General features: G+C 70.5%; 100 protein-coding genes and 1 tRNA gene (2 of these 101 only partly in view). 51 read left to right on the top strand and 50 right to left on the bottom strand.

The window, feature by feature from the left end; translation table 11 throughout:
- From TBR22_RS07800 to TBR22_RS07790, 3 genes are all read right to left on the bottom strand, one after another.
- Positions 1–205: the beginning of a hypothetical protein gene (locus TBR22_RS07800; RefSeq protein WP_239492406.1), read on the bottom strand. The gene continues 359 nt to the left of window position 1, outside the view; only the first 205 of its 564 coding nucleotides appear in the window; its start codon is at positions 203–205; its stop codon lies off the left edge, out of view.
- Between the two features lie 247 nt (positions 206–452).
- Entirely contained in the window at positions 453–953 is a 501-nt protein-coding gene (locus tag TBR22_RS07795) for a hypothetical protein (protein ID WP_239492405.1), read from the bottom strand.
- Between the two features lie 182 nt (positions 954–1,135).
- The gene (locus tag TBR22_RS07790) at positions 1,136–4,276 is read right to left on the bottom strand and encodes a TonB-dependent receptor (RefSeq protein WP_239492404.1); all 3,141 of its coding nucleotides are present in this window, start codon (positions 4,274–4,276) and stop codon (positions 1,136–1,138) included.
- 277 nt (positions 4,277–4,553) lie between these two features.
- On the opposite strand from TBR22_RS07790, the gene TBR22_RS07785 reads away from it, so the two are divergent.
- Positions 4,554–5,045 (top strand): RidA family protein, encoded by a 492-nt coding sequence (locus TBR22_RS07785; RefSeq protein WP_239492403.1) that lies wholly within the window; start codon positions 4,554–4,556, stop codon positions 5,043–5,045.
- Between the two features lie 97 nt (positions 5,046–5,142).
- On the opposite strand, the gene TBR22_RS07780 is transcribed toward TBR22_RS07785, so the two are convergent.
- From TBR22_RS07780 to TBR22_RS07770, 3 genes are all read right to left on the bottom strand, one after another.
- Positions 5,143–6,342, bottom strand: coding sequence for an aminotransferase class V-fold PLP-dependent enzyme (locus TBR22_RS07780; protein WP_239492402.1), 1,200 nt, complete (start codon positions 6,340–6,342; stop codon positions 5,143–5,145).
- A 150-nt stretch (positions 6,343–6,492) separates the two neighbouring features.
- Positions 6,493–7,656 (bottom strand): RidA family protein, encoded by a 1,164-nt coding sequence (locus TBR22_RS07775; protein ID WP_239492401.1) that lies wholly within the window; start codon positions 7,654–7,656, stop codon positions 6,493–6,495.
- Positions 7,656–8,975, bottom strand: coding sequence for an amidohydrolase/deacetylase family metallohydrolase (locus tag TBR22_RS07770; protein ID WP_239492400.1), 1,320 nt, complete (start codon positions 8,973–8,975; stop codon positions 7,656–7,658). Before TBR22_RS07770 ends, TBR22_RS07775 begins: the two co-directional genes overlap by 1 nt.
- A 145-nt stretch (positions 8,976–9,120) precedes the next feature.
- Between TBR22_RS07770 and TBR22_RS07765 the strand changes: the two genes are divergently transcribed.
- The gene (locus TBR22_RS07765; RefSeq protein ID WP_239492399.1) at positions 9,121–9,927 is read left to right on the top strand and encodes an RraA family protein; all 807 of its coding nucleotides are present in this window, start codon (positions 9,121–9,123) and stop codon (positions 9,925–9,927) included.
- Between the two features lie 72 nt (positions 9,928–9,999).
- Here TBR22_RS07765 and ric read toward each other — a convergent pair whose 3' ends face one another.
- Positions 10,000–10,710, bottom strand: coding sequence for an iron-sulfur cluster repair di-iron protein (gene ric / locus TBR22_RS07760; RefSeq protein ID WP_239492398.1), 711 nt, complete (start codon positions 10,708–10,710; stop codon positions 10,000–10,002).
- A gap of 169 nt (positions 10,711–10,879) precedes the next feature.
- On the opposite strand from ric, the gene TBR22_RS07755 reads away from it, so the two are divergent.
- From TBR22_RS07755 to TBR22_RS07740, 4 genes are all read left to right on the top strand, one after another.
- Positions 10,880–11,581, top strand: coding sequence for a Crp/Fnr family transcriptional regulator (locus TBR22_RS07755; protein WP_239492397.1), 702 nt, complete (start codon positions 10,880–10,882; stop codon positions 11,579–11,581).
- A 260-nt stretch (positions 11,582–11,841) separates the two neighbouring features.
- Positions 11,842–12,708, top strand: a complete 867-nt coding sequence (locus tag TBR22_RS07750) for an aldo/keto reductase (protein WP_239492396.1) — start codon at positions 11,842–11,844, stop codon at positions 12,706–12,708.
- A 37-nt stretch (positions 12,709–12,745) separates the two neighbouring features.
- Positions 12,746–13,630 carry a LysR family transcriptional regulator gene (locus TBR22_RS07745; RefSeq protein ID WP_239492395.1) on the top strand — a complete coding sequence of 295 codons (885 nt, stop codon included), beginning with the start codon at positions 12,746–12,748 and terminating at the stop codon, positions 13,628–13,630.
- 229 nt (positions 13,631–13,859) lie between these two features.
- The gene (locus TBR22_RS07740) at positions 13,860–14,909 is read left to right on the top strand and encodes an aldo/keto reductase (protein ID WP_370651499.1); all 1,050 of its coding nucleotides are present in this window, start codon (positions 13,860–13,862) and stop codon (positions 14,907–14,909) included.
- Between the two features lie 22 nt (positions 14,910–14,931).
- On the opposite strand, the gene TBR22_RS07735 is transcribed toward TBR22_RS07740, so the two are convergent.
- The 7 genes from TBR22_RS07735 to TBR22_RS07705 form a co-directional block, all read right to left on the bottom strand.
- On the bottom strand, positions 14,932–16,239 hold the full coding sequence (locus TBR22_RS07735; RefSeq protein ID WP_239492393.1) for a hypothetical protein: 1,308 nt from the start codon (positions 16,237–16,239) through the stop codon (positions 14,932–14,934).
- Positions 16,240–16,303: 64 nt separating this feature from the next.
- Positions 16,304–17,101 carry a hypothetical protein gene (locus TBR22_RS07730; protein WP_239492392.1) on the bottom strand — a complete coding sequence of 266 codons (798 nt, stop codon included), beginning with the start codon at positions 17,099–17,101 and terminating at the stop codon, positions 16,304–16,306.
- A gap of 9 nt (positions 17,102–17,110) precedes the next feature.
- Positions 17,111–17,800 carry a heme ABC exporter ATP-binding protein CcmA gene (gene ccmA, locus TBR22_RS07725; RefSeq protein ID WP_239492391.1) on the bottom strand — a complete coding sequence of 230 codons (690 nt, stop codon included), beginning with the start codon at positions 17,798–17,800 and terminating at the stop codon, positions 17,111–17,113.
- Entirely contained in the window at positions 17,797–19,161 is a 1,365-nt protein-coding gene (locus TBR22_RS07720; RefSeq protein WP_239492390.1) for a NosD domain-containing protein, read from the bottom strand. The genes ccmA and TBR22_RS07720 overlap by 4 nt, the downstream gene beginning before the upstream one ends.
- Positions 19,161–19,790 (bottom strand): hypothetical protein, encoded by a 630-nt coding sequence (locus TBR22_RS07715; RefSeq protein ID WP_239492389.1) that lies wholly within the window; start codon positions 19,788–19,790, stop codon positions 19,161–19,163. The genes TBR22_RS07720 and TBR22_RS07715 overlap by 1 nt, the downstream gene beginning before the upstream one ends.
- A gap of 122 nt (positions 19,791–19,912) precedes the next feature.
- Positions 19,913–21,781 carry a Sec-dependent nitrous-oxide reductase gene (gene nosZ, locus TBR22_RS07710; RefSeq protein WP_239492388.1) on the bottom strand — a complete coding sequence of 623 codons (1,869 nt, stop codon included), beginning with the start codon at positions 21,779–21,781 and terminating at the stop codon, positions 19,913–19,915.
- A 32-nt stretch (positions 21,782–21,813) separates the two neighbouring features.
- A complete protein-coding gene (locus TBR22_RS07705; protein ID WP_239492387.1) occupies positions 21,814–22,329 on the bottom strand; it encodes a plastocyanin/azurin family copper-binding protein in 516 nt (171 codons plus the stop codon).
- Positions 22,330–22,426: 97 nt separating this feature from the next.
- On the opposite strand from TBR22_RS07705, the gene TBR22_RS07700 reads away from it, so the two are divergent.
- The 3 genes from TBR22_RS07700 (at position 22,427) to TBR22_RS07690 (ending at position 25,078) form a co-directional block, all read left to right on the top strand.
- Positions 22,427–23,281 (top strand): SCO family protein, encoded by an 855-nt coding sequence (locus TBR22_RS07700; protein WP_239492386.1) that lies wholly within the window; start codon positions 22,427–22,429, stop codon positions 23,279–23,281.
- Between the two features lie 133 nt (positions 23,282–23,414).
- Positions 23,415–24,446, top strand: a complete 1,032-nt coding sequence (locus TBR22_RS07695) for a sialidase family protein (RefSeq protein ID WP_239492385.1) — start codon at positions 23,415–23,417, stop codon at positions 24,444–24,446.
- A gap of 53 nt (positions 24,447–24,499) precedes the next feature.
- Entirely contained in the window at positions 24,500–25,078 is a 579-nt protein-coding gene (locus TBR22_RS07690; RefSeq protein WP_239492384.1) for a DUF4136 domain-containing protein, read from the top strand.
- Between the two features lie 54 nt (positions 25,079–25,132).
- Here the strand turns inward: TBR22_RS07690 and TBR22_RS07685 are convergent, their stop codons facing one another.
- From TBR22_RS07685 to TBR22_RS07670, 4 genes are all read right to left on the bottom strand, one after another.
- Positions 25,133–26,008 (bottom strand): copper resistance protein B, encoded by an 876-nt coding sequence (locus TBR22_RS07685; RefSeq protein WP_239492383.1) that lies wholly within the window; start codon positions 26,006–26,008, stop codon positions 25,133–25,135.
- A gap of 53 nt (positions 26,009–26,061) precedes the next feature.
- Positions 26,062–27,951: a copper resistance system multicopper oxidase gene (locus TBR22_RS07680; RefSeq protein WP_239492382.1), complete on the bottom strand. Its 1,890-nt coding sequence runs from the start codon at positions 27,949–27,951 to the stop codon at positions 26,062–26,064.
- A gap of 113 nt (positions 27,952–28,064) precedes the next feature.
- On the bottom strand, positions 28,065–28,469 hold the full coding sequence (locus tag TBR22_RS07675; RefSeq protein WP_239492381.1) for a hypothetical protein: 405 nt from the start codon (positions 28,467–28,469) through the stop codon (positions 28,065–28,067).
- A 241-nt stretch (positions 28,470–28,710) separates the two neighbouring features.
- Positions 28,711–30,678, bottom strand: a complete 1,968-nt coding sequence (locus TBR22_RS07670) for a choice-of-anchor Q domain-containing protein (RefSeq protein WP_239492380.1) — start codon at positions 30,676–30,678, stop codon at positions 28,711–28,713.
- Positions 30,679–30,961: 283 nt separating this feature from the next.
- Here TBR22_RS07670 and TBR22_RS07665 point away from each other — a divergent pair, with 283 nt between their 5' ends.
- On the top strand, positions 30,962–31,453 hold the full coding sequence (locus tag TBR22_RS07665) for a DUF4112 domain-containing protein (RefSeq protein ID WP_239492379.1): 492 nt from the start codon (positions 30,962–30,964) through the stop codon (positions 31,451–31,453).
- 57 nt (positions 31,454–31,510) lie between these two features.
- Here the strand turns inward: TBR22_RS07665 and TBR22_RS07660 are convergent, their stop codons facing one another.
- The 6 genes from TBR22_RS07660 to TBR22_RS07635 all read right to left on the bottom strand — a co-directional run bounded on the left by TBR22_RS07660 (position 31,511) and on the right by TBR22_RS07635 (position 38,237).
- Positions 31,511–32,356, bottom strand: coding sequence for an HDOD domain-containing protein (locus TBR22_RS07660; RefSeq protein ID WP_239492378.1), 846 nt, complete (start codon positions 32,354–32,356; stop codon positions 31,511–31,513).
- On the bottom strand, positions 32,353–34,251 hold the full coding sequence (locus tag TBR22_RS07655; RefSeq protein WP_239492377.1) for a GspE/PulE family protein: 1,899 nt from the start codon (positions 34,249–34,251) through the stop codon (positions 32,353–32,355). Before TBR22_RS07655 ends, TBR22_RS07660 begins: the two co-directional genes overlap by 4 nt.
- 107 nt (positions 34,252–34,358) lie before the next feature.
- Positions 34,359–35,426 (bottom strand): HlyD family secretion protein, encoded by a 1,068-nt coding sequence (locus TBR22_RS07650; RefSeq protein ID WP_239492376.1) that lies wholly within the window; start codon positions 35,424–35,426, stop codon positions 34,359–34,361.
- Positions 35,427–35,582: 156 nt separating this feature from the next.
- Positions 35,583–36,290 (bottom strand): ABC transporter ATP-binding protein, encoded by a 708-nt coding sequence (locus tag TBR22_RS07645; RefSeq protein ID WP_239492375.1) that lies wholly within the window; start codon positions 36,288–36,290, stop codon positions 35,583–35,585.
- An 11-nt stretch (positions 36,291–36,301) separates the two neighbouring features.
- Positions 36,302–37,426, bottom strand: a complete 1,125-nt coding sequence (locus TBR22_RS07640; RefSeq protein WP_239492374.1) for an ABC transporter permease — start codon at positions 37,424–37,426, stop codon at positions 36,302–36,304.
- Between the two features lie 190 nt (positions 37,427–37,616).
- Positions 37,617–38,237 carry a TetR/AcrR family transcriptional regulator gene (locus tag TBR22_RS07635; protein WP_239492373.1) on the bottom strand — a complete coding sequence of 207 codons (621 nt, stop codon included), beginning with the start codon at positions 38,235–38,237 and terminating at the stop codon, positions 37,617–37,619.
- A 187-nt stretch (positions 38,238–38,424) separates the two neighbouring features.
- Here TBR22_RS07635 and TBR22_RS07630 point away from each other — a divergent pair, with 187 nt between their 5' ends.
- The 4 genes from TBR22_RS07630 (at position 38,425) to TBR22_RS07615 (ending at position 42,000) form a co-directional block, all read left to right on the top strand.
- Positions 38,425–38,781, top strand: coding sequence for a YciI family protein (locus tag TBR22_RS07630; protein WP_239492372.1), 357 nt, complete (start codon positions 38,425–38,427; stop codon positions 38,779–38,781).
- Positions 38,778–40,007 (top strand): RNA polymerase sigma factor, encoded by a 1,230-nt coding sequence (locus TBR22_RS07625; protein ID WP_239492371.1) that lies wholly within the window; start codon positions 38,778–38,780, stop codon positions 40,005–40,007. Before TBR22_RS07630 ends, TBR22_RS07625 begins: the two co-directional genes overlap by 4 nt.
- Positions 40,008–40,038: 31 nt before the next feature.
- Positions 40,039–41,274 carry a sorbosone dehydrogenase family protein gene (locus TBR22_RS07620; RefSeq protein WP_239492370.1) on the top strand — a complete coding sequence of 412 codons (1,236 nt, stop codon included), beginning with the start codon at positions 40,039–40,041 and terminating at the stop codon, positions 41,272–41,274.
- Positions 41,275–41,337: 63 nt separating this feature from the next.
- Entirely contained in the window at positions 41,338–42,000 is a 663-nt protein-coding gene (locus TBR22_RS07615) for a hypothetical protein (RefSeq protein WP_239492369.1), read from the top strand.
- 199 nt (positions 42,001–42,199) lie between these two features.
- Here TBR22_RS07615 and TBR22_RS07610 read toward each other — a convergent pair whose 3' ends face one another.
- The 3 genes from TBR22_RS07610 to TBR22_RS07600 form a co-directional block, all read right to left on the bottom strand.
- Positions 42,200–43,558 carry a DUF1552 domain-containing protein gene (locus tag TBR22_RS07610; RefSeq protein WP_239492368.1) on the bottom strand — a complete coding sequence of 453 codons (1,359 nt, stop codon included), beginning with the start codon at positions 43,556–43,558 and terminating at the stop codon, positions 42,200–42,202.
- The gene (locus TBR22_RS07605) at positions 43,555–46,113 is read right to left on the bottom strand and encodes a DUF1592 domain-containing protein (RefSeq protein WP_239492367.1); all 2,559 of its coding nucleotides are present in this window, start codon (positions 46,111–46,113) and stop codon (positions 43,555–43,557) included. The genes TBR22_RS07610 and TBR22_RS07605 overlap by 4 nt, the downstream gene beginning before the upstream one ends.
- 102 nt (positions 46,114–46,215) lie before the next feature.
- Positions 46,216–46,701: an FKBP-type peptidyl-prolyl cis-trans isomerase gene (locus TBR22_RS07600; protein WP_239492366.1), complete on the bottom strand. Its 486-nt coding sequence runs from the start codon at positions 46,699–46,701 to the stop codon at positions 46,216–46,218.
- A 177-nt stretch (positions 46,702–46,878) separates the two neighbouring features.
- On the opposite strand from TBR22_RS07600, the gene TBR22_RS07595 reads away from it, so the two are divergent.
- From TBR22_RS07595 to TBR22_RS07585, 3 genes are read left to right on the top strand one after another with little or no spacing between them, the layout of a single operon-like run.
- Positions 46,879–47,415, top strand: coding sequence for a hypothetical protein (locus tag TBR22_RS07595; protein WP_239492365.1), 537 nt, complete (start codon positions 46,879–46,881; stop codon positions 47,413–47,415).
- Positions 47,412–48,452, top strand: coding sequence for a hypothetical protein (locus TBR22_RS07590; protein ID WP_239492364.1), 1,041 nt, complete (start codon positions 47,412–47,414; stop codon positions 48,450–48,452). The genes TBR22_RS07595 and TBR22_RS07590 overlap by 4 nt, the downstream gene beginning before the upstream one ends.
- Positions 48,449–48,811, top strand: a complete 363-nt coding sequence (locus TBR22_RS07585; protein WP_239492363.1) for a hypothetical protein — start codon at positions 48,449–48,451, stop codon at positions 48,809–48,811. The genes TBR22_RS07590 and TBR22_RS07585 overlap by 4 nt, the downstream gene beginning before the upstream one ends.
- 60 nt (positions 48,812–48,871) lie before the next feature.
- Here the strand turns inward: TBR22_RS07585 and TBR22_RS07580 are convergent, their stop codons facing one another.
- Entirely contained in the window at positions 48,872–50,041 is a 1,170-nt protein-coding gene (locus TBR22_RS07580) for a multidrug effflux MFS transporter (protein WP_239492362.1), read from the bottom strand.
- Positions 50,042–50,313: 272 nt separating this feature from the next.
- Between TBR22_RS07580 and TBR22_RS07575 the strand changes: the two genes are divergently transcribed.
- Together TBR22_RS07575 and TBR22_RS07570 are read left to right on the top strand one after the other, a co-directional pair.
- A complete protein-coding gene (locus tag TBR22_RS07575) occupies positions 50,314–51,225 on the top strand; it encodes a DUF4097 family beta strand repeat-containing protein (RefSeq protein WP_239492361.1) in 912 nt (303 codons plus the stop codon).
- Positions 51,226–51,282: 57 nt separating this feature from the next.
- Complete coding sequence (locus TBR22_RS07570) at positions 51,283–51,840, top strand: hypothetical protein (protein ID WP_239492360.1); 558 nt, start codon at positions 51,283–51,285, stop codon at positions 51,838–51,840.
- Positions 51,841–51,996: 156 nt separating this feature from the next.
- Here TBR22_RS07570 and TBR22_RS07565 read toward each other — a convergent pair whose 3' ends face one another.
- On the bottom strand, positions 51,997–54,171 hold the full coding sequence (locus TBR22_RS07565) for a bifunctional rhamnulose-1-phosphate aldolase/short-chain dehydrogenase (RefSeq protein ID WP_239492359.1): 2,175 nt from the start codon (positions 54,169–54,171) through the stop codon (positions 51,997–51,999).
- A gap of 153 nt (positions 54,172–54,324) precedes the next feature.
- Between TBR22_RS07565 and TBR22_RS07560 the strand changes: the two genes are divergently transcribed.
- Positions 54,325–55,509, top strand: a complete 1,185-nt coding sequence (locus TBR22_RS07560; protein WP_239492358.1) for a TIM barrel protein — start codon at positions 54,325–54,327, stop codon at positions 55,507–55,509.
- A gap of 2 nt (positions 55,510–55,511) precedes the next feature.
- A complete protein-coding gene (locus TBR22_RS07555) occupies positions 55,512–56,993 on the top strand; it encodes a rhamnulokinase family protein (protein WP_239492357.1) in 1,482 nt (493 codons plus the stop codon).
- Positions 56,994–57,115: 122 nt separating this feature from the next.
- Here the strand turns inward: TBR22_RS07555 and TBR22_RS07550 are convergent, their stop codons facing one another.
- On the bottom strand, positions 57,116–58,039 hold the full coding sequence (locus TBR22_RS07550; RefSeq protein ID WP_239492356.1) for a glyoxalase/bleomycin resistance/extradiol dioxygenase family protein: 924 nt from the start codon (positions 58,037–58,039) through the stop codon (positions 57,116–57,118).
- A 21-nt stretch (positions 58,040–58,060) separates the two neighbouring features.
- Between TBR22_RS07550 and TBR22_RS07545 the strand changes: the two genes are divergently transcribed.
- The 7 genes from TBR22_RS07545 to TBR22_RS07515 all read left to right on the top strand — a co-directional run bounded on the left by TBR22_RS07545 (position 58,061) and on the right by TBR22_RS07515 (position 64,148).
- Positions 58,061–58,870 (top strand): fumarylacetoacetate hydrolase family protein, encoded by an 810-nt coding sequence (locus TBR22_RS07545; RefSeq protein ID WP_239492355.1) that lies wholly within the window; start codon positions 58,061–58,063, stop codon positions 58,868–58,870.
- A gap of 1 nt (position 58,871) precedes the next feature.
- Positions 58,872–60,218, top strand: coding sequence for an Nramp family divalent metal transporter (locus tag TBR22_RS07540; RefSeq protein ID WP_239492354.1), 1,347 nt, complete (start codon positions 58,872–58,874; stop codon positions 60,216–60,218).
- A gap of 107 nt (positions 60,219–60,325) precedes the next feature.
- Positions 60,326–61,909: an N-acetylmuramoyl-L-alanine amidase gene (locus tag TBR22_RS07535; RefSeq protein ID WP_239492353.1), complete on the top strand. Its 1,584-nt coding sequence runs from the start codon at positions 60,326–60,328 to the stop codon at positions 61,907–61,909.
- Positions 61,909–62,562, top strand: coding sequence for a GerMN domain-containing protein (locus TBR22_RS07530; protein WP_239492352.1), 654 nt, complete (start codon positions 61,909–61,911; stop codon positions 62,560–62,562). Before TBR22_RS07535 ends, TBR22_RS07530 begins: the two co-directional genes overlap by 1 nt.
- A 38-nt stretch (positions 62,563–62,600) precedes the next feature.
- The gene (gene rph / locus TBR22_RS07525) at positions 62,601–63,350 is read left to right on the top strand and encodes a ribonuclease PH (RefSeq protein ID WP_239492351.1); all 750 of its coding nucleotides are present in this window, start codon (positions 62,601–62,603) and stop codon (positions 63,348–63,350) included.
- Position 63,351: 1 nt separating this feature from the next.
- Positions 63,352–63,969 (top strand): non-canonical purine NTP pyrophosphatase, encoded by a 618-nt coding sequence (locus TBR22_RS07520; protein WP_239492350.1) that lies wholly within the window; start codon positions 63,352–63,354, stop codon positions 63,967–63,969.
- Entirely contained in the window at positions 63,969–64,148 is a 180-nt protein-coding gene (locus TBR22_RS07515) for a hypothetical protein (RefSeq protein ID WP_239492349.1), read from the top strand. Before TBR22_RS07520 ends, TBR22_RS07515 begins: the two co-directional genes overlap by 1 nt.
- A gap of 119 nt (positions 64,149–64,267) precedes the next feature.
- Here the strand turns inward: TBR22_RS07515 and coaA are convergent, their stop codons facing one another.
- The 3 genes from coaA to TBR22_RS07500 all read right to left on the bottom strand — a co-directional run bounded on the left by coaA (position 64,268) and on the right by TBR22_RS07500 (position 67,585).
- Entirely contained in the window at positions 64,268–65,215 is a 948-nt protein-coding gene (coaA, locus tag TBR22_RS07510) for a type I pantothenate kinase (protein WP_239492348.1), read from the bottom strand.
- A 36-nt stretch (positions 65,216–65,251) separates the two neighbouring features.
- A complete protein-coding gene (locus TBR22_RS07505; RefSeq protein ID WP_239492347.1) occupies positions 65,252–66,658 on the bottom strand; it encodes a sensor domain-containing diguanylate cyclase in 1,407 nt (468 codons plus the stop codon).
- Positions 66,659–66,754: 96 nt separating this feature from the next.
- Positions 66,755–67,585, bottom strand: coding sequence for a GNAT family N-acetyltransferase (locus tag TBR22_RS07500; RefSeq protein ID WP_239492346.1), 831 nt, complete (start codon positions 67,583–67,585; stop codon positions 66,755–66,757).
- Positions 67,586–67,791: 206 nt separating this feature from the next.
- Between TBR22_RS07500 and TBR22_RS07495 the strand changes: the two genes are divergently transcribed.
- Positions 67,792–69,138, top strand: a complete 1,347-nt coding sequence (locus TBR22_RS07495; RefSeq protein ID WP_239492345.1) for a Gfo/Idh/MocA family protein — start codon at positions 67,792–67,794, stop codon at positions 69,136–69,138.
- A 93-nt stretch (positions 69,139–69,231) separates the two neighbouring features.
- Here TBR22_RS07495 and TBR22_RS07490 read toward each other — a convergent pair whose 3' ends face one another.
- Complete coding sequence (locus tag TBR22_RS07490) at positions 69,232–69,756, bottom strand: RidA family protein (RefSeq protein ID WP_239492344.1); 525 nt, start codon at positions 69,754–69,756, stop codon at positions 69,232–69,234.
- Between the two features lie 281 nt (positions 69,757–70,037).
- On the opposite strand from TBR22_RS07490, the gene TBR22_RS07485 reads away from it, so the two are divergent.
- Both TBR22_RS07485 and TBR22_RS07480 read left to right on the top strand, forming a co-directional pair.
- The gene (locus tag TBR22_RS07485) at positions 70,038–70,298 is read left to right on the top strand and encodes a hypothetical protein (protein ID WP_239492343.1); all 261 of its coding nucleotides are present in this window, start codon (positions 70,038–70,040) and stop codon (positions 70,296–70,298) included.
- On the top strand, positions 70,291–70,863 hold the full coding sequence (locus TBR22_RS07480; RefSeq protein ID WP_239492342.1) for a hypothetical protein: 573 nt from the start codon (positions 70,291–70,293) through the stop codon (positions 70,861–70,863). Before TBR22_RS07485 ends, TBR22_RS07480 begins: the two co-directional genes overlap by 8 nt.
- Positions 70,864–71,019: 156 nt before the next feature.
- Here the strand turns inward: TBR22_RS07480 and TBR22_RS07475 are convergent, their stop codons facing one another.
- A complete protein-coding gene (locus tag TBR22_RS07475) occupies positions 71,020–71,856 on the bottom strand; it encodes an AraC family transcriptional regulator (protein ID WP_239492341.1) in 837 nt (278 codons plus the stop codon).
- 81 nt (positions 71,857–71,937) lie between these two features.
- Here TBR22_RS07475 and TBR22_RS07470 point away from each other — a divergent pair, with 81 nt between their 5' ends.
- The 3 genes from TBR22_RS07470 (at position 71,938) to TBR22_RS07460 (ending at position 77,590) form a co-directional block, all read left to right on the top strand.
- Entirely contained in the window at positions 71,938–73,275 is a 1,338-nt protein-coding gene (locus TBR22_RS07470) for a Gfo/Idh/MocA family protein (protein WP_239492340.1), read from the top strand.
- A gap of 101 nt (positions 73,276–73,376) precedes the next feature.
- Positions 73,377–74,855, top strand: coding sequence for a family 16 glycoside hydrolase (locus TBR22_RS07465; RefSeq protein WP_239492339.1), 1,479 nt, complete (start codon positions 73,377–73,379; stop codon positions 74,853–74,855).
- A gap of 356 nt (positions 74,856–75,211) precedes the next feature.
- Complete coding sequence (locus TBR22_RS07460; protein ID WP_239492338.1) at positions 75,212–77,590, top strand: arylsulfatase; 2,379 nt, start codon at positions 75,212–75,214, stop codon at positions 77,588–77,590.
- Positions 77,591–77,724: 134 nt separating this feature from the next.
- Here the strand turns inward: TBR22_RS07460 and TBR22_RS07455 are convergent, their stop codons facing one another.
- From TBR22_RS07455 to TBR22_RS07440, 4 genes are all read right to left on the bottom strand, one after another.
- Positions 77,725–79,209, bottom strand: a complete 1,485-nt coding sequence (locus TBR22_RS07455) for an alpha-amylase family glycosyl hydrolase (RefSeq protein WP_239492337.1) — start codon at positions 79,207–79,209, stop codon at positions 77,725–77,727.
- Between the two features lie 112 nt (positions 79,210–79,321).
- Positions 79,322–82,060 carry a hypothetical protein gene (locus TBR22_RS07450; RefSeq protein WP_239492336.1) on the bottom strand — a complete coding sequence of 913 codons (2,739 nt, stop codon included), beginning with the start codon at positions 82,058–82,060 and terminating at the stop codon, positions 79,322–79,324.
- 113 nt (positions 82,061–82,173) lie between these two features.
- The gene (locus TBR22_RS07445; RefSeq protein ID WP_239492335.1) at positions 82,174–83,103 is read right to left on the bottom strand and encodes a transporter; all 930 of its coding nucleotides are present in this window, start codon (positions 83,101–83,103) and stop codon (positions 82,174–82,176) included.
- 112 nt (positions 83,104–83,215) lie between these two features.
- On the bottom strand, positions 83,216–85,648 hold the full coding sequence (locus TBR22_RS07440; RefSeq protein ID WP_239492334.1) for a fatty acid desaturase: 2,433 nt from the start codon (positions 85,646–85,648) through the stop codon (positions 83,216–83,218).
- A 113-nt stretch (positions 85,649–85,761) separates the two neighbouring features.
- Here TBR22_RS07440 and TBR22_RS07435 point away from each other — a divergent pair, with 113 nt between their 5' ends.
- Complete coding sequence (locus TBR22_RS07435; RefSeq protein ID WP_239492333.1) at positions 85,762–86,460, top strand: hypothetical protein; 699 nt, start codon at positions 85,762–85,764, stop codon at positions 86,458–86,460.
- Positions 86,461–86,578: 118 nt separating this feature from the next.
- Here TBR22_RS07435 and TBR22_RS07430 read toward each other — a convergent pair whose 3' ends face one another.
- From TBR22_RS07430 to TBR22_RS07415, 4 genes are all read right to left on the bottom strand, one after another.
- The gene (locus tag TBR22_RS07430) at positions 86,579–89,320 is read right to left on the bottom strand and encodes a bifunctional YncE family protein/alkaline phosphatase family protein (protein ID WP_239492332.1); all 2,742 of its coding nucleotides are present in this window, start codon (positions 89,318–89,320) and stop codon (positions 86,579–86,581) included.
- A 10-nt stretch (positions 89,321–89,330) separates the two neighbouring features.
- Complete coding sequence (locus TBR22_RS07425; RefSeq protein ID WP_239492331.1) at positions 89,331–90,371, bottom strand: PAS domain-containing protein; 1,041 nt, start codon at positions 90,369–90,371, stop codon at positions 89,331–89,333.
- 349 nt (positions 90,372–90,720) lie between these two features.
- A tRNA-Pro gene (locus TBR22_RS07420) sits at positions 90,721–90,797 on the bottom strand.
- Between the two features lie 43 nt (positions 90,798–90,840).
- Entirely contained in the window at positions 90,841–91,494 is a 654-nt protein-coding gene (locus TBR22_RS07415) for a DUF6766 family protein (protein ID WP_239492330.1), read from the bottom strand.
- A 166-nt stretch (positions 91,495–91,660) separates the two neighbouring features.
- Between TBR22_RS07415 and TBR22_RS07410 the strand changes: the two genes are divergently transcribed.
- The 7 genes from TBR22_RS07410 to TBR22_RS07380 all read left to right on the top strand — a co-directional run bounded on the left by TBR22_RS07410 (position 91,661) and on the right by TBR22_RS07380 (position 96,990).
- Positions 91,661–92,128 (top strand): DUF1203 domain-containing protein, encoded by a 468-nt coding sequence (locus tag TBR22_RS07410; RefSeq protein ID WP_239492329.1) that lies wholly within the window; start codon positions 91,661–91,663, stop codon positions 92,126–92,128.
- 43 nt (positions 92,129–92,171) lie between these two features.
- Positions 92,172–93,338, top strand: coding sequence for an MFS transporter (locus TBR22_RS07405; RefSeq protein ID WP_239493480.1), 1,167 nt, complete (start codon positions 92,172–92,174; stop codon positions 93,336–93,338).
- A gap of 43 nt (positions 93,339–93,381) precedes the next feature.
- On the top strand, positions 93,382–93,978 hold the full coding sequence (locus TBR22_RS07400) for a hypothetical protein (RefSeq protein WP_239492328.1): 597 nt from the start codon (positions 93,382–93,384) through the stop codon (positions 93,976–93,978).
- Between the two features lie 107 nt (positions 93,979–94,085).
- Positions 94,086–94,700: a YdeI family protein gene (locus TBR22_RS07395; protein WP_239492327.1), complete on the top strand. Its 615-nt coding sequence runs from the start codon at positions 94,086–94,088 to the stop codon at positions 94,698–94,700.
- Between the two features lie 58 nt (positions 94,701–94,758).
- The gene (locus tag TBR22_RS07390; protein WP_239492326.1) at positions 94,759–95,505 is read left to right on the top strand and encodes a cytochrome b/b6 domain-containing protein; all 747 of its coding nucleotides are present in this window, start codon (positions 94,759–94,761) and stop codon (positions 95,503–95,505) included.
- Between the two features lie 4 nt (positions 95,506–95,509).
- The gene (locus TBR22_RS07385; RefSeq protein WP_239492325.1) at positions 95,510–96,289 is read left to right on the top strand and encodes a molybdopterin-dependent oxidoreductase; all 780 of its coding nucleotides are present in this window, start codon (positions 95,510–95,512) and stop codon (positions 96,287–96,289) included.
- A 173-nt stretch (positions 96,290–96,462) separates the two neighbouring features.
- Entirely contained in the window at positions 96,463–96,990 is a 528-nt protein-coding gene (locus tag TBR22_RS07380) for an Hsp20/alpha crystallin family protein (protein WP_239492324.1), read from the top strand.
- Positions 96,991–97,098: 108 nt separating this feature from the next.
- Here the strand turns inward: TBR22_RS07380 and TBR22_RS07375 are convergent, their stop codons facing one another.
- Entirely contained in the window at positions 97,099–99,225 is a 2,127-nt protein-coding gene (locus TBR22_RS07375) for a xanthine dehydrogenase family protein (RefSeq protein ID WP_239492323.1), read from the bottom strand.
- Positions 99,222–99,722 carry a (2Fe-2S)-binding protein gene (locus tag TBR22_RS07370; RefSeq protein WP_239492322.1) on the bottom strand — a complete coding sequence of 167 codons (501 nt, stop codon included), beginning with the start codon at positions 99,720–99,722 and terminating at the stop codon, positions 99,222–99,224. Before TBR22_RS07370 ends, TBR22_RS07375 begins: the two co-directional genes overlap by 4 nt.
- A gap of 135 nt (positions 99,723–99,857) precedes the next feature.
- Between TBR22_RS07370 and murQ the strand changes: the two genes are divergently transcribed.
- From murQ to TBR22_RS07355, 3 genes are all read left to right on the top strand, one after another.
- Positions 99,858–100,763 carry an N-acetylmuramic acid 6-phosphate etherase gene (gene murQ / locus TBR22_RS07365; RefSeq protein WP_239492321.1) on the top strand — a complete coding sequence of 302 codons (906 nt, stop codon included), beginning with the start codon at positions 99,858–99,860 and terminating at the stop codon, positions 100,761–100,763.
- A gap of 128 nt (positions 100,764–100,891) precedes the next feature.
- Positions 100,892–102,367, top strand: a complete 1,476-nt coding sequence (locus TBR22_RS07360; protein WP_239492320.1) for a serine hydrolase — start codon at positions 100,892–100,894, stop codon at positions 102,365–102,367.
- Positions 102,368–102,502: 135 nt separating this feature from the next.
- Positions 102,503–103,543 carry a sugar phosphate isomerase/epimerase gene (locus TBR22_RS07355; protein ID WP_239492319.1) on the top strand — a complete coding sequence of 347 codons (1,041 nt, stop codon included), beginning with the start codon at positions 102,503–102,505 and terminating at the stop codon, positions 103,541–103,543.
- Positions 103,544–103,598: 55 nt separating this feature from the next.
- Here TBR22_RS07355 and TBR22_RS07350 read toward each other — a convergent pair whose 3' ends face one another.
- Together TBR22_RS07350 and TBR22_RS07345 are read right to left on the bottom strand one after the other, a co-directional pair.
- A complete protein-coding gene (locus TBR22_RS07350; RefSeq protein WP_239492318.1) occupies positions 103,599–105,311 on the bottom strand; it encodes a M28 family metallopeptidase in 1,713 nt (570 codons plus the stop codon).
- A 36-nt stretch (positions 105,312–105,347) separates the two neighbouring features.
- Entirely contained in the window at positions 105,348–106,682 is a 1,335-nt protein-coding gene (locus TBR22_RS07345) for a hypothetical protein (RefSeq protein ID WP_239492317.1), read from the bottom strand.
- 110 nt (positions 106,683–106,792) lie between these two features.
- On the opposite strand from TBR22_RS07345, the gene TBR22_RS07340 reads away from it, so the two are divergent.
- Positions 106,793–107,254: a hypothetical protein gene (locus TBR22_RS07340; RefSeq protein ID WP_239492316.1), complete on the top strand. Its 462-nt coding sequence runs from the start codon at positions 106,793–106,795 to the stop codon at positions 107,252–107,254.
- Between the two features lie 6 nt (positions 107,255–107,260).
- Here TBR22_RS07340 and TBR22_RS07335 read toward each other — a convergent pair whose 3' ends face one another.
- Complete coding sequence (locus TBR22_RS07335; RefSeq protein ID WP_239492315.1) at positions 107,261–108,172, bottom strand: DUF4234 domain-containing protein; 912 nt, start codon at positions 108,170–108,172, stop codon at positions 107,261–107,263.
- A gap of 186 nt (positions 108,173–108,358) precedes the next feature.
- Between TBR22_RS07335 and TBR22_RS07330 the strand changes: the two genes are divergently transcribed.
- Positions 108,359–108,868 (top strand): hypothetical protein, encoded by a 510-nt coding sequence (locus tag TBR22_RS07330; protein WP_239492314.1) that lies wholly within the window; start codon positions 108,359–108,361, stop codon positions 108,866–108,868.
- A gap of 4 nt (positions 108,869–108,872) precedes the next feature.
- Here the strand turns inward: TBR22_RS07330 and TBR22_RS07325 are convergent, their stop codons facing one another.
- A complete protein-coding gene (locus TBR22_RS07325) occupies positions 108,873–110,588 on the bottom strand; it encodes a CRTAC1 family protein (protein ID WP_239492313.1) in 1,716 nt (571 codons plus the stop codon).
- A gap of 108 nt (positions 110,589–110,696) precedes the next feature.
- Between TBR22_RS07325 and TBR22_RS07320 the strand changes: the two genes are divergently transcribed.
- The 4 genes from TBR22_RS07320 (at position 110,697) to TBR22_RS07305 (ending at position 112,985) form a co-directional block, all read left to right on the top strand.
- Positions 110,697–111,389: a hypothetical protein gene (locus TBR22_RS07320; RefSeq protein ID WP_239492312.1), complete on the top strand. Its 693-nt coding sequence runs from the start codon at positions 110,697–110,699 to the stop codon at positions 111,387–111,389.
- A 90-nt stretch (positions 111,390–111,479) separates the two neighbouring features.
- Entirely contained in the window at positions 111,480–111,683 is a 204-nt protein-coding gene (locus TBR22_RS07315) for a hypothetical protein (RefSeq protein WP_239492311.1), read from the top strand.
- A 54-nt stretch (positions 111,684–111,737) separates the two neighbouring features.
- The gene (locus tag TBR22_RS07310) at positions 111,738–112,127 is read left to right on the top strand and encodes a hypothetical protein (protein ID WP_239492310.1); all 390 of its coding nucleotides are present in this window, start codon (positions 111,738–111,740) and stop codon (positions 112,125–112,127) included.
- A 60-nt stretch (positions 112,128–112,187) separates the two neighbouring features.
- Positions 112,188–112,985 (top strand): DUF1080 domain-containing protein, encoded by a 798-nt coding sequence (locus TBR22_RS07305; protein WP_239492309.1) that lies wholly within the window; start codon positions 112,188–112,190, stop codon positions 112,983–112,985.
- 23 nt (positions 112,986–113,008) lie between these two features.
- Here the strand turns inward: TBR22_RS07305 and TBR22_RS07300 are convergent, their stop codons facing one another.
- On the bottom strand, positions 113,009–113,713 hold the 3' portion of the coding sequence (locus tag TBR22_RS07300) for a DUF1080 domain-containing protein (protein WP_239492308.1). 219 nt of this gene lie beyond the right edge of the window; only the last 705 of its 924 coding nucleotides appear in the window; its start codon lies off the right edge, out of view — the gene reads right to left on this strand; its stop codon occupies positions 113,009–113,011.

Here is a 113,713-nt window from a genome sequence, read left to right as displayed (position 1 = left end):
CCACTGCCCTGAACTCGTAGCGATCCTCGGCGACCGGCGTCGTCACTCCGAGGCCCGACGCCCCGCAGAAGTCGCTGGGCGCCTGCCGCGAGAGGCGCACCGAGCGCAGGATGAAAATCTCCTCGACCGGTGGGCGCGCGCGTGGCGGTTGCGCGGCGGCGGCGATCGGCAACAGCGACAGGGCCGTCAGGCAGATGGTGCCCATGCGCCTGCCCACTCTGTGTCCTCGGACCATCGTCGGCGCTCCTGCGCGTGGGGGAGCCTTGTGGCGCGCCGGCATCATGCTCGGCGCGCAAGGCGTTACCTCAGCCGTTGGGAGCGCCAATCATGGCTCTGCTGTCGCCCTGACTGCAAGAGGATCCGTGACCGAGCGACGGGCGTCACGGAGCGGCCTCGACTGCGTCGTCACCGCCACGAGCCGAAAGGTGGCTCGTGGCGTGACGGCGTGGCAGTCACGCGAGCTTGGCGTCCTCGCGCGTGGCCTCGGCCATCGCTTCCGGCTCCAGTTCCTCCGCATAGCGATTCATGCGCACGAACACGCCCCATCCCGCCAGCAGCGCGCCGGTCGACAGGACGAGGACTGACGCCGCCAGCATCTGTGATGGGTCACCCGCCGACTTGAACACGGCGACGAGCCCCTCGATCGCCAGTGCCACGACCACCACCACGAGGAAGCGCGACAGGAAACGACGCACGCGGGTCGGCCCGCTGATGTGTGCCTCGCGCACGACCTCCTCCTCCGCGACCGTCTGCGCGATCTGCAGCGCGACGACGGCGGCAGCGAGCACGCCGACGGCCTCGATGATCTGCTGCGCGGCACTGCGGTCCACGCCGCTCATGAGCGCCTGCCATCCCACGCGAGCCGCGATCACGATCAGCAGGAGCGCGGCGCTGGCGAACAGGAGGGCGACGAGTCCATGGATGAGCGAAAAGACGGTCAGCACGGCTTTCATCGGCTGATCGTCCCATGGAAACGATGGCTTACGCGAATGCTCCGCCGACGATGCGGGATTGCCGTCGGGGCGGCGGTCGGCAGTGGGCGATCAGGTCTGAGGGGCGAAATGACGAATGCCGGGATGCCGGATGTGGGGTCCGAAGACCTCGACATTCCGGCATTCCCGGAACTGCACGCGAACTAGAACAGGAACTTCACACCGAGCTCGGCGCGGCGCATCGTGTCGGCCGACGCGATGATGCCGAAGTTGGCGGCGCCGAACGTCGTGCCCGGGGCGCCCCAGTTCACCTGGTTGAACAGGTTGAACACCTCGGCACGAAGCTGGATGCGCGAGCGGCCGCCGGTGGCGAAGTTCTTCATGAACGACACGTCGGTCTGGCTGTACTTCGGCCCGCGCAGGTAGTTGCGCGGCGTGTTGCCGTAGGTGAACGGGTCCGGCAACGCGAAGGCCGCAGGGTCGATGCAGCCGACCAGGCCGAGGCCGTTCGGGTTGGCCTGGCAGCTCAGGGTCACGTTGGCGTTCACCAGGTTCGGCCGCTGGTTGGGCTGGCCCGTGTTGGCGCGGTCAGGCTGGATCGTCACGTTGAGCGGCGTGCCGCTCTGGATCGTCGTGACGCCCGCAATCTGCCAGCCGCCGACGATGCCGCGCAGGAAGTAGTTGTCCGAGTCACGGAAGAACGGCATGTCCCACACGTAGCTCACCACGAGGCGGTGCGGCACGTCCCAGTTGGCCGGGCCGTAATCGCTCCAGATGTCGTAGTTGTTGACGATGCGGCCGCCGCCGTTGGAGTGGGTGGCCATGTCGCGCGTCTTGGACCAGGTGTAGTGCGCGTTGAGCAGGAACCCGTTGGTCATGCGGCGACGCGCCACCACCGCCACCGAGTCGTAGTTGGCGATGAGGTCGTTCTGGATGGTGCGGATGTCGCGGAACAACTGGTTCGGGCGCCGGGGATCGATCGCGCCCGGCCCCGGCAGCGGCGTGTTGTTGTAGTAGCTCCGATCGAGGTTCTTGGTACGCGAGGCCAGGTACTGCAGCTCGACGACGGTGCTGCCGAAGATCTCGTGCTGCAGGTCGGCGCTCCACTGGTTCTTCGTGGCGTTCGGCATGCGCCGGTTCGGCGTGATCATGTTCGGCGGCCCGCCGGGGCCGACGGTACCGAACGGCTGATCGAACGACAGCGTCGGGTTGGCCGGGTTGTTGTTGAAGGTGAACTCGGCGGCGATCGGCGGGTTGTTGGTGAGGAACGTGAACGAGTTCATCTGGTTGGGGTTGTAGTAGATGCCCCAGCCGGCCCGCAGCACGGTCTTGTCGGTCAGGCGGTAGGTGGCGCCGAGGCGCGGCCCCCAGTCCTTCGTGTTGGGCTCGTGGAACTCGAAGCCGACGGCCGGGAACGACGTCGGGATGATCTGCGTCTGCGAGGCGTCGAGCATCGACGCGTAGCCCTCGTAGGTCTGCACCGGCGTGTTGCGCTCGTACCGCAGGCCGAGGCTCAGCGTCATGTTCCGCGTCGCCTGCCACACGTCGTTGATGAAGAAGCCGTTGCGCCACTGCCCCACGTGCCCCTGCACCTGGTTGACCGGCGTGGTCACCGAGATCGGCACGCCGACGAGGAAGTCGGCCACCGAGTAGCCGGTCATCTGCCCGTTGAAGTTGAACGCGCCGCGCGGGCTGTTGGCCGCTCGTCGCCCCGTGGCCATCTTGCGCAGGTCGAAGCCCGTGCGGATGTTGTGCTTGCCCTTCGTCCACGACAGCACGTTCGACATCTGGAACGTGGTGTCGAACTGGTACCAGTTGGTGCCGCCGTTGCCGAGGCCGCTGAACGCGGTGATGCCGATGGTGGGGATGCCGGGGTTGTTGTACTTGACGTCGCCGTCGAAGCCGGGGATGCCGATGTCGGCGCCGGCCGTCGTGTTGCCGTCCAGCGTGAAGTTGTTCAGCGAGTCGAAGTCGATGCGGTGGTAGCCGATGCGGAAGTCGTTGAGCAGGGTCGGCGACAGCGTCTGCTGGTACGACACCAGCGTGTTCTTGTTGACGCGCGGCTGGTACAGGCCCTGCGTCGGGCTGAGCGCGCCGAAGCCGTCGAAGGCATCCACCCAGTTGTAGCGCACGTACATGCGGGCCGAGTTGGTGATGTTCTGGTCGACGCGGGCGAGGATCTGGTCGACCTCGGTCTCGGTGAGGACGGGGCCCTGGTAGTTGTTGGCCGTGCCGGGGCCGGTCGGCAGCGGGAAGTACTGCATCAGGCGGACGGCCTCGTCGGAGAACTGCGACAGCGGGATCTGGTTCCCCGGGTACGGCACCTTCGTGTACGGGTTGACGATCTGGGTCGCGATCTCGCTGAAGTCGCCACGCCGCATCTTCTCGGTCGGCACCGAGCCGATCGGGCTCGTGGTGCGGTTGGACCGCTGCCCCTCGTAGGCGCCCATGAAGAACGTCTTGTTGCGGCCGTTGTAGAGGCCCGGGATGATCACGGGGCCGTCGAACTGCATGCCGTACTGGTTGCTGCGCTTGGGCGGCTCGGGCAGGTTCGGGTTGTCGAAGTACCCGCGGCTCTCGAGCGCGTCGTCCTGGAAGTACTCGAACAGCGCGCCGTGGAACAGGTTGGTGCCCGCCTTGGTCACCACGTTGACGTGCACGCCCAGGTACGACCCGTACTCGGCCGACGTGCTCCCTGTCTGCACCGCCACTTCCTGCACCGCGTCGGCCATCGGCCGCATGCTGGTCATCGCGAGCAGGTTGGACGTGGCGTTGATGCCGTCCATGGTCAGGCTGTTCTGGATCTCGCGCTGGCCGGCGCCGCGGAACGACAGGCCGATGTCGGTCGTGTTGCCGCGCAGCACGCCGGGCGTCGTCGAGGCCATCTGCCAGACGTTGCGGCCGCTCGACGGCAGGTCGGTGACCGCGCGCGCCTCGACCGTCTGCGACACCGCGGCGCGGTCGGTCTGGACCGTCGTGTTGGCCGCCTCGACGGTGATCGTCTCAGACAGGTCGCCCACGGCGAGCACCGCGTCCTGGCGGGCGACCTGATTGGATCCGACCCGGACGTTGGTCGCCTTGAAGGTCTGGAAGCCCTGGAGGCTGATCGTGATTTCGTACGTGCCAATCGGCACCGCGTTGAACTGGTAGACGCCGGCCTCGTTGGTCACGCCGGTGAGGGTCGCCTGCGTGCCCGTGTTCACCGCCGTGACGGTGGCGCCCGGCAGGATGCCGCCGCCCGAGTCGGTGACGGTGCCGATCAGGCCGGTTTGCGAAGCGAGCTGCGCGAACGCGGGTGTGGACAACAGGAGTGCCAGAACGGCGGAACTCAGGGCTCGGAGCACGCGGACATCCTCCTCGGACGGGGGGCGGCGCTCGCTCCGTTCGTGGCCAGAGCCGTGGCTCGTGCCAGACCAACCGCCGGAGAGCGAACGCACATCCGAAACGGCGCGCCCTCGAATCGGTGCGCCGTTTCAGTTCGATGGAACGCGCCCAACGTAGTCGAAATTGCCCGCCATGTCCACGCCGCTGTTGGGAAGGCTTGCCGGCGGCGCAGGGCGCGGCTATTCTCGGGCCGTCAGACAGGCCTGCCTCCCCCCGACCAACCCAGGAGATTCTCGCGTGCCAGCCACCCAGCCCGTGTCCTCGCGTCGTTCCGCCTTCCGTTCACTCCTCGCCGCGGCCGGCGCCACCGCCGCCGGGCTCTTCGGCGGCAAGGCCCACGCCGCCCCGGGCGGCGCCACCGTGACGATCCCCGATGCCGCCCAGCAGGCCGAGGCGCCGAAGCAGGCGCCGCTCTTCTCGGCAGTCAAGGTCCACACGGGCGGGCTCGTGTTCGTGGCCGGCAAGGGCTACCACGAGGAAGGCGACATCAAGCTGCACACGGCGAAGGTGCTCGACGCCCTGGAGAGCGAGCTGAAGAAGGCCGGCTCGTCGATGGAGAAGGTGCTGAAGGTGAACGTGTACCTGCACGACCTGCAGGACTACGCGGCGATGAACGAGGTGTTCCGCGGCCGCTTCGGCGCCAACCCGCCGGTCCGCACGACGATTGCCGCGTACGGCGGCATCCCCGGCAAGTCGCTGGTGGAGATGGACTGCATCGCGGCGCTCTGACGAGAAGGCGCAGGGCTCAAGGCTCAGGGCTCAGAAAGCCTTCTGACTTGTTTCTTGCCTTGAGCCCTGAGTCCTGAGCCACGAAGAAGGCAGAGGTTCACGCCTTCTTCGTGATCACTTCCTTCAGCCGGCGGGCGACGACGACCTCGTCGCCGGGCTGCATCATCCACACGCCGATCATGAGGTCGTCGCCCGGACGGACGCCGATCGACGGCGTGCCCTCGCGGAGCTTCTTCGAGATCTCGGGGCCGGTGATCCCGGCGGCCGCCGCGTCGATCTTGATCTCCACGTGAGGCACGTGGTTGGCCACTTCGGGCACGGTGATGCCGGCCGTGATGCCCGGCAGCCCGGCGAGGCTCTTGAGGATCAGTTCGGCGCGACGGGTGTACTCGCGGTCGAGGGCTGCGTGGTCGAGCTTCACGAAGCGCTCGATCGCGGCCAGCATGCCCAGCATCTCCTCCTTGTTCACTTTCATGCCGCGGCCGATGGAGTTGCCGTTGGGCGCCGCATTGGCGCGCGCCGCCTTGATCAGGTCCTTGCGCCCGAGCAGCAGCCCGGCGCTCTGCGGGCCGCGGATGCCCTTGCCGCCAGAGAAGCACACCAGATCGAAGCCCATCGCCGTGTACTTCCAGAGGTTCTCGACCGGCGGCACGTCTGCCGCGCAGTCGTTCATCGTCGGGATGCCGTGCTTCTTGCCGAGACGCACGAACTCCTCGTCGCGCACCTGCCCGACCGAGTTGTTGTTGTTGTAGAAGAGCATCATCGCCGTCTGCGGGTTGATCGCCTTCTCGAGTTCGGCGGCCGTCTCCACCTCGACGATCTTCACGCCGCAGTTGCGCACCGCATGGTCGTAGCCGAAGCGATGCGACTTCAGCATGATGACCTCGCTCTTCATGCCCGCCAGGTTCGGCAGGTCGATCACCTTCTGCGGGTCGCCGCCGGTGAGCACGCCGGCCGTGCCGAGCGTGATGGCCGACGCGGCGCCCGACGACACCAGCGCCGCCTCCGCCTTCACGAGCGTCGCGATGCGCTCGCCCACCTTGTCGTGCAGCTCGTTGAGCGGCACGTAATGCTTCGACGCGTAGTTGATGGCCGCCATCACCTCGGGCGGCATCAGCGACGCGGTCATGTCGGTGTAGGTGCCCGCCGCGTTGATGAACGGCCGGACGCCGAGTTCCTTGAAGTAGTCGCGCGTCATCGGCGTGGCCGCCGCGGCGCTGGTGGCGGCGCCGCCGAGGAAGCCGCCCACCAGGGGCAGCGTGGACAGGCGCTCGAAGAAGGTACGTCGGGTCAGCATGAGGGCTCCTGGATCATGGCCGGCAGTCGGCGGTCGGCAGTCGGTCGGCAGTCGGTCGGCAGTCCAAACGGCTGCGGGCTGCGGCCTGCAGGCGGCCTGTCGCCTCTGGGTCGTCGCCGCTACCGTGCATCAATCGTCAAACGTCAGGCATCAGCGTGCGGCGATCAGCGCGACGCGAATCCGTTCCTTTCCTTCCGGCTGGACCTGCAGGGTCACGCGCGCCGGTGGATCGACGGGGAACGTCTCCTTGAACACGGCGTTCATCGCCGGCATGTCGGCCAGGTCGCTGAGGTACACCGTCACCGACGCGACGTCTCGCATCGTCAGTCCCGCCTCGCTCAGGGTGCCACGCAGGTAGGCGAAAGTCTCACGCGCCTGAGCCTCTGTCGTCGTCCCGGCGTCGGGCGCTTCCTCCGGACCGGCGTACAACGTGGCCCCCGCCTTGATGGCGTGCGGCTTCTCGACATCGCCGATGGGCTCGCGCTTGACGGTCGGGCGGACGGCCACAAACGTCAGCTCCGCGCGGATGGGTCCCGGCAGGCGCGGCACCACCACCAGCCCGCGCGCCGGCAGCGGCAGTGGCGCGAACGCCGCGGTGAAGGCCGGCGGATACTGCCCCACTTCGTCCAGGCGCGTCAGGTAGCCCTGCGTGGACACGACGTCACGCAACTCGAGCGACGCCGCCTTCAACGTCGTCGAGATGTTGGCGATGGTCTGCGTCACCTGCCCGGGCACGTCCTCGGCCACCGCCTTCGTGGCCGGATTCTGCCCGCCCATGCCCGACAGGTACAGGGTGTCGCCGGCCCAGACGGCCGGCGAATACGGGCCGAGCGGCGCGGGCAGCGTGCCGGCGGGCGGGGTCACGACCGAGATCGATGCGAGGTCGGCGTAGGCGATGCAGCCGATCTCCACGCCCGCCTTCGACGGCAGCGCCGCGGCCTGGATTGTCGTGCGGGCCGGCACCCGGCCCTTGAAGTAGGACTGGTACGCGGCGTTCATCGCGGCGTAGTCATCCATGTTGGCCAGGTACACCTGGCACTTCACGAGGTGCTCGTAGCCGAGGCCGGCCGCCTTCAGCACGGCGCCGATCCCGTCCATCGCCTGCCGGGCCTGCGCGTCCATCGTCGCGGGCGTCGGGCCGGTGCCGGGCAGGCCGAGCTGACCCGAGATGTACAGCGTCTGCCCGACCTGGATGCCCGGCGAGTACGGACGATCGGTCGGGGCGCCCTCCGGCCGGATCACCCGTCGCTGCGCCTGCGCGGGCAGCGCCACGCAGGCCAGCGCGACGGCGAGCGCGATCGTCCCGGCGCGCATCACTGCTCCTGCGACGACGTGCGGCGCGGGCGCGTGGCGTTGCCGCCCTGCGGCTCGGTCGGCATCGTCGCCCAGTCGGCCGCGGCGCGGCCGTTGAGGTCCCACACCACCTGTCCGGCGCGCAGCGTCAGTTCGCACTCCAGCTTCTGCGTGCCGGGCATGCGCCCGCCCGACGAGTCGATGAAGCCGAACTCGCCCTTGCGGACCGCAAACACGGCGAGGTCGGCCTCGCTGCCGACCCCGAGGTGCCCGAGGTCCTCACGCTTGATGACCGAGGCGGCCCTGGCGGTGTTGGCCTTGATCACGTCGGCCAGCGGCATGCCGAGGTTCAGCAGCTTGGACATCGTGTTGAGGATGTCCTTCATGCCGCCGTTCATGCTGCCGGTGTGCAAGTCGGTGCTGATCACGTCCGGGTAGAACCCCTGCCTGGTGGCCGGCACGGCCTGCCGCCAGAGGAACGAGCCGCCACCGTGGCCGACGTCGAAGATGACCCCGCGCTTGCGCGCCGCGATCACGTACGGCTCGACCTGCCCACGCTCGTTCACGATGGGCATGCGGCCACGGACGTGGGCGTACATGTGCGTGAAGATGTCGCCCGGGCGCAGGTGCTTGTTCAGGAGGTCGTCGAGCGACAGCGGCGGGTTGTTGCCGCCGAAGTCGATCATGACGGGCACGTTGGCGTCGGTGCCGGCCTGCACGGCGCGGTCGACCGGATCCCACTCGGAGCCCTGGAAGTGCGCGACCTTGATGCCGACGATCAGCCCCGGATGCTGCTTGATGCGCAGGGCGGTCAGCTTGGCGTCCATGTCGCCCAGGTTCTGCTCGACCGGACCGCCCTTCATCCCCGACCCCACGATGTTCAGGAACGACAGCACGCGGGTCTTCGACGTGTCGATGATGTTGGTCTTGAACTGCGCGAAGTTGCGCCAGCCGGCGCCGCCGACGTCCACCAGCGTCGTCTGGCCGCTGCGGAACGAGTGGCTGTCGGGCGGCACGGCCACCAGGCCGTTGCTCAGGTAGGCGTCGGGCTCGGTGCCGAAGAACACGTGCGCGTGGATGTCGATCAGGCCTGGCGTCACGTACAGGCCGGTGGCGTCGACGACCTTCCTGGCCTTCGCGGCATCGATCGAGGCGGCGACCTCGGCGACCTTGCCGTCGGCGATGGCGACGTCCATCACGCCGTCGCGGCCGTTCTTCGGATCGATGACGTGGCCCCCCTTGATGAGCAGCGCGTAGGGTTGCGCCGACGCCTCGACCGCGCACAGCGCAGCCAGTCCAGCCAGGACGAAGGGAAGCAGGGATCGCAGACGGGTGGGCAACGGGGTCTCCTCCGGACAGCACGCACGCAGCACCTGCCCCGGGCAGGTCGGGCATGCCGCGCGCGAGGGCGCAGGGCACGCGAACCGTGGTGGCGACCGATGGCCGCGTGTTATAGCACAGGGGCGCCAGGAGGCCCCGTTTCCCATGACCACCCGTTCGCTCGTCGCCGCCGTCGTCGCCGCCCTCGCCGCGGTGGCCGCCCCCGTTCTCACTGCTCCCTCGTCCGCGCCGCAGGCCACGCCAGCCGCGCCCGTGGCGACCCAGGCGCCCGCGTCGACGCCGGCGCCTGCGCTGACTCCGGACGCCGTGATCGCGGCCCTCCGGAAGCCGGAGAACAGCACCGGCAATATCGCCGACGCGGTCGAGGCGGCCACCGGCGCCCGCGGCTGGATGTCGTCGGACATGAAGCCGATCAGCGCCGGCAAGATCGTCGGCCGCGCCTGGACGGCGCTCATGCGCCCGGTGCTCAAGAGCGATACGCGCACCTACCCCAACTACCTGCTGCAGATCCTCGACGAGGCGCCGGCCGGCAGCGTGCTGGTGTACGTGATGGAGGACGGGCTCGAAATCGCCGCGATGGGCAACCTGATGGCGACGACGGCCGTGGCGCGCGGACTGGAAGGCACGGTCATCGACGGTGCGGTCCGCGACGTGACCGAGATCCGCGCGATGGGCCACAAGGTGTTCTCGCGACGCATCAGCCCGGCCACCTCGGTGGGCCGGATGGTGAGCGTGTCGAAGCAGACGCCTGTGCGCTGCGCCGACATCATGGTCCACCCCGGCGACTACATCGTCGGCGATGCCGACGGCGTGGTGGTGGTCCCGCAGGGCGCCGCCGACCAGGTCGTGGCGCTCCTGAAGGACTACGATGCGCGCGAGTCGAAGATGGTGCCGATCATCCAGCGCGAGAAGTCGATGCTCAAGGCGCTCGAAATCTACGGGCGGTATTGAACCGACAGAGTTAGGGCGAGGGCGCCGACGGTTGCTGGGTCTCCCAGGTGTAGGCGTCGGCCTTGGCCGACGCTAGGCTCGCCTCGCCGCCAACTGCGCGGCGCGCGGGAACAGGATGTGGTTCTCGAGATGGACGTGCAGGTGCATGTCCGTCTCGAACTGCGACAGGCCGAAGTACAGGCCGCGGAACGTCGGACAGGCCCACTCCGGTGGCGTGTAATCGTCAGTGAGCTGCCGCATCGTGGCGAGCGCGGCGCCGGCCGACTCGTGCTCCGCTTCCATCACCGAGATCGGCGCGGCGATCCACTCGGCGGTCTCGGGCGTCACCGGCCGGCCCTGGTCGAGGCCCACGATGAACGGGAAGAGGACGCGGTCCTCCTTCTCCATGTGGGTGAGCAGTTCCTCGGTCAGGGCCGCGAAGGTCTCCTGCAGCGGCGGCAGCACGTCGGGCAGGTGGTCGCCGTGGCGACTGACCACCTTGTCCACCATGGCCGCCAGGCGCGGCAGCTCCTGCCGCAGGTGCGCGTGGTAGCGCTGCTGGATGTGACCGACCAGCGCGGTGAGCGTCGCATCGGCCCACGTCGGCTCGGCGTTGGCCGGGGTGGCGGCGGCGACCAGCTCGGTGACGAGCAGGTCGGCGTTGATCCCGCGCTCGGCGCACACGGTGCCGAGCGGTTGCCGGCCGCCACAGCAGAAGTCGATCTGGTGGCGCTGGAAGATGGCGATGGTGGCCGGCGCCTGGGTGGCGATGTCGGCGACGGTGGATTCGGGGGAGATGACCATGTCGCCGAGGCTACCGGGTCGTCGTCGCCCCGTCGTTGCGCGAGCGCAAACTCCAGGTGCTGGGTGACGGCTCAGGGCTCAGGGCTCAAAGGGCATTCTGAAGAGTTGGCAGCCTTCCGAGCCTCGAGTCCTGAGCCGTGAGCCCGCGTTCGTGAGACTCTGACGGCCGATGGCTTCCTCCCCCGACGGCGTGCGCCGGTCACGCATGTTCGATGGCCTCACCGACGCCGAGCGCGACTGTTGGTTGGACAAGGCGACGACCGTCACGCTCAAGCGTGGCCAGACGCTCGCCCGGCAGGGTGAGCCGGCCCGCTCGCTCTACCTCGTCGAGTCCGGCTTCCTGAAGGTCCTCCAGTTGACCGCCGAGGGCACCGAGCTCATCGTGCGGTTCGTCGCGCCCTGCGAGCCGTTCGGCGGAGTCGTCGCGCTGAACAACGCGCCATACCCCGTCACGGCGACGGCCGCCCAGCCGTCCGTGCTGCGGGCATGGCCGCGCGAGGTCGTGGCCACGCTGCTGAAGTCGACGCCGCAGGTGAGCGTCAACATCATGCGCGAGATGGCCACGCACATGACCGACGCCCTGACCCGCGTGCGCGAGCTGACCACGGCGCGGGTCGGCCAGCGGCTCGCACACACGCTGCTGCGGCTCGGTCGGCAGTGCGGGCAGAAGACGCCCGAGGGGTTGCTCATCACGCACCCGCTCACCCGCCAGGAGTTGGCCGATCTCACCGGGACGACGCTGTTCACGGTGAGCCGTACGCTGAGCGAGTGGGAGGGCAAGGGGCTGCTCGAGACGCGCAAGCGGCTGCTGCTCCTGCGGTCGCTGCCGCGCCTCGAGGCGCTCGCCGGATCGGACGAGGACGACGGCTAGTCGACACCCGTCGGGGCCGACGACCCGGGTTCCCGATTCCGCCCAGGACGTCCCTGAGCGTCCACCGAGGTCGACGCCTGCGTCCGGAGATCGGGCCGTTCGGCGTTCGGCGTTTCCCACCTCGCTTCCAGCTTCGGACGATTGGGCAAGACTTCCGAGCGAACGAGCACGCCAACCGACAGGCGACCGCCTACCCTCTGGGAGGTCCCGCTCACCGGCTCCATCCACTCCACGGCCGCACGCCTCGAGCGCGACAGGGCGTGACCTTCTTCGACACCGCCGAGGTATACGGTCCGCTGATCAGCGAAGAGGTCGTCGGCGAGGCGCTCGCGCCGCTCCGGGGCAAGGTGCAGATCGCGTCGAAGTTCGGGTTCGCGGTGCAGGAGGCGCGTCCCGTGCCCGGCCAGTCGATGGCGGCGGGGCTGCGTCGTGACGCGCGCCCCGAGAACATCAGGCGCGCCGTCGAGGGCTCACTGAAGCGCCTCCGCGTCGAGACGATCGACCTGTACTACCAGCATCGCGCCGATCCGAACGTGCCCGTCGAGGACGGCGCGGGCGCGGTGAAGGACCTGGCGCAGGCCGGCAAGGTGCGCCACTTCGGACTCTCGGAGATGTCGGCGGCGACGATCCGTCGCGCCCACGCGGTGCTCCCGGTGGCCGCCGTGCAAAGCGAGTACTCGTTGCTGGAACGCGCCATCGAACCCGAGATCCTCACCACGTGCGAGGCGTTGGGCATCGGCTTCGTCCCCTGGGGCCCCCTGGCGCGTGGCTTCCTCTCGGGACGGTTCGACGCCAGCAGCACCTTCGACCGGATCGACCGACGCTCGAGCGTGCCGGCGTTCACGCGCGACGCGCTGAAGGCCAACCTTCCGCTCCTCGCCCTGGTGCGCGACTGGGCGAACCGGAAGGGCGTCACGGCCGCGCAGTTCTCGCTCGCCTGGCTGATGGGCCAGAAGCCGTTCATCGTGCCGATCCCCGGGACGACCAGCCTGCGCCACATGGAGGAGAACGTCGGCGCCGCGGCAGTCACGCTGACGGCGACGGACCTGGCGTCCATTCGCGCCGCGCTGGAAGGCACTGCCCTGAAGGGCGTGCGGACCGTGGAGTCGACCCGCACCGACCTGTAGCGGTCACGACGCCGTGCCGAGCGGGCATAATCGGCCCATGCGTGCGGAACTGGGAGCGCTGGCCGCCTTCGTTGCCGTCGCCGAGGAACGGAGCTTCACGCGCGCCGCCAAGCGGCTCGGCGTGTCGGCGTCGGCCCTGAGCCATGCGATGCGCGCGCTCGAGGAGCGCCTCGGCGTGCGCCTGCTCTCGCGCACGACGCGCAGCGTCTCGCCCACCGAGGCCGGATCGCAGTTGCTCGAGCGACTCGCGCCGGCGCTCGGCGACATCGACCGGGTGCTCGAGGACGTGTCCCAGTTGCGCGATCGTCCCGCCGGTCGGGTGCGACTGCTCATCCCCAGGCTCGCCGCCCGCATGGTGCTGGCGCCACGCCTCGCCGCCTTCAACGCGGCCTATCCGGACGTGGTGCTCGACGTCACCACCGACGACAGCCGCCTCGACATCGTCGCTGGGCGCTTCGACGCCGGCGTCCATCTGGGGGAGTTCATCGAGCGCGACATGATCGCCGTGCGGGTGTCTCCCGACCAGCGCGCCGCCATCGTCGCGTCCCCACGCTACCTCGCCGCGCATCCGGCGCCCCTCTCGCCGCGCGACCTCACCCGCCACCAGTGCATCAACATCCGCATGGGCCTGGAGGGGATCTATCGCTGGGAATTCGAGCGGGGCGACGAGTCGATCACCGTCGGCGTGAGCGGTCCGCTGGACACCGACGACATCGGCCTGACCATCCTCGCGGCCCTCGACGGGCTCGGACTCGCCTTCGCGCTCGAGCAGGACGTCCGCCCGCACCTCGAGAGCGGCGCGCTGGTCCGCGTCCTCGAGGACTGGTGCCCACCGTTCCCGGGCTTCTACCTGTACTACCCGAGCCGACGACAGCAACCGCCCGCACTCGCCGCCCTGATCGACACGCTGCGCCTGTCCTGACGCGAGCGGGACCGCTTCGGGCGATTCCTGAAGCGCGTTCACAAGCGCTTGCACGTCAGGCCGGCTAGTCGCGCCCCTGCGAGACCCGTACGCTCGGAGCATGCCTGCTCACGAACCTTCCGTCGCCATCGGCCGACGCGACTTCATCGCCCTGGCCGCGATGCTCCCAGCGGCGCGCGCCGCTACCGGGCAGGGAGCCATGCCAGCAACGACGGCGCGTCCGGGCCAGCTGACCACGCGGCGCCTCGGCACGCTCGAGGTGTCGGCCGTGGGGCTCGGCTGCATGAACATGGCCTGGGGCTTCGGTCCACCTATCCCCCGCGCCGACGCCGTCAGACTGGTGCGCGGCGCGTACGAGCGGGGCGTCACGCTGTTCGACACCGCCGAGGCCTACGGCCCGTACACCAGCGAGGAGATCGTCGGCGACGCGCTGGCCGACGTCCGCGACCGCGTCGTCATCGCGACGAAGTTCGGCTTCGACATCGGCCCGAACGGCCAGATTCGCGGCCTCGACAGCCGCCCGGCCCACATCCGCGAGGTGGTGGATGCGTCGCTGCGGCGCCTGCGCACCGATCACATCGACCTCCTGTACCAGCATCGTGTGGACCCGGCCGTGCCGATCGAGGACGTGGCCGGCACCGTGAAGACCCTGATTCAGGCCGGCAAGGTGCGCCATTTCGGGCTGTCCGAGGCCGGAGGGGCCACCATCCGCCGCGCGCACGGCGAGCAGCCCGTCACTGCCGTCCAGAACGAATACTCGGTGTGGACACGCGACCCCGAACACGAAGTGATGCCGACCTGTGAGTCACTCGGCATCGGTCTCGTCGCGTGGGGCCCACTCGGCAAGGGCTACCTCACGGGCACCGTGCCATCGTCGGCAACGTTTCCGCCGAACGACCTGCGCTCGACGATGCCGCGATTCACACGCGAGGCCATGGACGCCAATCGCGCGGTCGTCGAGGCACTGCGGGCAGTTGGCCAGCGACACGGCGCGACGCCCGGCCAGGTGGCGCTCGCCTGGCTTCTCGCGCGCAGGCCATGGATCGTACCCATTCCTGGCACCACCCGGCCCACTCACCTCGAGGAGAACCTCGCCACGCTGCAGGTCGCGCTGACATCGACGGACGTGATGGCGATCGACGCCGAGATCGCGAAGGTGGCGATCATCGGGGCGCGATCGAGCGAGGCCGTGCTGGGCCTGATCGATCAGGGCTCGAAGCTGGGGACGAGTTCTACAGGCGGGCACGGCCTGTCTCCACTCAGACCCGCACGCCCTTGACGGTCGCCCGCCCGCAGGCTGATCAGTCGAGATCGACCAGGGCGGCTCGGGCGATGAGCGCCATGTGGACCGCCTGCGCGACGACCGACAAAGCGAGGATCAGGGCGCCGAGGCGGATCACCACGGGCTGCCCCTGCACCAATCCCACCGCGAGCAAAGGCAGCGCGGCCAGCCAGGCGAGCAGGATGCCGAGCGTGAATGCCGGCCGGGCCAGCCGGTGCGACGATCGCGACGGCGGCTGGCCGCCCAGCGCGTGCATGGCGCGATACCACGCGTGCAGCGGCAGCAGCCGCCCCTGGATGCCGACCACCATCTGGGCGAGGAACCCGAGCACGCCCGCAAGGCCGTAGACCCACGCGAGCCCCGGCGACATCCCCCGCACCAGGCCGACGCCGCCGGCGACGATCGCCACGCCCAGCCACGCCATCGCCGCGTGTGTCTGCCACGTCGCCCAGTCGCGCCCCGCCATCTCCGCCGGACGCGGCCTCCGATGTGCCAGCACGCCACGCACCTCGCGTACGAAGGCGGCCAGTCCCAGCAGCACCAGCAGCGCGCCGGGCCAGGTCGGCGCGCCGGCGAGCAGCGCGCCAGCGATCCACAGCGTCCCGCACTCGAGTCCGATGGCGCTGTACGCCAGGCGTGGGCTGTCGGGCATCGCCGCCGGCAGGAACATCGGCACGAGCCGGTACGAGACGCCGATCACCATCATGACGCCCCAGCCGAGCACGGCCAGGTGCGCGTGCGCCGCGGCCACCGCCAGTGGCGACATCGCCAGCGTACCCGACGCGCGGGCCAGCGCGACCCACAGCCCGAACGCCCCGGCGCCAACCATGTTGAGGAACGCGAGCACGATGTGGAGCGCCACACCCGCGGGCAAGCGCGCGACACGCAGGCCACGAATCGCTCGTGCACCGACGTACGCGATGGCGCCGACGACACCGACCGCGCCCATCCCGACCACGTCGTAGCGCCCGAGCCAGAAGCCGCCGATCATCGCCGCGACGCCACTCCAGAACGCGCCGAACGCGACGTGGTCGGCAAGGCCCACCGCGAACGGCATCCCGAAGGCGAGCGGCGCCACGATGTAGAACGCGCCCAGGATGGACGCCGAGATCCAGCCGAGTGTCACCAGGTGGAGTACCGCGACCATCCGCGGGTGGAAGTGGAACGCGCCGGGCAGGTCGGGCCACAGGGCCAGCACTCCGGCGGCCAGGCCAAGCGCCACGTGGGCGAGCCCGAAGTACGCCAGCGGGAGCGTCGGCGCCGGCATCAGCCGCCAACGCGCCGACGCCGGCGGCTGCGCCTGCCGACCATCAGGTTCGGTTTTCACGCCTCCCGCCCCCCCCCCGACTCCCGACTCCCGATTCCCGACTCCCGACTCCCGTGTTCGTTCCTCAGGCGTCGACCGCACGACGCGCCCCCGCCAGCGCCACCCACAACGAGGCGGCAATCCACGTCGCGCCGAGTCCCACGAGCCACGCCACGCCGTGCGCCAGCCACCACGACACGAGCGGATCGGCACCGATGACGGCCGGCGCCGTCTGCTCGAGCCCGAACATCATCGTGACCCGCAACGCCGACAACGGATTGAGCATGAGTGGGAGCGCCCACGCCACGGGATGAGCCTGGACCACCGGTGCGCCGGAGACGGCCAGCAGCAGCAGGTCGACGCCGAACAGCAGACCGAACCACGCGGCGAGCGCCGCGAGCAGGCCGCGCACGTGGTCGCGCACCCACAGGCCGAGCGCGAGGCCGATCGCGCCGAGCACGATCGACGTGCCAGCCGCCGCGAGCGCCACCGCGCCCAGCACCAGCGAGACGCCGCCGATCGCCGCCGCCGGCAGCACCAGCACGAGCGACGCCGGGGCCAGCATCGCCGCAAGCGCCGTCGCCTTGCCCGCCAGCCACGCGCCCCGCGCGGCCGGCTGCGTGAAGATCAGCGGGAACTCGTCGGCATCGCCCTGCGCGGCGCTCACACCGAGCAGCAGCGACGACAACGACAGGCAATAGAGCGTGCCCTGCAACACCCACGCGACGGCCGACGCGGCAGCCGCGTCGGGCGTGAGCAACGGCAGCAGGCCGATCGCGGCACACAGGCCGAGGTGCACGTGCAGGAAGCGGTTCAGGCGATGTTCGGCCAGCTCACGGTGGAAGGCGGCGGCGAACGTCGGGAAGCGGCGGGCGATGGCCATCGGAATCTCCTAGCCGACCTGGGCGAGTACCGGAGCGAACGGGAACGCCTCGCGCAGGCGCGACGGCGGCAGTTCACGGGAGATGCGGCCGCGTTCGAGCACCAGGCACCGATCGGCCTTGCCGTCCCACTCGCCGAGCAGGTGCGTGGCCACGAGCACCGTGGCGCCGCGCTGGGCGGCGCCGTGCAGCTCGGCGTGCAGGAACCTCCGCCAGTCCGGGTCGAGCGACAGGCCCGGCTCGTCGAGCACCAGCACCGGCGCCTCGGGCAGGGCCAGCACCGCGAGCGCCAGGCGCTGTCGCGTGCCCCCCGACAACCGCCCGGTCGGCTGGTCGCGCACCTCGGCAAGGTTCCAGCGGGCTTCCACTTCGTCGACGCGGTCGGCGTCCAGACCACGCAGGCGGGCATAGAAGCGGAGGATCTCGCCGGCCGTCAGGCGCGCGTGGAAACGTGGCGACTGCGGCAGGAACGAGAGCCGCGCCAGCGCCTCGTCCGACTCGCGCGCGATGTCGGCACCGGCGATGCGCACCTGGCCCGCGTCGGGGCGCGAGAGCCCGGCGAGCAGGCGCAGGCTCGTCGTCTTGCCGCTGCCGTTGGCGCCGACGAGCAGCGTGACCTGCCCGGGGTGGGCGTCGAACGCGAGCCCGTCGAGGACGCGCGCACGGCCGAAGCGCTTGGTGACTCCTGAGAAGGTGATCATGGCTGGTCGGGCGAGACGAGCGGCGCCGGATCGACGACGCCGGGCACGCCGGGCAGGGCCAGGCGCGCGTGGACGAATCGAAGGAGCCGCTCGCCGGGACTGCCGGCGAGCAGGCCGATGGACGGGAAGTTGCGCCGCAGGCGGCCGAACAGGTCGAGCTCGCGGTGCGGCAGGTCGGCGATGCCGTCGTGCCCGAGATCGAGGTGCACGGCGTCGTCCCAGTAGTTGCCGCGGCCGTTGCGCGCCCAGCTGCTCGAGAACGTGCCGCCCGACGTCTCGACGGCGTGCAGGTTGCCGACGAAGGCATTGGCCGTGAAGCGATTGCCGTCGGAGCTGTCCGAAACGTGCACGCCGACGTGGTTGCGCGCCACCGTGTTGCCCTCGAGCAGGTTGCCGGTCCCGCCCTCGATGAACACGCCGGTCGTGTTGCCGTCGATGCGGTTGCGGTCGAGGGTCGAGAACTCGACGGTCTGCAGCAGGATGCCGTACGCCCGGTGGTTGCGGTTGGCCTCGAACACGTTGCGCCGCAGCAGGATGTGCTTGGACGACATCAGCGCCGCGCCGGCCGCGTTGTCGCGGAAGCGGTTGTCCTCGAACCGGTTGTGGTCCGAGTACATGTAGTGCAGGCCGTAGCGTACGCCCTCGACGAGGTTGCCGCGCACGTCGCTGTCGTCCACGAACGAGAAGTAGACGCCGTCGCGGGTGTGGCGGATGGTGTTGCGGGCCACCTGCACCCGGCGCGAGTTCCACACGTGCACGCCATTGCCCCGCTGGTTCTGGTTCAGATCGATGTCGCACAACTCCCCGCCGGTCGGCGAGGCCTTCGTGGCGAACGGGTCGAGGGGCGCCTGTGCGGTCTCGGTGCCGAGGATGGTGTTGTGCTCCACGCGCACGTCGTCGGCCTGCCGCACGTACACGCCGTGCAGCGCGTCGTGGATGCGGTTGTCGATGATCACGGCGCGGGCGCCGGTGACGTGGATCGCGGCGTGATCCTTCGACAAGTCCATGCCCGAGCCGGTGATCTCGAAGCCCTCGACGGTCACGTCGGCAGCCCGCACCGCTACGGTGTGGGTCCGGGCATCGCCTTGCAGGTGTGCCGCGCCGTCGGCGCGCAGGTGCAGGGGCCGGTCGAGGACGAAGGGCCCGAGGTAGCGACCGGCCGGAACGACCAGCACGCTGCCGGCCGGCGCATCGGCCAGGCGGGCGCGGAGCCAGTCGCCACGGTCGGGGCGAGTGTCCTGCGCCACGGTCGCCACCGGCGGCGCCGACGTGACCAGGGCGCCCGGCGACCGCACCGCGCGGGCGGCGGCGCCGGCGACGACGACCAGCGCTGCGGTGGCGAGGATCGCGGCGCGTCGCATCACGCCACCTCGCGCCCGGCCCCGCGCACCGAGTGCCACAAGGCCGCGCACACCAGCACGAGGAACGCGCCCATGCAGAACGTGCCGGCCAGCGGCAGGCTGGTCTGCACGAAGTTGGCAATCTGCTGCGACCCGATCACCACCGGCATGAACGGCGTGATCTTCATCGGCGCGTGCGGACTGAGCTGGTGGCCGTAGCTGTACAGGCGATACGCGAAGCTGCCCAGCGAGAAGGCGCCGAAGTACAAGAACGACACGCCGAGGTCCACCAGGCTCATCACGCGCCCCACCACCACGGCGCGCAGGCCGAACAGCGCGAACACGCCGATGGCGAACGGCAGCACCTTCATCTCGAGGAAGTCGGCCTCGGCAATCGGCTTCATGCCGATGTAGTGGTTCAGCGTGTTGATCTCGGCCAGGTCCTGTCCGTTGTTGCCGGCCGCGATCCGGTAGGTGTACATGTCGAGGGTCAGGCCTTCCTCGTACTGCGGGGCGACCAGCGAGATGCGCCACAGCGGCAGCGTCGCGCCGACGACCAGGAGCACGACCCCGACCAGCAGCAGCAACCGCCCGGGCATGCTGAGGGGACGATCGAGGAGGCGATTCATGCTGACGATGCGGGCGTTCATGGTGCGTACTCCGCGTGCAGGGGCGGTGAGTTGGGTGCGGGTGGCGGCGCGGTCGGAGACCGCGCCCTCCCCGTCTGCGACCCGGCTCTCTGAGCGGTGAGCCCTGAGCCTCGAGCCGTTGGTTACGGTTTCACTGCCAGGTACCCCTGCATCTCCTGATGCAGCGCCGAGCAGAAGTTGGTGCAATAGAAGGCGTACACGCCAGGCTTGCCGGCGACGAACTTCGCCGTCTTGGTCTCGCCCGGGTCGATCACCACGTTCATGTCGTGCTCGATGATCCCGAGGCCGTGGATCATGTCGGTGGTCTGCTCGACGTTGGTGACGTGGATGGTCACCTCGTCACCCGCCTTGACCTCGATCTTGTCGGGGATGAAGCGGCTGCGAATCGCCACCATCTTGACTTCGACCTTGTTGCCGCTGCGCGTGATGCCGGCCTGCGACGCGTCCCACACGGCGTTCGGGTTGGTGTTCTCGGCCTTTGGATACACCTCGATGGGCGCGATGGCGTCGGCCTTGAGGATCTGCGCGAAGTGCGGCTCGGGCTCGGTGTAGGCCTCGTACAGCATCTGCATCTTCTTGCCGCTGATGTCGATCAGCTGGCTGCTCTCGGGCTGCGACGGCCCCACCGACACGTGCCGCCCCTTCGAGAGCTTGTTCATGGCGACGAGGTACTTGCCGTACGGCTCCTTGGTGTCGCTGCCGCCGATGACCAGGTGGCCGATGTTGAACTGCACCGGGATCTTGTCGAGGACGATGCTGTTGAGGTCCTTCTTCTGCGCGTCGTTCCAGGGCGGCAGGCTCCACTTGGCGACCGCCGACTCGACGTACAGCGACGTGTACGCATTGCCCTTGCCGTCGTACTGGGTGTGCAGGGGGCCGAGGCCCACCGGCACCTCGCCCTCGATCACCGCGTCGTGCTTGATCACCGGAATGCCGCGCACCTCGCCCTCGAAGGTCTTCGAGGCAATGGCCTTCTGGATCTTCTCGAAGTCGAAGACGCTGGTGACCGGCTGCAGCTTGCCGGAGGCGGCGATCCAGCGGCCCGACGGGTCGGTGTCGATGCCATGCGGCGACTTCGGCACCGCGAGGAAGTACAGGACGCCAGGCACCTTGGCCGGGTCGATCACCGGCACGCCGTCCATCATCGTCGCCTTGCCGTCCTTGACCGCCTGCTCGGCAGCGCGCCAGTTGACGATGGCCGCGTAGTCACGCTCGCCCTGGGTGGATGTCGCCTCGAGCGTCTCGTGGGCCATCTCCGAGTTGTAGGAGGTCCAGAACGCCCAGCCCGAGCTCGGCCCCTTGCCCGTCGAGCCGAGGTCCCAGTTGAAGGGCGGCGTCAGCACCTGCCAGCCCACCGACATCTCGCCGGTCTTCGGGTCGACCCTGATGCCGCTCACCATGCCGTTGAACTCGGTCTGGTAGTTGGCCGGGTCGGCGTAGCGGCCCTTGGGCAGCGGCACCGAGAAGCGGGTCGCGACGAGCACGTACTCGCTGTTCTCGGTCACGAACGAGGAACCGTGGTTCCCACTCGAATTGGGAATCGGCCCGAGGATCTGCCTGGTCTTGAAGTCGCGCAGGTCGACGCGGGCGATGCGGTTGTTGGCGTTGTCGTTGACGAACAGCCAGCGCCCGTCGTATTTGCCGCCGGTCTGCGACAGCCCGGGGTGATGGACGTCGCCCCAGGTGAACCTGCCCATCATCGCCTTCGACTCCTCGTCGAAGCCGTAGCCGGTGGCCGGATAGGGCGCAAATACCGGGATCGTCGAGATGTGCCGCATCGACGGCAGGCCGGCGACGTACACCTGCCCGGAGTGGCCGCCCGAGTAGAACAGGTAGTACTCGTCCTTCGCGCCTGGCGCGACGTAGGACTGGGAGGCGACGGAGGCATCGCCCTGGGTGGCCTTGCTGCTGCCGGGAGGGTTGCAGCCGGCGGTGGCGGCGAGCGCGAGGGCAAGGGCGCTGCCAGCGACGAGGTGATGGCGTGTAGACATGGTCAGGGGTCCTTGGGGTGGGCGGAGATGGGCTACTGCACGATCAGCACGCCGCGCATGCCGACCTGGTAGTGCCCGGGGAAGGAACAGAGGAAGTCGTAGCGGCCGGGGGTGGAGGGGGCCGTGAACGTGACCGTGTCGCGTTCCTTCGGCCCGAGCAGCTTGGTCGCCGCGAGGATCTGGTCGGCGGCGGTGGCGCGCGGTACGTAGTCGGTGGTGGTGGCCTCGGCGGCGGTCAGCAGGAACTTCATCACGTCGACGCCGCTGGCCAAGAGCACCCAGTTGTGCCCCATCGAGAATTTCGGGGTCGTCCCGATGTTCACCAGCGTGACGCTCAGCTTCTCGCCGGGCTTGGCAGTGATCTCGGTGACGCTGAACTTCATGGTGTCGGTGCCGGTGATCTCGATGGCACGGCCGTCGTGGACGACGGGCGCCGCGGCAGCGGCAGGAGCGCCGGCAGCCGGGGCGGCTGGCGACTCGGGAGATGAGGTACAGCCGACCCCGAGGGCGGCCAGGAGCAGGACGATGAGGGCGAAGTAGCGGGTCATTGGGTTCCTTCCTGTCCCGCAGTCTCCGCCGGGGGCCAGCCCCGCGTCTTTGCGCGAGCGCAAAGATCGACGGCCCCCTCGCGCGCACACTTGCCGCATGACGACGCGACGCCTGCTCGTGCTGCTCCTCGTGCTGATGACCGTGACCGTGGTGGTGGCGCGGACGCGCCAGGGACGCGCGGTGGCCTCGGCGGGCCCCGGCTACCCGGTGCGCGGCGTGGTGACGCTCGCGCGTGGCGACGGCACCATGACCGTCGCGCACGAGGACATCGTCGGCTACATGCCCGCGATGACGATGCCGTTCCGGTTGGCACCCGGCGCGCCGGCCGTCCGCCCCGGCGACCGCGTGACGTTCACCCTGCTGGTCGACGACGCCGCGTTGATCGCGCGAGACGTGACCGTCGTCGGACGCGACGAGGCGGTCGCGAGCGCCGCACGGGCCGGCACCTCGACGGTCGGCCGCCTGCGCGAGGGCGATGCCGTGCCCGCCGCGGCGCTGGTGGATCAGGCGGGCGCCCCGTTCGGCGCCGACGCGTGGACGGGCCACCGGACGGCGGTCACCTTCATCTTCACGCGCTGCCCCCAGCCCAACTTCTGTCCGCTCATGGTCAAGCGCTTCCAGTTCCTGCAACGGGCGATCGCCGCCGACCCAGCGCTGGCCGACGTCCGCCTGGTCGCGGTCAGCCTCGATCCCGCCTTCGACACGCCCACGGTGCTGCAGGCATACGCCAGCGCCATGCAGGCCGATCCTGCCCGGTGGCGATTCGTGACGGGCGCGCCCGAGCAGGTCAAGGTGCTGATGCGCGCCTTCGCCGTGCACGTCGAGACCAACGGCGTGCTCCTCGACCACACGCTCGCCACCGCGCTGGTCGGGCCCGACGGGCGGGTGAGCGAGATCTGGCGCGGCAACGGTTGGGAGCCCGATGAGGTCCTGACGGCCCTGCAGCGGTAAGCCGCCTCCATGACCCTGTTCGTGGGCGTCGACGTTCACGTCGACGCTCAGGCATCCTGCCGCACATCGCTGACCGTCGACCTCAAGGTCGACGGCTAACTGATGGGGGCATGGATGGGGCTACCATGCATCTGTGCTCACGTCCCTGCTCGCGCTGCTCACGCTGCTGCTCCCGGCTCCCGCGCCCGTTCCCGGCACGCAACCCCAACTGGCGACCCGCGGCGACGAGGTCGTGCTCGTCGTGGCGCGCGGCACGCGGGTCGGCGTCCTTCGCTCCACCGACGCGGGACGCACGTTCGCCGAGGCGACGGCGATCGAGGTGGCGGGCCACATGTCTGCCGGTCGCCACCGCGGCCCGCGCGTGACCCTCGCCGCCGACGCCATCATCGTCACGCTGATCGCAGGCGCGCAGGGCGGCGGCAAGGACGGCGACGTGCTGGCGTTCCGCTCCACCGACCACGGTCGCACGTGGTCGGGCCCCGAGGTGATCAACGACGTGCCCGGCGCGGCGCGCGAGGGCCTGCACGGCATGGCCGCGCGTCCCGATGGCACCGTGCTGGTCACCTGGCTGGACCTGCGCGAGAAGGGCACGCGGCTGTACGGGGCCGTGTCGGACGATCAGGGCCGCACGTGGCGGTCCGACACGCTCGTGTACGCCTCGCCCGACACCACCATCTGCCAGTGCTGCCATCCGTCGGTGGCAGGCAGCGCGACGGGCTTCGACGTGTTGTTCCGCAATCACATCGCCGGCAATCGCGACATGTACGTCACCACGTCCCCGGACGGCCGGACCTTCGCCGAGCCCGTCAAGCAGGGCACCGGCACGTGGCACCTCGATGCCTGCCCGATGGATGGCGGCGGCCTCGCCGATGGACCGGGAGGCCGGGTCAGCACGTGGAGACGCGAGGATCGCGTCTACCTGACCAGTGTCGCGGCGCCGGAGCAGGCGCTCGGCGTGGGCAAGGACCCGGCAGTGGGCGCCCGCGCCGACGCCGGGCCCGACGTGGCCTTCATCGCGGCCAACGGCAGGGTGGTGCTGCAGCGCGGCACGTCGGCAGAGGGACTCGGCCCTGGCGCGCACCCGGTGGTCGCTGCCTTCCCGGCCCACACGCTCGTTGCCTTCGAGCAGGCCGGGGCGGTGGTTACCAGGGTCGTTCCCCGGTGAATCGGTTCATCCGTGTTCAAATGCTCGGGGAGGATGTGCTGACAATGCGCAGGATGCGGTTGGTAGTGGCGGCGGCGCTCGTGCTGGTGGCCAGTTCGCTCGTCATGGCCCAGAAGGTCAAGCTGTCGGTCAACGTCAACGAGCGGTTCTCGTTCGCCGGCCCGTTCACGTACGCGTGGACGACGCCGACCGGCGAGTTGAAGATGCTGCAGGTGACCGATCCGAACCCGGATCGCTGGCTGACGCTGTGGAACCCGCCGATCGTCAGCTCGATCGACCGCGAGCTGCGCGCCCGCCAGTACACGCCGGCGCCGCTCGAGTCGGCCGACATCAAGGTCACCTACTACATCCTGATCGGGCCCGACGTCGCGTCGCAGAAGATGGGCCAGTTCATGGCGCCGACGATGGAATGGGGCCTGCCGCCGTTCAGTGGCCTGGCGACCTCGTACGACATCGCCGAGAAGGGCTCGCTGGTCATCGACCTCTACTCGCAGAAGGACAAGGTGGTGGTGTGGCGCGGCATGGCGCAGGCCAACATCGACCTGCGCCGGAGCGACGCCGAGCGCAACGCCGCCATCTCGAAGGCGGTCGGCGACCTGTTCAAGAAGCACTACCCGAAGATCAAGAAGTGATGGCAGCGGCGCGGTCGGAGACCGCGCCCTACCCTGGATGCGCACCGGTCGGACCTAGAACCAGGTCCTGACGCCCAGGACCAGGCGCGGCGCGCCCGCCGGGGCATCGGCATCGAGCTGCCGCGTGTCGCCGAAGGCGCGCACCCACGACACGCCGAGGTAGGGCGCGAACTCCCGCCTGAACTCGTAGCGCAGCCGCATCCCGATCTCGCCGGTGCTGAGGCCGGCCCCGACGCCAGCCTCGGGGTCGTCCTTGCCGAACAGCGTGATCTCGCCGCGAGGCTGCAGGATGAGCCGGTTGGTGAGCAGCAGCTCGTACTCCACCTCGAACCGCGCCGCGGTGCGGCCGCCGTCGGACACGTAGGCGGTGGCTTCCACTTCGAAGAAGTACGGGGCCAGCCCCTGGACGCCGACGGCGAGCCACGTGCGCGCGTCGGGGCGGATGTCCTGCCTCACGCCGCCGACGACGTCCCACCAGCGGTGCACGGCCCGGCCGTAGAGCAGCTCCACGTCGGCCTCGCCGACCCCATCGTCGCCGCCCTCGCCCTCGGTGCGGAACCAGGCGCGGTTGATGTCGCCGCCCACCCAGCCGCGGTTGCCCCACGCCAGGCCTTCGGCCCCGCCCGACTGCCATTCCAGGCGATCGAACAGCACGAAGGCGTTCGTGCGACGGTCGTGCGCCTCGTGGCCGTGCGGCGCGGGGACTGCGGCGCGACGCATCTCGTCGGTGATCTCCGGCACCCACGGCGGGAGGATGACGCTCGCGGGCGGCGGCGCCGATTCGAGGTGCCCCTTCGGCGACGTGCGTTCCTGGTCCGTCCCTGACGCGGCCGCGGTCGGTGCCGCCGGCATGTGATGCCCCGCGTGGGGATCGGCCTGCTGCGCCGCGGCCGGCGCGGCCCACAACCACGACACGGCGATCAGGGCCACCAGCCGCCGACTCCCGACTGCGGACGCCCGCCTCACGGGGACTGGGCGCGTCCTCACGACTGCGCCCCTTCCACGACGTGCACCTCGCGCATCATGCCCGTCTCCATGTGGAAGAGCATGTGGCAGTGGTAGGCCCAGCGCCCGAGGGCATCGGCGGTCACGCGATAGCTCCGCCGGCTGCCCGGCGGCATGTCGATCGTGTGCTTGCGCACCTTGAAGTTGCCGGCCTCGTCCTCCAGGTCGCTCCACATGCCGTGCAGGTGGATGGGGTGCGTCATCATCGTGTCGTTCACCAGCACGATGCGCACGCGCTCGCCGTAGGTAAGGCGGATCGGCTCGGCGTCGGAGAACTTCTGCCCGTTGAACGACCAGGCGAACTTCTCCATGTGCCCGGTGAGGTGCAGTTCGATGGTGCGCGACGGGGCGCGGCCGTCGGGGTCGTCGAAGGGACTGGCGAGATCGCCGTACGTCAGCACGCGCCGGCCGTTGTCGCGCAGCCCGATCCCCGGGTCGTCGAAGCGCGAGGTCGGGGCCATCGTCTGCATGTCGACGAGCGGGTTGCCCTGCTCGTTGGCCGGATGCGACACCATGCCGCCGCCGTGCATGTCGTGCCCGCCTCCGCCCTGCGGCATCACATGCCTCGCGTGCGGATCGGCAGCCGGCGGCATCGCGTGGCCGGCGTGCGGGTCGGCGGCCGGCGGCATCGCGTGGCCGGCGTGCGGGTCGGCCGGCGTCTGTGCGGCCGCGTTCGGCGTTCCACCTGGCCCGGGCGAAGTCGAGGGGTGCCCCCCATGCCCCCCGTGCCCCATGTCGTCCATCGACAACACGGGCCGCGGATCGAGCGGCGGCACCGGCGCGCGCAGGCCCTCGCGCGTCGCGAGCGTGCCCACCGCCTGCCCGGTCCGATCCATGGCCTGGGCGACGATCGTGAACGCCTCCTGCCCCGCCGGCTCGACGATCACGTCGTACGTCTCGGCGACCGCGATGCGGAACTCGTCCACCGTCACCGGGCGCACCGGCAGGCCATCGGCGGCGACGACCGTGAGCTTCAGCCCCGGGATGCGGACGTCGAAGTACGTCATCGCCGACCCGTTGATGATCCGGAGGCGCACCCGTTCGCCCGGCGTGAACAACCCCGTCCAGTTGGACGAGGGCGCATGGCCGTTCATGAGGTACGTGTAGGTCGCCCCCGTGACGTCGGCCAGGTCCGAGGCGTTCATCCGCATCTGGCCCCAGGCGACGCGGTCGGCCCAGGCCGCCGCCCACCCCTGCTCGCGCACGTCGCGCAGGAAGTCACCGACCGTCCGCTGGCGCCAGTTGTAGTAGTGGGCCTGCTTCTTCAGCTTCCGGTAGATGCGCGCCGGGGCCTCGTCGGTCCAGTCGGTGAGCATCACCACGTGCTCGCGATCCCACGCGATGGGGTCGGGCGCGGCGGGCGCAATCACGATCGGTCCGTACAGCCCCTGCTGCTCCTGGAAGCCCGAATGGCTGTGATACCAGTAGGTCCCCGACTGCTGCACCGGGAAGCGATACGTGTACGAGCCGCCGGCCGGGATGCCATCGAAACTCAGGCCCGGCACGCCGTCCATGTTGGCCGGCAGGATCATTCCGTGCCAGTGAATCGAGGCGGTCTCCTCGAGCGTGTTGCGCACCCGGAGCGTCACCGTGTCGCCCTCGCGCCACCGCAGCAGGGGCGCCGGGAGCGACCCGTTGACGGTGATGGCCGTGCGCTCGGCACCGGTGAAGTTGACTCGAGCGTGGCCGATCTCGAGATCGAACTCGCGCCCGTCGAGCGTGCGCTGCGGTGCCGACGAGGGCAGGCGCGACGCGCCGAGCGACACGCGGGGCGCAAACGCAGTGGCCGCGGTGACGACGCCGCCGGCGACCAGGCCGCGCACGACGGCACGGCGGGAAGGCGTGAACGAGGGATCGGGGAATGACATCTGGCTGACGTCCTCTGGAATCGTTGACAGGTCCGGCGCGCACGCGCGTGCAACGCTCCCGTGTCCCCTGCAGACGCGGGGACGCGGGTCGGCTTACAGGGCCGACGGCAGGCTCAGATTCGGAGGACGGGCGAGAAGGTCGGGCCCCGCGGCGGGGCGGGGCCACGCACGGCAGCCACTGTCAGGCGGCCCGCTGCCGCGGGCGCGAAGGGCGCGAGGTAGGAAGCCGCGACCGTCGTCGACGGCACCGGCGCTACGACGCGGACATCGGGCAGTCGCGCCGACACCGTGGTCGGGTGGTCGCAGCCGCCAACGGGGGCGGCGAGCGCCGGGCCGTCGCCGGGCGGCACCGACGAGCCGGCCGACGCCTCGTGACACGGCGCACCTGCTGGCGCGGCCTGCACGGCAACGCCGTGCCCCTGCGGGCAGGCGAGCTCACACCACACGGGCGCGACCGGCAACCCGAGCAGCACGACGAGCATCACGGCTCCCGTGAGGACACGCGACAGGCGCGACATCTCTTCGAGTATAGACGCCGGGGATGACTGCCGCGATGCCGGGATGCCGAACGCCACCACTGCCCGGCTGAGCCACACGACCGGCCGCCGGTTTGCCTTGCCGCGGTCCCCGCCGTCCTCGTTCGACCCTCGGCGTCCGACGTTCGACGCTCGACGTTCGACGCTCGACGTCCGGCCTCCGGCCTCCGACCTTCGACCGTCGGCGTCAGGCGTTAGGCGTTAGCCGTCATTAGGCTTTCGTCTACTGCGTGCGGATCGTCACGGCCGGGGTCCAGGCACTCACCCCGGTCGCGTTGAAGGCTCGGACGCGGAACCAGTACGACTGGCCGCTCGCCAGGCCGCTGCTCGTGTGCGCGGTCTTGTTGACGTCGCGGGTGGCGACGAGCGTGAAGTTGATCCCGTCGGTCGACCGCTGGACGTGGAACCCATCCTCCTCCAGCGACGTGTCCTGCCATCGCACCACGATGCTGGTCGTGGGCGCCGAGGACGACGGCGCGAGCGTGAGGCCTGTGGGCGGCGTGGGCGTACCGGACTCGGCCGCCAGGGTCACGGTCACCACGTTGCTGGAGGCGCCCGGCGTGGTGGCCGTCTTCGCGCGAACGCGGAACGCGTACGTCCGCCCGCTGGGCAGGCCGCTGTTGGTCCACGTCGCCCTGTCGGTGGCGACAGACCCAACCCGGACGAACGATGCGCCATCGTCGGCCCGCTCGATCTCGTACCCGGCGTCGTCAACGTCGGTCCACGCGAGCTTGACGGCATTGGTCGGGTCGGTGGCGGACCGGACCGCGGTCAGCACAGGGGCCCCGATTGGCGTCGAAGGCGCCGTCGACGGCCCGGACTCGTAGGCGCCGAGGTCGGGCGCGGCACCTTGCACCCGGGGCTGCCCGGCACGGTCCACCGTGATGCCCTCGATCACGGCGCCGAGGTCGACGGGCACCGCGCCGGCCGCCAGGCGGTAGTCGGCCGCCGACGCGTTCACGAAGGTCGACGCCGACACAGCACGATTGCGGCCAGTTGCCGGGGCCTCGGTCGGCAGGGTGGCGCCGAGCACCAGGGTGTTGCGGAAGTCGAGACCGCCCCAGCCGGAGCTGGCCGCCTGGAACACGCGTCCGACGCCCAGGCCGAACGTCAGGTGCGCTCCCTCGAGCCGCGCGATGTCGTCCTCGTACCGGATGCCCGTCGTCACGTCGTAGGCGAGGACGTTGCGCAGGCGCACCCACGCGCCGCCGTTGGCGCCCGGGCCTCGGGTGCGGAAGGCGACCTCCGAGCCGCTGACGGTCACGCCGTCGAGCGTGGCGTCGATCTGCTCCTTCAGGTTGAAGGCCGCCATGTTCGAGATCAGCCCGCCCCTGAATCCGCGCGCCGTGGTGTCGCGCACCGTCAGCGTCGCCCGCGGCGCCGACGGGTTCGTCTTGGTGTCGATGGCGTTCTCGCCCGGGACCACGCCCGCGGCGAACCCGTTCTGCGGCGTCGCCAGCGGCGCCAGCCAGAAGGTGCTGCCCTCGACCAGGACCTCGTCCCAGCCGGGGAGGCTGCGCCCCGGATCGAGTTGCAGGCCATCGCCCGAGAAGGTGTGGATCTCGGTGTCGCGGATCGTCAGCCTGCGGACCGGGCCAGCGACGATGCCGTGCGCATCCTGGCGCGCCGTGCCGTCCCACCACAGGCACCGATCGACGAGGCTGCCTTCGATCGTGACGTCCTCGGGCGCGGCCATGTCGATGCAGTCGCGGCCGCTGCGACGCACCTCCACGTTCCGGAGCACGAGGTGATCGGCAGCACTCGAGACCCGTACCGCATCGCTGGCGCCGTACTGACCGTCGAACACGAGCCCCTCGAACACGACCCACGGGTGCGAGGCCTGTACGACCTGCCCGGGCCGGGTCACCAGCGCCGAGCCGCGCGCGCCCGACGCCTTCACGGTGATGGGACTGCCGACCAGGCCGCCGCGGACGGTGGACACCAGTTCCGGATACGTGCCGGGGGCGACGGTCACGATGTCACCGGGTTGGGCCACCTGCAGGGCCTGCTGGATGCGCGGCAGTGGGGCCGAGGGCGATGAGCCATCCCCGGTCCCGCCGGGGGCGACATACCAGGCCTGTTGCGCCGACCCTCGGCCGGCCGCGACGAGCACGAGCAGGCTGGCGAGCAGGGCGCGCCTGAGGAGGGCGCGCGCGTGAAACGTGGGCGTGTCGTGAGTGCGTGCTGACACGGGAAGGTCTCCGTCCGACGCCGTGTACTGATCGGCTTCGCGCCGCCAGATCACGGTCCTGTTGATGGGCTTTGCGCTGATCGGAAGCCACGCTGGAGGTGGTTCCAGCGTGTCGGGTCTGCCGATTACAAGATGGTTGCCAATTTCGCTACACAGCCGGACGGCCAGGACGAGAGTGGAAGGCAACGGACCAGCGTCGGGAATCCGGCCGGTAAATCCTGCCCGGCTTCACGGTGCGACTCGGCGCGCCGGCGGAAGCGCCGGCGGCTTGTAGACTCGTGGGATGACCCCTCCCCCCCCACCACCGGACGTCGAGGCCGACGACCGCTGGCTCGCCCGCCTGCGCGAGTGGAGCTGGTTGCTCGACCAGGCGTTCCGCGTGCCGGGGACCAACGTCAGGTTCGGGTGGGACGTGATCGTCGGGCTGGTCCCGGGGCTGGCGGAACTGAGCAGTCCCGCGTTCGGCATCCTGATCCTGATGCAGGCCTATCGGATGCGCGTGCCCAGGATCGTGCAGGCGCGGATGGTCATCAATGCGGTGATCGATGCGCTGCTGGGGCTGGTGCCGGGAGTAGGCAACGTCGCCGACGTGTTCTGGAAGGCCAACAGCTGGAACATGCGCCTGCTGGAACGCCACGCGCGCCCAGGCGTGCCGCACTCGCGGTTCGACGCCATCGTGGTGGGCACGTTCGTGGGGCTGGTGGTCCTGGCGGCGCTGATCCCGATCCTGCTGCTGGCGTGGATCGCGACGTGGCTCTACGGATGGCTCACGTAGAACCGGGGGCCAGGAGCTGAGGGCCGGGTGGGCCCGGGCGTTCGGCGTTCGGCGTTCTCACGCCGCCAGCGTCTGTGCGCCGTCCTCCAACATGATCTCGAGCTCGGCCAGCACCACGTCCTTCACTCCGAGCGCCGACGCCTCGGGCGAGGCGGCGAGCACGATGCCTTCCTGCTGGTACAGGTTCATCCCCAGCTTGGTGCAGGCGTGGTTGGTGAGGCGCACGATCAGGTGCACGGGGTTGGTCTCCTCCACCGACGGGTCGTTGTGGGTGCGCGCCACGTCGGCGTAGAGCGGCGAGAGATTCCACTGCCGGATCAGGCGCGCTCCCTGTTCGGCGTGCAGGGAGGCCAGCAGCTCGTGGACGAGCGCCTCGGGCAGCTCGTGCGGCCACTCGCCGCGGCGGCGCAGATCGTCGAGGACCTTCAGGATCAGCAGCTTGCCGATGTCGTGAAAAAGGCCGGCCATGAAGCACTCGGCCGACTGCGCCCGGTAACCCGTGCGGTCGGCGAGCCACCGGGCGCCGAATGCCACCGCCACCGAGTGCTGCCACAGTTGGCTGAGGAGCCGCTGCACCTGCGGGTCCTTGGCGGTGAACTGCCCACGGTGCGCGCAGGCGACCGCCAGCGTCACCAGTTGATCGAGTCCGAGGCGAAGCACCGCCGCGCGAATGGTGGCCACCGAGCTCAGGCCGGCATAGAAGGCCGAGTTGGACACCCGCAGGACCTGCGAGGCGATCGCCGGGTCCTGCGACAACAGGCGTTCGAACTGTTCCGCCGTGGCCGTGCCCGACGCCGCCAGCGCCTGCACGCGCGAAGCCACGCCCGGGTACACCGGGAGTTGGAGGTCGTTGCGGGCGAGTTCCTCGCCGAGGACGTCGATGAGCGAACGGCCGTGCGTCACGAAAGGCTCCCCAGCAGCCGGCGGATCTCCTCCACCGGTCGCGGCTTGACCACCCGCGGCAGGTGCCGCAGGACTTCCTGCACCGTCGTCAGGCCGTAGGACGCCTTGTAGAGGCCATCCTCCACCAGGGCCACCAGGCCGGACGTCTCGATGCTGATGCGCCGGATCTCGTACGAGGTGCGGCGATTGAGGATCGCGTCCTTCACCATCTCGTTCAGGACGAGCAGCTCGAACACGCAGATGCGACCGCGGTAGCCGGTGTACCGGCACGCGGCGCAGCCCTTGCCCGCCATGAAGCGGGCGCCGCGCAGATCCTGCGGGCTCACGCCGAGGCGGCGGATCTCGGTCGCGGTCGGCGTGTAGGGCTCGGCGCACGACGGGCACACACGGCGAAGCAGCCGCTGCGCCATCACCGACACCACCGTCGACGAGATCAGGAACGCCTCGATGTTCATGTTCAGCAGGCGCAGCAGCCCGCCGATCGCGTCCTCGGTGTGGAAGGTGGTCAGGACCTTGTGGCCGGTCAGCGCCGCCTGGATCGCGGTGTCGGCCGAGAAGCGATCGCGGATCTCGCCGAGCACGATCACGTCCGGGTCCTGTCGCACGATGTGGCGCAGCGTCTCCTCGAACGTCCGGTTGATCTTGGCGTTGATCGAGCACTGCGCGATGCCGTCGACGACGTACTCGACCGGGTCCTCGGCCGTCACGATGCAGGTGTCGGGCGTGTTGAGGTGGTCCACCGCGCTGTACAGGGTCGTCGTCTTGCCCGAACCGGTCGGCCCGGTGATGATGACCACGCCGGTCGGCACGTCGAGCGCGTCGCCGATGAACCGTTCGAGCATGCGCGGCCCCATGCCGATGTCCTGGATGCCGATCAGCTCGGTCTTGCGGTTGAGCAGGCGGAGGACGACCTTCTCGCCGTGGATGGTCACGTAGAAGGAGGCGCGGATGTCGGCGGTGGCGCCGGTCTGCGGATCCTCGAACTTGATGCGACCGTCCTGGTGGCGCCGGCGCTCGGCGATGTCGGCGCCTGCGAGCACCTTGATGCGGCTCACGACCGCGGCGCCGAGCTCGCGGTCGATGTCGCGGTGCTCCATCATCACGCCGTCGAGGCGGAAGCGCACGCGCAGCCCCGCTGCCAGCGGCTCGATGTGGATGTCGCTGGTGCCGGAAGCGAGCGCCTCGCGGATCAGGTCCACCACGACCTGCATCGCGGTGTGCTCGCTCGGGCCGGTCGCCGACCGGAGGCCACGCTCGAAGGCCGACAGCGCCTCGAGGATCAGCGACCGCCGCGCGATCGCCGGCACCACGTTGCCGCCGAACATCTGGTCGGCGGCCATCTTGTGCGTCGGGTCGAGCGGGTCGGCGAAGGCCACCGTGACCCGCCCCCCCGACTGCGACACCGGGATGAAGGCGCCTTCCTGCGCGCGGCGCAGGTGCATCCGCACCAGCAGGGCACGCTCGATGTCGGCCACCCGCGGCTCGACGAGCGGCAGCCCGAACAGGTCCGACAGCACCTCGGTGAGCTTGTGCTCCGACATCACGCGGCTCTCGACGAGGATCTCGCCGAGGCGCTTGCGGCCGCCCGAGGCCTGCTGCGCCGCGAGCGCGGCCCGCAAGTCCGCGTCGCGCAGGTGCCCGAGGTCGATCAGCAGGTCGCCGAGCCGCATCGACTGCGGGTTGGCGCGCACGGCCTGGCGCACCTGGTCGGGCGTCACCAGCTCCAGGTCCTGCAGCACGGTGAGCAGGCTGCGGGGCGTCTCGAGGCGTGCCTGCACCCGCTGCGCGTGGCGCACCTGCGCCTCGGTGACGAGTTGCTCCTTCAGCAGGAGGCCGACGACGTCACTGGGCGGCGGATGGGGCGCAAGGGCGACTGGGGAGGGTTCGCCGGGCATACTGCTCCGGGAATCGGCCGCACCACTCCCGACGTTAGTGCACCGCCGGCGTGCGCAAAACCGCTACACCCGGGTCCGGGGACGGCCGTTCGTTCCCTCTTCTCGGTTCATCGCAGGATGTACGTGTCCACCCGGAGGCCCACCGGCAGGCGCTGCCCCGGGTCGAGCTCGACGAGGGTCTCGAGGACCTTCGTGTCGACCTTCTCGGTGGGCTCCTCGCTGCGGAGGTTCTTGCGGCCCAGCATCTCGCTGATGCGGATGACGCGCCCCGTGAACCGCCGATCGCCATAGGCATCGGCCGTGACGTAGGCGCGCTGGCCGGTCGCCAGGTGCGCGACGTCGCGCTCGTCCACGTCGGCGCGCACGCGCAGCACCGACACGTCGGCGATGGTCACCACGTGCCCCCCGTCGGGTCCCTCGACCGACACGCTCTCCCCCGCCCGGCGGACCACACGAAGCACGGTGCCGGCGATGGGCGCGCGGATCGTCGTCTTGGCCAGCAGCGCCTCGGCCTCGAGCACGCGGGCCCTGGCCTGCTGGATGGCCGCGCGCGCCCTCGCCCGTTCGTCGGCCCGCGCCGGGGCGTCGACCACCCGCGCCCGCTCTCGCGCCTCCGCCTGCCGTGCACGGGCGATGGCCACGTCACTGGCGGCGCGATCGAGTTCCTCGCGCGGGATGACGTCGGCGGCGCGCACCCGCCGCTGGTGCTCGCGTTCGGCCTGCGCCAGCGCGGCATCGGCCTGCTCGAGGGCGAACCGGGCCTCCCGACGCTCCTCGACACGGGCGCCGTTCACCAGGCGCGCTTCCTCTGCCTCGGCCACCGCGAGCGCCGCGCGGGCCGTGGCGAGCCGCGCCTCGTAGTCGGCACGTTCGAGCGTGGCGATCACCGCGCCGGCCTCGACCCGGTCGCCCTCCTCGACCCGCAGGCTCTCCAGTCGCCCGGAGACCTCCGCGGCCACCTCCAGTTCCTCGGACACGGGTTCCACCCGCCCTGGCGCGACGATGCGCGATATGTCCGCAGCGCCCGTCGGCGCCACCCCGGCAGTCGTCGACACGGCCGGCGCGGTGGAGGCGGCCCGCGCCTCACCGGCCGCCGAGCGCGACCAGACCACCCAGCCGCTCCCGGCCAGCACCACCACCCCGGTCATCACCATCGTTCGCAGCATCTTTGTCATGGCAGTTCTCCTCCAGATCCAGGGGGCCGGCCGTCGGCAGTCGGCAGTCGGCAGTCGGCAGTCCGTCCCGGGCAGCCGCGAGTGATCAGTCCAGTGCGCCATTCGGCGTCGGCGTTCGATGTTCGGCGTTGGGCGCTCGGTGTTCGGCACTCAGAGCTATGCCACCCGCCCTGCCGCGATGTCCTCGTGTGCGCGGAGCCGTCCGTCCTCGATGTGGACGATCCGATCGGCGTACGGCAGGGTGCGCGGGTCGTGCGTGACCAGCACCACCGCGCGGCCGTGCTGCGTCGCCACGGTGCGCAACAGGCCGAGCACCAGTTCGCCCGACGTGTGATCGAGAGCGGCGGTCGGCTCGTCGGCCAGCAGGATCGCCGGCTCGCCGACCAGCGCGCGGGCGATCGCCACGCGCTGCTTCTGGCCGCCAGAGAGATCCGCCGGGCGATGATGGGCGCGGTCGGCCATGCCCACCGACGCGAGGGCGTCGTGGGCGCGCTGCAGCGCCGGCTTGCCGCGGATGCCCCGCAGGTCGAGGGCGATCGCCACGTTCTCGACCGCCGTCAGGGCCGGGAACAGGTTGAACCCCTGGAACACGAACCCGATGTGGCGCAGCCGGATCGCCGGCAGCTCGCGCTCCGGCAGGCCGACGATCTCGGTGCCGGCGATGCGCACGCTGCCCGACGAGGCCCGCAGGATGCCGCCCATGATGGACAGCAGCGTCGTCTTGCCCGAGCCCGACGGCCCCATCATCAGCAGCACCTCGCCGCCCGACACGTCGAGGTCGACGCCCCGCAAGGCGTGCACCGCCGTGTCGCCATCACCGTAGGACTTCTTCACCTGCCGCGCCTCGATTGCCGGTGTCGTCATGCCTGGTTCCCTCACCCCTTGAAGACCATCGCCGGGTCGATGCGCGTCACCTTGTTGATCGAGACCATCGAGGCGCTCACGCACATGCCGAGCGTCAGCACGAACAGGCCGAGCGACAGCGACGTCGGCAGGATGATCGCCGTGGTGCCTGCCAGCGACGCGCGCGAGACCGCGGCGGCGACCAGCATCGCCACGCCGTAGCCGATGAGGCCGCTGATCGCCGCCTGCCGGACGATCACCCGGTAGATGTAGCCGTTGGTCGCGCCCATCGCCTTGAGCGTGCCGTACTCGCGGATGTGATCGACGGTGGCGGCGTAGATGGTCTGGGCCACGACGACCACGCCGACGAGCAGGCCGAGCCCGGCGGCAATCAGCACCGTGATCCCGGCGCCGGTGCCGAACATCCAGTAGTCCTGCTGCTTCTTCCCCCAGGCGCGGGTCGACAGCGCCGTCACGTCGGGCACGCGTCCGGTGATGCGCGCCGCGAGCGCGTCGGGGTCGGTGCCCGGGGCGGCCTTGACCAGCAGGTACAACGCCTGGTCGGCGCGGATGCCGGCGTAGTCCTGTGCGCGCTTGAAGGACACGAAGACCGGGGGCGCGGTGGTGAAGGTGCGGATGCCGCGCGTGAAGCCCACCACGCGCACCCGGTGCCCGCGGATCTCGAAGGTCTCGCCGATCCGCGACACCCCGAGCTTGGACTTGTAGAGCTCGTCGACGATGACGCCATCCGGCTCGGCCAGCGCCGCGGCCGAGCCCTCGACGAGGTTCCAGGGCAGGCCCATGGCGCCGGCCAGGTCGACGCCGATCAGCAGGCAGCCCTCCTCGGCGCCGTCGGGCCGCTTCCACTGGCCGAATGCCACCAGGTGCTTCTGCACCGCCTGGACGCCGTCGAGCGCCTGGACCTGGTAGGCGCGCTGCTCGGGGAAGGCGACGCCATTCTCGAGGTTGCCGACCCCGCGCGACATCACCCAGACGTCGGCGCCGGCGTGGGTGATCACGTCGGAGGTGGCGCGGGTGAAGCCCACGAACAGCCCGAGCTGGATCGCCGAGAGGACGACCGAGAACACGATGCCCGTGAGGGTCACCACGAACCGCATTCGGTCGTGCAGCAGGTTGCGAAGGGCGAGGGACGGCATCGGCGGCGAGCTCCAGCGGTTGAGACGTCGTTCCTTGTCGGAACGTTCCTCACAATATGAACACTGTTAACTTAACAACGTTAAGACGGCGTGTCAACCGAGATCGACGGTCGGCAGGCGGCACTGGGCAGGCGGCGGTCGGTCGGCGACCGAGGGGGGCGGCGGCGCGGGGTGTGCCCGCCGTCGGGGCTCAGCGGGCCGAGGCCTGCAGGCCGGCGATCATCGTGTCGAGGGTGTGGTCGACGAGCTTCTTGCGGGAGACGAACGGGAACAGCCCGCCGTGCGCGATGAGCAACGAGACGATGCCGTGGGTGGCCGCCCAGAGCGACTGCGCGGCGACGTCGACGTCAATCGGCGGGAGGTCGCCCGAGGCGATGCACCCGCGGAGCGCCTGGCGCAGGTAGTCGAAGGCCCGGAAGCCGGCCGACGTCGAGAAGGCCTCGGGTGAGGCCTCGTCCTTGCCCGTGCGCATCGTGAAGGTCAGCGTGTAGTCGGACGGGTGCTGCAGGCCGAACTGCACGTACAGGCGCAGCCCCTCCCGCAGGAACTCGAGCGGCGGCAACCCCTTGGCCGCCAGCTTGGCGAGCCGCTCGGCGAGCTGGCCGAACGTCTCCTCGCACACGGCCTCGAGCACCGCGTGCTTGTCCTTGAAGTGCAGGTAGATCGCCGTCGGCGAGTACTCGATGCGGGCCGCCAGCTTCCGCATGGTCACCGCCTCGAAGCCCTCCTCGGCGAACATCGCGCGCGCCGCCGTCAGGATCTCCTGGCGGACCTGTGCCTTCTGGCGCTGACGACGCTCGGCGATCCCCATGCTTAACGGTGTTAATTTAGCAGCGGCCGTGTCGGGCGTCCAGCGCCGGGGGCGAGCCGACGCTCGGCCATGCGCCGGCAGAAGCGGTGCCTGTCCAAATGGCCGCCGCTCGCGCGTCACGTCGGTGTGGACCGGATGGACCGGTCCCGAGGGCGCGCGAGCCATGGCCCGCGCGCGGAGGACGGCGATGAAGTACATGCTGATGTTCTACGAACCCGACACCGAGTTCGCCCGTCGAGACGGGCCGGAAGCGCCGGCTTACTGGGGCGCCTGGTCGGCCTTCCTGGACACGATCAACGGGGCAGGCATCGTGGTCTCGGGCGCCGGCCTGTTGCCGCCGGCGACGGCGACCACCGTGCGGATCCGCGAGGGCCACCGCCACGTGCAGGACGGGCCGTTTGCCGACACCAAGGAACAACTGGGCGGCTACTTCGTGATCGACGTGCCGTCCCTCGACGAGGCCCTCCAGTGGGCGGCGCGGGCGCCTGCGGCCGCGGTGGCCGCCGTCGAAGTGCGGCCGGTGCTGCCGCCGATGCCGCGGTGACACAGGAGGAGCGGAGCCGGCGTGCCGCCGAGCAGGCGGCGCGCCACTCCTACGGCCGTCTGCTCTCGTACCTGGCCTCGCGGACGCGCGATGTCGGGGCGGCCGAGGATGCGCTCGCCGATGCGTTCCACGCAGCCCTGCGAACGTGGCCCGGCCGCGGCGTGCCCGACAATCCCGATGCGTGGCTGCTGACCGCCGCGCGACGCTCGCTGATCAGCGCGCACCGTCGCCAGCGCACGCGCGAGGAGGCCGCACCTGTGGTGGCCCACCTCGACGCGCTCGGCCGTGTCGCGGACGCCGCGCCTGTCCCGGACGACCGCCTCTCGCTGCTCTTCATCTGCGCGCACCCGGCCATCGATCCGGCGGTCCGCGCCCCCCTGATGCTGCAGGTGGTGCTCGGCCTGGACGCCGCACGCCTGTCGTCGGCGTTCCTGGTCACGCCTGCCACGATGTCCAAGCGGCTGGTGCGGGCCAAGACCAGGATCCGCCAGGCCGGCCTGCCCTTCGCGGTGCCAGACCGCGACGCGCTCCCCGAGCGCCTCGGCGACGTCCTCGAGGCGATCTATGCGGCGTTCGGCGTGGCGTGGGACGAAGTGGTCAGCGGCGCCGAACGGTGGCACGACCTGGCCGAGGAAGCCCTCTGGCTGGCTCGCGTCCTCGTGTCCCTGCTCCCTGAGGCCGCCGAAGCCAGGGGCCTGCTCGCCCTCATGCTGCACAGCCACGCCCGACGTGCCGCCCGACGCGACGCCCGAGGGCGATTCGTGCCGTTGGCCGAGCAGGACGCGTCGTGCTGGGATGCCGCCCTGATCGACGAGGCCGAGCAGCACCTGGCCGCGGCCGCCGCCCTGCACGCGCCGGGTCCCTACCAGATCGAGGCGGCGATCCAGTCCGCCCATGCCTCCCGTCGCGTCACGGGACAGGTGCCCTGGATGGCGATCGCGCAGCTGCACGACGCGCTGGCCACGCTGACGCCGGCCCTCGGCGTGCTCGTGAGCCGCGCCGCGGCCATCGCCGAGGCACGGAGTGTCGAGGAGGCGCTCGCGGCGCTGGACGCGCTCCCCACGGATCGGACGGCGCAGTATCAGCCATGGTGGGCCTTGCGTGCGCACCTGCTGGCCCGCCAGGGACGGGCGCCCGAGGCCCGCGAGGCCTATGCGCGCGCCGCCGGCCTGTCGAGTGACGACACCGTGCGCACGTTCCTGCTCGACCGCCGCGCCCGTATATGATGCGCGGGTCCCATTTCCCGGAGCGACCTCCATGTCCCTGATCCGCCTGACCAGCCTGGCGACGGCGACCGTCACCGCCGCCCTGCTGGCCGCCGTCGTCGCGGCGCAATCGCCGACCGCGCCACGCACCTACAAGATCACCGCGGCCGACCTGCCTGCCCCGTCCGAACACCACCAGGTGCCGGCCAAGGTCGTGCCGCGTCCCGAGGGCGCCTCGCTCACCCTGCCTGCCGGTTTCACCGCCACCGTCGTGGCGTCGGGCGGCTTCAAGCGGCCGCGCAACGCCGTGCAGGCGCCCAACGGCGACATCTTCGTGGTCGATTCCGGCCCGGGCAGCATCTGGGTGCTCCGCGACGGCGACAAGAACGGCACGTTCGAGGACGGGGAGCGCAGCGAGTTCGCCACCGGCCTCAAGCAGCCGTTCGGCCTCGTGTTCGGCAAGGGCGCGCTCTATGTCGCCGCGACCGATCAGGTCGTCAAGTTCCCGTACGCGGCTGGCGACCTCAAGGCGTCGGCGGCGCCGACCAAGCTGTGCGACCTCCCCAACGGGCCGGTCGGCCACTGGACGCGCAACATCGCGCTCACGCCGGACGGCCGCGGCTTCTACGTCACGGTCGGCTCGTGGGACAACATCAAGCCCGATCCGGACCCGCTCCGCGCGACCGTGCTGAGGTTCAACCTCGATGGCAGCGGCCGCACCGTGGTGGCCACCGGCGTGCGCAACGGCACCGGCCTGGCCTTCCACCCGACCACCCGCGAGGCATGGGTGACCGTGCAGGAGCGCGGCGGCCTCGGCGACGGCCTCGTGCCCGACTTCATGGCCAAGGTCGTGCCGGGCCGTCACCTCGGCTGGCCCTATGCCTACATCGGCCCCCACGAGGACCCGCGCTACAAGGGAGAGCAGCCCGATCTGGTCAAGAAGACGGCGACCCCCGAGGTGCTGTTCGAGTCGCACTCCTCGGCGATGCTGATGACCTTCTACACCGGCAAGTCCTTCCCGGCGGCCTACCGCAGCGGTGCCTTCGTGGCGCTGCGCGGTTCGTCGGAAACCGCCACGCGCACCGGGTACAAGATCGTGTACGTGCCGTTCGTGAAGGGGCAGCCGACCGGCGAATATCAGGACTTCGCCACCGGCTGGATGCTCGGTCCCGACAAGCCCGAGGTGTGGGGTCGGCCCGTCGGCATCACGCAGTTGCAGGACGGATCGCTGCTCGTCGTCGAGGACGGCAACGGGACGCTCTGGAAGATCAGCTACAAGGGCGCGTAGGTAACGTTTGACCTTTGACGTTTGACGTTTGACGTTTGACGTCTGGAACTCACGGGAGGCCACATGCGAAAGATGATTCCGATGATGCTCGTCGCGGCGATCGCGACTGCAGGTTCCGTCCTGGTGCACGCACAAGCGTCGCCGCAGATGTCGTTCTTCATCACGTCGGTCGGCTCGGGCAAGGGCGCCGATCTCGGCGGCATCCGCGGCGCCGACGCCCACTGCCAGGCCCTGGCCAAGGCGGCCGGATCGACCAACAAGAACTGGCACGCATACCTGAGCGTCGCGTCCGAGGACGGCCGGCCGGCGGTGCACGCCAAGGACCGCATCGGCAAGGGTCCCTGGTACAACGCCAAGGGCGAGATGGTCGCCAAGGACCTGGCCGACCTGCATGGCGAGGCGCCGCTCTGGACCAAGCAGACGGCCCTCAACGAGAAGGGCCAGGTCGTCAACGGCCGTGGCGACACGCCGAACCAGCACGACATCCTGACGGGCAGCAACCAGAACGGCACGCTCGTCGAGGGTGAAGCCGTCCGCACCACGTGCAGCAACTGGACCGCCAGCACCGACGGCGCCGGCAGCGCGATGGTGGGCCACTTCGACCGCCAGGGCGGCGGCGCGGCCCCGACCTCGCTCAACGCCGCCCATCCGTCGCGCGGCTGCAGCCAGGCGAACCTGGTGGCGACCGGCGGCGCGGGACTGTTCTACTGCTTCGCGAGCAAGTAGGAAGGTAAGAAGAGTAGAAGAGCAGAAGGCAGAGCGGGAAGGTCCAAGGAAGAGCAAGGACGAAGAAGGCGAAGGACGAAGGGCCGACGCCACGGCGGCATCGCCCCCTTTGTTCTTGGCCTTCTTTGACCTTGCGGTGCCTTCGCCCTTCCCGCTCTGCCTTTTTTCCTTCTGCTCTTCTGCTCTTCTTACCTTCGCGCTAGCTGACGTCTGTAAGGTGAGCTAGCGCGCCTGTGCTGTCGCCGAGCGTTTCGGTCTTCACGCCGACGCCGTCGAGCAGGGTGAGGAACAGGTTGTTCATCGGGGTCTGCTTGTCGTAGACCACGTGGCGGCCGGTGCGCAGCAGGCCGTTGCCCTGGCCGACGACCAGCACCGGGAGGTCGTCGTGGGTGTGGCGGTTGCCGTCGCTCAGGCCGCTGCCGTACACGATCATCGAGCGCTCGAGCAGGCTCGCGTCGCCGTCGCGGGTCGCCTTCATCTTGTCGAGGAAGTACGTGAACAGCTCGGCGTGGAAGACGTTGATCTGCTCGACGCGCTTCATCCAGTCGGCGTTGTTGCGGTGATGCGTGAGCGGGTGGTGCGGGTCGGGCACGCCGATCTCCGGGTACGTGCGCATCGACCCCTCGCGGCCCATCATCATCGTCACGACGCGGGTCAGGTCGGTCTGGAAGGCGACGACCTGCAGGTCGAACATCAGCTTCACGTAGTCGGCATACGCCACCGGGATGCCGGTCGGCTTGTCGATGCCGGGCCGCAGGTCGCGCGTGTCGCTCTCGGCGACCTCGATCTGCCGCTCGATCTCGCGCACCGCGTGCAGGTACTCGTCGACCTTGCGGCGGTCGCTGGCGCCGAGCGTGCCGGTCAGCTGCCTGGTGCGCTCCCCCACCACGTCGAGGATGCTGCGGCGGTGCAGCAGGCGGCGCTGCCGCGTCGCCGGGTCGAGGTGGGCGTCGGCGCCGAACAGGCGCTCGAAGACGAGCCGCGGGTTGGTCTCGGGCGGCATCGGCGCGCTCTCGCTGCGCCACGCCAGGCTGTTGGTGTAGGCGCAGCTGTACCCAGAGTCGCAGTTGCCGACGGTGCGCGAGTCGTCGCAGCCGAGCTCGAGCGACGCGAAGCGCGTCTGCGTGCCGATGGCCTGCGCCGCAATCTGGTCCGCGGAGACGCCGTTCTGGATGTCGGCCCCGGCGGTCTTCTTCGGGTGCACGCCGGTGAGGTACGACGCCGCGGCGCGGGCGTGGTCGCCGGCGCCGTCGCCGAGCGCCATGCCGTTCTTCTGCGCCAGCCCGGTGAGCACGAGCATGTCGGCGCGGTGCGCCGCCATCGGCTTGAGCACCGTCGAGAGCTCGAAGGCCGCGCCGGCGCCCTGCGGCGTCCAGCCGGTCATCGACACGCCGTTGGGCACGTACGTGAACACCAGGCGGGTCGGTCCGGCGGCGCGCGCCGCCTGGGCACCCCGCGCCAGGGCCGGCGTCATGGCGTCGAGCATCGGCAGCGCAATCGAGGCGCCGAGGCCGCGCAGGAACGTGCGTCGTGGCAGGTGCGTGCCCGTGATGATCATGGTGCGGTCACTCCCGGGGCCACGCCCCGTCGCATCTGGAACGGCAGGCTGTTGACGATCTCGAGCACGAGGCCCGAGAAGCGGTACTCGTGTTGCGGCAGGCGGCTGACGATGCCGCGCACCGTCGGCTTGTCGTGGCGCGCGAGGCCGCGACCGAGCGCGTAGGTCAGCAGCTTCGAGGTGAGCGCCCGCGTGAAGTCCTGCCGGTCCTCCAGCAGGATGGTGCGCAGTTCCGATGGATGATGGAACGTGCGGCCATCGGGCAGCTCGCCCTTCGGGTCGATCGGGAACTTGCCGTCCATCGCCCGCCAGGCGCCGATCGCGTCGTAGTTCTCGAGGCCGAAGCCAAGCGGGTCCATGCGCCGATGGCACGAGGCACAGGTCGGGTTGGCGCGGTGCGCTTCCATCTGTTGCCGTAAGGACGCCGTCTCGCCGACCTTCGTCTCGTCGAGTGGCGGCACGCCGGCCGGCGGGTCGGGTGGCGGCGCGTCGAGCAGGTTCTCGAGCACCCACTTGCCGCGCAGCACCGGCGACGTGCGGGTCGCGTACGACGACACGGTGAGCACGCTGGCCTGCGTGAGCACGCCGCCGCGCGTGCCGTCGGTGAGCGCGACGCGACGGAAGGCCGGCCCGGTCACGCCCTCGACGCCGTAGTGCCGCGCCAGCCGCTCGTTGAGGAAGGTGTACTTCGCGTCGAGGAAGTCCAGCACGCTCCGGTCCTCGCGCACCACGTGCTGCATGAACAGCATCGTCTCGTTGCGCATCGACAGCCGGAGGTAGTTGTCGAAGGCCGGGAACTTGTCGCGATCGGGCGACACCGACTCGAGCGCCCGGAACTGCAGCCACTGGCCGCCGAACTCCTCGACCAGCGCCTGCGACTTCGGGTCGGCCAGCATGCGCCGCACCTGCGCCTCGAGCACGCCCTTGACGCGCAGCTGCCCGCGGTCGGCCACGCGCCGCAGCTCGGCATCGGGCAGGCTGGCCCAGAGGAAGTACGACAGGCGGGTGGCGAGTTCGTGGTCGCTCACCGGAAAGAACTGCGATGCCGTCGTGGCGACCTGATCGCGCTCGATGCGGAACAGGAAGTCCGGCGACACGAGCACGGTCTGCAGCGCGATCGCCAGCGCCTCGTCGAACGTCTCGCCCGCCTTCCGGGCTCTGGCCATCACCGCGACGTACGGCGCCAGCTCGCCGGTCGTGACCGGCCGGCGGAAGGCGCGTTGCGCGACGTGCGAGATGTTGCGCAGCGCGCAGGCGGGGCCATGGGGACTGGAGGCTCCCGCTCGACGGGCGGGCCGCGCCTCGCCAGCGGCGCCGCCGGGCAGGTGGCCGCAGGCGTACACGGCGCGCAGCGACTCGCGCGACGGCGCGGTCTGCGGATCGAACGGCCCGGCGAGCTCGAGGCGACCGACGCGCGCCAGGTTGATCGGCGCCTTCTTGAGCGCCTCCATGCGCTCCTCGAAGTTCTTGCGCGCAGCGGCGATGCGCTCCGGCGTCGGGTTGTTGCGCGGCGGCGTGAACACCGGCACGCGGTCCTGGTCCGGGCGGTCGGAGGGCTTCGGGCCGTTGAAGCGGCGCGGCAGCCCGTCGAAGAGGTCGAGCACGGTCACCGCGAGCCAGCGCTCGCCGGGCGCGAGCGGCACGCGGAACTCCAGCGTCTTGCCGTCGAGTTCCTGCTCGTCCTCCTCGAACGACGCCTGCGCCGCCGGGTCGATCTCCTGCGAGGCGGCGAGCGTGCCGTCCACGTACAGGCCGATGCGCACCGGCATCGACCCGAGCGGGCGACGGCCGTTGAGGAACGCGCGGATCAGGTACGTGCCCGGCACCGTCACCCGGTGCAGGGCGTGCGCGCCGTTGGGCAGGCTCAGGCCAGTCGTGTCGTAGGCGGCGGGCACCTCGCGCAGCGGAGCGACGACCGCCGTCGGCGCCTTCAGGCGCACCAGCTGCGGGGCCTGCGCCTCGTGCCCGAACATCGCCGTGCGCACCACGCGCTCGGCCGCCACCATGTACTTCTCCATCAGCACCGGCGACAGCGACAGCACGTCGGCGATGTTGTCGAAGCCGTACCCGGCGTCGTCCTGCGGGAAGTCGTCGGCGGGACGGATGTCGACGCCGAACAGGTCGCGGACGGTGTTGTTGTACTCGGTGCGATTGAGGCGTCGGGCGGTGATGCGGCCCGGGTCGGGCGGCGTGATGCGCTCGAGCCGCGCGAACTCCTGCTGGATCCAGGTGGTGACCGCCTCGACCTCCTTGTGGTCGGGGCGCTCCTCGTCCTCCGGCGGCATCTCGCCGGTGCGCAGCTTGAGCAGGACCGTCTCGAATTCCTCGGGGTGCGCCGCGACGGCCTCCGCGACCTGATGGCGCTCGAGGTTCACCCCGCCCTTCTGCCGACGGTCGTTGTGGCAGTCGGTGCAGGTCTTCTCGAGGAAGGGGCGGACGACCGTGTCGAAGGTCGCGCGGTCCGGCTCGCGGTCGCTGGCCGGGCTGGGGCCAGACGACGCGGAGGCGGCCAGGGAGGCCACGGCCACGAACAGCAGGACGAGCGCGCGTCGCACGGGATCCCCGGCATTGTAAACCGGGGCGCAACGGCACGGCGAGGGCGATCGGACCCGCCCGCCCCACTGGGCGTGGCGGGACGCGGGCTCAGCCGGGTCGGGCTAGGTCGCCGACATGACGATGCCGTTCAGGCGAATCTCGAACACGAGGGTCGCATTCGGCGGAATCGACTGGTTGCCGGCCGCCCCATAGGCCATGTCGGGCGGCATGATCACGCGCCGGATGCCACCGACCCGCATGCCGGCGACGCCCTGGTCAAACCCCTTGATGACCTGGCCGCTGCCGAGCGTGAAGGCGAACGGCGTGCAGGTACTCGGGCAGGACGTGTCGAACAGGGAACCCTTGTTGTCGGTGGTGGCGGTGCTGTACAGCCACCCGAAGTAATCGACGCTCACCCGCAGCCCCGTGACGGCTTCGTCACCCGTGCCGGCCGTCAGGTCGGTGAACGAGAAGGGCACGTTGGCGACCCACGTCTGGTTGTTGGTCGTGGGCGACGTCGAGTTGCTTCCCCCGCCACAGGCCGCCGCCGACACCGATGCCGCGAGCCCGAGGAGCAGCGCACGACGCGAGGGGTACATCGAATCCATAGACATCCAGTTGACGAGCGTACCAGACGAAAACTTGGCAGTTGTGTGAATTTCGAGACGCCGGCCAAACCCGTCCGTGGGGCGTCAGAAGAGACCGGCTACGCCGGATCGCCACGCTCCCGTCTGCCGATGTCACCGGCGCAGTGCGATCTGTCGGCCGGCGGCGTTCGAGCAGGCATGTCGCTCACCCGCGCCGTCCTCGCCGCCCTGCTGCTCGGCCCGCTGCTGCCCGCGCTGGCCGCTGCCGACATCGCCCCCTCGCCCCGCGACACCCCGGCTCCGGCAGAGCGCCGCACCGGGCGCGTGCCCGCCACGGTCACGGTCACGCCGTCCTCGGCCCAGGCGCCGACACACATGGTCATTACGGTGCCCCGGGAGGTGCTCCGACAGGTCATGGCCGGGTCGCCGACCGCTGGCACGCTCGAGGTCGCTCCGGCCGACGATGCGGGTCCGGCGGGCGGGCCGCGGGCGCGTCACGTGGTCGGCGCAGTCGCCCTGGCGCTGGCCATCGCGACGTTGCCGCTCGTCTGGCGCGGGCGGCGGCGCACGGTCGTCGCGGTGGCGCTCCTGGGCGCGGCGCTCGCCGGCGGCGTCCTGCTCGGTGCCGACCGGGCCGATGCCGGGTTCCTGCAGCGCCCGACGCCGAAGACCGTCGAGTTCGTCATCGTCCCCGGACGCGGTCCCGTCCGCGTCGCGGTCACCTACGCCCCGTGAACGGCGGCTTCGAGACGACCGACGCAGCGGCGACGTGGCCGCAGGCGCAGGCGCTCGACGTACGCGCGCCGCTGGGTGCCGCGCCCACCGTCGGAAGCGCCTGGAGCGCGGCCGGCGTGGCCATGCTCGCGGGCCTCGCCGCGACCTGCGCGCTCGCGCCCGTCCAGCTCTCGATGACCGTCGTCGTCGCCGCGGCGGGCCTGCACAACTGGTGCGAGGCGCGGTACCTGCTGTCGCGGATGCCGGCCCGCTGGGGGCCGCTGCGTCCCTGGTTCGTCGCGGCCCTGACCGGCACGGTGGGGCTTGCGGCGGCGCACGTGCTCATCGGCCTCGCACCTGGCACGGGCGACCAGGCGACGATGCGGTTGTCGTGGTGGCACACGGCGCTCGTCGGGTGGGTTGTCGGGTTGTGGGCGTGCCGGCGCCCCGGGCGCGTCGAGGTGCCGCAATGGCTCCCCGCCGCGTTCGCCTGCGTCGGCCTGGCCTGGCTGGCGCCGCGCTGGATGTCCCTGGGGCTGGTCTACGTGCATCCGTTGCTGGCGCTGGTGTTCGTGGACCGCGAACTCGCGGTGCGACGGTCGCCGTGGCTTCACGCCTGGCGTCGGACGCTCGGCGCGCTCCCCGGCGCGCTGCTGCTGGTGTGGACGCTCACCACGCTGCTGCCCACGACCGCCGACGCGTCGACCACGGTGCCGCAGGCCGGCGCGTTCCTGCTGCCGGCTGGCCTGGCGGCGCCGTTGGTGGCCACGCACGTGCTGCTCGAGTCGCTGCACTACGTCGCGTGGATCGTGCTGCTGCCGCTCGCGAGCGGCGCGCGACCGTGGCATCTGCGCCAGGTGCCGCTGGCGCTTGCCTCCGCCGGCGCGCGACGAGTCCTGGTCGGCGTGCTCGTCGGCGGCGCGCTGGCGGTCGGGCTGCTCTGGATCGCGTTCGCGTGGGATTACGAGACGACGAGGGACGTGTACTTCACCGTCGCGGTGCTGCACGTGATCGCCGAGGCGCCGTTCCTCGTCCGCCTGCCGTGGGCCGTCCGATGACGTGGGATCCGGCCGAACTCTGGCGCTGGCTGCCGGTGGGCTACGTGGTCACGCTGGCCATCGAGGCCCCCATCCTCTCGCTGGGGCTGTCGCGACCCGTGGTCGGCTGGCAACGGCTGGCGGTGGCCGCGTGGCTCACCGCAGTCACCTACCCGGTGGTCGTCGTCGCGCTGCCGCTCGCCCTGCCGGCGAGCACGCCGTGGCTCGCGTACTTCCTCATCGCCGAGACGTTCGCCATCGTCACCGAATGCCTGCTGTTCCGCCTGGCGTGGCGCGGGACCTGGCGCGACGTCGGCGTGGTCGCCCTGGCCAACCTCGTGTCAGCGACCGTGGGGCTCGGCATGGCCTCACACGGGTAGGGCCGGGTGTCCTACCCGGCCGCTTTCGGGACTGATTGCGGCGCGGTGAGACACCGCGCCCTACCTCTGCATGCGGGCGTCGCGACTGAGCGCAATCGCGAAGACCAGGAACATGACGATCGCGACGGCCATCGGCCGCAGCGTGCCGTCGAAGGCGGCCGAGACGGCGAGCGTGGCCAGCCCCGACGTGCCGTACTGCGCGGCGCCGAGCAGCGCCGACGCCGTGCCCGCGTCCCTGTCGAACGGCGCGAGCGCGAGCGCCGTCGTGTTGGGGAGCACGAAGCCGAGGAGCAGCACGAGCACGAGGATCGGCGCGGCAAGGGCAACCAGCCCCGTCGATCCGGAGAGCACCAGGCCGAGAAAGACAGCGCCGGCGGCCAGTTGCACCAGCAGCGCACGCCACAGGATCACGCCCGTTTCCTCGCGGCGCAGCAGGGCGCGATTGAGCTGCGACGCGCCGATCAGCCCGATCGAGTTGAGCCCGAACATCGCGGCAAAGCCCGACGGCGACAGGCCGAGCACCTGCATGTACAGGAACGGTGCGCCGGCGATGTAGGCAAACAGCACGCACTGCGCGAGCGCCTGCGCCGACGCGAAGCGCCGGAAGCGTGGATGACGCGCGACGCGGCCGAACGCCGCCAACGCGGTGCCCACGGTGAGCGTGGTGGCGCGCGCGTCCGGTGCGGTGTCGGGCAGCCCACGCCACACGGCGACCCAGCACGACGCGCCGAACACCATGAGGATGCCGAACAGCGCGCGCCAGCCCGCGTGCGCCAGCACCCACCCGCCGACCAGCGGCGCGAGGATCGGCGCCACGCCCATCACCAGCATCAGCGACGACAACACGCGCGCCGCCTCGCGCGGTCCGAACACGTCGCGCACCACCGCCCGCGCCATGACCACACCGGCACAGCCGCCGAGCGCCTGTAGCCCGCGCCACGCCGTGAGCATGCCGATCGACGTGGCGAGTGCGCAGCCGAGAGAGGCCAGCGTGTACAGGGCCAGGCCGACGAGCAGCGGCAGCCGCCTGCCGAAGCGATCGGACATCGGCCCATAGCCGAGCTGTCCGAGCGAGAGCCCGAGGAAGAACACCGACAAGGTGCGCTGCACCGCCGCGGCGTCGGTCGCCAAGGCCTGCTCCAGCGTCGGGAACGCCGGCAGGTACATGTCGATCGACATCGGCGCGATCGCCGTCAGGCTGCCGAGCAGCAGGATCAGTCCGCGGGGCACACGGCATTATGGGTGCCCCGGGGAATGCCGCGATGCCGCGATGCCGGGAATGTCGGAGACCGCCACCCATGTCCGGCAACGCCGCGGTTGTCGGAACCCGATGGCTCCTGGCGGAGCGCGCGCGAGAATGCGTCGAGCCCCGACCCATCCGGCAAGAGCCGAGGCGCCTCGACATTCGGCCGTCGCGGCATCGCGGCATTTCTGGCCAGAGTGAACCCAGCCAGCCCCCCTGCCGTCAAAGGCGCAGGAAGACATTCACGAGGAGCCTGCCGATGTCCGTGCGCCTGTCGTCGCTGTTTGCCGCGTCCCTGATCACCCTGGCCCCGGCCCTGGCGGCCGCGCAGCCGGTGCCGTTCGAGCGCACCCTGTCGGTCGGCGCGTCGCCGGCGCTCGACGTCTCCACCGGCAGCGGCAACGTGGTCGTGCAGAGCGGCGGCTCGTCGATCGTCATCAAGGGCACCGTGGAGCCGCGCAAGGGCTGGGGCGCGCCGGCCAACGCGGCCGATATCGCCAGGCAGGTTGCCGCAAAGCCGCCAATCGTGCAGGCCGGCGACAGCATCACGGTGGGCCGCCTCGACGAGGCCCAGAAGCAGGCCGTCTCGATCTCCTACGACATCATCGTGCCGGCCGGGACGATGGTCGCGGCGCGTTCGGGGTCGGGCAACGTCCGCGTCTCCGGGGTGAACAACGCCGTGAAGGCGACCAGCGGCTCGGGCAACGTCGAGGTGATGGAGATCGGCGGCACCGTCGACGCCAACTCCGGCTCGGGCAACGTCACGGTGAAGGGCGCCCGCCAGGCCGCGAGCCTCTCGAGCGGCAGCGGCAACATCGTGGCGATCCTGACCGGCAAGGGCGACGTGAAGGCCAGCACCGGCAGCGGCGACATCAAGATCACCGGCGCGCACGGGCTGGTCGCCGCCAACACGGGCAGCGGCAGCATCGGCGTCGAGGGCACGCCGACCGGGGACTGGAAGGTGTCGTCGGCGTCGGGTGACGTGCAGGTGGCCCTGCCCGCCACCCAGGGCTTCGTCGTCGACGCCAGGACGGCGTCGGGCAGCCTCGACGTGGCCGCCCCGCTGACCGTCGAGGGCAAGGTCAACCCGCGCCACATCACCGGCACCGTCCGCGGCGGCGGCCCGACGCTGCGCCTCAGCACCGCCAGCGGCGACATCGCCGTGAAGTAGGAAGGGGACCACCCGCGGTCGCCGTCAGATCGCCCTGGCCCAGCTCGTCTTCGGAGCATGAGCATCTGGGCCAACGAGCGACTGGTGGTGTTCGGCGCGCCGACCGACCTGCGAGCCTTCAGCCGTGAGGCAGGGCCCGCGTCAGGGCGCATCGACACCGACAGGAGTCGCGTGTTCCTCCCCTCCATGGAGCATGGAGAGGGCGGCGACCTCTTCAGCGACCGGACCGAACGGCTCACGCCGGACCTCTCGCGCAAGCGCTATCACTGGCAGTCGAGCACCGACGATGAGGGACCGATGGTGAAGCGGGTGGCACGTCGCCACCCGCGCCTGGCCTTCATCCTCATCGACAGCTGCGTGGATGTCGACTTGCAGGGCGGGGGTCTCTACCGCGCGCGCCACGCACCGGAGCGGTGGGACGTGCCAGCCGAGGTGCGCGAGGCCCTGATGTGGCGCCGGTACGACGAGTTCGGCGTGCTGGCCGACCAGTCGGGCGCGAAGAAGGCAGCCGCCCTCTACGAGTCGGAGAACCAGGCCTTCATCGACATGATGGACCTGGTGGAGTTCCACTTCACGCCCGCCGCCATGGACTGGGTGCGATCCCGATCGAGGTGAGGACCTGGCCCGGGACCTTCGCCCGCCGCCATTCTTCCTCCTTCTTCCTCTCTTCCTCCTTCTTCTCTTCCTCTCTTCCTCCTTCTTCCTCGTTCTTCGTCCTTCTCCCTTCCCGCCCTGCCTTCTTTCCTTCTGCTCTTCTACTCTTCTTCCTTCTCACCTGACGAACGCCTCCGGCAGCCCGCCGTCGACGTTGATGACCTGGCCCGTCACCCGCCCCGTCAGGTCCGACAGCAGGAAGTACGCCGCCTCGGCCTGATCCTCGGGCGTGATCGGCTGGCGGGTCAGCGTGCGCTGCGCGTAGAACTGCGCGAGCTGCGTGCGCAGATCGTCGGCTGACGCCTCTGGATCGAACGCGATCCCGTACTTCTTCAGCGACGACATCACCCGGTCCTTCGGGAACATCGTCGAGCCCTGCACCACCGTCGCCGGCGCGAGACCGTTGACGCGCACCAGCGGCGCCAGTTCCACCGCGAGGGTCCGCACCAGGTGGTTTGCCGCCGCCTTCGACGTGTCGTAGGCGGCCGACCCCTTCTTGGCGACGAGCGCGTTCACGCTGGTCGTCAGCACGAGGCTGCCGTGCAGGTGCTGCGCCTCCCACACCGGCCGGCACTCGTCGGCAACGAGGTAGCCGCCCATCACGTTGACGTCGAACGTCGTGCGCCACATGTCGTCGGTCACGTGCCCGGTGGCGTCGGGCGTCGGGAAGATGCCCGCCGTCACCACCACGTGGTCGATTCCGCCGTACGCGAGCAGCGCCTGCCGCACGAGGCCCTTGACACTGGCGCGGTCGGTCACGTCGACGCCGACGCCGATCGCCGGGCCGCAGCCGCTGATGCCGCTGCCGGCGACCCCGATGCCCACCCCGTACTTCTTCGTGAGCTCGGCGGCCGTCGCCTCGGCCGCCTCGAGCGACAGATCCGCGCACACCACGTGCGCGCCTTCCGACGCCACCCGGTGCGCCACGGCCCGACCGATCCCGCTGCCCGCGCCGACGACGACCACGACGCGCCGCGCGAGCGGCTTCTCGGCCGGCATCCGCTGCAGCTTGGCTTCCTCGAGCAGCCAGTACTCGATGTCGAAGGCCTCCTGCTGTGGCAGCGCCACGTACTCGTCGATCGCCTCGGCGCCGCGCATCACCTCGACCGCGCAGTTGTAGAACTCGGCCGTCACGCGCGACTCGCTCTTGTCCTTGCCGAACGCGATCATCCCGAGGCCGGGGATCAGGATCACCGTGGGGTTGGGATCGCGCATGGCCGGCGAGTTCGGGTGCCTGCACGCCTCGTAGTAGGCCGCGTAATCGCGCCGGTACCGTGCGAGGCCGTCGGCCAGGAGCGTACGCAGCGCCGCCACGTCGCCCGACGCGGGATCCCAGGCGACGTACAGCGGCTTGATCTTGGTGCGCAGGAAATGGTCGGGGCAGGAGGTGCCGAGCTCGGCGAGCCGCGGCGCGTCGTGGCTGTTGACGAACCGGAGAATCGTCGCGTCGTGCTGCAGGGTGGCAATCATCCGTCGCGACTGCGACACCTGGCCGCGCAGCCACGGCAGGACCTGCAGCAGCACCGACTCGCGCGTCGCCTCGTCGAGCGCGGCGTACTTCTGCCCGCCGAAGGTCTGCGCGCCCTTGTCGCGCGCCTCGATGTACTCGGCCGCCCTGGTGATCAGCGACAGCGTGAGGTCGTAGCAGGCCTTGTCGTCCTCGGCCCAGTTGATCAGGCCGTGCTGCCCGAGCACGATCCCCCTGGCCTGCGGGTGCCTGGCAATGACGTCCTGCAGCGTCAGCCCGAGTTCGAAGCCCGGGCGCTGCCATGCCGTCCAGACCACCTCGTCGCCATAGATTTCGTGCGTCAGGCGTTCCGAGTGGCGCGAGGCGGCGACGCTGATCACCGCGTTGGGGTGCATGTGGTCGACGTGCGCCGCCGGGACGAACGCATGCAGCGGCGTGTCGATCGAGCTGGCACGCGGGTTCAGGTTGAACGTGCAGTGCGGGTAGAGGCCCACCATGTGGTCCTCGCCCGGCGTCTTGACGCCCCGCCGCTCCATGGCGGCGTAGACCTGCTGCAACTGGAGCAACCGGTCCTGGTAGAGCGAGGCGAAGTTGCCGAGCGTGCTCGTCCGCAGGTCGCCGCCCGACCCCTTCACCCAGAGCACCTTCACGGGCGCGCCGGTGATCGGGTCGGCCTCGGTCAGCTTGGCCGAGGTGTTGCCGCCGCCCGTGTTGGTGATGCGCTGGTCGGCGCCGAGGATGTTCGAGCGATAGACGAGGCGCTGCGCCGGCGACAGCGTCGCGGCGTGCGAGTCGTCCCAGAGGTAGGTGACGTGGGGAGACATCGGGAGTCGGGAGTCGGGAGTCGGGAGTCCGAGTTCGGGTAGCGGCGTTGGGGGGCACGGCACCGGCGGCCGCGTTGCTCAGGATACCCCCGGGCGCGCCCCGCAATCGTGCGTCGTGACTCTGATACAGTGCCTCTCCCCCGGGAGATCGCCATGTCGCACGAGCAGATCGCCGCCGCTGCCCTCGACCAGCTCGCCATCGAGCTGCCGTCGTGGGGCTTTGCCAACACCGGCACGCGCTTCGGCAAGTTCCTGCAGGCCGCTGCCGCCACCACGCTCGAGGAGAAGTTCGCCGACGCGGCGCAGGTCCATGCGCTGACGGGCGCGTGCCCGACCCTCGCCCTTCACGTGCTGTGGGACCTGCCCGGGGGCGTGGCCGATGTGGCGCGCGTGCAGGCGCTCGAGGCCAGACACGGCGTCCGCGCCGGGTCGATCAACCCGAACCTGTTCCAGGGCCAGCGCTACAAGCACGGATCGGTCGGCAACCCCGATCCTGCCATCCGTGCCGAGGCCCTCGCGCACCTGCGCGAGAGCGTCGACATCGCGCGACAGCTCGGGTCGCGCGACCTCTCGCTGTGGTTCGCCGACGGCTCCAACTACCCCGGCACGCAGCACATCCGGCAACGCAAGCACTGGTTCGCCGAAGCCCTGTCGATGGTGCACGAGCGGCTCGGGCCGGGCCAGCGCATGCTCGTCGAATACAAGCCGTTCGAGCCGGCCTTCTACCACACCGACATCGCCGACTGGGGCATGGCGCTGCTGCTGGCGCGCGAGGCCGGCCCGCAGGCGCACGTGCTGGTCGACACCGGCCACCACTACCAGTCGCAGAACATCGAGCAGATCGTCGCGTGGCTGCTCGACGAGCAGCGCCTCGGCGGCTTCCACTTCAACGATCGCCGCTACGCCGACGACGACCTCACGCTCGGGTCGATCGACCCCTACCAGGTGTTCCGCATCTTTCACGAGATCCAGCAGTTCGCGTGGGAGCGCGGCGCGGCGCCCGACCTGGCCTACATGGTCGACCAGAGCCACAACCTGAAGGGCAAGATCGAGGCGATGATCCAGACGGTGCGGACCGCCCAGGAACTGTGGGTGAAGGCCGCCCTCGTCGACCGCGAGGCGCTGGCCGGTCACCAGGCCGCCTGTCGCCTCGTCGAGGCCGAGCGCTGCCTCACCGACGCCTTCGCCACCGACACGCGGCCGCTCGTCACCGCCTGGGCGACCGCCAGGGGCCTGCCGCCCGATCCGTTCGTCGCGTTCCGCGAGAGCGGCTACCTCGAGACCATCACGCGCGAGCGCGGCGACCGCAACCTCGCGTCGGTCACCTCCTACGCCTGACCATGCCCGCCACCTGGCGCATCGCGGCAGGCGACCTCGGCGCCACGAGCGGCCGTGTCATGCGCGCCGACGTCGACACGGCGGCCGGCACGCTGGCCCTCGCCGAGGTCCACCGGTTCCCGACGCCCACCGTCACCGACGGCACGCGCCTGCACTGGGATGCGCCGCGCCTGCTCGACGAGGTCCTCGCCGGGCTGACACGCGCCTCGGCGCACGGCCGCCTCGACAGCCTCGGCCTCGATACCTGGGGCGTCGACTACGGCCTGGTCGACGAGACCGGCGACCTGCTCGGCCTGCCCTTCCATTACCGCGACGCCCGCACCGACGGCGTGATGGCCGACGTGCTCGCCCGGCTCGGGCGGGAACGCCTCTACGACCGCACGGGCATCCAGTTCCTGCCCTTCAACACGCTGTACCAGCTGGTCGCCGAGCACCGCGACGCCCCCGATCGCCTGGCGCGCGCCGCGACGCTCCTGACGATGCCCGACCTGCTCCACTTCTGGCTGACCGGGACCCGTGGCGTCGAGTTCACCAACGCCACGACCACGCAGATGCTGGACTGGCGGACGGGCGGATGGGCGACCGACGTGCTTGACGAACTCGACCTGCCCACCCACGTGCTCCCGGCCATCGTCGCGCCGGGCACGCAATTGGGCCTGCCGACCGCGGCGACCGTCGCCCGGGCGCCGGCGCTGGCCGGGGTGCCGGTGGTCGCCCCTGCCTGTCACGACACGGGCTCCGCGGTGGCCTCCATCCAGTCGGGGGCCGGGGTGGCCTTCCTGAGTTCGGGCACCTGGTCGCTGCTCGGAACCGAGTCACCGACGCCGGTCGTGTCGCGCGCCAGCCTGGCGCACAACTTCACCAACGAGGGCGGCGTGGCCGGCACCACCCGCGTGCTCCGCAACATCACGGGGCTCTGGATCCTGGAAGGGTGCCTGCGCGGCTGGCGCGACGACGGGCAGGCGTTCGCCGTCGACCAACTGCTCGCCGCGGCCGCGCAACGCCCGGCGTGCCGCGCGCTCATCGATCCCGACGACGCTGCCTTCCACCGCGCGCCCGACGCGGCGGCGGTGCAGGCCTGGTGCGCGCGTACGGGACAGCCGGTGCCCGAGTCGGCCTCCGACGTCGCCCGCGTCGTGCTCGACAGCCTCGCGCTCGCCTGTCGCCGCGTCGTGCGGGCGCTGGAGTTGGTCACCGGGGTGCCGGTGCACACGATCCGCATCATCGGCGGCGGGGCGCGCAATCGGCTGCTCAACCAGGCCACCGCAGACGCCACGGGCTGCCGCGTGCTGGCCGGTCCGGTCGAGGCCACGGCCCTCGGCAACGTCGCGGTGCAGTTGGTGACGCTGGGCGCCTGCCGCACGCTCGCCGACGCGCGTGCCCTGGTGGCCAGCGCCTTCCCGCCCGAGGAGTTCGCGCCGCGCGCGACGCAGGTGTGGGATCAAGCCGCGGAGCGCTTCGGCAATCTGAAACTGGAAACTTGAGGGCCTTGGGCCTTGGGCCTTGGGCCTTAGGCGTTGGGCCTTCGGCCTTCGGCACTTCCAGCCTTCTGCCTTTGGCCCTCGACGTGAGCCCTGAGCCCTGAGCCGTAAGCCGAACGCCGTGACTACGCCGTCTCGTCGCCGTCCATCGCGTCCGGAATGTCGTGCGCGTCGTCGAGCCACTCGCTGACGACGACGATGTAGCCGTCGGGGTCGCGCACCTCGAACTCGACGTCGTGGTAGGGCATGCGCTGGAGCGGCCGGGCGATCTCGCAGGTCGCGGCGAGCTTGGCGTACAGCTCGCGGATCCGTCCCCCCGAGAGGCGGACGTAGAGCGCCCAGCCGGCGCTCGGACGCAGGGCGGCGGGGTCGGGGGCGGCGCGCACCATCAGTTCGGCGCCCCCACGCGACAGCAGGGCGAACTGGTACGGCGGGTGTTGCGGGAAGGGGGCGACGTCGAACCCGAACGCGTTGGCGTAGAACTGCGCGGCGCGTTGCACGTCGGCCACGGCGAGCACGGCGGTCACGCACACCGGCTCGGCGGCGCGCCGCTCGATTCCCGTCCAGCCGCCCGGCGTGGTGCCGCCCTCCGGCTCGCGCGCGTCGAGGGCCTCCTGGTACTCGGCAAACTCCTTGAGGAACCGTTCCACCGGTTCGATGTTCCACGCCGGCGGCGGCACGAAGCGCTTGCGGGCTTCGGCGCTGTCGAGCACGTCGGCTCCGTAGATGGCGCGCAGCGCCGCCAGGTCCGGCGCCAGCAGGTCCTCGGAACGGCTGCGGAACTCCGGCCAGGCCGGATCGCCGAGCAGGCGCATCTGGCGCTGGACGAGCCGCGTGTAGGCCACCGTGATCGTCTCGTGGTACCGCTGCGGCTTGCCGGTGGAGATGGCGAGCCGCTTCAGCCCGCGCCGCAGGCGCCCCACCGCGTCGCGGAACGGCGCCTCTCGCAGGCACAGCCACGCGGCCCGGATGTGCGCCTCGTGGTCGAAGCCGCTCAGGTCCAGCGTGCCGGCGTCGAACTGCCGCAGGAACTCTTGGTCGCTCAGCATCTCTCTGTATGATGATGCGCCATGCGCATCATGCGGTGCATTACCGAGAACGACCTGATGGTCCACGTGACCGACGGCGAGTTGGGAAGCTATCACCTGCTGTCCGGCAACCCGTACGACGGCTTCAAGGCGACGCTGGCCCACGTGCCCGTCCGGCAGGTGCTCGCCCCGGTCGTCCCGACGATGATCTGGTGCATCGGGCTGAACTACAAGCGGCATGCCGAGGAGACCGGCGCGAAGATCCCCGAGCAGCCCGTGGTGTTTGCCAAGGGCCCCAACGCGGTGCAGCGCCCCGGGGGACCGATTGCCATCCCGCGCCACCTGGCCAGCGAGCAGGTCGACTACGAGTGCGAGCTCGCGGTGGTCATCGGCAAGCGGTGCAAGAACGTCTCGCCCGAGCGCGCCCTGGACTACGTGCTCGGCTACACGTGCGCCAACGACGTCAGCGCCCGCGACTGGCAGATCAAGCGCGGCGGCAGCCAGTGGAGCCGGGGCAAGACGTTCGACACGTTCGCCCCGCTCGGCCCGGTGCTGGTCACGGCCGACGAGATCCCCGATCCCAACAACCTGCGGATCACCACGCGTCTGAACGGCGAGATCGTGCAGGACTCCAACACCGCCGACATGATCTTCAGCGTGCGCGAGATCATCAGCTTCCTGAGCGGCAGCACCACCCTGCTTCCGGGCACGGTGATCCTGACCGGGACGCCCGAGGGCGTCGGCATGGCCCGCACGCCGCCCCGCTGGCTCGCGCCCGGCGACGAGGTGAGCATCGAGATCGAGAAGATCGGCACGCTGACCAACCCGGTCGTCCTCGAGGAAACGGCGTAGGGTGGCGGTCGCGCCACCCGGCACCTTCACCGGCAGGCTCGGGCAACTCGGCCCGGGCCTGATCATCAGCGCTGCCATCGTCGGCTCCGGCGAACTGATCGTCATCCCCAAGCTCGGGGCGACGATGGGCTTCACGCTGTTGTGGTTCGTCGTGCTCGGCTGCGTGCTGAAGGTCTTCGTGCAGGTCGAACTGGCGCGGCACGCGATTGCGCACCAGGAGACGACGCTGGCCTCGCTCGACACGCTGCCGGGGCCACGCTGGCGCGTCTCGTGGGTGCTCTGGGCGTGGCTGCTGATGTACTGCGGCACGGTGCTGCAGATTGGCGGCATCATCGGTGGCATCACGATGATCTGCGGCATGCTCGGCCTCAGCTGGCCCCCCTGGGTCTGGCTGGTGCTGACGACGCTGTCGGGGATCCTGCTGCTGGTCTCGGGACGGTACGGGCCAGTGGAACGCTACGCCACGGCGATGGTGGCCATCTTCACGCTGTCGGCGATGGTGGCCGTGGTGGCGCTGCAGTGGACCGAGTTCCATGTCACGGCCGCGCAGTGGCGCGAGGGCTTCACGCCACACGTGCCCGGCAGCTTCACGGTGGCCTTCGCGGCGTTCGGCGTGACGGGGGTAGGCGCGTCGGAGCTGATCTACTACCCGTACTGGTGCCTCGAGAAGGGGTACGGCCGGAGCGTCGGGCCGCCGCCCGAGGGAGGCGCGTGGTCGGCGCAGCGGCCGGCCTGGACGGCGCGCGCGCTGGGGTGGCTCGGCGTGATGCGCCTCGATGCGTTCGTGTCGATGATCATCTACACGTTCGCCACGATCGCCTTCTACGTGCTCGGCGCGGCGATCCTGCACAAGACGGCCCGCGACGTCAGCGACAACGACCTCATCGGGCGCCTCGCCGACATGTACCTGCGATCGCTCGGCGAGTGGAGCTACGTGCTGTTCCTCGTCGGCGCGCTGACCGTGCTCTACTCGACCTTCTTCGTGGCCACGGCCTCCAACGCGCGGCTTCTGGTGGACGTCGGCGGCCTGCTCGGCGTGCCGGCCGCCTCGGTCCCGACCGCCGAGGCCCGGCGCAAGGCGGTCCAGGTCGCCTGCGTGCTGTTGCCCCTGGCCTCCGCCACCGCGTTCGTGGTGTGGCCCCAACCGGTCACCCTCGTGCTCATCGGCGCGATGGGCCAGGCCGTGATGCTGCCCCTGCTGGCCGGCGCGGCCGTCTACTTCCGCCATCGCCGCCTCCCCGCAGACCTGGCGCCGTCATATGCCTGGACCGTCGCCCTGTGGGTGTCGGCGGCCCTGATCGCGCTGGTCGGGGTGTACCAGTTCCTTCGCACGGTCGGCGCGGTCTAGGACGGCGGGCGAGCGACGCTCGCCCCCTGCCGCCAGTCCCGGCGTCACGCGCCCTTCGGGCTGCCGCCGTTTCTCCCCCTGCCGATAGACCTTCTATGATGGTGTCCGTGACTCGCCCGCGCCGCTGGCTCCCCGGACTGCTGCTTGCCGGCGCGACACTCCTGGTCCCGGCGGCCGGCGCGCGCACCACGACGCAGGCCCAGCCGCCCGCGCCAGCCCGGCGGGTGTGGACCGTCCTGACGACCGGCGGCAGCCAGCCGCTGCCCGTCACGGTCGTGAACGGCCGCGAGTACGTCAGCGCTGCCGACCTCAGCGGACTGTTCGGCCTGGTGGTCAAGGAGGACCGGGCCGGGGGCCTGGTCATCTCCATGGGCACGCGCACCATCGTCGTGTCCCTCACGCAAGGGCTGGCCTCGGTCGACGGGCGGGTGGTGAGCCTGCCGGCTCCCCCGACCCGACAGGGCGCCACCTGGCTGCTGCCGGTCGAGGTGATCGAGCGCGCGCTCGCCCCGGGCGCCTCGCCCCGGATCGACGTGCGCCGTCGTTCGTCGCTGGTCATCCTGGGATCGTTGAGCGTGCCCGCGGTCACGGCACGCAGCGAGGCGGTCCCCAACGGCACCCGGCTCACCTTCACGGTGACGCCGGCCGTCCAGCAGACGATCGTCAACGAGAACGGTCGCCTCGTCGTCCGCTTCGCGGCCGACGCCCTCGACGCCGACCTGTCGGGCCTGGCGCCCGGGCCGCTGCTGACCAGCGCCCGCGTGTTGCCGCCGTCGACGGTGGAACTCGCCCTGGGGACGCCGTTCGGCAGCTACCGTGCGGCCGAGCAGCGTGAAGGGGCGACGCTCAGGCTCACCATCGACCTGCTTGCCGCGACGCAGGGGCCGGCCGTGACCTCGCCGGAGCAGACCGCGCCTGCGGCCCCGGCCGAGAGCCAGGCCGACGCGGGTCCGCCGTTGCTGCCCGAGGCCACCGGGCTGCGCACCATCGTCATCGACCCCGGCCACGGCGGGTCGGAGAACGGCGCACGCGGTCCGAGCGGCACCCTCGAGAAGCACGTGGTGCTCTCGATGGCGCGCCAGCTCAAGGCGGCCATCGAGGCACGCCTCGGCATCCGCGTGCTGCTCACGCGCTCGGGCGACGAGACCGTCCCGCTCGATTCCCGCGCGGCGTTTGCCAACAACAACAAGGCCGACCTGTTCATCTCGATCCACGCCAATGCCTCGGTGCGGTCGTCGGTGACCGGCGCGGAGGTGTTCTACGTGACGCTCGGCGAGTACGGCAACGCGCGCGCCAGCGCGGCCGAGCCCGGGGCGCTGTTGCCGACGTTCGGCGGCGGCGAGCGCAGCGTCGACCTGATCCTGTGGGAGATGGCGCAGGCCCAGCACCTCAACGAGTCGGCGCGACTGGCCCGCATCGTCGAGGGCGAGATGCGCCAGCGGGTGCCGATGTCGCCGCGGGCCATCCAGCAGGCGCCCTTCCGGGTGCTGGTGGGCGCCAACATGCCCGCCGTGCTCGTCGAGACGGGGTTCATCACCAATCCCACCGAGGAGAAGCGGCTGAACACCCCGGAGTACCAGGCGCAACTGGTCAACGCGATGCTGGCCGCCGTGGTGCGCTTCAAGGCCACCAGCGAGCGCGTCGGCGCCCCGCTGGCGCCCGTGCAGTCGTCGCAGCAGGACCCGCGCTGATGCGTCGGACGATCGTGGTGGGCCTGCTCGGCGCGATGACCGCCGTGCTCATCGGCATCGCCGGCCTGGTCGTCGTGCCGCGCCTGCTCGCGCCCGCGACGGTCGAAGTGCCGCGGGCCGATGCCGGTGCGACCGCTGAAGCCACCAGCCGCATCCGCGCCAGCCTCTACTACGTCGCCGAGGACGGTCTGCGGCTCACGGCCGTCGACGCCGACGTGCCCTACGGCGCCACGCCCGCCGACCAGGCCCGCGCGCTGGTGGAAGCACAACTGCAACCCGCGCCGGCACCGCTGGCCCAAGCGATCGCCGAGGGCACGCGAGTGCGGCAGATCTTCGTGGCCGAGGACGGCACCGCCTTCGTCGACCTGTCCAAGGAAGCGGTGGTGAACCACCGCGGCGGCAGCCTCGACGAGCTCTTCGCGGTCTACGCCATCGTCAACGCGGTGACCGTCAACCTGCCGGCGATCAAGGGCGTGCAGATCCTGGTCGAAGGCCAGGAGGTCGACACCCTGGCTGGCCACGTGGACCTGCGCCATCCCCTGGCGCGCAACATGCGCTGGGTCGGCGAGTCGCCGGCCATTACCGACGACTCGAATGCGGCGACGCCGAATGCCGCGATGCCGGAAGGGGCACCACCGAGTCCTCGGCCCTGAGCCCTGAGCCGCGGGCCAGTTGGTACACTGTCGTTTGCATGCCTCGCTCCGACGGTCGCTCCAACGATGCCCTCCGCCCCTGTGTCATCACCCCGCACATCTCGCTGCACGCCGAAGGCTCCTGCCTGGTCGAGACCGGCCGCACGCGCGTGATCTGCACCGCCAGCGTCGAGGACCGCGTGCCGCCGTTCCTGCGCAACTCGGGCAAGGGGTGGGTGACGGCCGAGTACGGCATGCTGCCGCGCGCCACGACGACGCGCGTCCAGCGCGAGTCGACGGCGGGGAAGGTCGGCGGGCGCACGCAGGAGATCCAGCGCCTGATCGGTCGCTCCCTGCGGTCGGTGGTCGACATGACCCGGCTCGGTGAGCGGACGCTCTGGATCGACTGCGACGTGATCCAGGCCGACGGCGGCACTCGCACGGCCGCCATCACCGGCGGCTTCGTCGCCATGGTGCTCGCCATGCAGCACATGCTCGAGGCCAAGCAGATCAAGGAGATCCCGGTGAAGGACTACCTCGCGGCGACCAGCGTCGGCGTGGTCGCCGGGGTGCCGATGCTCGACCTGGCCTACGATGAGGACTCCAACGCCGACGTCGACATGAACGTGATCCGGACGGGCGACGGCCGCTTCATCGAGGTGCAGGGGACGGCCGAGAAGGAGCCGTTCCCGCGCGCGGTGCTCGACCAGCTTCTCGACCTCGGCAGCAAGGGCATCGACGAACTCATCGCCAAGCAGGCGGCGATCGTCGGCGCGCTGCTGCGCGTGAAGCTCCCGGCGAAGGTCTAGCATGTCGGTGCGCCTGCTCGTCGCCACCAGCAACGCCGGCAAGATGCGGGAACTGGCGGCCCTGTTCGCCGACCTCCCCGTCACGCTGGTGTCGCTGCAGGACCTGCCGGTGACGATCCCGCCGCCGGACGAGACCGGCGAGACCTGCGCCGACAACGCGCGTCTCAAGGCGACGGCCTACGCGATCGCCGCAGGACTGCCCTGCCTGGCCGAGGACTCGGGCTTCGAGGTGGAGGCACTCGGCGGCGCGCCGGGCGTGCGCTCCGCGCGGGTGCCCGGCGGCAGCGACGAGGCCCGCAACGCGTGGGTCTACGCGCAACTCGACGCGCGCGGCAGCCGTGACTCGAAGGCGCGCTTCGTGTCGGTGCTGGCCCTGGCCACCGCCACCGGCGAGATCGTGCACGTGGCGGAGGGCGAGGTCGCCGGCACGATCGCGCCCGAGCCGCGTGGTTCCAACGGCTTCGGCTACGACCCGATGCTGTTCTACGCGCCGCTCGGGCGGACGTTCGCCGAGCTCACCATGGAGGAGAAGGCCTCGGTGAGCCACCGGGGGCGCGCGGCGCGGCTGATGCACGACTGGATCGGCGCGCACCTGGACACGCTGGCGGGGGAACGCTGATGCAACGCCGCCTGTGGTTCGGCGCGGCGATGGCCTGCGCCTTCGGATCGATCTATGCGGGCATGTTCGGCCTGACGAAGGTGCAGTACCCGCTCATCGGCCTGGCGGTCGTGGCGGTGGTGATGGCCATCAGGGCCGAGCCCCCGCCGCCGGTGGAGGACCCGAGAAGACGCTCGTAATTCGAAATCTGAAACTTGAAATTCTCGAGCGCGGGCCTTCGGCCCCGCGCCTCCCGGGCCTCTCGAGCGGCAAGGCCGACTGGCCGGCCGCCGATCGATTTCAGATTTCGACTTTCCAATCACACGCGCCGCAGCTGGACCTGCTCCACCACGTGCTGCGGCCCCTTGGTCAGGATCAGGTGGGCGCGCATCCGCGTCGGCTGGATGTTCTCGCGCAGGTTCGGGGCGTTGATCTCGGCCCAGATCCGCGCGGCGGTCTCGCGCGCCTGGGCCTCGTCCAGCGACGCGTACCGGTGGAAGTACGAGCCCGGATCCTGGAACACCGTGTCGACCAGTCGCAGGAAGCGCTCGACGTACCACTGCTCGATGTCGTCCTCGGCTGCGTCGACGTAGATCGAGAAGTCGAAGAAGTCCGAGGCGAACAGCTGGTCGGTGTCGCGCTGGTGCGGCGGCGCCTGCAGGACGTTGAGCCCTTCGACGATCACGATGTCGGGCTGCCGCACCGCCTGCACGTGCCCCGGCACGATGTCGTACCGCTGGTGCGAGTACACGGGCGCATGCACCTCGGGAACGCCCGCCTTCACGTCGGCCAGGAAGCGCACCAGGCGCGCCCGGTCGTAGCTCTCCGGGAACCCCTTCCGCTTCATCAGCCCGCGGCTCTCGAGCACCGCGTTCGGGAAGAGGAAGCCGTCGGTGGTCACCAGGTCCACCGAGGGGTGCGTCGGCCAGCGTGAGAGCAGGGCCTGCAGGATGCGCGCGGTCGTGCTCTTGCCCACCGCCACGCTGCCCGCCAGGCCGATGATGAACGGCACCTGCTCGCCGTCGTTGCCGAGGAAGGTCTGCGTGGTGCGGTAGAGGCCCTGCGAGGCGCTCACGTACAGGTTCAGCAGGCGCGACAGCGGCAGGTAGATCTGCACGACCTCGTCGACCGAGAGCGCGTCGTTCAGGCCGCGCAGCGCGGCGATGTCGGCTTCCGAGAGCGTCAGCGGGGTGCTGTCACGCAGGTGCGACCACGCGTCCCGATCGAAGGTGAGGAACCGCGAGAGCGCGGTGGCAGCGGTCGTCATCAGGCCCCATCAGGATGCGGCCCGACATGGGCAATGTCAAAGCAACGCCCGCGCCTCGTCGCCGTACGGCGCGCGCTTCCAGCGCCACCCTCCCTCGGCCTTGGCAGCGTAGAGGGCCCGGTCGGCCGCCTGCATCGCCGCCTCGAGCGAGGCGCCACGGGCCGCCAGCGCCACCCCGAGGCTGGCGCCGACGCGGATCGACTGCCCCAGCACCGTCATCGGCTCGGCCACGACGGCCACCAGCGCGTTGGCGAGCACTTCGGCGTCGGCGGCATCGGCCACGCCGCGCTGCACGACCACGAACTCGTCGCCCCCGAGCCGCACCACCTCGTCGTCCTCGCGGGCGCGCTCCCGCAGGCGACGGCCGACCTCGCGCAGCACGAGATTGCCGACATGGTGGCCGAGCGAGTCGTTGACCGGCTTGAAGCCGTCGAGATCGAGGTAGTGGACGGCCGTCATGTCGTCCCGGTCGCGACGACCGCTCTCCTCCCGGACCACCGCGTCGAGCCGACGACGGTTGGAGAGGCCCGTGAGCACGTCGGTGTGTGCGCGGCGGCGCAGGTCGTCCACCACCAGCTCGTTGGACAGGTCCTGCAGCGTGCCGATCCCCAGCACGCCGCGCCCGAGTTCCCGCGCCCGGAACTCCATCGTCAGTTCTGCCGGGAACGGCGTGCCGCTCGGCCGCACGCACGTCAGGCGCGTGGTCCATTGCGACCTGCCGATTCCACGCAGCGCGTTGGAAATCGCCGCCCGGTCGGTCGGCGTCACCAGTTCCAGCAGTCCGTCGAGGGTCGTCGGCGCCGGCACGATCGAGCCGAACAGCGCCGAGAACATGCCGTCGCACGTGAGGCGATCCTCGTCGCGGTCGTACTCGAGCCCGCAGACGCCGTCGAGGCGCTGCAACTGCCTGAAACGGTTGTCGCGATCGACGTAGCGGCCGAACTGCCGGCGCTGCCGCATCACCGACCACACGCGGCGGGCCACCAGCTGCAAACGCCTGACGTCATCGTCGTCGTAGTCGGTCGGCTTGTTGCCGACGCCCACGAGCAGGCGGACGAGGTCGTCCTCGACGACCGGCACGCCCAGGTGGCGCACCAGCAGGGAGTGGCCGCTCGGCAGCCCGCGCTTGCCGGGGGTCGACGCGTAGTCGTTGTGCACGCAGGGACGCCGCAGGCGGAAGGTGTCGGCCCAGATCCCCGCGACCGTGACCGGGTAGTGCCGGTCGTACACCGCACCACACCCGGCCAGGGTGTCGCGCGACCAGACGCCGAGCTCGATCGTCGCCTGGTCCTCGTTCAGGAAGTGCAGGTAGGCGATGCGGGAGCCGGTCACGGCCTGGGCGATCTCCACGCCCGCCTGGGCCAGTTCGGCCTGCGTCCGGTCGATCGTCAACGCCTCGAGCAACTCGAGGGCCTGCACGAGGGACGCCTGAGGAGAGTCCATGAGGGCATCGCCAGCCGCAGGGGGGAGGGAAGCCGAGCAGGCGAGGTCAGTGTACGCCCCTACGGAACGCGGAGCCAGGGGAATCCACTACCCCTGTCAGGAGCCCGTGAACGCCTCGAAGGAGACGGCGTCGACGTATCCCATACGGCGATAGACGGGCTGTCCCGCCGGCGTGGCATGCAGCACGGTGCGGGTGATGCCCCATTCCTTCCTGGCCTCCGCGAGCGCGCGCCGCATCACGGCTTCCGCGTACCCCTTGCGCTGGTGCGCCGGATCGGTGGCCACCAGGGCCACGTAGGCCGTGTCGTCGACGGCGGCGACGCACGCCGAGGCGACCGGCGTGGAGCCGAGCATGCCGACGACGCCGAGCATGTCCTTCCAGATCTCGGGCACGCCGGTGACGGCCCGACAGATGTCGGCGGGCATCCCGTACGCGACGGCATTCACGTCGCCGACGCTCTCGCGGAGGTCCTGGGTCTCGACCACCCTGTACGTCAGGGTCGGGGCCGGGTAGGCGGGCGGCGCGAGCGCGTCGGTGGCCATGCCGTGCATCCGCATCATCGGCTGCAGGCCCGCCGCGGCGCACACGTCGGCCAGCCGGGGGCGCAGGTGCTCGGGCACGAAGTGGTCGGAGACGACGAACAGCCAGTGCAGGTCGTGCCGACGAAAGGGCGCGGCGGCGTCGGCGATGCGCGCCGCGAGGTCGGCCTCGTCCACCAGGGGCGCCGTGATCAGCGCCAGGTTCATGAACGGCAGCGCCGATCGGCCGTTGGCGATCAGCAGTCCCGGCAAGCGCGTGGTGCCGCCGCCCGGCAGGTGCTTGGCGAAGTACGTCCACGTGTGCTGGAACAGGCGGTTGGATTCCTCGACCAGTGACGAGGGGGCGTGCGGCATGCGAAAGACCTCCACGAGGGGTGCGCGAGGCACCTGTGGCGTGCGTATCTGCTGTCGAGCTTCCCTACGATACCGCCTTCGGGCCCCGCGCTCACGCCTGGAATGAAGGACGCGGCGTGGCCACCAGTGCGGCCGGGATCACGGAGAGTGCCGCATGAAGCGCTGACAGGACGGCGACCGGGCACGGTCGGCGCCAAGGGACGCACAAACCTCCGGGACGGCGTATTGTAGGGGCCGCCATGCCCCATTCCCTCGATCGCCGTTCGTTCCTGAAGTCCGCGTCGGCCGGCCTTGGCGCCGGCCTCGTCGTCCCTGCCGTCGCCGCCGCGGCGCCGGCCATTCGCCTGCAGCCCGGTGCCGCGGCCGACCGCGTGCGCGTCGCCATCATGGGCGTCAACAGCCGCGGGTCGCAGCTCGCGCGGGCGTTCCTCGCGACGCCTGGCGCCGCCATCACCGCCATCTGCGACGTCGACACCCGCGCCGCCGCGCGCGCCATCGAGATGATCTCGACGGCCGGGGGCGGCACGCCGCAGGCCATCCCCGACATCCGCAAGCTGGTGGAGTCGCCCGACGTCGACGCGATCGCCATCGCGGCGCCCGACCACTGGCACGCGCCGGCGGCAATCCTCGCGCTCAATGCCGGCAAGCACGTGTACGTCGAGAAGCCGTGCAGCCACAATCCGCGCGAGGGCGAAGTGCTCGTCGAGACCCAGAAGCGCACCGGCAAGGTGGTGCAGATGGGCAACCAGCGGCGCTCGTGGCCGAACGTGCAGAAGGCGATCGGCCTGGTGCACGGCGGACGCATCGGCCGCGTGTACCACGCGCGCACGTGGTACGCCAACGCACGCACGTCCATCGGCCTGGGCAAGCCCGCGACAGTGCCGCCGTGGCTCGACTTCGAGTTGTGGCAGGGGCCGGCACCGCGCCGGCCGTTCCTCGACAACCTGGTCCACTACGAGTGGCACTGGCGCTGGCACTGGGGCACGGGCGAGGCGGCCAACAACGGCACGCACATGTTCGACCTGGCGCGGTGGGGCCTGCAGGTGGAGCACCCGTCTCGGGTGACGTCGGCCGGCGGGCGCTATCACTTCACCGACGACTGGGAGTTCCCCGACACGCAGGTCGTGACGCTCGAGTACCCGGATCGCAAGTTGATCAGCTGGGAGTCGATGAGCTCGAACGCGTTCAAGCCCCAGGGCACCGGCGTGGGCGTGACGTTCCACGGCGAGCAGGGCTCGATCATGATCGACGGCGACGGCTACACCGTGTACGACCTGAAGGGCGGCGTGGTCGAGACGATCAAGACCGACCCCGGCGCGACCACCAGCCAGGTCGGACCGGCCGTGCGCCTCGACGCGCTGCACACCGCCAACTTCCTCGACGGCATCCGCGGCAAGGCGCAGTTGTTCACGCCCATCGACGGCGGGCACGTGAGCACGATGATGGCGCACCTGGGCAACATCGCGTGGAAGACCGGCCGCGCGCTCACGTGCGACCCGACGACGGGTCGCATCCAGGGCGACGCCGACGCGATGAAGTTGTGGGGACGCGAGTACGAGAAGGGCTGGGCGCCGAAGGGGGTCTAGCGACGCCCTTCGGCAAATGCCGGAATGCTGCGATGCCGGATGTCGAGGATGCTCGGCATTTCCGGCATTGCCGGCATCGCGGCATTCTCGTCATCACTCCACCAGCGCGATGCAGTCGATCTGCACGAGGACGCCGTCGCGGCCCATCTGATCGACGCCGCAGCCGCTGTACGAGCGCGCCGGCGGCGGGTCGGGGAAGTGTCCCGCGTAGCCCTCGTTGATCAGGGCGAGGTTGCGGTTCGGGTCGGCGACGGTCATGTGCACCTTCAGCACGTGGGCCATCGACGAGCCCGCCTGCTCCAGCAACATCTTCATCGCGCGCAACGCGCTCTCGACCTGCACCTTGGCGTTGCCGGGCTCGGCGCGGTCCTCGGGGTACCACCCCCCGATGCCGGCGAGGAAGACCAGCGGCCCTGATCGGATCGCATGCGACAGGAGAGGGTGCGGCGCCTTGCGATCCTTGCGCGTGACGGCCACCTTGCGTGGCCCCCATCCCGGCACCTGACCGCCGCCAGCCTGAGAGGCTTGTGCGGGCGTGGCCGCGCCCGCGAGCGCCGCCACGCCAGCCGTCATCGCCGCGCGCCGCGAAGGGCGCCCTGACACCCGAGCTCTGGACATGGGGACATGCTAGCGGAACGGCAGTCGGCACCCACCTGAGCCCTGAGTCCTGAGGTATCCTGACGACAGGCGTTCTCTGATGCTTCGCACCCGGGTGACCTCCTCCGCTGATCCGCGTCGATCCTTCGACATGAGGGTCCGCGTCTACCCGATCGCCGGTCGCCGGTAGCTCCTGGCTCCACGCGAGCCCCGCACCGGCGACCCGAACCTCCCCACACCGCTTCATCACTCGTGGCTGTCCCCGGCGGGCGCGCCTGCGCCGCCCGGGACGGAGGTGTCTCGTGACGCATCCCTACAGGTACCTGCTCACCGGCGACGTGCCGGTGTCGTTGATCGACGAACTCTGCCGCTGGCACGACCGGATGGTGGCGCACGCGCGACGCGTCGGCGCCGCGCCCGGTGCGCCCTGCTGTGCCGATCCCGATGACTGCCCGCGCGCCGAGGCCGGCCCGCTCTGGGCGCGCGCCATCCAGGCGCTCGGCCCGCGCGCTGCTGGACTCACCTTCCTGCGCCAGCAGGCCGAGGAGGCGCGCCGTGCCTGAGCACGCCCCCATCCTTCCGCGCGACGGCGCCAGCCTGCACGCCCTGCACGCCACGCGCATCGCCGCCCAGGCACTCCGCGTGCTGCCGATCGGGTACTGGCAGCGTCGCCTGGCGGCGCGCGCCTTCTCCCTCGAGCTGATGCCGGTCATGCCGCGCGAGTCGCTGCACGTGCAGGCGCGGCGGCTGGCCGATCACCCTGGCGTCTGGCTGCTCGTCACCGAGGCGATGGCCTGGGGGCTGGTGCCCTGGGTATGGTCGGGCCCGCTCGACAGGCGGGTGGACGGCGCTCGTGCGGCCATGCGCGCATTCCAGCGCGCGGCGCCGCGCGCGTTCGGCGCCGTCCTGTTCGTGACGGCGCCCGACGACACCACCACGCGGGCCGTGCTGCACCGGATCCGCCCGGTCGGGCTCGCGGCGACCTACCTCGCGATTGGCGCCGTGTCGTGGGATCAGCTCGACGAGTGCTTCGAGGATGCGGCCGACGACCTGCCACAGGCCGGCGCCCGCGCCGCGGCGTTGCGGGCCTCACGCCGCCTGGCGCAACTCACCACGGCCTGCCCTTGAGCCGTGGGCCGTGGGCCTTGAGCTTTGGGCCTTGGGCCGTGGGCCTTGGGCCTTGGGCCTTGGGCTGTGGGCCTTGGGCCTTCTGCCGTGAGCCCTGAGCCCTAGCCCCGAGCCCTGAGCCGTAAATGCGCGAGCAGCGCGCCGAGGCTTGCCCCCTCAACGCGCGCGGCTCGGGCTCTCGCCGAAGTGCCGCTTGTAGGCGCGACTGAGGTCGTTCGCGTGCTCGTAGCCGAGCACGTGGGCGACCTCCTTCACCGAGAGCGTGCGCCCGGCCAGCAGCGTCCGGGCGCGCGCCATCCGCCTGGCGTGGAAGAACGCCAGCGGACTGGTGCCCTCGGCCGACGAGAACACCCGGTACAACGTCGACTGCGACAGATTCAGGTAGTCGCACAGGCGGGCGATCGGCTCGCGGCTGTCCAGGTGCGCCTCGATCCAGCGGCGCGCCAGCGCAATGGCATCGGAGCCGCCGTCGCGCTCGCCGCGGCGGTCGAGCAGTTCGCGCCGCACCGTGGTCTCGAAGAGGATGCGACACCCCTCGAGGTATCGCAGGTCGGGCCCGGCGGCGCGCAGCACCTCCTTGCGGCAGAGGTCGTGGAGGTGCAGGAACGCCGGCCGTTCGTGGCGGGCGAGCGGGCGCGCCACGTAGCCAGCGCGCAGGGCCAGGTCCTCCTGCGCACCGGCCAGCTCGCGCCACATCCACATGCGGAACCGCGACTGCCCCGCGCCGCGCCACCCGAAGGGACAGTCGGGCCCGATCAGCGCCAGCGTGCCCGTCGGCATGCGCACGTCCGATCGCCGCACCACCATCGTCGGCGCGCCTTCCTCGATGAGCACGCAGACCCATCCCTCGTGCGTGCTGGCCGGGATGGGCTGCCGGTGGAAGTCGCGGGCGCCCCAGGCCAGGTACTGCAGCGACGAGGCCTCCTGGTCGGCCTTCCAGAACGACCGATCGCGGGCGGGCAGGTACAGGTGTCGCCGGGCATGCGCGGGCATAGCAGCACCATTCAATCAAATTTTGCGGCACGCACAACCGCCTCCCCGGCCCGGACCCGTTGCAGCTAGTCTGGTCGCACCATGCATCGCCGGAAGTTCCTCCAGTCCGCTGGACTGCTGGCCGCGGGTGCGGCTGCGCCCACGATCGTGCCCTCGCGCGTCTTCGGCGCGCAGGCGCCCAGCAATCGCGTCACGCTCGCCTTCATCGGCACCGGTCGCCAGTGCCAGGGGCTCAACATCCCCCAGTTCATGGCGGTCCCTGGCGTGCAGGTGGTCGCCGTGTGCGACGTCGACAGCTGGCGCGTCGGCCAGGCCAAGCAGCTCGTCGAGTCCACCTACGCGAAGCAGTCGCCGTCGGGCGCGTACAAGGGCTGCGACACGTACCGCGACTTCCGCGCGGTGCTCGCCCGCCGCGACGTCGACGCCGTGATGATCTCGACGCCCGATCACTGGCACGTGCCGATGGCGATGCTGGCGCTGCAGGCCGGCAAGGACGTGTCGCTCGAGAAGCCGATCACGCGCTACATCGGCGAGGGCCGGCGCCTCGCCAACGAGGTCGTGGCGCGCAAACGCATCTTCCGCGTCGACAGCGAGTTCCGCTCGCTCGACCGCATGCATCGGGCCGTCGAACTGGTGCGCAACGGCGCCATCGGCACGCTGAAGACCATCCGGGTGTCGTCGCCGCGCGAGGAGTTCCCGCAGGAAGCCGCCATCGAGGCGCCGGTGCCGGCCGAACTCGACTACGACATGTGGCTCGGGCCGGCCCCGAAAGTGCCCTACATGCAGAAGCGCGTGCACAACCCGCGCGACCTGAAGGGCCGCCCGGGCTGGTTCCGCAGCACGATGTACGCCGACGGCATGCTGACCAACTGGGGCGCGCACCTGGTGGACATCTGCCAGTGGGCCAACGGCACCGAGCGCACCGGTCCTGTGGAGGTGCAGGCCACCGGCAGGTACCACGACGACCCGGTGTGGGACGTGCTCGAGACCTTCGACGCGCGCTTCCGCTTCGCCAACGGCGTCGAGATGTTCTACACGATGGACAAGCCGCGCATCCGCTTCGAGGGCGACAAGGGCTGGCTGGTCGTCAACTACGACAAGAGTGCCGACCACCCCGAGTACCACGAGGCCTCCGATCCGAAGATCCTGTCGATGCCCATCCCCGCCGACGGCGTGCGGTTCCCGCTGCGCAGTGAGCGGGTCGACTTCATCGACTCGGTGAAGAGCCGTCGCAAGACGCTGGAGGACGAGGAGATCGGCCAGCGCACGATCTCGATCTGCCATCTCGCCCACATCGGCATCAAGCGGCAGGGCGCGCTCCTCAAGTGGGATCCGGCGCGCGAGCGATTCACCAACGACGAGGAGGCCAATCGCCACCTCGAGGCGCCGGCCGGTCGTACGGACTGGGGGACCAAGTGATCGGACACGGCAGTCGGCAGTCGGCGGTCGGCAGTCAGAGCATCCTGTCCGCAGCCGTCGCCAACCTCTCGTCAGTAGCCGTCGCCCTTGGGCGACGGTCAGTGATCCTCGCGCTTCTCGTCCTGTTGGCGTCGACCAGCGCGGAAGCCGCGCGGCCCGAGTTCTTCGTCTTCGACAACGGCGTCGGCCGCGGCACGTGGACGCCGACGCAGCAGGCACAGACGCTCAAGGAACTCGGCTACGACGGCATCAGCTACAACTACACGAACCCCGAGGATCTGGCCGCCTGGCAGAAGGCCTTCGGCGCCGTCGGCCTGAAGATCTTCGGCCTCTACGTTCACACGTACATCGACAGGCCTGAAGCCTTCGATCCGCGGCTGCCCGAGGCCATCCGGATGCTGAAGGGCACGCCGACGACGCTGTGGATCACCGTGCAGAAGCCCAAGGCGGCCAGCCCCGACGACGAGGCGAAGGCGGTCGCGGTGGTGCAGCGCATCGCCGACCTCGCGAAGGCCTCGGGCGTGCAGGTCGCCCTGTACGGCCACGCCAACTTCTACGTCGAGCACGCCCTGGACTCGGCACGAGTGGTCGGCAAGGCCAACCGCAGCAACCTCGGCGCCAGCATCAACCTCTGCCACGAGTTCATGAGCAACGTCGGCGGCAACCTCGACGCCGCCGTGAAGGCCGTCGCCGCGAAGGCGACGCGCGTCAGCATCAACGGCGTCGATCTCGCGTCGAAGAACTACATCACGCGCCTCGACCAGGGCGACTTCGACATGGTCGCCTACCTGCAGAAGCTGCAGGCGGCCGGCTATCGCGGCCCGATCGGACTGCAGGCCTACAACGTGCCCGGCGACACCCGCGAGAACCTCGCGGCCAACATCGCCACCTGGCGGCGCATCGCCTCGCAGCTCGAGGACCGGGCAGCAGGCGCGCCCGCGCAGAACGTGCTCACGACTGCCGAGAGGAAGGCCGGCTGGCGCCTGCTGTTCGACGGCACGACGACCACCGGCTGGAAAGGCTTCGCCAAGCCGGCGTTTCCCGCGCAGGGGTGGGTCGTCGAGGACGGCACCATCAAGGGGCTCGGCAAGAAGGGCGGCGACATCATCACCACCGCCACCTTCGGCGACTTCGAGTTCGCCTGGGACTGGCGCCTGTCGTACCGCGGCAACAGCGGCATCAAGTACTTCGTCGACGAGGCCCGCGGCAACGAGGGCGGCGCCATCGGCCACGAGTACCAGACCATCGACGACGACAACTACGTGGCGATGACGCTGAACGAGCGCCAGAAGACCGGCGCGTGGTACGACTGCATCCCCGCCGCGAAGAAGGCGGCCCGGCCCGTCGGCGAGTGGAACACCTCTCGCCTGGTCGTGAAGGGCACCATCGTCGAGCACTGGCTCAACGGCACGCTGGTGCTGCGGTACGACATCACCAGCCCAGAGGCGGCAGCCGGGGTCGCGACCAGCAAGTTCAAGGACGTGAAGGGCTACGCCGACAAGATCCGCACGCCGATCCTGCTGCAGGACCACGACACGGTGGTGTGGTTCCGCAACCTGAAGGTGCTCGAGCTCCGCTAGGTAGCAGCGTGTCAGGGAACCCTGCCCCCATATCGAGGAGGCTGGAGGACGAGGCCACTCGTCTGGATGGGCTAGACTCCCTCTGGTGAGCTCGTTTCCCCCCGCGTCACGTCCAGCAGCCGCGGGCTTTCGAGACAATCCTCGCGGCCGCGTCGCCCCCCTGATTGCCGTCGAACCCGCAGACATCCGTCGGGCCATCGAGGCGACGCTCGACGACAACCACGCCTTCGCCCAGGCCAGCGAGCAGCGTTGCTGCCGGTCACAACCCGACAGGGACTTGTCGGCGTCCAGGCCGGCGCGTCCGGCGACGGCCTGGCGCACCGCCCATTGCTCGGCTCACCCCAGGAGACACCCGTATGCCCATCACCCACTTGCGTGCCACCGCCAGCGCGCTCCTCGTGGCCGCGTGTGTGGCCCACGCCCACGCCCAGCCGAGCCTCGACCGCACGCGTTTGCCCATCGCGGCGCCCGCCATCCCGCCCACCACGGTGATGGACGTGCGCAACGCGTCGGAGCCCCCGCCGGTCTTCCGCGTCAACGCCCCCAAGGGGGCGCCCAACGTCCTGATCATCCTGATCGACGACATGGGCTTCGGGCAGTCGGCCGCCTTCGGTGGCCCACTGCACATGCCGACGCTCGGCCGCCTGGCCGACGGCGGCCTGAGGTACAACCAGTTCCACACCACGGCGCTGTGCGCTCCGACACGGGCGGCGCTCCAGACCGGCCGCAACCACCACACCAACAACATGGGGTCGATCACCGAGACCGCGACGTCGTGGCCGGGCAACACCGGGCAGATCCCCGACAACGTCGCGCGCATCGCGACGACGCTCCGCTACAACGGCTACACCACGTCGATGTTCGGCAAGAACCACGAGACCGCGACGTGGGAAGTGAGCCCGTCGGGTCCCACCGACCGCTGGCCGACGCGCAGCGGTTACGACAAGTTCTACGGCTTCATGGGTGGCGAGACCAACCAGTGGGCGCCGCTGATCTACGACGGCATGACGCGCGTGGAGACGCCCAAGGATCCGAACTACCACTTCATGACCGACATGACCAACCAGGCCATCACGTGGGTCCGGTCGGTCAAGTCGCTGACGCCGGACAAGCCCTTCTACATGTACTTCGCACCGGGTGCGACGCATGCGCCGCACCACGCGCCGAAGGCCTGGATCGACAAGTACAAGGGCAAGTTCGACAAGGGCTGGGACGTGCTCCGCGAGGAGACGCTCGCCCGCCAGATCAAGCTCGGCGTGGTGCCGGCGGGCACGAAGCTCGCGCCCAAGCCGGCCGCCATCAAGGACTGGGCCACGCTCTCGCCTGACGAGAAGAAGCTGTTCACGCGGCAGATGGAAGTGTTCGCGGGCTTTGCCGAGTACACCGACGCCGAGATCGGCCGCCTGGTCGACGCCATCGGCGGACTCGGCGAGCTCGACAACACGTTGATCTTCTATATCGTCGGCGACAACGGCGCGAGCGCCGAAGGCGGCATGGCCGGCATGTTCAACGAGATGACCTACTTCAACGGCGTGCCTGAGACGGTGGCCGACGTGCTGAAGCACTACGACGAACTGGGCGGGCCGATGGCCTACAGCCACTACGCGGCGGGCTGGGCGGTGGCGGGCAACTCGCCGTTCCAGTGGACCAAGCAGGTGGCGTCGAGCTACGGCGGCACGCGCAACGGCATGGTGGTGCACTGGCCGAAGGGCGTGAAGGCGAAGGGCGAGGTGCGCTCGCAGTGGCACCACGTGATCGACATCGTGCCGACCATCCTCGAGGCCGCGCAGTTGCCCGAGCCGAAGGTCGTGGACGGCCTCACGCAGGTGCCGATCGAGGGCGTGAGCATGCTGCCGACGTTCAACGACGCGAAGGCCCCGGAGCGCCACCTGACGCAGTACTTCGAGATCTTCGGCAACCGGGCGATCTACAGCAACGGCTGGCTCGCGGGCACCGTGCACCGTGCCGCGTGGGAGGCCAAGCCGCGCGCGACGCTCGACAAGGACGTGTGGGAGCTGTACGACACCCGGACCGACTTCAGCCTGGCCAACGACCTGGCGGCCAAGGATCCGGCCAAGCTGAAGGAGATGCAGGCGCTGTTCCTCTCGGAGGCGGCGAAGTACCACGTACTGCCGATCGACGACCGGACGCTCGAGCGCACCAACGCCGAACTGGTCGGCCGACTCGACCTGATGCAGGGCCGGACGTCGCTCAGCGTCTACCCCGGCATGGGCGGGCTGTCGGAGAACGTCTTCATCAACACGAAGAACAAGTCGTACTCGGTCACCGCGGAGGTCACGATTCCGTCCGGCGGCGGCAAGGGCGTGTTGCTCGCGCAGGCGGGCCGCTTCGGCGGCTGGAGCCTGTACCTGAAGGACGGCAAGCCGGCCTACACGTACAACTTCCTCGGGCTGCAGCGCTTCACCGTCGCCTCGAAGACGGCGATCGCGCCGGGCAAGGCGACCATCCGGTACGAGTTCACCTATGACGGCGGCGGCCTCGGCAAGGGTGGCACCGGCGTGATCCTGGTCAATGGCCGCAAGGTGGCCGAGGGGCGCATCGAGCGGACGCAGTCAGCGGTCTTCTCGGCCGACGAAGGCGCCGACGTCGGCGAGGACGGAGAGACGCCCGTGATCGAGGACTACGGCATCGCGGCGCCCTACCGCTTCACCGGCACGATCGACAAGGTCACGGTGGACACGAGCCAGACGCGGGCCAGGGCCGTGGCGCCCTAGACTCGCCCTCCGCGCCCGGCGGTGGCGGCGCGCGTCCGTCGCGTCGCCACCGAGCCTGCCCCATGCTCCTGCCGCGCCCCGCCTGCCGCCTTGCCTGCAGGGCGAGCCGGTGAATCACCGCCCGGATGGCCGCCTCAGGCGTCCATGGGTGCGATCCGGAACAGGTGGCACTGCCAGGGCCCGAGCTCCACGTACAGGCCCGTGTCTCGCATCTTGCTGCCATTGCGCTCGTGGCTCTGCCCCGCCAGCAGGTCGTCCAGCCGCCACTCACGGCCCCGCAGGTCGTCCCACGGCAGGTGGACGAGCCCCTGCGCACGGCCCGGCCCGTAGTTGACGACGACGAGCGCGCGCGCGTCGTCCTTCGTCCAGCACCACGTGAGGAACTGCCGGCAGCTCTGGTTGTCGGGCCAGCCGCTCCGATCGCAGAGGCGCCAGTCGCCATCCCGGAACAGGTCGCCCTTCGTGGCGTCGAGCAGGCGGGCGTAGAACGCGACCAGATCCGCGTCGGGCGTCTCTGACGGCCGCCGGCCGAGGAAGACCGGCAGCCTCACCGTGCGTCCTTCGAACTGCCCCTCGTGCAGGAGTCGCGCGCCCGGCAGCGTGAGGACCGCCACGGCCGCGGCCTGCCCCTTCGCGCCCGGGAACGATGCGGCGGCCCTTGGCTCGTCGTGGTTCTCGATGAACCGCACCATGCCCTGCTGGTACGGCAGGTCGGCGAGCAGGTGCTGGCGGACGTCCTCCGCGGAGGCGTGCTCCATGCGGTCGTACAGCTTCTTGTCGTAGCAGTGGTCGAACCCCTGCTGCTGGAGCACCCACTCGAGGTCCCAGTAGGCCTCGGCGATGAAGCGGAAGTCCGGACGGCGCGCCTTGATCGCGGGGATCACGGCGGCCCAGTAGTCGGTGGCCGGCCGCTCGCCCGCGCGGGGCCCCCAGGTGCGCGCGAAGACGTCGTCGAGCATCAGCATCGCCATGTCGCAGCGGATGCCGTCGCACTGGCCGGCGATGTCGATGATCGTCGCGATCACCGCCTGCCGCAGCCCGGGATGGAAGGCATCGAGCTGAAGCACGTCGGGCCAGGCCGGGAAGTAGGGGTCCCGGCCGCGCGCGAACACGGCCCCGCCGATCTCGACGAACGACGCCGGGTCGTGCCGGGCGTCCTCCGGGGTGCCCCGCACGAAGTACTCGGGGTGCTCGGTGGCCCAGGGGTGGTCCGGCGCCACGTGATTGGGCACGAAGTCCAGGATGACGCGCAACCCGCGTTGCGCGAGCGCCGCCCGCGCTGCGGCGAGTCCCTGCGGCCCCCCGAGTCGGGGATCGACCACGTAGCGGCGCACGCAGTAGGGTGAGCCGACGTTGTCCTCCGGCGCGAAGTCCGGGAGGGCTCGCCTGAAGTCCTCGAGCAGCCCGGGGTTCTGCATCGAGATGGCGATGCCGGCGGGGCTCCGCTCCCACACGCCCATGAACCAGACGGCGTCGAACCCGCGGGCGGCGATCGCGTCCCACTCCGCCGAGGGCACGGTGCCCAGGTCGACGACCTGCCCGGCTGACCGGGACAGGTCCTCGAGCCACGCCCACGTGCTGATCTCGTAGATGACCGGATGCCTGGGCCAGGACTGCATGGGGCCTCCTTCAGGACCTGCGGCTTCGTCAGGAACGCGTCACGGCTGGTCGGTGACCATCATCGACACGGCGGACCGATGGTCATCGCACTTCCTCGGTGGCTCGTGTTCCTCAGCCGCTGACCCCTTCGCCGCCCACCTGCTGCCGGATCATCCGGCTGGTGAGCTGGCCGCGCTCGGTCTCGAGCATGGTGCGGGCATCGAGCCGGCCGAAGATGTCGAGCAGCGGCGCAACGAGGCCCGTCCACCCCGTCTGGTGACTGGCGCCGATGCCGGCGCCGTTGTCGCCCTGGAAGTACTCGTAGAAGAGGATCAGGTCGCGCCAGTGCGGATCGTCCTGGAACTTGGCGCTGCCACCGTACACCGGCCGCTTGCCCGCCTCGTTGCGGAGGAACGTCGTGCTGAGCCGGCGCGTGAGCTCCTGCGCCACCTCGAACAGGCTCATCTCGTTGCCAGAGCCCGTCGGGCACTGCACCTTGAAGTCGTCGCCGTAGAACGTGTAGAGGTTCAGCAGCGCCCGCACGATCAGGGCGTTGACCGGCATCCACACCGGGCCGCGCCAGTTGGAGTTGCCGCCGAACATGCCCGTGTTCGACTCGCCGGGCAGGTACTGCACCTTGTACTCGTCGTGTCCGACGTGGAACACGAACGGGTGTTCGAGGTGGTACCGCGAGAGCGACCGGATCCCGTGCGGCCCCAGGAACTCGTTCTCGTCGAGCATGTAGCCGAGCACGCGCTCCAGCTTCTGCCTGTTGAGGATCGAGAGGAGGCGGCGCCCCTTGACGCCGGAGAACCCCGCGTCGGTCGGCGCCAGGTGCGACACCAGCTCGGGGTGGCGCTTCTTGAACAGCTCGATCATCTCCATGAGCCGGGGATGGCTCGTGATGGCTTCGGGCTCGAAGACGGTGGAGGCGCAGAGCGGCAGCAATCCGACGAGCGACCGCACCTTGAGCCGCTGCGCCCGGCCGTCGGGCAGGCGCAGCAGGTCGTAGAAGAAGCCGTCCTGTTCGTCCCACATCTCGTCGTGGTGCTCGCCGAGGCGATCCATCGCGTAGGCGATCCACATGAAGTGCTGCACGTACTTGAAGGCGACCTCCTCGTACATCGGGTCGTGATCGCTCAGGATCAGCGCGATGTCGATCATGTTCTGGCAGTAGAACGCCATCCACGCCGTGCCGTCGGCCTGTTCCAGCGAGCCGCCCGTCGGCAACTGCGCACTGCGATCGAACACGCCGATGTTGTCGAGCCCGAGGAAGCCGCCGGCGAACACGTTGCGCCCCTGGGGATCCTTGCGGTTGACCCACCAGTTGAAGTTCATCATCAGCCCCTGGAACGAGCGCTCCAGGAAGTGGATGTCGGCGCGGCCCAGGGTCCGCTCCATCCGGTACAGGTACAGCGTGGCCCACGCGTGCACCGGCGGATTGACGTCGCTGAAGTTCCACTCGTAGGCGGGAATCTGCCCGTTGGGGTGGACGTACAGGTTGCGCAGCATCAGCAGCAGCTGCTCCTTGGCGAAGTCGAAGTCCACCAGCGCCAGCGAGACGGTGTGGAAGGCCAGGTCCCAGGCCGCGTACCAGGGGTATTCCCACTTGTCGGGCATCGAGATGACGTCGGCGTTGAGCATGTGGAACCACTCGGTGTTCCGCACGTCGCGCCGCGCCGCCTCGTGCAGCGGGTGGCTCTGGTGCTCGCTCAGCCACTTCTCGAGGTCGTAGTAGTAGTACTGCTTGCTCCACAGCATGCCGGCCAGGGCCTGGCGATGCACCCGCCGCTGGTCCTCGGTGAGCGCGCCTGGCGTGATCCGGTCGTAGAACTCGTCGGCGTCGGCGAGGCGCTGTTCGACCACCGCGTCGAAATCAGCGAACGGCGAGGCCGGCGCGCTGGCCGCAAGCCGGAGCCGGACCTGCTGGCTGCCGCCGGCGGGCACGTCGAGCACGTAGTGGGCGGCGGCCTTGGTGCCTTCGTGCGCCGGATTGACGGCGCCGGCCTCGCCGGCGATGACGTACGCGTGGAAGGCGTCCTTGACGTAGGGCGTCGGATTGGGCTGGCCCCACAGCCGGCTGGCGTTGGTCTCGTTCTCGGTGAACAGCAGTTCCGGGGCGCCCTCGCACGACAGCCAGCAGTCACCGAGTTCCGGATGTGACGCCTGCACGACGCCGGGCGCCGACCCGCGCAGCGCCGGCTTCGGCGAGCCGTCGTCCCACGACCACGTGTTCCGGAACCACAGCGTCGGCAGCAGGCGGAGCCGCGCCGCCTCCGGCCCGCGGTTGTGCACCGTGATGCGGATCAGGATGTCCTCGGGCCCGGCCTTGGCATACTCCACGACGACGTCGAAGTAGCGGTCGTCGTCGAAGATGCCGGTGTCGAGCAGTTCGTATTCGAACTCCTCGCGGGAGCGGCTGCCGTTGCGGGCGATCAGCTCCGCATAGGGGAAGGCACGCTGCGGGTACTTGTACAGGTACTTCATGTACGAGTGCGTCGGCGTGCTGTCGACGTAGAAGTAGTACTCCTTGACGTCCTCGCCGTGGTTCCCTTCCGAGTTGGTCAGCCCGAAGAGCCGTTCCTTCAGGATGGGATCACGCTCGTTCCACAGCGCGAGGGCGAAACAGAGCCGCTGCTTGTCGTCGGAGATGCCGCCCAGCCCATCCTCGCCCCAGCGGTAAGCGCGCGATCGCGACTGGTCGTGGGAGAAGTACGCCCACGCGTTGCCGTCGACGCTGTAATCCTCGCGCACCGTGCCCCACTGCCGCTCGCTGAGATAGGGGCCCCACTTCTTCCAGGGAATCCCGGCCTCGCGCGCCTCGTTGAGCCGCTTCTGTTCGGTGACGTCGGTGATGTCGTCCATGGCCATCGGTGTGCTCCTCTCCGGATCTCCGGAAGTTCACGAGAAGAGTGCGAACACGGCAAGGGGGGATCGGCGCCTTGCCGGGAGGTCGGAGCCCGGACCTCGAGGGGATGGGCGGCTCACCGCCTGGCGAGCCACAGTTTCTGCCAGCCGACACTCAGCGTATCGAAGTCGGTGCCGGTGCGAACCGACACACCTGAACTGTACGCCACCTTCAGCGACTGGCTGCGCCCGACCGGCAACGACAGCGTCGCGCCGAGCCGCGAGTTGTTCAGGCCCGTGCCGGGAGCTCCCCCCTCGACCCGCGCCTGCCCGCCGCCGTACCACGTGGTGTCGACCGCCAGCCAGAGGCGCGGCCGGAAGGTGTAGCCGACATGTGCCTGCACCGCCAGGACGGGCTCCTGCGTCCTGCGCTGGCCGCCCGGGAAGAAGTCGCCGTTGGCGGTGAACAGCCACACGCCCGCGTAGGCATCCACGTCCCACCGCCCCGCAGGCACGGCGACGCCGAGCTCCGGCTTGACCGCCCAACGGTTGGTCCCGATGTTGATCAACTTGGCGCCGTCGTACTCGCCGGTGGGTGCCGCAACCGTGAGGCTGGTGCCGACGATGGTGCGGCGAGGCGCCTTCGCGAAGGCGCTGGCCCGCATCGCGTCGTTGCCGCGGAGGTTCACCGACAGCTTGAAGCGGGCGTCGGCCAGTCCATTGCGGTAGGTCGAGCGGGCGTCGTCGTTCAGGAACCCTGTCAGTTCACCCGAGGCGATGGGCACGGCGGCGGTGACGAGCGCCAGCTTGCCGAGCAGCCCGAACGTGTAGCCGCCGGCAATCGTGCCGATGCCGAAGGTCGCCTTGACGTCGGTCAGCGGGACGGTCGGATCGAACACGAGACCTCCCGCCAGCCGCGACACGGCGACCACCACGAACCCGGCGTCGGTGGGACTGGCCGCGTAGGCCTTGGGCTCGAGGTCCTGCGCGGTCGCCGCCCCGGCGGCCAGCAGGAAGGACCACAGGGCGACCAGAAGACGGCAGGGCGAGCGGAGCGAGCGGAACATGGGCGACCGACGCCCTAAGTGGAGCACAGAACCTGCCCTCGCAACATCAGGCGTTCCGGCGCGGCCGGATGGCTGCGCGCGCGCCGTCGGTGCGTGGTCCCTAGCACGGGGGTCAGTACGCGTCGGCCACGACGTGCTCCGCCGCGACCGCGAACTCGTGGCGCAGCATCTCCCGCGCTGCCTGCACCATGACCGGCGGTCCGCAGAGGAAGTAGGTGGCGTCGGCTGGGTGCGGGTGGGATGCCAGGTGCTCACGCCGCAGCACGTCGTGGATCAGGCCCGTGGGGCCGGTCCACCCATCGTCGGGCAGGGGCGCCGACAGGGCGATGTGGAACCGGAAGTTCGGGAAGCGCGCCTCGAGGCCGCGGAACCAGTCCTCGTAGAACAGCTCCTGCCGCGAACGGGCGCCGTACCAGAACGTGATGGGCCCGGCGTGCCCACGCGTCTCGAGCAGGTGGGCGATGTGGGATCGGATCGGCGCCATGCCCGCGCCGCCTCCGACGTACACCAGCTCGCGCCTCGTGCCCCGGATCAGGAAGTCGCCGTACGGGCCTGATGCCTGCACGGTATCGCCCGGCTTCAGCGCCCACACCCACGACGACCCCACGCCCGTGTCGCACGCCTGCCCGGCCGGCGGCATGGCGATGCGCACGTTGAAGCGCAGCTCCTGGACGGGCGAGGCCGGATCCGTCGCCAGCGAGTAGTTGCGGCGGAGTTCCAGCTGGTTGCGCGTGCCCAGATCGAACAGGTGATGAGCTCGCCAGGTCGACGCGTACGGCTCGTCCACGACCAGGTCGCGCAGGCGGATCTCGCCATACGCCGGGATGTGGAGCTGCATGTACTGTCCCGGCTGGTACGTCGGCAGGGCCACGGCACGGCGGCGCGGTGGCTCGCCGCGCCCTGCCTCCGTGGAGACGAGCTCGCCCGACTCCCGACTCCCGACTCCCGATTCCCGACTCCCGACTTCCGATTCCCGACTCCCGACTCCCGACTCCCGGTCAGGCGTGAGCGGCGCGAGCACGAGTTCCTTGATGAACGTCGCCACGTTGTGGTTCGAGACGACGCGGAACGCGTAGGTCGGCGCGGCGTCGGCGGCGGCGATCGCGCCGACGCGCAACCACACGCGATCGGCCTCGATGCGCGCGGCATGGGTCTGCAGGGCGACGCAGGCGGGCACGCGCACCGCGGCGCCGGTCGCCACGTCGAAGCGCCCGTTGTGCTTCGGGCACTCGATCACACCGTCACGCAGGTGCCCGTCGGCCAGGTGCGTGTTGCCGTGCGTGCACATGCCATCGGTGGCGCGGACCGTCCCCGGCCCGACGCGGTACACCGCGTAGGTGCGCGGCCCGTGGTCGACGCGCACCACCTCGCCCGGCCCGAGGTCGGCCGCCGCGCACACGTCCACCCACCCGTCGACCAGCGGTCGATCCGTGGTGACGATCGCGGCCATCGTCGGCCGCGTGCCCACCGGCCGCGCCGTCGGCGGCAGGGTGCGACGCAGGTACCACCCGGGCTCGCGGATCTGACGCAGCAGGGCCGGGATCATCTCGCGGTATGCCGCCAGCAGGCTCGGGTAGGGCGCCGGGCAATCGTCCTTCACCAGCGCGTGCAGCCGCGGCAACTGGTGGTACGGCACCATCGGGAACATGTGGTGCTCGGTGTGGTAGTTCATGTTCCAGTACAGGAACCGGTGGATCGGGTTCATGTAGATCGTCCGGCAGTTGAGCCGGTGATCCAGCACGTTCTCGGCCAGCGCGGCGTGCTGGGTCCAGCCGTAGATCGCCATGAGCCACGCGCCGTACAGGTTGGGCCCGTACACGAACACGAGTGGCAGCCAGCTGCGGGAGTACAGGCAGGTCGCCGCGACCGTCGCCATGATGGCCAGGTAGATGCGCGCCCGCAGGAACACGGCGCCGTACTGCGACGGCGGGATGAAGGTCGCCTCGACGGCGGTCACTCGCCCGACGGCGTGCAGCGTGGTGTTGGTCACGTACCGGCGCCAGGCGCGGTAATTGAAGCACTTCAGGAACATCTCCAGCAGGTCGGGCGGCCTCGGCACGGCGATCTCGGGATCGCGCCCGACGATGATGGTGTCGCTGTGGTGGCGGGCGTGGCTCCATCGCCAGGGCACCGACTCGCGCAGCACGAGGAACGACGCCACCTCGTACAGCGCGGTGTTCATCCAGTCGGTGCGGAAGGCCGTGCCGTGCCCCGCCTCGTGCCATCGGGCATCGGAGGCCGAGGCGTACAGCACGCCGTACGCCATCATCGGGACGAGCGCCCACCACGAGTCCCACAGCCGCCACGTGCCGTAGCCGGTGGCGAGCAACAGCGCCGCATAGAGGAGGGTGTCGCGAATGGCCGGGCCATCGCGGCGCTGCAGCAGTTGGCGCATCGCCTCGCGAGGTACGGGTGAGGTGTACCACTCGGCTTCGGCAAGGCCGCGGTCGATCGCGAGTGCCGTGTCGCGGCCGACGAGGCTGTAGTCCTTGAGGCGCGCCTCCTCGGCGTCCGGGCCGGGGGCTGGCAGGGTTGCTGTGGCCATGTGATCGTGACTTCACGGTACCCTTGGGCACCCCACCAGCGGACGGCCGGGCCGCTAGCACCAGCAATTGCCGGAGTGACCGAGCTAGGGCCGGATTCGGCACGGGAGGATCGATGGAGTGGACGTGGCTGCCCTACGACGCGACGCCTGCCGACTACGATGCGCAGGCGCGGGCGCTCCTGACGGCTTTCAGGGCTGGCGACGCGCAGGCCGTCGAGCGCATGTACCGGCACCATCCGCGATTCCGCCGTCCGGACGTGTCGTGGCTGCCCGGGCCGATGAGCGCGGTCGAGGTCGCGGCCACCACACTCGACCGTGACGACGCGCGGCTGGCCGTGGCGAGAGCATACGACGCACTGGACTGGGCCAGTCTCGTGGCGCACGCCGAGGCCATCAATACCCCCCACTGGGACATCGCCAGGTTCGAGGCCGCCGTCGAGGCGGTGGTGCGGGGCGATGTCGACGACCTCCGGCGACGCCTGGACGAGGGTCCGTCGCTGGTCCGGGCCCGCTCCACGCGAGTCGGGCCGTTCGATCCCGAGGTCCACTGGTGCACGCTGTTGCACTACGTCGCCGCCAATGGCGTCGAGCACTGGCGCCAGAAGACCCCGCCCACGGCCGTCGCCATCGCCGACCTGCTGCTGGCGCGCGGCGCCGATCCCGACGCGCTCGCGGACCTCTATGGCGGCGAGTGCACCACGCTCACCCTGCTCGTCTCGAGTCGGCATCCGTACGAAGCGGGCCTGCAGGTGCCGCTGGTGCACATGGATGCGAGAGCATCGCGCGCCATGAACCGCCGACCGTCGACATGAACGTCGACGGCTACTGCCTCGGCCTTCGTCATTTGCGTCGGCCTTCGTCAGCCGTCGGCCTTCGGCGTGCGCGGCATCGCCGCGTTGCGGCATCGCCCCAGGCGGTGCGGCCGGCGTGCTATCGCGGCCGCAACGCCTCACGCATGTCGTCCGGGTCGTCCATCACCGGCGAGGCGGCCATCGCCTTCCAGTTGAAGCGCCGGTCGAACGGCTTGAACGCCACGGCGGGGTCGAACAGCCGACGGTCGATCGGGCGCGCCGCGTACGGGGTCACGTCGGCCGTCGTCGAGAAGATGTCGTCGACCATCGACGCCGTTCCGTCGAACTGGTTGAGGGCGGGCAGGCCGAGCAGCGTGAACTGCAGGCGCATCAACGAGCCGAAGCTGGCCAACGTGCTCGACACGTAGCCTCGCTTGACCCACGGGCTGATGAACAGCAGCGCCGATCGGTGCGCGTCGACGCTGTCGGTGCCGCCCTGCGGATCGTCCTCGGTGACGATGATCAGCATGTCCTTCCACCAGCGCGAGTGCGACAGCCGCTCCACCAGCCGCCCGAGCGCCAGGTCGTTGTCGGCCACGTACGACTCCCGGAACGGGTAGCCGTCCTCCGGATGCTCGCTTGTCATGTGGTCGTTGGGCAGCACGATCGTCACCAGGGAGGGGAACGGCTCCTGCCCGCTCTCCCACCGGTCGCGCAGTTCCTCCTCGAACATGTCCATCCGGTACTGGTCGGGGATGGCCATGTTGTAGGTCGGATACTTCCGTGACGAACGCTCGAAGAGCGGCCTGGGGAGCGGGAAGCTCACCGACATGCGGATGCCGGTCTCCTTGTGCAACTGCTGCTCGATCGACTGCGGCATCTCTGCGCCGAACCCGAAGTTGAAGAACGACACCTCATGGCGTGCCAGGTGTTCCCACAGCGCCCCGGCCTCGTTGTAGTCCTCCGGGTTGACGACCGCGCTGGCGCCGTTGACGTTCCGGCGTCCCGGCGCGGCGCTGAACGGCCGGGCCTCGATGCGGGACCGCGCGTTCACTTCCACCCATTCGTTCGGGTACACGCCGACCACCCAGCGATGGCCCGTGTTGGATTGATCGGCATCGCAATAGAAGTTGTCGCTGATCGCGAAGCGGTCGGCCAGGGCGTGGTGGTTCGGCGTCACGTCGACGCGGTCGAGCACACGCGAGCCGTCCTTGCTGGCCACCCGGACGCCGAGCCCCAACGTCGCGCCCGACGGGTTGCCACGCACGCCGCGCCGCGCGCCGAAGACCTGGTCGAACGTGCGGTTCTCCTTCACGACGAAGACGACGTGCCGGATCGGGCCGTCGCGGCGCGAGTTGCCGTACGGCAGCCTCCCGGCCAGTCCGGGACGAACGCGCCGCACCGCGTAGGTGTTGGCCACGACCTGCCGGGTACCCGACGCCAGCGCCTCGCCGCGCGGCGCGTCGACCACCTGCAGGGTGCCCTGCATGATGTCGCCGGGATGCAGCCCGCGGCCCGGGTCCTCGAAGGTCGGCCCGGCGTTGGGGCCCGACCCCAGCCCCTTGGCGCTCGACACGTAGAGTCGCAGCCCGTCGGGCGACAGCGCGACGAGCGCCGCGAACCAGCCAGCCGGCACGAACCCCTCCACCTGCCGACGCGCGACGTCGATCACTGCCACCGCGTTGAGCCCCGCGCAGGCGACGTAGAGCCGCGCCTCGTCCGGCGACAGCACGACGGAGAACGGCAGCACGCCCCGCAGGCGCTCGAGGCCCGGCACGTTCAGCTCGATCTCGGCGACGCGACTGCCCGTCGCCGCGTCGAGGACCGTCACCGTGTCGTTGGTGGCGTTGGAGACATAGATCCGGTCGCGCCCGACGACGAGTGCGCCCGGGCTGGCGCCGCCGACGGTCCGGATGTCGTCACGCTCGGCGCCCACGAGGTAACCGGTGTGGATCTTCCGCAGCACGCGCCCGCCGGCCAGATCCACCTGGAACACCGACATGGCGTCCGGGTGGTTGAGCGGGCCGAGGCCGGGCACGCGCACGCCGTCGACGACCGTGCCCTCCTCGGCTTCCCTCGACGGCACCCCGTAGGCGGGGAACGCGAGGCCGGCGGTAGCCCGGTTGTCGGGCGTCACGCCCGGCAGCAGCGGGTATTCGAACATGCCGACGTTGGACACCCACGCCGTGCGCTCGTCGGGGGCGAGGGCCACCGCGAACGGATGTCGCCCCACGCGCACCGACCGTCGTACGGCACCGCTGGCCACGTCGATCGTCACCAACCGGAAGTTGAACTGGTCGACGGCGACGATGGTGGAGCCGTCGCGGGTCAGCACGAAGTCGCCGACGAAGCTGTCGTCGATGCCGGCGCCGTCGATGTCGATGGTCGCCACGACCTCGCCGGAGGCCAGGTCGAGCCGCAGGATCTGCCCTTCATTGGCGTTGCTGTAGAACAGGGAGCGCCCGTCTGGCGCGAAGGCAATCCCCATGTAGGCCCCGGTGCCCATGGCCCGATCCCTGGTGCCGCGTGGTGGATACCGGCGGATCGCGTGGGGCGGACCCAGGTCGACGACCTCGATCGCATCGGCACGCAACAGCGCGGCGCGCCGCTGGTCGGGGCTGATGGAGAGCCCCCAGGAGTACGACTGCGTGCGGATGACGGTGCCCGCCGGCGTGACGCGCCGGCCGTTGACGAGGGTGGCCGACGAGGCACCGAGCCTGGCGCGCTCGGCGCGTCCCGGCGGCTCGAGGCTGGTCAGTACGGGCGCCGACTCACGTCCGAGCAGGGACCACAGCGCGGCGCCGATCGCGAAGAGCAGCAGGAGTGCACCGGCCAGGAGGGTGGACCCTGCGTACTTCACGGTTCGACGGTCGTTCGGCATCGCGGCAGTCTCATGGCCCCGCCCCGGGTTGCGGGTACTCGGGATAATGCGCCTTCAGGCACTCGGGGCAGATGCCGTGGCTGAACGACGTCTCGGTGTGGAGGGCGAGGTACTCCTCGATCTGCGCCCAGTAGCCGGCATCGTCGCGGACGCGGCGGCAGTGCATGCAGAGTGGCAGCAGGGCCGACAGCGTCTTCACCCGGTCGAGGGCCGCGCGGAGGTCGGCCACGAGCGCCTCGTTGCTCGCGAGCGCCGCGCGCAGCTCGGACTCGCGTTCACGCAGGGTGTGCTCCATCACCTTGCGCGCCGTGGTGTCGGTGTGGGCGCCGGCCAGGCGCACCGGCGCGCCGGTCGCGTCGCGCTGCACGATCTTGCCGCGATCGTGCACCCAGACCCAGTGCCCGTTCCTGTGCCGGAGGCGGTGCTCCGACTCGTACCTGGGCGTGCGTCCCTGCAGGTGCGCCTCGAGAGCAGGCATCGCGGTCGTCGCGTCGTCGGGATGCAGCAGGTCGATCCAGACTGCAGCGTCGGGTGGCAGCTCGTCGTGGCGGTATCCGAGCATCTCGGCCCAGCGACGATCGCGGCTCACCTGGCCCGACGGCAGGTGCCAGTCCCAGTAGCCGTCATCGGCGCCGAAGGCCATGTCGGCGAGCTGGCCGTGCGCGGCGCGGAGCTGCTGCTGCAGTTCGAGGCGCTGCGTGACGTCGCGGGCCACCGAGAGCCACCCGATGAAGGCGCCCGACTGGTCGCGCAAGGGCGTCACGACCACGTCGAGGTCGACGCAGGTGCCGTCCTGGCGCTGGCAGCGCATCACGACGCGCGCCTCCTCGGCGGCCGCCATCCGCGCCATGAAGAGGTCGCCATCACCCTCGGGGTACGTTCGCGGCAGGTCGCTGAGCGCGCGGCCGATCACGTGGTCGGCAGGCCAGCCATAGAGGCGTTCTGCCTGACCGAGGTATTGGGTGACGCGCTGGTGCGTGTCCGTGACCAGGATGGCCTCGGACAGGTGCGCCACGAGCGTGGCCAATCCTGCAGATGAGTGCAGCGGCATGGCGGCGACCTTGGGGAGGCGTTGCCGATTCTACCGAAAGCCCGCCGCCTCGGGCTCAGCCGTTCGTCAGCGCACCAATGGTCGCAGGTCAGGTGACGTGGGGGCGATGCCGCATGCCGCGATGCGACGATGCGGAACTGCCGGGAATGCCGGACCGAGCGAGACGCAGCCGAGCAACGGTGTGGGCGACAGGATTCGAACCCGACGGCGTGCCCCTGAAGACGCAGAGACCGAGCGAGCCGCAGGCGAGCAACGGTGCGGGGGCGACAGGATTTGAGCCCGACGGCGAGCCGCAGGCGGAGCCGCGGGCCTGAAGGCGGTCGCGCCGACCAGACGAACGCAGTGAGGATGGTCGGGGCGACAGGATTCGAACCTGCGACTTCTCGCTCCCAAAGCGAGCGCTCTACCAGGCTGAGCTACGCCCCGACCGGAGTCGAAATCGTACCACTGCCTCGTGACCGTCCACCCGTCAGCTCTCGTCGTGGCTGGCGTGTACCGGCTTGGATTCGGGCGATCCCCGCTGCCGCAGGTACACCGACAACCAGACCATGGCCGCGATCGCCAGGAACTCGCTCTGCCAGTTCTGGAACGACTCGAACCAGAAGCGCGGCGACGACAGGTACTCCAGCAGGTCGGGCGAGGGGCCGCCGTGCGCCAGCTGGTCGTGCCGGAACTCGAAGAAGCCGCCCAAGGCGTGGCCGATCCACGACACCAGGAACAGCAGCACGAACGCGAGGCCGAGCGACGACTCGTAGAGCCGGAGCCAGAGCCCGCCCTTGCGCACCGGCCACGGCGCGCCCGGCATCTCGCGGAAGCGTCGCGGGTCGGCGTCGAACGGCTCCACCACGCCCGGACGGCGCGACTCGGGCGAGCCCCGCTGGACCAGGCGCGTGGTGAGCACCACGAAGGCGGCCATCTGCAGGAACTCGCTCTCCCAGTTCTCGAACAACGCCTCCCACAGATGCCCCGTCGCGAAGTAGCCGCCAAGGGTGACCATCGCGGCCCCGTGGTCGGCCTGGCTCGCGTTGTACTCGTGCCAGCCGGTCAGCACCTGCGCCACCGCGCAGATGGCGAAGAGGGCCATCATCACCAGCGTCAGGGAGCGTTGTCGCAGCCAGTCCATCCTTCAATGACGCGCGCATGTCGCGCCAAGCGCAAGCTGATGCGCGCGATTCGTTCTCCCGCCGTCGCGCCCTGCACCGTCGTGTCGATCGAACCGGCGGCACAAACCGGAGTGCGACCCGCGCCGCCCGCTCGCTAGAGTGGCGTCTCCTTCGACTGGAGACGTCATGAGCTACCGTGTCATCGGCCTGGACCCCTCGCCCTTCCGCCACCTCTATCACCTCTCCGACGAGGCGCTCGCGACCCACAACGCACGCCGCTACATCGTCGACCGCACGCCGGGATTTCCCGACCGCGTCGAATTGCGTGACCTGCAGCCCGGAGAGACGGCCCTCCTGCTGAACTACGTGCACCAGCCCGGCGATTCGCCGTACCGCGCCAGTCACGCGATCTTCGTGCGTGAGGGGGCCGAGCGGGCAGCCGAGACGGTAGGGCGCCTGCCGGAGGTGATGCAGCACCGTCCGCTGTCGCTGCGGGCCTTCGACACGGCACACATGATGGTCGACGCGACCCTGGTCTCGGGCGCCGACGCCGAGGGCCCGATCCTCGCGCTGCTCGACGATCCGCGCGTCAGCTACGTGCAGGCGCACTACGCCGTGCGCGGCTGCTACGCGGCGCGCATCGAGCGCGCCTGAGGCACGCGACACGCGATCGGAGGATGATGCAGGCGTGAGTCACATGCCGCGGACGCGCCTGCCGGCAGCCATCTGGGTCCTCGGACTCGTGAGCATGCTGATGGACATCTCGTCGGAGATGGTCCACGCGCTGCTGCCGCTCTTCCTCGTCGACACGCTCGGCGCGAGCGTGCTCGCCGTCGGCGTGCTCGAGGGGCTGGCCGAGTCCACGGCCCTCATCGCCAAGGTGTTCTCCGGAGCGTTGAGCGATCGCCTCGGCTCGAGGAAGGGCCTCACCGTCGGCGGGTATGCGCTGAGTGCCGTGACCAAGCCGCTGTTCGCGCTCGCGAGCGGGAGCGGCATGGTCCTGGCGGCGCGCCTGGTCGATCGCGTCGGCAAGGGGGTGCGCGGGGCACCACGCGACGCGCTGGTGGCCGACCTGGCGCCACCGGGAGCCAGGGGCGCGGCCTTCGGCTTGCGCCAGTCGCTCGACACCACGGGCGCCTTCCTCGGGCCACTCGTGGCCGTGGTGCTGATGCTGCACTGGCGTGGCGACTTCCGGGCGATCTTCTGGGTGTCGGTCGTGCCGGCGGCCCTGGCGGTCGCGCTGCTGGTGATCGGCGTCCGGGAGCCGGCCCGTGAACACGCGCCTGGCAGCCCGCCGCCGGTTCGCCTCGCGGCCCTGGCGCGCCTGCCCGCCCGCTACTGGGGCGTGGTCGGCGTCGGCGCGGTCTTCACCCTGGCGCGGTTCAGCGAGGCCTTCCTGGTGCTGCGCGCCCAGCACGCCGGCGTTCGCGCGGCCCTGATCCCGCTCGTGATGGTGCTGATGAACGTCACCTATGCGGCCACGGCCTATCCAGCGGGTCGGCTGGCGGACCGGCTGTCGCGGCGCACCCTCCTGGCCTGGGGCCTGCTCGCACTCGTCGGCGCCGACCTGATCCTCGCTGGCGCGATCGACTGGATGGCGATGCTGCCCGGCGTGGTGCTGTGGGGGGTGCACATGGGACTGACACAGGGGCTGTTCGCGGCGATGGTGGCCGACGCCGCGCCGGCGGACCTCCGAGGCACCGCCTTCGGCGTCTTCAATCTCGCCAGCGGTGTGTCGCTGCTACTCGCCAGCGTGATCGCCGGCGCGCTCTGGGCGCGGTGGGGCGCGCCAGCCACGTTCCTCACCGGCGCCGCATTCGCCACCCTCGCCCTCGCGGGAGTGATGGGAGCGCGAACGTCATGAGTGATGCCGCACGCGCCGGGCGCGATGCCCCTAGAATGCGGGCGTGTACGACTACACGCTCCAACATGCCGATGCCACGGGGGCGCGCTTTGCGGGCGACCCGGACACGCAGGTGCTCGCGGTGCTGCCGTTTGCGGCCGCCGCCGTCCTGCTGACCGTCTTCGGCGGTCAGGCGCTCTGGCAGGGCGAGGTCGCCGATCGCGTCTGGGCCTACGGCCTGTTCGCGCTGGCCCTCGGCGCCGCGGGCGGCGGGTGGGCGATGTGGCGACGCCCACGCCGACCGCCCGTGCTGCGCTTCGACAACCTGTCGCGCACGCTCACCTTCGAGGACGCCGCAGGCCGGCCCGTGCAAACGGTGCCGTACGCGCAGGTCGCGCCCTTCGAGGCCGGCCGCTACTCCAGCGAGTCGGGCAGCCAGTCGTACACGACCTACACGATCAGCGTGACCCTGGCCGACGGCCGGCACCTCCGGCTGTGCCGGGACAGTGAGTCGGTGCGCGATGAGCAACTCGCCCTGCTGCAACGTTGCGTGCGCCTCGCCACCCAGGCGCAGCCGACCTCTCTGGCGTGCCCTGATCCGACGCCTGCGTCCGGAGCGGGCCGGCACCCACGTTCGGCGTTCGGCGTTCCTTTCCGATAGCGCGTCGGCCACCGTGCGCCTGGCCGCGGCGCCGCCGCGCATGTGGGCACCCCTTCGTCCTTCGGCGGTCGGCGTCGCGGCATCGCCGCATTACCATGGTCCCGCCCATGCCGCCCCTCACCCCCGCGCCAGGCCAGGAGAAGTCGTTCCGCACCGCCGCCGCGTTCGAGACCTGGATGCGCAAGCACCACGACCGCGCGGACGAGATCTGGATTCGCGTCTACAAGAAGGGCTCCGGAATCCCGTCCATCACCATCGGCGAGGCGCTCGACGTCGCCCTCTGCTGGGGCTGGATCGACGGGCTCAGGCGTGGACTCGACGAGGTGTCGTACCTGCAGCGCTACACGCCGCGCCGGCCGAAGAGCCTCTGGAGCCAGGTCAATCGCGAGCACATCGCCAGGCTCACGGCGGCTGGCCGCATGACGCCGCACGGCCAGCGTCAGGTGGACGCCGCCAAGGCGGACGGCCGATGGGACGCCGCCTACGCGCCGGTCCGCGCCGGCTCGGCCGAGACCATCCCGCCCGACCTGCGCGCCGCGATCGACGCCAACCCGCGGGCGCTCGCCACCTTCCGCACGCTCGGCAAGCAGAACCTCTTCGCGCTCACGTTCCGCGTCACCACCATGCGCACGGCGGCCGGCCGGGCCAGGAAGATCGCCAGCCTCGTCGACATGCTCGCGCGCGGCGAAACACCGGTACCACAGAAGCCGCGCAAGGACTGACCCGAGGACTCGTGCTGGCGCCCGCCGCCCACCGGGCGTACCATCGGGCACCACAGCCATGACACCCGCCGCTCCGTCCGTGGCGCGCCACCCCGTGTGGATGCGCTGCACGCACTGGATTGCCGCCCTGAGCATCGCGCTGCTCGCGTTCACCGGCGTGGTCATCCTCATGGCGCACCCGCGCCTGTACTGGGGCGAGGTCGGCAACGACCTCACGCCGGCGCTGATCGAACTGCCCATCAGCCGCAACCACCGTCACGGCGGATGGACGCCGGCCACGCCGTTCACGCCGGGCCCGGGGTCGCCGGTGACGGCCAGTCGCACCTACGAGATCTTCAACCAGAATTCCTGGGGTCGCAGCCTTCACTTCCTGGCGGCGTGGACGCTGGTCGCGGCTGGTGTCGCCTACGTCGGGCTCGGCGTCCTCACCGGCCACCTGCGGCGGCGCGTCGTGCCGACCGCCGACGATCTCCGGCCGGCGCGCATCGCCGAGGACGTGCGGCGGCACGTACGCCTCGAGGTCGCGGGCGGCGCGGGCGCGCCGTACGGCACGCTGCAGAAGTGGGCGTACTCGGCCGTGGTGTTCGGACTGGTCCCGCTCGCCGCCCTCACCGGCCTCGCCATGTCCCCGGCGGTCACTGCGGCCGTCCCGTCGCTGCTCACGCTGTTCGGCGGCATGCAGTCGGCACGCACGATCCACTTCGGGACGTGGGCGGCCCTGGTGGCGTTTGCGCTCGTGCACCTGGCGATGGTGATCGCCACGGGTTTCCGCCGGCAGGTCCGCGCGATGACGATCGGAGGCTGACCGCATGCCCAGACACATTCCCAGCAGGCGCGACGTGCTGCGCGCCGCACTCACGGGGGCCGGCGGCCTGGCCGGCGGGTTGCTCGTCCAGGGCTGCGCGGGACGCGAGCTCCCGCCGACGTACGGCCACCTGCTGCGCCTCGGGGACAACCTCACCTACGTGGCGCACCGGGCGGTGCTGCCGACCGACTCGCTGGTGCGCGAGTACACGCGGGCCGACATCTCGTCGTTCCCCGCCATCGGCACCACCGATCCGGCCGACCCGGCACGTCCGTTCTACGGCCCCGACGGCGAGCGCTACGGGCGGCTGCGCGCCACGGAGTTCCGCGAGTTCGCGTTGAAGGTCGAGGGCCGTGTCGCGCGTCCTGGCACCTACACGCTGGAGGCGCTGCGCCGCTACCCGAGCCGCACCCAGATCACGCGGCACACGTGCGAGGAAGGCTGGTCGGCCATCGCGGAATGGACGGGCGTCGCCCTGTCGCACGTGCTCGCCGCCGCCGGGACGCTGCCCAGTGCCCGATTCGTGCAGTTCCACGCCTTCGACGGCTGGGCCGACGGCATCGACATGGTGGACGCCCTGCACCCGCAGACCCTGCTCGCGTACGCGATGAACGGCCGGCCCTTGCCGGTTCCGCATGGTGGCCCGCTGCGCCTGCGCGTCGAACGGCAACTCGGGTACAAGAGCCTCAAGTTCCTCGACCGCATTGTCGTCACCGACACGTTCGACGACCACGGGCGGGCCGGCAACATCCAGAACGGCTGGTCCTGGTACGTGGGCATCTGAGCCGGAGTTCGCAATCGAGGCGCGGCCGTCGGCCCCGGCGGCGGCGCCGCACAGGCACGCCTGATGCATCCGTCCAGGGTGGCCCCGTGGACGCACCGAGCGCCCCGCAGCTGGCAGCGACGCCACGCGCGTGGGCAGCGGCGTGCCGGTGGGCCGACACCGGAGGGACTCATATGGCCACCACCACCGTTGCGCGCCCGACGCCGAAGGCGACGTCGGCCATCACCACCCGCACGCCCTACAGCCTGATGCGCGCGCTGAGCGACGACATCGAAAGCTTCTTCAATGATGTCGGCATGGGCGTCGGTCGCTGGCCGCTCGCCTCGCGGCTGTTCGAGACGGCCCACGCCGGCTGGTTGCCGGCCGTCGAAGTGCAGGAGAAGGACGGCAAGTTGTTCTTCCGCGCCGACCTGCCGGGCATGACCCGCGAGGGCATCAAGGTCGAGGTCGGCGAGCACGTGCTGACGATCGAGGGGGAACGGCGGGAATCGAGCCGCGACACGGCTGACGGGTACTACCGCACCGAGCGCTCCTACGGGCACTTCTCCCGCACGCTGGCCCTGCCGGAGGTCGTGAAGGCCGACTCCGCGGTGGCCACGTTCAAGGATGGCGTCCTCGAGGTGGCGTTCGAGATTGCGGCGCCGACCGCGCCGGCGACCCGGCAGCTGCCCATCACCGAGCCCGTCCCGGTCACCAAGTGACCACGTGCCGGGGTGCGAAGCTTTCCGCACCCCGGCTGAAATTCCCACAGGGTCGGCGACGGCCAGGCTCGCGCAGGACCACCGGCTGTCAGGGGCCGGCCGTGCCGATCAGGCGAAGCGCACGGGCATGGCGTCGTTCACCGTGCCCAGCGCACGCGCCGCCGACCCGATCGCCGGCGCCACGCACACGATGGGCGTCTCGCCGGCGCCGACCGATGGCAGATCCGGCCGATCGAGCATCACCAGCTCGATCGGCGGCACGTCGCGGAACCGCGGGACGCGATACGACGCCATGTTGCCGTTGGTGATGACGCCGTTGGCGAACGCGATCGCCTCGAACAGGGCGCCGCCGAGACCCTGCACGATCGAGCCCTCCACCTGGTTGCGGACGCCGTCGGGGTTGACGATGGCGCCACACTCGAACGCCACGACCAGCCTCTCGACCTTGATGATGTTGTCGACGCGGCTCACCTCGGCCGCCGTGGCGATGTAGCTGCCCTTGTCGGTGCCACAGGCGATGCCCAGTCCTCGCCCCGCCGCCGACGGCGTCGGCCAGCCCGCGGCCTTCGCGGCCGCCTGCAGCACCGCGCGCACCCGCTCGTTGCCGGCGAGATGGCGCACGCGGAACTCCACGGCATCGACGCCGAGCGCCCGCGCAATCGCGTCCATGTGCATCTCGCGCGCGAAGTGATTGGCCGTCGACGCCAGGCCTCGATAGGAGCCCTGCCGCAGCGGCGAGTCGCACTGGTGGAACTGCGTGCGCACGTTCGGCACGTCGTAGGGCGTCGCGAGCCCCGCCCCGCCGGAGTTCCAGTTGTCGAACTCCCAGGCGACCAGCGTCCCGTTGGCGTCGACGGCAGCGGCGACGTCGATCACACCCGCCGGGCGCAGGTAGCCGAACGAGAACTCCTCGGGCCGCGAGTAGACGACCTTGACGGGCTTGCCGACGGCCTTCGCGAGGCGCGCGGCTTCGACGGCGCACTCGCCCGTGTGCTTGCCGCCGTATGCCGACCCGGTGTCGGGCACGATCACTCGCACGCGCTCCTCGGGGACCCGGAACGCCGTGGCGAGCTCGGCGCGCACGCCGAAGGGGCGCTGCGTCCCGGTCCACACGGTGAGCTTGTCGCCGGTCCACTCGGCGACGGCGGCACGGGGCTCGAGCGGGACGTGCGCGATGTAGGGGATGCGGTACGAGGCCGTGAACGACCGGGCCGCCGAAGCGCGAGCCCGGGCCGGATCGCCCACCTGTGTCGGCGCCGCTCCCCTGCCGGCCGAGGCGGCCGAACCGGTCGCCTTGAGGTGGTCGTACACCGTCATCGAGGAAGGCAGGTCGGCAGGCACGGTCCACTCGGCCTTGACCGCGGCCGCCGCGCGTCGCGCCACCCGGGCGCTCGGCGCGACCACCCCGGCGAAGCTGCCGTCACGGACGACGGTGACGCCGTCGATCGCCCTTGCGGCACTGTCGTCGAGCGAGGTGAGCGTCCCGGCGTAGCCCTTCGGCCGCAGGACGCGCCCGTGGACCATGCCGGGGCGCGTCAGGTCGGGCGTGTAGCGGTGCGCGCCGGTGACGAAGCTGCGGCCATCGACCTTCTTCGCGGCCGTGCCGCGCACCTGCCAGGCGCTGCGCGGCATCAGCGGCGCGTCAGCCGGCACGGCGCCGGTCAGCTGCGCGCCCTTGACCAGTTCCCCGAAGGCCACCGACCTGCCGGCGCCGCTGATCCGGCCGTCGGCGCACGACAGCGACGCCCGCGGTGCGCCGAGGCGCGCGGCCGCGCGGTCGATCAGCATCTCGCGCGCGGTGACCGCCGCCCGCGCCAGCACGGGCGCCATGCGGGGCGTGGAGAGCGATCCGAAGGTGCCCTGGTCGAAGGGCACCAGGTCGGTGTCGGCCATCACCAGCGACACGCGATCGAGCGGCACGTGCAACTCGTCGGCGATCGCCTGCGCGAGCGAGGTGCGGATGTTCTGCCCGATCTCGGTCTTGCCGGTGTAGCCGGTGACGCGCCCGTCCTCGCCGACGTGCACCCAGGCCTTGACGTCGGTGGGCAGGCTGCGCGAGCCCGCTTGCCCGCCGGACTCCTGCGCGTGCGCCTGCGTCGCGGCGACGAGCAGGCCGCTGCCCAGGACGCCGAAGATGGCGAGGAACGTCCGCCGCTCCATCTCGAAGACGTAGGTGGGCGGCGCGGCCAGTTCGTACCGCTCGACCTCGATCGTCTCGTCGCGCCGCGGGTTCATCGCCGGGCCTCCTGGGCGGTGGCCGGCGTCGCCCCGCGCAGGCGCTCGGCGGCGAGCTTGACCGCCTTCACGATGCGCGGGTACGTGCCGCACCGGCACACGTTGCGGTCGAGGGCCTTGACGATGTCGGCCTCGGTGGGCGAGGGGTTGGTTCGCAGCAGCGCCACGGTGGCCATCACCATGCCCGACGTGCAGTAGCCGCACTGGAAGGCCTCGACCTCGAGGAACGCCTGCTGCACCGGGTGCAGCGTGTCGCCGGTCGCGAGGCCCTCGATGGTGACGATCTGCGCCTTGGTGACGGCGCTGACCTTGGCCACGCACGAACGCATCGCGCGGTTGTCGACCAGCACCGTGCACGAGCCGCACTGCCCCTCGCCGCACCCGTAGCGCGAACCGGTCATGTCGAGGTCGTCGCGCAGGACCGAAAGGAGGGTGTCGTCCGGCTCGGCCTCGACGTCGTGGGCCTTGCCGTTGATGCGGAGCGTGTAGGTGGGCATGGTGGTCGACTCTCTCGTGCGTCATATCACAGGAGCCGGGCATCGGGCACCGGGCACCGGGCACCGGGCATCGGACACCTGGACTGCCGCCTGCCGCCTGCCGACACGCCGCGGCATTGATAGACTCGTCCCGTCATGTCCGACCTCCCGATCACCGAGCAGGAGAACGAGCGCTCGCGCGGGCTCGACACGCTGTCGATCGCCGACACCCTGGCGCTCATCAACGACGAGGACCACGGGGTGCCTGCGGCGGTCCGGCGGGAGTTGCCCAGCATCACGCGGGCCGTCGAGGGCGTGGTGGCGCGCCTGCGGCAGGGCGGCCGGATCATCTACGTCGGGACGGGCACGTCGGGGCGCCTGGGTGTGCTCGACGCGTCCGAATGCCCGCCCACCTACGGCGTCCCGGCCGAGCTCGTGCAGGGCCTGATCGCCGGCGGCTACGAGGCGTGCTGGCGGGCCGTCGAGGCGTCGGAGGACGACGGCGAGGCCGGGGCGCGCGACCTCGCGGCGCGTGGCGTGACCGCCGCGGACGTCGTCGTCGGCATCGCCGCCTCGGGGCGGACGCCGTACACGATCGGCGCCGTCGCGCACGCCCGGTCGATCGGCGCGTTCACCGTGGCGGTCACCTGCGTGCCGGGCTCGGCGATCACCCAGGCGGTCGACGTGCCGATCGTGCCGGTCGTCGGCCCGGAAGTGGTCGCGGGTTCGACCCGCATGAAGGCCGGCACGGCGCAGAAGCTCGTGCTCAACATGATCTCGACGACGGCGATGATCCAGTTGGGATACGTGCGCGGCAACCGCATGACCAACATGCGGGCGCGCAACAGCAAGCTGCAGGCACGCGCGGTGCGCATCCTGCAGTCGGAGACGGGGCTGGACGAGGCGGCGGCCACGACCGCCCTCGAGGCCGGCGGGGGCGACGTCGCGACGGCAGTCGTGATGGTCAAGTCGGGCTGCACCCGCGAGCGCGCCGCCGAGGCGCTGGCCAGTGCAGGGGGCGTGATCGACAGGGCCATCGCGTCGCTGGGACAGGAAGGCTGACGGCACGGCTCAGGGCTCTCGACTCAGGGCTCAGGGCTCAGGGCTCAGAGACCCTTTCAGATCCAGGGGGCTGGTCGTCTCCTCGTTCTGCGTTCGCCGTTCGCCCTCCCGCTGTGGAGATGTGCCGCATGCGTCGTATCCCGATCGCCTCGTTCGTCCTGCCGCTGGCCCTTGGCGCCGCCCTCACCTGGACGGCGACACCGGCCGGCCAGGTTCGCCCCGATCCGACCACGCTGAATCCTGCCGCCACCGGCGGCTTCTCGCCGCGCGACACGCCACTCACGCTCGGCGCAGCGGGGTACGCCAAGATCCTGTGCTCGGCGATCTTCGTCTCCGGGCGCGAGGAGGCCGAGGCGCGCCGCAACAGCGCGTTCTTCCTCACGCCCGAGGCCGAGCGCGACCACGTGACGACGATGGTCGATCGCCAGCGCAAGGTCGTGCGCGTCACGGTGCGCGGGCTGGTGACGCGGACGGCCGGCTTCTATGGCGATCAGGGCTGCGTCATCCACCCCGAGGGCACCGACTCGGTGTTCTTCACGCCGACCGCGGTGACGACGACGCTGCCGGACGCGAGGACGCAGCGGTGGCCGATGGGCGACGTCGTGCCGGACGCGCCGTGGCCGACCGACCTCGACAGGCGTGGCATCGACGCTGGTGTCGCGCTCGCCTTCTCCGACCCCGAGGCGCTCACGGCCGGCATGCTGGTCCTGCACCGGGGACGCATCGTCGCCGAGCGGTACGCCCTCGGCGCGACGGCCGACACGCAGCTCGAGAGCTGGTCGATGGGCAAGAGCCTCACGGCGACGCTGGTCGGGGTGCTGATCAGGGAGGGCGCGCTGTCGCTCGACGCCCCGGCTCCGGTCGAGGCGTGGCAGGCGCCTGGCGACCCGAGACGGGCGATCACGATCAGCCACCTGATGCGCATGAGCAGCGGCTTGCGCTGCGCCTCGCCCGGCGATGCCGACTACGCGCCCGAGCGCGACGGCTATCCGCCGCACGTCCTCATCTACACGGGAGCGATCGACGTCTTCCGCTTCGCCACCAGTCGGCCGCTGCAGTTCGAGCCCGGCACCGAGGGGCGCTATCGCAACTGCGATCCGATCACCCTCGGCGCGATCGTGCGGCAGGTCGTGGAGGCACGGGGCGAGGAGTACCTCACGTGGCCGCAGCGGGCGCTCTTCGATCGGATCGGCATCCGGCGGCAGGTGCTGGAGCCCGATGCGTACGGCAACTTCGTGCTGAGCGGATTCGACTACGGCACGGTGCGCAACTGGGCGCGGCTGGGGCTGTTGTACGCGCAGGACGGCGTGTGGCAGGGGACGCGGCTGCTGCCCGAGGGCTTCGCGCGGTTGGTCAGCACGCCGGCGCCGGGCTGGGCGACGCCCCGCTACGGCGGGTTGTTCTGGATCAACGGCACGAAGGAACTCGATGCGCCGCCCGACGCCTACTGGATGGCCGGCGCTGGCGGGCAGCGGGTGGTGATCATCCCGTCGCGCGACCTCGTGATCGTCCGGCTCGGGCACATGCGTGGCGACACGGTGGGCATGCGGCTGTTCGACAAGGCGGTGCGCGCCATCGTCGACGCCGTGCACCTGCCCGGCTAGGGCTCGCCGCGCAGCGGGTCGATCGGCGCGAGGGCGCCGCGCGCCCGGATCCCGCCGGCCGCATCGAAGGCTTGCGGCATGTCCGGCATTGCCGGCATTAGAATGGGGCCTTCCGAATCGCTGGAGGTTCGCGCAATGAGTGTCACCCGTCGTGAGTTCGGCAAGCTGGCCATCGCCACAGTTCCCGGGGCGCTGCTCGGCGAAGGTGCCCTGCGCAGTGCGTTTGCGGCCGCGAAGCCCAACTCGCTGATCAAGGGCGTGCAGGTCGGTACCATCACCTACAGCTACCGCGCCATGAAGGACCAGAGCGCGGAGGCGACGCTCAAGTACATCCTCGACTCCGGCATCAGCGCCGTGGAGTTGATGGGTGGTCCCATCGAGTCGTTCGCGGGCGCGCCGGCGATGCCGTTCCGTCCCGCGCCGCCCCCGGCGGCTCGCCCGGCCGGACCTGCCGCCGCTGGCGCCCCGCCCACGCCCGCTGGGCCAGGCGGTCCCGGCATGCGTCGTCAGCTCACGCCCGAGGAGGTCGCGGCGCGCGAGAAGTACGCGGCCGACCTCAAGGCCTGGCGCCTGTCGCAGTCGATGGACAAGTTCAAGGCGCTCCGCAAGATGTACAACGACGCGGGCGTCACCATCTACGCGACGAAGATGCTGGCGCCGAACATGTCCGACGAGGAACTCGAGTACGTGTTCAGCGTGGCGGAGGCCCTGGGCGCGAATCACACGACGCTGGAGCTGTCCACCGACGGCGCGGTGCTGAAGCGGCTCGGCGCGTGGGGCGAGAAGAAGAAGGTGTACGTGGGCTACCACACGCACCTGCAGGGCACGCTCACCGCCTTCGACGAGGCGTTCGCGGTGTCGAAGGCCAACATGGCCAACGTCGACTTCGGGCACTACGTGGCGGCCGGCAGCGGCGACCCGGTGGTCTTCCTCGAGAAGTTCCACGACCGCATCTGCAGCTTCCACCTGAAGGACCGCAAGTCGAAGGAGAACGGCGGCGCCAATGTGCCGTGGGGCCAGGGCGACACGCCAATCCAGCGCATCCTGCAGACCGTCAGCAAGAACAAGTACCGGATGCCGGCGACGATCGAGATGGAATACGAGGTGCCGGCCACCTCGGATCCGGTGGCAGAAGTGCGCTCCTGCGTCGAGTTCTGCCGGCGCGTGCTCGCCTGACGTCTGCGGCGCGAGGGCTCGTCCCGCCACCAGGCGGCGAGCCCTCGCGGCCCGTTCACGGCCTGCGCATCTGCTCGCGGGCGGCGCGGAACTCGTTGCCCGGCGCCCACTCCGGCCAGGTCGCCGCGTTGGCCACCCGATAGCCCACCGCGAACAACACGCGCGCGTCCTCGACGGCCCCGGTCAGGTCCCAGTCCTCCTTCACCTCGTCGGACGGGCTGTGGTAGTCGCGGTTGGTGTACTCGTCGCGCTTCTGCGTGCCGTAGCTGGCGTCCTTGCCGACATACTCGATGCCGCTGTCGAGGTACAGGGCCGGCACGCCCTTCTTGGCGAAGTTGAAGTGGTCGGAGCGGTAGTAGTACCCCTTCTCCGATTCAGGATCAGGGCGCAGCGTCCGCCCCTGCTCGGTGGCCGCCTCACGCAGGTAGTCGTCGAGTTGCGAGGCGCCCAGGCCGATCACGGTGAGATCCCTGGTGCGGCCCCACTGGTTGATGCCGTCGATGTTGACGACCGCTACGGTCTTGGCGAGCGGATACACCGGGTATTCCGCGTAGTACGCCGAGCCCAGCAGGCCCTGCTCCTCGGCCGTGACCAGCAGGAACACCACCGACCGCCTCGGCTTCGGCGTGACCTGCGTGAAAGCGCGGGCCAGTTCGAGCACCAGCGCCGTGCCTGACGCGTTGTCCAGCGCGCCGTTGTAGATGCGGTCGCCGTCGACGGGTTCGCCGACGCCGAAGTGGTCCCAGTGCGCCGTGTAGATGACGTACTCGTCCTTCAGCGCGGGGTCGCTGCCCTCCAGCTTCGCCAGCACGTTCTTCGACGCCATCGTCCGGGCCGTCGTCCCGATCGTCATCGAGGCCGACAGGCCGAGCGGGACGGGCCGGAAGCTGCGGGTGAGCGCCTGCTTCTTCAGCGCGTCGAGGTCCTGCCCGGCCATCGCCATCAGCTTCCGGGCGGCGTCGAGCGACAGCCAGCCCTCGATGCTGGCCCGGCTCATCCCCTTGTCCTCGCGCACCAGGTCGAGGCGCTCGCCGAGGTTGCCCTGCACCACCGAGAACGGGTAGCCCGCCGGGCCGGTCTCGTGGACGATGAGCACGCCGGCCGCGCCACGGCGCGCGGCCTCCTCGTACTTGTAGGTCCAGCGGCCGTAGTAGGTCATGGCGCGGCCACCGAAGACGTTGTCGTCGAGCGTCGTCGGATCGGTCGCCGAGGGCACCTGCGGGTCGTTGACGAGCACGACGATCGTCTTGCCCTTGATGTCGACGTCCTTGAAGTCGTTCCAGTCGAACTCGGGCGCCGTGACGCCATAGCCGACGAACAGCAACTCGGAGTTCTCGATGCTGGCGGTGTCGGCGACGTGCTTGCTCCACGCCACGACTTCGTCACGCCAGGCGAACGTCGCCCTCTTGCCGCCCCCCGTCACGGTGAAGGGCCGCTTCTGCGCGGGCGTCAGGCCCACCAGGCGCACGTCCTGCACGTACGTGCCGTCGGTGTTGCCGGGCTGCAGCCCCAGCGCCTTGAACTGCTGCTCGAGGTACGCCACGGTCCGTACCTCGCCCTCCGTTCCCGGCTTGCGCCCCTGGAACTCGTCGGAAGACAGCGCGCGAATCTGCTCGAGCAGGCGCGCACCATCGACGGCCGGCAGGTCGGCGAGCGGTGTGGGACGAGCCGCCGTCGGTGCGGATGCCGGGGCGGCCGGCGCGGGTTCGCGGCTGCACGCAGCAGCCAGCGCCAATGGCAGGAACAGGAGCGCAACGGTGTGTTTCATCGTGGGCCCATCCTAGCGTGCCGCTGCCGCCCGCAACTACCGGCCGTCCGGGCCGGGCGGGAGGTGCTCGAGGATCAGACCGACCGCGGTTCCCCGCTTGAAGCCTTTCCAGTAGGTATGGGCCGGCTGCGGCACGCCGTCGCGGTCCACGGCGTACACGGCCTCGCTGCCCTTCGGGAGCACGTCGAAGTAGGCCTGCCTGCCCTGGTCACCCTTCAGGTGACGGTCGAAGTAGGCGGTGGCGAAGTGCTGCAGGATGTTGTTCATGCGCACGCTGTCCCACACCGGGTCGGCGTGCTGCGTGAAGCCCACCACCGCCCGCCCCGTGGCATCGAGCGTCTCGGCGGGCGCCTCGTGGGGCGCCGCGGCGTTGTGGTTGGCGTTCACGAACGTGAGCAGGTAGCGATCGGCGTTGACCGCGCCCTCGAACATGGCGCGCACGCCCCTGGCGTAGCCGGAGATGTCGTCGACGCTGCCGGCCACGAACAGGACCGGCGTGCGGATGCCGGCCAGCCCGGCGGCGTCCCACAGGCCCGCCTGCATGCCCCACGGCCCGATGGCGATGGCGGCCTTGACGCGTGGGTCGATCGACGCGCGATAGGCGGCGTTGCTGGCCGCGCGCGCGGCCAGCAGGCGGTTGGGTGGCGCGCCACGCATCGTCTGGCTCGTCTCGCTGTAGCCACCGCCGATGACGTTGATCAGGCCGTATCCGCCCATCGAGTAGCCGACGATGCCGGTGCGCGTCGCGTCGAGGCGCCCGGCCAGGAAACTGCCGGACCCGGCCGCGCCGAGCCGCGCCATCTCGTCGAGGACGAACAATTGATCGAAGGGACGGTTGTACAAGGTGCTGGCGAAGGCCTGCTGGTCGTCGTAGGTGCTGTCGGCGTGGTCGATCGACACGACGACGAAACCCTTGCTGGCGAGGTTCTCGCCGAGGTGGCTCAGGAGGTAGCGGCTGCCCGGATAGCCGTGCGACAGGATGACCAGCGGAAAGGGTCCGCCCGCCCCGACGATCGACGCATCGCGCACCGCCCGTCCCCGTAGCGTGACCGCAACCGATGGATCACGAGACACGGTCTTGTACGTGCCGCCGGGCGCCTGCCCCGGGGCGAGCGAGGCCGGGTACCAGACCTCGAGGACGAACCGCCGGTCGTAGCGCGGCGTCGGCTCGCCCTCCTTCGCCCGCAGGACGTCCGGGCGCTGACGATCCACGGCAGTGATCGTGCGGACGCCGACCGCCTGCGGGCCGAACGCCGCCAGGTCGGGCGCCAGGGGCGTGACGACGTCGATGCGGGTCGGCTGCGCGAGGGCGCCGGCCGCGAGGACGAGCAGGAGCAGGGACGCGGCGCAGGGCCGCAGCAGAGTGCGCATCGGGAATCGTCGTTTCGGTGCACCATACATCACCGGCCCCCGGAGGCGTGCGCGACGTCGGCGCGTCCGGGAGGCGGGAGCGCGCGGCCTGCGCACCCACGAGGCACACCATGTCTGATCGCAAGTACCGTCAACGCGGCTACCAGGACGACGACCGCGACCGCGGGCGCCAACCGGAGCGCACCAGCCGCCCGGCGCCACAGCCCGGGGCGCCGGCAGCCACGCGCCGACTGTCGTCGGAGGGCGCGCGCAACCCGAACCTCATGGGCTACCACGAGGTCGTCAAGTGCGCCCGCTGCGGGGCGCCCGTCGACCCGGCCATCCTGTCGCTCAGCACGTGCGGCAAGTGCGGGCAGGCACTCCACGCATGCGTGCAGTGCGCGCACTTCGACACGAGCGCGACGTTCGAGTGCCAGCAGAAGATCCCCGCGCGGGTGTCGCCCAAGGACGCGGCCAACGACTGCACGCTTTTCGCGGTGCGCGCCTCGTGGGAACGCGAGACGTCCTCGTCGGTCGCGCCCTCGAGCACCTCGAGCGCCAAGAAGGCGTTCGACGACCTGTTCAACTTCTGACGGCGCTCAGTCGCCGAGGGCGCTGCACTGGGCGCGCGACGTGATGTGCATCGACGCGAACGCCGTGTGCGCCTTGTCCACGAGTGTGTAGCGCAGCGGCACGCCACCATCGAGCGCCATCCGCTCGATGCCCTCGCTGGCGCAGGCCATCTCGAGCAGTTGCCGCTGCGCCCTGCCGACGACGTCGGCGTTGACGGCCTCACGTACCTCGACCTGCGTGAGGCGCACGAACACGACGAGACCGCCGGCATCGCCCTCGACCCGTTCCATGGTGAGGCCGCCCGACACCGTCTGCGGCAGGTCGCGGTTCAACTGCTCGACGACCGTGTCGAGCGACACCGCCGCGTCTGCGTCCGGCCTGGCAGGCGTCGACTGGCTCATCAGGGCGAAGAGCACGAGGAGCACGACGCACCCCACTACGCCGCCGACGTTGCGCAGGGTGAACCGCGTATTGCGCGCCTGGCCCGGTAGCCCCTGCACGGTGGGGAGCGCGTTGATGACCGATTGCGCATACGCCAGCAGGAGCACGGGCGCCACGACCGGCACCCAGTCGGGCGCGCCCAGGTAACCGCTCGTCAGCGCCACGAAGTAGGCGACCGCGAGCAGGGGCGGCGACAGCAGCGTCGGGGTGAGTTGGCGGTCGGCCTCCTCGTTCACGCGGTCGAAGAAGAAGTACGCGAACACGTTCGCGAAGACAGTGCGCGGCACGGGCCACACGTCCTCCCCGCCGACGTCACGCAGGCGTACCCAGTGTCGGTACCACCAGAGCAGCTGGTAGAGCCCGAAGGTGAGCAGGGACAGGACGACGAACTTCGGGACGCCCACCAGGAAGAACGGGACGGCCGCGGCGGGCGGCTCGGCGACGACCTCGCCAGGCGCAGGCGCCTGCGGCACGGGATCGATGACGGACTCGGACATGCTGCGCCTCGCAACGCGATGGCAGCAACACCTCGGGAGGGTGTGGTGTGCTGGGGTTTCCCGGCATCTTAACTGAACTGCGCCGGACGCGGGCAGTTCAGGGGCGAGGGCCATAATGGTGCCGCCCTCCTTCGCCGCCCCGTCCCCGAGGCGCCAGAAGGGCGGCGACTCATCGAAGGAGACGTGATGTTCAAGGTCATCTGGTCGGCCCCGCTGGCCGTCGCGGTCGCAGCCCTGGTCACCCTCGCCCCCGTGCCCGTCCACGCCCAGGAGAAGCTCGCCGGGAAGGCGTTCGACGCGGCCGCCGTGAAGGACTTCTATCTCGAGGGCAACGCGATCCCGGCCCAGAAGCGCAACACGGTGGTCCTCAAGGGCGCCGACGGCAAGCGGATGGTGTTCGGCCTGCTCGACACCAGCGGGTACAGCACCGACATCCAGCAGAAGTACGCCGGGATGCTGATCCTCGAGCGGAAGACCTCGATCGGCGGCGCCGCCGTCGGCACCGGCGCCTACGGCTTCGGCCTGCAGAAGGGCACGCCGCCGGAAGGTCCGGGCACCCTGGTGATCTATGACGTCGGCGGCGACAAGGTCGTCCAGGTGCCGGCCCAGTGGGACGCCGCCCTGCCCCGTCCCGTGCCGCTCCAGGTGCTGAACGGCCGTCTGTACGTCGGCCGCCACTGGGTCGACGTCAAGTAGGCGATCACCGACCGCGGAGGGGCTCGGGCGAGAGCCCCTTCGCTTCGTCCACGAGATAGTGACGGCCGGCCGGGACGTCGCGGAACTCGTCCACCTTGCCGCCCGGCCACTCGACGCGCACCACGTCGGCCTTCGGTGCCTCGCCGAACCCGAAGTGCGCACGCGGGTCGCTGGCGGAGTAGATCCCGACGGTGCGCTTGACCTCCCACACCTGCGTCCGCGTCCCGGTGCGCACGGTGATCCGCGCCCCGATGGCGTCCCGGTTCCCGGAGCGTCCCACGGCGCGCAGCATCAGCCAACGCCCCGGCGCGCCATCGTTGCGCAGCACGATGGGCCTCGCGTCCAGACAAGCCACCACCACGTCGAGATCGCCGTCGTTGTCGAGGTCGGCGTAGGCCAGGCCACGGCCGACCACGCGCGTCGTCGCGTCGGGTCCGGCCTCCTCCGACGCGTCGCGGAAAGTGCCGTCGCGGTCGTTGAGGTAGACGGTGAGCGCCGGTTGCTCGTAGGTCTCCTTGCCAGCGCTGCCACGCAGGTGCGGGTAGACGTGGCCGTTGACGTGGACGAGATCCTTCCAGCCGTCCTGATCGAGATCGAGGAAGGCCGTCCCCCACTTCACGAACGCCCAGGCCGGCGCACGCAGGTGGGCGCGGACCGTGACGTCCTCGAACAGGAGGTCGCCCAGGTTGCGGTACAGGGTGCTGTAGTCGTTGGCGAAGTGGGTCGCGTAGAGGTCGAGTCTGCCGTCGTTGTCGTAATCGGCCGCATCGACGCCCATGCTGGCCTGCTCGTTGCCGTCGCCGCTCACCGCAGTGCCGCTCTCGAACCCGCGTTCGTCGAAGCGACCGTTCCCACGATTCACGAAGAGGTAGTTCGGCGTCGCGTCGTTGCCGACGTAGATGTCGAGGTCGCGGTCGCCGTCGACGTCGGCGGTGACCACGCCGAGGCCGAAGTAGCGCTTCTCGTCGGAGGCGCCAGACGCCTCTGACTGCTCGGTGAACGTGCCGTCGCCATCGTTGTGGAAGTAGAGGTCTCTCGCGCCGGGAAGCCCGCGCGGACCGCACAGCACGGGCGCGCCGACGTAGCTGCAACTGCCACCCGCGCGGTCCTGGGGAAGCGCGTCGGGCCCGACATCGAGGTAGGCCGCGACGTAGAGATCGAGGTGGCCGTCCCCGTCGAAGTCGCCGAAGGCGGCCGACGAACTCCATCCGGGGGCTCGGATGCCCGCCCGCTCGGTGACGTCGGTGAAGGTGCCGTTGCCGTTGTTGCGGTAGAGGACGTCCGGGCCCAGGTTCGTCAGGTAGAGGTCGGGCCACCCGTCGTTGTCGTAGTCGGCCACGGCCACGCCAACGCCCCAGCCGCCGCGGTCGAGTCCGGCCCTGCGCGTGACGTCTTCGAAGGTGCCGTCACGCCGGTTGCGGTAGAGCGCGGGTCCGGGGTTGTCGCCCCGGCGCCACTGCTCCATCGACGACCCGCGTGAGAACACCAGGTCCACCCAGCCGTCGCCGTCGTAGTCGAAGGCCCCGACGCCGCCGCCCTTCACTTCGAAGATGTAGTCCTTGCGATCCGGTCGCCCCGTGTCGTTCCTCGCCGTGATGCGCGAGGCCGCTGTCACGTCGGTGAGTCGCACCCGCCGTGGCGTCCCGGGCGTCGCCTGGAGCACGACGGCCAGGCTGGCACCGAGCATCAGGACGTGACCGGACAGGCACCGTTGAGGCATGGTGCATCCTACGACGGGCGTCACTTCTGGCCGCCCGACCGTGCCTGCCGGCGCCCGTCTGTATCGTCCGGGACAGCGCCGCGGCGGCCGGCGGCCCATGCTGGACGCATGGTGCCGTCCCTTTCCACTCGTCGCGGCCTGCGTGCCGCCACCCGCCTCCTCGTCCCCGCACTCTGTGTCCTCGGGGCGACCGCGCCCACCCTCCACGCCGAAGCCGTGTCCCGCTACCGCGGTTTCGCGCTCGGCAGTGCGGTGGCCGACGTGCTCACCCTGACCAGGGCGCGCCCCGCCGATGTGAAGACCATCCACGATCGGCCGGCGTTGATCCAGCAACTGGAGTGGCACACGCCGTACGCGAGCTCAGGGGAGGCGGTCGATCCGGTCAAGACGATCACGTTCGGCTTCGTCGATGGACGGCTGTACCAGATGACGGTGGACTACGACCGCGTGCGGGTCGGCGGTCTCACCACCCCCGACCTGATCGCCGGGGTCGAGGCGGTGTATGGCGCCGCGGCCGCGACAACGCGCCCCCAGTTGCCGATCGGCAGCGCTGCGGGAACGACCGTCCTCGGCCACTGGGCCGACCCGGACGCGACGATGACGCTGGTTCGGGGGCCGTACGAGGACCTGCGCCTGGTGGTGCGTTCGATCGCGCTCGGCGCCGACGCGCAGCGCGGTACCGCGGCCGCGATCTCGCAGGATGCCACCGAGGCGCCGGCCCGGCGGGCGGCCGCACGGACGGCGGAAGCCGCGGCACTGCAGGACGAGCGCGCGAAGAACAAGTCGGCCTTCAAGCCGTGACGGGCCCGCGACACGAAACCCGCGACTGGGCGACAGACGCTGTACCGGACAGCACAGCGGCAAGTCCAGCCGCCTGCTAGGGTGGGTGTCATGACTCGTGGAAATTTCCGCCTCGCCCTCGCTGCCTCCTGGCTCCTCGTCGCCGTGGTCCTGTGCCTCACGTTCACCCCGGAGACGGCGTCCGGCTGGCTGACCTGGTGCGTGGTCGGCCTCGCCCTTCCCGCAGGCCTCTGGGTGGTCTCCGCCCCGGCCCCCGTGACGATGAGTGAAGCCATCCATCGCGGCCGGGACTGAGCCCGGCACATGCCTCGCGTCATAGTCGCGCGTCCGCCATTACCGGCCGTCGCCGTGGGCGTCGTCGACGCCGACAAGGACGGCCAGTGCCTGTTGAGTGCCACGCTGTTCGTCCTCGGCTGTCGGGTCGTCCCGCTCGACTGCCAGGCCGACAGTGGTGGGGCCATCGGGCCGCAACTGAAGGCGAACGAGCCCGAAGTCGTGGTGTGGCGACTCGCGCCGGTGCATGGACCGGCCGGCGGGCCGCTGCTGTCGCTGCTGGCGTCGCGGGCGCTGGTCGGCATCGGCGTGGTGGTGCTGTCGACCTCGCCGGTGGAGACGGCCGACCTCCTGCGCGATCATCACGTCCACGTGTTGGCGTCTCCGTTCACGGCCGTGGCCCTGATGGGCGCCGTTCGTGACGCCCATGCGGCACGCGCCAGGAGCACGCCTGTCGTGGCGTGACGCCGCTCACGCGACGCGTGGGGCCGGCCAGGGCTCGGTGGGACGTGTACACTCCCGCGCATGCGTGCCTTGCTGATCCTCGTGCTCGCGCTGCTGTCGCAGGCGCCGTCGACGGCGCCGACGCCCTCGCCCATCCAGGATGGGGAGGCGCACGGCGATCCGCCGTTCCTGCTCGAAGACGGGTGGGAGCCGCTGCTCGACGGCACGTCGCTCGCCGGATGGCAGGCCTGCGACGCGACGGCCGCCAATGCGTGGCGCGCGGTGCGCGCCATCCGCTACGACGGCGCGCTCGCACCAGCGGCGCTTTCCGGCCTCGGCGGCAACGGCGGTGTGATCCTGAACGGCCCGACCGGCAAGACCGCCAATCTCTGCACCTCGCGCACGTTCGGCGACGTCGAGCTCTACCTCGAGTTCATGCTGCCGAAGGGCTCCAACTCCGGTGTCTACCTGCAGGGGCTCTACGAGATGCAGATTCTCGACAGCTTCGGCAAGCCCGAGCCGCTCACCTACGGCGACCTGGGCGGCATCTACCACCAGTGGATCGACGGCAAGGGCGTCGGCGGGTCGGGGCCGCGGGTGAATGCCGCTCGCCGGCCAGGCGAGTGGCAGTCGTACCAGGCGTGGTTCCGGGCCCCGCGGTTCGACGCGTCCGGGCGGAAGCTGCAGCCGGCGCGGTTCCTTCGCGTGCTGCTCAACGGGCAGTTGGTGCAGACCGACATCGACGTCCCTGGGCCGACGCGCTCGGCCATCGAGCGGGCGGAGTCACCGGAGGGCCCCCTGATGTTGCAGGGCGACCATGGGCCGATCGCCTACCGCAACATCCATGTGCGACCGCTGCGCCCCCTGGTCATCAGGTAAGGTTGCGTTGTCCCATCCCGCCCCTACCCTTCCAGCAACGCGGCCATCGCGACGGCCGAGATCCTCCGAATCGCGATGTTGCGGAAGAAGACCTCCGCCGCTTCCGACTGCAACTGCAGCCTGCCGCGGGTCAGCGGCGCCTCGCGGCCCTCGATCACGTGCCGCAGCCCCGACAGCACGACCTGCCGGTGCCCGTTCACGACGTGGACGCTCTGCTGCCCGAGGCAGTAGAGGTCGAGCGTGTTCCACTCGCCTGCCGGCTTCTCCACCGTGGCGGCCTTGATGACGCGGTTGCGCGTGCCGCTGATGCGCGGCGCGCCCGGACCGTACACGATGTCACTCCTGGGATCGGCCGGATCGACGGGCGTCCCCCGGACGTCGACGATGACGCCGGCCAGGCTGTAGAAGTCGCCGACGTCGCCCTCCTGTATCTGGAACTCGAAGGACTTCATCCAGAAGCCATAGCTGGCGCCGTGCGGTCCCACCGAGTGGTAGCAACAGCCGGTGTCCCGTGGCTGCTCTGGCCGTGGAGGCCATCGCCTCGTGCCCCACTTGAACTCGAGTCGCAGGTGGTAGTCGCCGTACTCGGCCTGGCTGATGAGGCCGCCGTAGGTCTCGCCGGAGATGCGGATCGCGGCGCCGCCATCGACCTCGACCACCGAGAACACGCGGCGCGGATCGCGGTTGACGCCGACCACGTCCGTGTACGTGCCGTCGGCAGCGCGCGC

This window comes from Luteitalea sp. TBR-22, from assembly GCF_016865485.1.
Taxonomy (GTDB): domain Bacteria; phylum Acidobacteriota; class Vicinamibacteria; order Vicinamibacterales; family Vicinamibacteraceae; genus Luteitalea.
Note: the sequence above shows the minus strand (reverse complement) of the source record. Positions and strands in the feature narration are given on the sequence as shown.

Bases quoted from the DNA above. Each gene is read 5' to 3' on its own strand.
- TBR22_RS07675 (WP_239492381.1), bottom strand. From the start codon at position 28,469: ATGTCGCGCCTGTCGCGTGTCCTCACGGGAGCCGTGATGCTCGTCGTG.
- TBR22_RS07305 (WP_239492309.1), top strand. From the start codon at position 112,188: ATGCGTGCCTTGCTGATCCTCGTGCTCGCGCTGCTGTCGCAGGCGCCG.
- TBR22_RS07335 (WP_239492315.1), bottom strand. From the start codon at position 108,172: ATGTCCGAGTCCGTCATCGATCCCGTGCCGCAGGCGCCTGCGCCTGGC.
- TBR22_RS07450 (WP_239492336.1), bottom strand. From the start codon at position 82,060: ATGGCCATGGACGACATCACCGACGTCACCGAACAGAAGCGGCTCAAC.
- TBR22_RS07690 (WP_239492384.1), top strand. From the start codon at position 24,500: ATGCGGTTGGTAGTGGCGGCGGCGCTCGTGCTGGTGGCCAGTTCGCTC.
- TBR22_RS07410 (WP_239492329.1), top strand. From the start codon at position 91,661: ATGAGCTACCGTGTCATCGGCCTGGACCCCTCGCCCTTCCGCCACCTC.
- coaA (WP_239492348.1), bottom strand. From the start codon at position 65,215: ATGACGACCGCTGCCACCGCGCTCTCGCGGTTCCTCACCTTCGATCGG.
- TBR22_RS07320 (WP_239492312.1), top strand. From the start codon at position 110,697: ATGGTGCCGTCCCTTTCCACTCGTCGCGGCCTGCGTGCCGCCACCCGC.
- TBR22_RS07615 (WP_239492369.1), top strand. From the start codon at position 41,338: ATGCGAAAGATGATTCCGATGATGCTCGTCGCGGCGATCGCGACTGCA.
- murQ (WP_239492321.1), top strand. From the start codon at position 99,858: ATGTCCGACCTCCCGATCACCGAGCAGGAGAACGAGCGCTCGCGCGGG.
- TBR22_RS07595 (WP_239492365.1), top strand. From the start codon at position 46,879: ATGTCGCTCACCCGCGCCGTCCTCGCCGCCCTGCTGCTCGGCCCGCTG.
- TBR22_RS07560 (WP_239492358.1), top strand. From the start codon at position 54,325: ATGTCGCACGAGCAGATCGCCGCCGCTGCCCTCGACCAGCTCGCCATC.
- TBR22_RS07490 (WP_239492344.1), bottom strand. From the start codon at position 69,756: ATGTCCAGAGCTCGGGTGTCAGGGCGCCCTTCGCGGCGCGCGGCGATG.
- TBR22_RS07575 (WP_239492361.1), top strand. From the start codon at position 50,314: ATGTCCGTGCGCCTGTCGTCGCTGTTTGCCGCGTCCCTGATCACCCTG.
- TBR22_RS07435 (WP_239492333.1), top strand. From the start codon at position 85,762: ATGGAGTGGACGTGGCTGCCCTACGACGCGACGCCTGCCGACTACGAT.
- TBR22_RS07520 (WP_239492350.1), top strand. From the start codon at position 63,352: ATGTCGGTGCGCCTGCTCGTCGCCACCAGCAACGCCGGCAAGATGCGG.
- TBR22_RS07655 (WP_239492377.1), bottom strand. From the start codon at position 34,251: ATGCCCGGCGAACCCTCCCCAGTCGCCCTTGCGCCCCATCCGCCGCCC.
- TBR22_RS07555 (WP_239492357.1), top strand. From the start codon at position 55,512: ATGCCCGCCACCTGGCGCATCGCGGCAGGCGACCTCGGCGCCACGAGC.
- TBR22_RS07645 (WP_239492375.1), bottom strand. From the start codon at position 36,290: ATGACGACACCGGCAATCGAGGCGCGGCAGGTGAAGAAGTCCTACGGT.
- nosZ (WP_239492388.1), bottom strand. From the start codon at position 21,781: ATGTCTACACGCCATCACCTCGTCGCTGGCAGCGCCCTTGCCCTCGCG.
- TBR22_RS07345 (WP_239492317.1), bottom strand. From the start codon at position 106,682: ATGCGCACTCTGCTGCGGCCCTGCGCCGCGTCCCTGCTCCTGCTCGTC.
- TBR22_RS07730 (WP_239492392.1), bottom strand. From the start codon at position 17,101: ATGGCCATCGCCCGCCGCTTCCCGACGTTCGCCGCCGCCTTCCACCGT.
- TBR22_RS07460 (WP_239492338.1), top strand. From the start codon at position 75,212: ATGCCCATCACCCACTTGCGTGCCACCGCCAGCGCGCTCCTCGTGGCC.
- TBR22_RS07780 (WP_239492402.1), bottom strand. From the start codon at position 6,342: ATGCTGACCCGACGTACCTTCTTCGAGCGCCTGTCCACGCTGCCCCTG.
- TBR22_RS07765 (WP_239492399.1), top strand. From the start codon at position 9,121: ATGACCACCCGTTCGCTCGTCGCCGCCGTCGTCGCCGCCCTCGCCGCG.
- TBR22_RS07530 (WP_239492352.1), top strand. From the start codon at position 61,909: ATGCGTCGGACGATCGTGGTGGGCCTGCTCGGCGCGATGACCGCCGTG.
- TBR22_RS07600 (WP_239492366.1), bottom strand. From the start codon at position 46,701: ATGGATTCGATGTACCCCTCGCGTCGTGCGCTGCTCCTCGGGCTCGCG.
- TBR22_RS07705 (WP_239492387.1), bottom strand. From the start codon at position 22,329: ATGACCCGCTACTTCGCCCTCATCGTCCTGCTCCTGGCCGCCCTCGGG.
- TBR22_RS07495 (WP_239492345.1), top strand. From the start codon at position 67,792: ATGCCCCATTCCCTCGATCGCCGTTCGTTCCTGAAGTCCGCGTCGGCC.
- TBR22_RS07425 (WP_239492331.1), bottom strand. From the start codon at position 90,371: ATGCCGCTGCACTCATCTGCAGGATTGGCCACGCTCGTGGCGCACCTG.
- TBR22_RS07325 (WP_239492313.1), bottom strand. From the start codon at position 110,588: ATGCCTCAACGGTGCCTGTCCGGTCACGTCCTGATGCTCGGTGCCAGC.
- rph (WP_239492351.1), top strand. From the start codon at position 62,601: ATGCCTCGCTCCGACGGTCGCTCCAACGATGCCCTCCGCCCCTGTGTC.
- TBR22_RS07680 (WP_239492382.1), bottom strand. From the start codon at position 27,951: ATGTCATTCCCCGATCCCTCGTTCACGCCTTCCCGCCGTGCCGTCGTG.
- TBR22_RS07430 (WP_239492332.1), bottom strand. From the start codon at position 89,320: ATGCCGAACGACCGTCGAACCGTGAAGTACGCAGGGTCCACCCTCCTG.
- TBR22_RS07380 (WP_239492324.1), top strand. From the start codon at position 96,463: ATGGCCACCACCACCGTTGCGCGCCCGACGCCGAAGGCGACGTCGGCC.
- TBR22_RS07630 (WP_239492372.1), top strand. From the start codon at position 38,425: ATGAAGTACATGCTGATGTTCTACGAACCCGACACCGAGTTCGCCCGT.
- TBR22_RS07610 (WP_239492368.1), bottom strand. From the start codon at position 43,558: ATGATCATCACGGGCACGCACCTGCCACGACGCACGTTCCTGCGCGGC.
- TBR22_RS07415 (WP_239492330.1), bottom strand. From the start codon at position 91,494: ATGGACTGGCTGCGACAACGCTCCCTGACGCTGGTGATGATGGCCCTC.
- TBR22_RS07375 (WP_239492323.1), bottom strand. From the start codon at position 99,225: ATGAACCCGCGGCGCGACGAGACGATCGAGGTCGAGCGGTACGAACTG.
- TBR22_RS07360 (WP_239492320.1), top strand. From the start codon at position 100,892: ATGCGTCGTATCCCGATCGCCTCGTTCGTCCTGCCGCTGGCCCTTGGC.
- TBR22_RS07640 (WP_239492374.1), bottom strand. From the start codon at position 37,426: ATGCCGTCCCTCGCCCTTCGCAACCTGCTGCACGACCGAATGCGGTTC.
- TBR22_RS07545 (WP_239492355.1), top strand. From the start codon at position 58,061: ATGCGCATCATGCGGTGCATTACCGAGAACGACCTGATGGTCCACGTG.
- TBR22_RS07585 (WP_239492363.1), top strand. From the start codon at position 48,449: ATGACGTGGGATCCGGCCGAACTCTGGCGCTGGCTGCCGGTGGGCTAC.
- TBR22_RS07650 (WP_239492376.1), bottom strand. From the start codon at position 35,426: ATGACAAAGATGCTGCGAACGATGGTGATGACCGGGGTGGTGGTGCTG.
- TBR22_RS07505 (WP_239492347.1), bottom strand. From the start codon at position 66,658: ATGGACTCTCCTCAGGCGTCCCTCGTGCAGGCCCTCGAGTTGCTCGAG.
- TBR22_RS07570 (WP_239492360.1), top strand. From the start codon at position 51,283: ATGAGCATCTGGGCCAACGAGCGACTGGTGGTGTTCGGCGCGCCGACC.
- TBR22_RS07350 (WP_239492318.1), bottom strand. From the start codon at position 105,311: ATGAAACACACCGTTGCGCTCCTGTTCCTGCCATTGGCGCTGGCTGCT.
- TBR22_RS07475 (WP_239492341.1), bottom strand. From the start codon at position 71,856: ATGCCCGCGCATGCCCGGCGACACCTGTACCTGCCCGCCCGCGATCGG.
- TBR22_RS07620 (WP_239492370.1), top strand. From the start codon at position 40,039: ATGTCCCTGATCCGCCTGACCAGCCTGGCGACGGCGACCGTCACCGCC.
- TBR22_RS07355 (WP_239492319.1), top strand. From the start codon at position 102,503: ATGAGTGTCACCCGTCGTGAGTTCGGCAAGCTGGCCATCGCCACAGTT.
- ric (WP_239492398.1), bottom strand. From the start codon at position 10,710: ATGGTCATCTCCCCCGAATCCACCGTCGCCGACATCGCCACCCAGGCG.
- ccmA (WP_239492391.1), bottom strand. From the start codon at position 17,800: ATGATCACCTTCTCAGGAGTCACCAAGCGCTTCGGCCGTGCGCGCGTC.
- TBR22_RS07390 (WP_239492326.1), top strand. From the start codon at position 94,759: ATGACACCCGCCGCTCCGTCCGTGGCGCGCCACCCCGTGTGGATGCGC.
- TBR22_RS07440 (WP_239492334.1), bottom strand. From the start codon at position 85,648: ATGGCCACAGCAACCCTGCCAGCCCCCGGCCCGGACGCCGAGGAGGCG.
- TBR22_RS07745 (WP_239492395.1), top strand. From the start codon at position 12,746: ATGCGTGCGGAACTGGGAGCGCTGGCCGCCTTCGTTGCCGTCGCCGAG.
- TBR22_RS07700 (WP_239492386.1), top strand. From the start codon at position 22,427: ATGACGACGCGACGCCTGCTCGTGCTGCTCCTCGTGCTGATGACCGTG.
- TBR22_RS07775 (WP_239492401.1), bottom strand. From the start codon at position 7,656: ATGCGCGCCGGGACGATCGCGCTCGCCGTCGCGCTGGCCTGCGTGGCG.
- TBR22_RS07665 (WP_239492379.1), top strand. From the start codon at position 30,962: ATGACCCCTCCCCCCCCACCACCGGACGTCGAGGCCGACGACCGCTGG.
- TBR22_RS07715 (WP_239492389.1), bottom strand. From the start codon at position 19,790: ATGAACGCCCGCATCGTCAGCATGAATCGCCTCCTCGATCGTCCCCTC.
- TBR22_RS07315 (WP_239492311.1), top strand. From the start codon at position 111,480: ATGACTCGTGGAAATTTCCGCCTCGCCCTCGCTGCCTCCTGGCTCCTC.
- TBR22_RS07565 (WP_239492359.1), bottom strand. From the start codon at position 54,171: ATGTCTCCCCACGTCACCTACCTCTGGGACGACTCGCACGCCGCGACG.
- TBR22_RS07455 (WP_239492337.1), bottom strand. From the start codon at position 79,209: ATGCAGTCCTGGCCCAGGCATCCGGTCATCTACGAGATCAGCACGTGG.
- TBR22_RS07550 (WP_239492356.1), bottom strand. From the start codon at position 58,039: ATGCTGAGCGACCAAGAGTTCCTGCGGCAGTTCGACGCCGGCACGCTG.
- TBR22_RS07370 (WP_239492322.1), bottom strand. From the start codon at position 99,722: ATGCCCACCTACACGCTCCGCATCAACGGCAAGGCCCACGACGTCGAG.
- TBR22_RS07470 (WP_239492340.1), top strand. From the start codon at position 71,938: ATGCATCGCCGGAAGTTCCTCCAGTCCGCTGGACTGCTGGCCGCGGGT.
- TBR22_RS07445 (WP_239492335.1), bottom strand. From the start codon at position 83,103: ATGTTCCGCTCGCTCCGCTCGCCCTGCCGTCTTCTGGTCGCCCTGTGG.
- TBR22_RS07720 (WP_239492390.1), bottom strand. From the start codon at position 19,161: ATGCGACGCGCCGCGATCCTCGCCACCGCAGCGCTGGTCGTCGTCGCC.
- TBR22_RS07385 (WP_239492325.1), top strand. From the start codon at position 95,510: ATGCCCAGACACATTCCCAGCAGGCGCGACGTGCTGCGCGCCGCACTC.
- TBR22_RS07330 (WP_239492314.1), top strand. From the start codon at position 108,359: ATGTTCAAGGTCATCTGGTCGGCCCCGCTGGCCGTCGCGGTCGCAGCC.
- TBR22_RS07795 (WP_239492405.1), bottom strand. From the start codon at position 953: ATGAAAGCCGTGCTGACCGTCTTTTCGCTCATCCATGGACTCGTCGCC.
- TBR22_RS07340 (WP_239492316.1), top strand. From the start codon at position 106,793: ATGTCTGATCGCAAGTACCGTCAACGCGGCTACCAGGACGACGACCGC.
- TBR22_RS07515 (WP_239492349.1), top strand. From the start codon at position 63,969: ATGCAACGCCGCCTGTGGTTCGGCGCGGCGATGGCCTGCGCCTTCGGA.
- TBR22_RS07405 (WP_239493480.1), top strand. From the start codon at position 92,172: ATGCCGCGGACGCGCCTGCCGGCAGCCATCTGGGTCCTCGGACTCGTG.
- TBR22_RS07635 (WP_239492373.1), bottom strand. From the start codon at position 38,237: ATGGGGATCGCCGAGCGTCGTCAGCGCCAGAAGGCACAGGTCCGCCAG.
- TBR22_RS07755 (WP_239492397.1), top strand. From the start codon at position 10,880: ATGGCTTCCTCCCCCGACGGCGTGCGCCGGTCACGCATGTTCGATGGC.
- TBR22_RS07395 (WP_239492327.1), top strand. From the start codon at position 94,086: ATGCCGCCCCTCACCCCCGCGCCAGGCCAGGAGAAGTCGTTCCGCACC.